The organism is Curtobacterium sp. MCJR17_020, from assembly GCF_003234365.2.
Lineage (GTDB): Bacteria > Actinomycetota > Actinomycetes > Actinomycetales > Microbacteriaceae > Curtobacterium.
The window spans coordinates 508,427-622,584 of record NZ_CP126260.1 but is presented as its reverse complement, the minus strand read 5'-3'; the positions used below and the strand labels follow the sequence as shown (position 1 = coordinate 622,584).

Genomic DNA, 114,158 nt, shown 5'->3' with positions numbered 1-114,158 from the left:
CTCGACGAAGTCGCGATCGCGGCCGCCGGTGTCCTTGATGACCACTCCGAGCTGCTCCAAGCCACGGAGATCAGTTGCGTCTCCGGACGTGTAGAGCCTGATGGGCGCGATCCGGAACTGCGGCACGGTCCGGATCTCCGCGATCAGGCGCTCGTAGAAGGCCACGTCGATCCAACGGTCCGGGTGCGTCATCGGACCGATGTCTCCACGCCGCGCATGGATGGCGACGTATTCCGCGTCGGCTTCGGCCTGCAGCAGGTCTGCTCCGAGGTAGCCGGCGAGTACCGCCCGGCGCAGCGGTCCCGCGATCGGGGTCTGATCCCATCGCCGCTGGTCGAGCGCCATCCGCCCGGTCCAGGGCCGCGCAGAGCTGGTCGACGCACGGGTCACCGACTGCTGCAGCGCCGGAAGCGACCACGTCTCGTTCTCGAACCCCGTCGCTGCGAGGCGCCGCTCCGTTGTGGGTCCGGCGGGCGGTTCCGAGGTCAGCACCGAGAGGTCGAGGAGTCCCTTCGTGTCCTTCGACACGTCGCCACCGAAGTACGGGACGCCGAGGTCCCGGGCCCACAGGTACCCCGCGATCCAGGTGGACAGCTGATGGCCGAGGTCTGGGTACGGGTCAATCCGCACCCGCAGGCCCGCGAGCGTCTCCGGCGGAAGCCACGTGTCCGATGCCTGCTGTTGCGGCCCGCGCCGGAGGTCACGGGCGTTCTGCAACCGCTCCAGCCGGAGCGAAGCTCGGAGCGGGAGGGTCCGGAGCGGCGCCAGGGTCATCGGTGCCCGCCCCCGTGCCGTGGCCACACGGACCGCGCGGCCACCGGATCAATCCACTGCGTGCGCCAGTTCACCATGTGCACCATGAGGTCATCCTGACGGAAGTGCTCGGCCGCGAACCGGCGTCCAGCCGTGATGGCAGCGAGCCGCTCGTCGACGGACGTGTTCGCGAGCACACGGTCGATCTCCTCTACGAGCGCCTCCGGACCCGAACCGCGGAGCAGGAACTTCCCGGTCGCGGGCCCGAACACCCCGTCGTAGCCGGAGTGATCGGTCGTTGCGTGGATCGATCCGGCGGCCAGCGAGATCGGCAGGCGATTCGAGAAGTAGGAGTCTTCGTCCGCGAAGTGATCCCAGTTCGCACTGATCCATCCCGATGTGATGGCGCTGTCCTGCTCCTCGAAGGGCACAGGCCCCTTCGCGGTGGGACCATCCCATCCCCGTCCGAAGACGGCGAGGCGGCCTCCGAAGTGCTCCTGCATGAGCTCGACGAACCGGATGCGATCGCGCCAGTTCGGCAGCCCACGCAGTCGGGGACGGTTCTTGTTCGCCACGATGACCACGTCGTACGGGCGGTCCGTCCGGATCGCGCGATCGAAGTTCTCGGATCGCCCCGGTTCGTACGCAGACGGAACCCAGCGGACGTCGCGGCTCCCGGCTCGCCGGAAGTTGTCCTTGAAGACGCCCTTGCCCACGGTGAAGACGACGTCGGCTGCGCGCCCCGCGTTCCGGGCCTCGGGCGGAAGAGGATGCAGGAACCGCGAGTACGGGTCGGCTTCGTGGTAGATGAAGTCCGACACGCACGCTTCTCGGAGCGCCGCGAAGTGATGCCGACGCAGACCAGTGTGGCCAAGGTGCTGCATCAAGAGGATGTCCGGACGGAACTCCCGCACGCGACGGACGAGCTCGTCGCGAGAGCGCTCTGGATCTTCTCCGCTCCGGATGGCGTTCAGGACACTGAACGCTTCGAGGGCTGCGATCGCACCGGTCTTCGCGAGCGCCTGGAGCGGATCGCGGAAGCCGAGCTGCAGGAATCCACCGAACTCGTTCGGGACGTAGAAGACCCGCGGAGCACGCTCAACCATCCTCAGCCTCGCCCCTCGTGGGGCCGCTCAGTCGGATGCCAGCGCGGCGCAGCGCCGCCCAGTGCTCCGCCAAGACCGCTTCATCGAAGCGCTGTCCGATCCTCTTCGCCGGGTTTCCAGCGACGATGGCGTTCGGCGGCACATCTCGGGTCACCACGGAACCGGCCGCGATCACAGCGCTGTCGCCGACGGAAACGCCGGACAGGATGATGGCGCCGAACCCCACCCAGACGTCGCTCCCGATCGTCGTGGGTTCGCTGAGCGAACTGTCATTGCCCACCCACGGGCTCTCGGTGATCGGCACCCCCGCGACGGTCATGTCGTGGTCGCGTCGCCCCACGATCGCAGCCCGGTTCGCGATGAGGACGTGGTCTCCGATGGAGCCGTCCACTTCGATCCGGACATCGGAGCCGATGTGGACGTCATCACCGATCGTGAGTGATCTGGGCGCCCAGATCCTGACCCGCTCGCCGAGCGTCGCGGTCTCGCTCCACGTGACCGTCGGCGGCAGCGTTCGAAGCCAGCGACGCCGCCGGATCATTCCCAGAACTCGTCGGATCACGCGCTGGCCCCTCATCGTCGTTCCACCGCAGCGCGGTACACCGCTGCGTACTCGGCGGTGCCTCTGCGCGCCCGGAAGTCGATGGTCGGAGCGCTCACGCTGACAGCGACGCCACGCAACGCATCGAGCCACACAGCCGGTTCCCGGCTCGCAAGGGCCACAACACCTGGCTCACCGGTCGCCCAGCGCAGCCCAGGAACATCCGCCACCACCGCCGGCATCCCGACGACGAGCGCCTCGGCCAGGGCGACGGGCATCCCTTCGTGGCGACTCGGCATGGCGAACACCCTTCCAGCAAGGAGCGCATCCGCCGGATCGGCGACTCCACGGGCGACCAGGAGGCCGTTGCGCTGGAGTCGGTCCAGGATCGCTCGCTCCGCGGGTTCGGCATGCTCCTCGGAACCGATGTGGGCGACGCGCAGATTCCCGAGCAGCGCCGCTTCCAGGGCGACTCCGTGGCTCTTGATGCGCGAGCAGTTCCCGACCAGCACGACCGGCCCCGTCGTGTCCGGACCGGCTCCGGAACGGCTCCCGGCGAGTTCGAAGAAGCGGTCCTCCACCCAGTTGAAGATCACCTGCGGATCCCGGCCGAACCGCTTCTCATTGCGCGCGACGTCCGGGCTCGGGACGATCAACGCGCTCAGTGCGCGGTCGCCGATCAGCGCCTGCAGGAGCCGACTCGCGAACCATCGGCCGTGCGCGTCGAACACGTTGTGGATGGTGCGCACGACGGGCACGCGTCGGTCGACCTTGCGAACGGAGAAGACCGTTTGCAAGTACCGCCGTTCCGTGTGGATGTGGATGACATCGGGACGGAATGCCGAGACGACCTGACGCAGGACCCGACGCCCGGGTGAGGTGTGTGCGGGGTGATCGGTGGTCGTGACGGAGTACCCGGCGCGCCTGATCTCCTCGGCGAACGGGTGGTCGGTCCCCACGCCGAGGACGTGGCCCTGCACGGCCAGGGCAGCGAAGCCGGGGGCCCCGGACACGAGCATCCGCTCCATGCCACTCGGCCTGAGCTCACCGAGCAGGTGCAGTACCCGTAGCCCGTCCACTAACGAACCTCCTGCAACCGGCGGGAAGCGGTCGCCGGAACGGAGACCGGCTCGGCCAGTGCGGGGAAGGCGCGGTCGAGGAAGGCGAGTGCCAGGGGCAGACAGGTCCACCACTGCCACGAGTAGGTCCACCCGTACAGGAGGAAGCACACCAGGATGCACTCGAGGAACACATCGCGGTGCGAACGGAGGCCCGCAACCACCCGGGGCAGGAAGATGACCAACATGGCGCCGAGCCCGAGCAAACCTTCTCTGAGGTAAACCGTCACGTACCAGTTGTGCGGCGCGAAGACGACCCACCTCCCGACGCCTTCGAACCTCGCATACCCGTGGCCGAACGGGGCTCCGAACAGCACGGTCAACGGGCCTTCCTGGACCGATTCGGCGATCAACCCCAGCCAGCTCGTCAAGCGCGCGGAGTACGTCCCCGTGTTTGACGCCGAACCGGCGAACTCGTCGATGACGCTGCTCATCGACGACTGCGCGGCCACGACGAGGACCCCTCCGACGAGGCACACGCCGACGAGCGCGACCAGCTTGGTCCGGAGGCTCCGGGGCCCACGCGCCAGGAGCAGCAACGCGAGCACGATCGCGGTCGCCCAGACCGTGCGCTGCTGGCTGATGAGCACGAACACGACGAAGAGACCCGAGAGTGTCAGGTAACGGGTCTGCCCTCCCTGATGCCACACGCGCAACGCCAGGATCGCGCAGAGCGTGAGGAGCAGCGCCTGTCCGGAGACCAGCGGACGACCGGTCTGGTTGAGTTCGCCGTTGACCAGGACGAAGTCGGCAGTCCCCCCGAGTCCGTAGCGGATGACGTGATAGGTGGCCACGACACACAACCCGACGCCTTGTACGACCACGAAGAACTTCTGCGCGTACGCGATCTCGCCGGTTGGCCATGGGCGGGTGACGCCCCAGAAGAGGATCCCGAGGACGTAGAGGAAGGCACGGGATTCGTTCACTGCTGCGCCGAGACCGTACTCCTCGATCCCCCGGGCGAGAGCAGCTGCGAGGAGCACGATGACCAGCGCTCCCGCGATGAGCGCAGGGGGCCGGAAACGCCGGAGCGCCGTGCGCGCGTCGAGGACCCCTGCGACCACCAGGGCGACAGCCAGTCCGTCCCCGAGCGTGATGGTCGTCCCCCCGAACGTCCCGATGGTCCCGAAGTTGGGGTATTCCCAGGCGGTGACCGCGTAGAGGGAGACCACCCAGTAGACGATCCGCGGGTGCATCCGGACGAGGCCGACAGCGATGGAAAGGAGGATGACCGCAACGACCAGGAAGAGCAGCGTGGTCAAGGTCTCACCCTCCTCGGTCGCAGGGAGCGCCTGATGGTGCGCATCCACCACAGACCGTACGACGACGCGAAGAAGAACCACCAGGAGCGAGGGCTGTGTCGACGGAGGTACCGGCGGAGGGCGCGTGGATTACCGGCCCCCTTGCGCCCGGTGTACGCACGCCAGGCAGTGACCGCGGAGCTGTGCGAGACGGTCGGGTTCCTGCTGCAGAAGCCGACCACGCCCCCGGCAACGATGATCGGAACACCCTTCGCAACCGCTCGTGATCCGTAGTCGACATCTGCGAACGCATGACTGAAGGCACCGTCGATCGCGCCGACCGTTCGAGCAACGTGCACCGGCATCAGCACCACGTTCCCGTTGAAGGCGTCCACCTTCGCTCCCTCATCGGGAGCAGCTGGTGGTTCGACGAGGTCGAAAGCGAGCGGGTGGACCCCGCTCCTACGCAGGCCGCCGTAGGTCAGCAGACCCGAGACACCATCGACGGTGCTGCCCACGAGGACGCCGGCAGGCAAGGCGGATGCTGCCGCGACCATGTTCCTGAGACCGGACGGTGCAAGGACGACGTCGTCGTTGAACCACAGCAACCAGTCGCCGTCCTGCACGTCATCACGGGAGAGGACCTCGTCTTCGGCCGCGGCCATCGAACGTGCCCAGAACGCTGACCCGTCTCCGCGGAGGACCGTGAGGTTCTTGACAGCGGCAGTGGCCACGGCGACGGTCTCATCGGTCGAGCCGTCGTCGAACAAGGTCACGTCGTACGACAGGTCCGCTTCCGCAGCCGCGACGTCGAGCGAGGACAGGGCGCGACGCGTGGTGGCGGCGCGGTTGTGGCTCGCCATGATCACGTGCAACTCATTCATGGTCATCCTCGATCGCTGCGTTCAATCCATCGTGGAACCGGCGCACCGTGTTCTCGATGGAGTAGTTCTGGGAAGCTTCCCGGCACCGTGCTTGCATCGCGTCGAGTGCGGGCCGATCGTGGAAGAGCCCGACCAGGGCCCGCGCTGCATCGTGGACGCCGTCGGTGACGACGCAGGTGACTCCCGGCTCAAGGTACTCGAACTCGGGCCCGTGGAGGGACGTCGAGAGCGTCACGATCGGCCGTCCCGCCGCCAGGCTGTCGATGGCAGCGAGACCGACACGACCGGGTATCAGGAGAAGATCGCTCTCCTGCAGCAGTGCGGCCTTGTCGGTCCCGGCCACGGAACCACGATGGTCGATCCAGGAGAACCGTTCCGCAGCCGCCTCGACGATGCCGCGGAGTTCCCCGTCCCCGCCGATGACGAGGCGGAATCCAGGATCGAGTCCGTGTGCAGCCTCTCCGATGGATATGAGATCCTCGATCCGTTTGCTGGAATCGAGGCCTCCGATGAAGGCAGCCCGCGGTGACACGCCTGTTCGACCTGGTCCCACCGCATCGAGATCCTGGCGGAGTCTTCGGGTATCGATGCTGTTCCAGAGGACGGTTGTGCGCTGACGGTTGATCCCGGCGTCCACAGCCCGGTCCGCTCCTGCCTGCGTGTAGGCGAAGAGCCACGCGGCGCGCCGGAGCAGCAGGCGGCTGTAGCGCCGCTCGAGACGCGAAGGGATCTTGACGACATCAACGCCGTGTCCCCACAACGCTGTCTTCCGCGCGGTTCGGGGCCAGGCCAGGAGGAACGGGACGTCCGTGTTGCGACGTGCTTGCTCCACCACGATCAGGTCGGCGCTCCAGACAGCTCGGGGCAATGCTCGCAGCACCAGTCGTCGGCCGAAGATCCTGAACTCACGCTGCCGGATGGTCCGGAGCCAGGGGCTGCTCTGGACGCCGTCCCGCCGTTCCGCCAACGCACCGGCAGGGTCGCCTGCATAGACCAGCAGCTCGTCGCCGTCGGCCGCCACCACCGCAGCCAGCTGGGTGAACAGGGGCACCCGGTACGCGGGCACGTACTCCTGCACGATCGCGAAGCGCCGACCCGCCACGTCAGTCACGTCCTTCGAGGAGGTCGGACCAAGCAGCGGCGTACCGAGCGGGAGCGAAACGTTCCTCGGACACTGCCCGAGCACCGGCTCCCAGTCGCGTCCGGAGGTCCGGCGACGTCATGATCGAGCGGCATCGATCGGCCGCAGCCTCCCGATCTCGCGTCTCCACGAGGTAACCGTTGACGTCGTCGTCGATGACATCTCCCAGTCCTCCCACTGCGTAGGCCACGACGGGGACACCCAGCCGGAGCGCTTCCAACACGGTCAGCGGTTGGGCCTCGTACCGGTAGCTGCTCGGGAACACGAGCACGGACGCCGACGCGACGACGGCATCGCGATCAGCGTCGAACAGAGGGCCGGCGAACAAGACGCGAGTTCGGACGTCGGGTTCCAGGATGGCCCGCAACTCGTCCTCGTACTCGGTGGTCGGCGCACGGCCCACGACGACCGCACGTGCAGCGGGTACGTCCCGGAGACACCGGTTGGCGATGCGCATGAATTCGTCCGCGCCCTTGCCCGGGATCAGGTTCGAGACGAACACGATCGACGGAGCGGCCGCCGCTGGAACCTCAGGCGGCATCGACTCGGCCACGGTGTTCGGGATGGTGCGGACCGTGCCGTTGAACCGCTGGACGTCCGCACGCATCGAAGTGCCGAGCACGACGACCGATGCGGCTCCCCCGAGCAGCAGCCTCACGCCGCGGCGCTGTGCCGTGCCCGCACCGGCCAGGTCAGCGTACCCAGATGTGTGGACGTAGGCGATGTAGCGACGGCGCAACGCTCGGAGCACGACGCTCATGGCGACGTCGACCCAGAACGACGGTGGCCGGTTCGTGGTGAAGAACACGACGTCAGCGCTCGGGCTGCGGCGAAGGGCCAGCCACAGTCGACCCAGGAGCGAGAACGCGCCGAGTACCTTCCGAAAACTGGCCGTGCCGATCTCGTCGACGGACTTGCTGAAGCGCCGATCCACGAGTCGGCTCCGTCGTCCGGTCGTGCGCAGCATCTCCAGGAAGGTCTTGGTCATGACCGTCGAACCGTGCACCGGCGGCGGCACCTGGCTGATCACGATCACGTCGACCACGGTGTGCTCAACCACGCCGTCGCCTCCCCACGAGGAACAGGAAGGTGATGTTGCCGAAGACGTACCGTCCCCAGAGACGCCGGGGCTCGCGAGCCAGCCGGTAGAGCCACTCGAGTCCGGTCCGACGCCACAGGAGCGGTGCCTCTACGACCTCGCCGGAAACGAAGTTGAACGCCGCGCCGACGGCGAGAACGACCGCGGGGTGCAACTTCGCGAGGCGGACCGTCTCGTAGTCCTGCTTCGGGGTCCCGATGCCGACCCAGACCACGTTCGCGCCAGCGTCCTTGATCAGGACGTCGATCTCGTCGTGATCCGCCTGCCCCAGGGGCCGGAACGGCGGGCTGAATGATCCGACGACCGTCGTGTCGGGGTAGTCGCGTGCCACGGCGAGTCTGAGCCGTTCGAGAGATTCCTCGGTTCCGCCCAGGAGGAAGTGCCGCAGACCGTGCCTCGGATCGGAGGCGAGCAACTCGCGGAACGCGTCCGGCCCACGCAGGTGTGCGACGTCAGGCGCTCTGCGACGGGCGATCCAAGCGAGTGGGGTCCCGTCGGCGATGTTCAGTCCCCCCGACTGGAAAAGCGCGAGGTAGCGGGCGTCGGAGGTCAGCGACACCGTGTAGGCGTTGACGAAGTGGACCGGGATTCCCGGACCCCGCAGCTCGGAGGCAGACCGACGGAGGCCATCGATGACTTCCGGTGCAGGGCGCGCCACCAATGGAACGCCGGCAGCGCGGACCCGGGGAACGGCGAGGATGGCGTCGCGGCGGCTTCGGTTACGCGCGTCGTCCGCGCCTAGTCGTCCTCCGGAGCCCATCTAGTACGCACCTCGGCTCGCTGAGATCGCTTTGAGCGTCCGCCACAGCACCACGAGGTCCCCGAGGATCGACCAGTTCTCCACGTAGTACAGGTCCAACCGCACCGAATCCTCCCACGACAGGTCGGACCGGCCGCTGACCTGCCACAGCCCCGTCATGCCCGGCTTCACCAGGAACCGACGGTGGACGTGCGTGTCGTAGCGCGCGACCTCGCGGGCGAGCGGAGGACGTGGACCGACGAGCGACATGCTGCCGGCGAGGACGTTGAACAGCTGCGGCACCTCGTCGAGGCTGTACCGCCGCATGAAACCGCCGATCCGGGTGACGCGGGGATCGTTCCGCATCTTGAACAGGACGTCGTTGCCCTCGGCCCGGTCCAGGGCACTGAGTTCCTGCAGGCGTTCCTCGGCATCGACGACCATCGATCGGAACTTGATCATCCGGAAGGTACCGCCGTTCAGGCCGACTCGCTCCTGACGGAAGAAGACCGGCCCCGGTGTCGTGGTCTTCACCAGCACGGTCAGCACGAGCAGCAGCGGTGACAGGACGATGACGAGCAGCGTCGCGCCGACGAGGTCGAAGGCCCGCTTCGTGTAGAGCTTGCGTCCCGAGTACGTCGGCGTCTCGACGTGGATGAGCGGGAGCCCCTGCACGGGCCGCGTGTGGATGCGCGGACCTCCGATGTCGGTCAGGCTCGGTGCGACGACCAGGTGCTGCCGACCGGGCTCGAGCGACCAGCTGAGTTCGCGGACCCGCTCCGGCGGCAGGTCGTCGGAGCTCGTGATCACGACGGTGTCGGCACCGGTCTCGCGCAAGGCGGAGCCGACGTCGTCGAATCCGCCATGGCTCCGGATCGTCGAGCCCGCCAGCATCCCGCGGTGGTTGGAGGACACGACGGCACCCACCACGCGGTACCCGGCTTCGGGTGAACGAGCCAGTTCGCGGCCGATGTGCAGCACGCTGGCCGGCGAACCGACCAGCAGCACCGTCGCCGAGTACGCACCCTGCTGACGCTGGGCGACCAACCACCGCCGCCACATCCACCGCGACAGCAGCAACACGAGGATCCCGATCGGGAAGGCGATGAGCACGTACCCGCGCGCGAGATCGACGTGCAGCAGGAACGCCGCGATCGCCAGCAGCCCGAACACCCGGACGCTGGAGTCTGCGACCAGGCGGTACTCCGTGCTCCCGACACCGATGACTCGCGCCCCGCGGGTGTCGTAGAGGGCGAGCGCGCTCACCCACACCACGATCACGACGATGGAGATCGCCGAGTAGCTGAGCCGGAGGTCCGCGGTGTTGGTGGCGAGGTTCGATTCGATCCCCAGCCAGGCGATCTGCACGCCGAAGACCACCCAGATCAGCGCCAGCAGATCCGTGATGAGCACCCGGCGCGAGTACGAGCGACCCCACTCGTCGCTGGCCCCGACCCCGCTCGGTGCACGGAGCGCGTCCGCCGTCACGGTTGCATCACCACGACGCACCGCCGTCACTCGAGACCCTGACCGTCTCGCCGTCCCACAGCCAGACGTCCTGTCCGGCACGGTCGATCGTGACGGTGCCGTCGGAGTCCGCCCCGTCGGCGCAGCCCACCGGCGAGACCGCGGTGCTGGGGGTCACGTCCGCCGCGGGCATGGTCACGAGTTGCACGCCGGAGCAGGACGCCACGTCCACGCGGGCCAGGGTGTACTCGCCGCCGTCGACCGCGATCGAGCGCACACCGCCCATCGGCACGTCCACCCATGCATCCGTCCCGGCCCGCCACTCGAGCTGGCCGTCGCAGATCACGACCGACGTCCGCTCCCCCTGGAACGCCTCGATCGGGTCCGCGCACGGGGCCTGGATCATCCCGCTCGCGAGCACCACACCGTCGGTGCTGATCCCGGCGCCTGCGGCGCCGGGCGTCCCCGCGTTCCACGTCACGCCCGCATCGGTGCTGGTCCGCGCCGTCGTGGTGCAGTCGTCACCGACGCCCGCCAGGATCGAGAGCTCCGCACTGGAGGCCCGGATCGCCATGAGCGATCCGACATCCGTCCCGAGTCCCACCGGGACCCACGTCGACCCGCCGTCCACGGTGTGTTCCAGCACCGGCCGGGGGCCGCCGCACGACCCGCCGGACGCACGCCATGCCTCCCGGTCGTCCACGGCTGCCAACAGACGCCGCCCCCGCTGAGCGGTGGATGCGGAGTCTGCGTCAGCAGACGCGCTCGCGCGCGGCGTCTCGGTCGTGTCGGGTGTGCTCGTGAACGTGGGGATCGGGCCCGCAGGTCCGTTCTGCTCCGGCGCGGTGCGCCCCAGGGCGAGGGAGACGAGCACGACGTCGATCGCGACCAGCACCACCACGACGGCCGCCACCACGATGAGTGTGGTTCGGGGCAGTGCGCGGCCGAGGCTTCGGGTCCCCCGGCGCGTCGTCATGGTCGCGGCTCCGCTCAGCGTCCGGCTCGCCGGAGCACGCCGAGCTTCTTGCCGGGTTGCTTCGGCGGCGTCACCGATGCGGTGGCGCCGTCGTCCTGGCCGTAGCCGTAGCCGTACCCGTACCGGCCGTACCCGTAGGCGCCGGGACCCTTGACGGGCATCTTGGTGATGACGAAGCCGGAGATCGGGGCGCCGACGTTCTCGAGCGATGCGATGGCAGCTGCCAGCTGTCCCTTGTGGGTGTGGCCCGAGGCGACCGCGATGATCGCGCCCGATGCCTTCTTCGCCAGGATCGCCGCGTCGGTCACCGGGAGCAGCGGCGGCGCGTCGAACAGCACGTAGTCGAACTGCTGCTCGAGGCGTTCGATCAGGTCCTGCATCGCGCGCGAGCCGAGGAGTTCCGACGGGTTCGGCGGGATCGGTCCGGCGGGCAGGACGACGAGCTTGCCGCGCCCCCACGGGTGTGCGACGTCCTCGAGGTCGGCACGACCGATGAGCACGTCGGTGAGGCCGGCGTTGCCCTCGACGTCCATGTACTCGGCGACGCGGGGGCGGCGCAGATCGGCGTCGATCAGGATGACCCGGAATCCGGCGCTGTCCAGGGCGATCGCGAGGTTCGCCACGGTCGTGCTCTTGCCTTCGGACTGCATCGACGACGTCATGACGAAGGTCCGAGCGCCCGTGCCGATGTCGAGGAACTGGAGGTTCGTGCGGAGCGTCCGGAAGGACTCGGCACGGGGGCTGCGGGGGTCGACCTGCACGATGAGCGGACGCTCGGCGGCCTTGGCGTCGTAGGCGATCCCGCCGATGACCGGCTTGTCGCTGATCTTCTCGACGTCGAGCTCGGTGCGGACACGGTTGTCCAGGGTCTCGCGCAGCACGGCGATCCCGATGCCGAGTGCGAGCCCGACGAGCAGACCGAGTGCGACGTTGACGGGCACGTTCGGACTGACCGGGGTGCTCGGGACGTCCGCCTGCTTGACGCGGGTCAGCTTGACCGTGCTCTTGCCGCTCGCGTCGGTGGCCTCGATGTCCTGCACGACGTTGGTCAGGCTCTGCGAGGTCGCGTTCGCGATGTTCGCGGCCTGCACCGGGTCGGTGCCCTCCACCGAGATGGAGATGAGGGTGGTGCTGGTCGGTGCCGTCGCCGACACCATGGTCGCGAGCTGGTCCGCATTCATGTCGAGCTTGAGCGACGAGATGACCGGCAACAGGACGATGGGCGTCGACACCAGGTTCGAGTACGTCAGCACGCGCTGCTGGGTGAACGTGTTGCCCTGCGCCAGGTCGCTCGCGCTGCCGGACGTCTCCGTGGAGACGAAGACCTGCGCGGATGCTGCGTAGACCGGCTTCTTCACCAGGGAGAAGCCGGCCGCGGCCGCGACCCCGACCAGTGCCAGCACCAGGATGAAGACCCATCCCTTGCGCAAGACCGCTATGTAGTCGCGTAGCTCCACGCGGCACCCTTCCCCGGAAGTCGCCGCGCCCTGCAGAGTCCCTGTCGCAGGTCGACCGGGATCGTCCCAGCGTTCGGCAGGGAAATACTGCCACACCGATGAGACGCGCTCGGGGTCGTGCGACGTCGAGTCTCGTTCTGCGTCCCGTACGGTGGCGACATGCAGCCCGAACAGGACGCGCCGACCGCCGCCCGCCCCTCCTCGGCGGTGCGGGACCTGCAGGTCATCGTGATCGCGCTCCTGGTCGCCGTGCTGCTGTCCCGCATCGTCGGTGGCGTCGCCCGGACTGGGGGTCTGCCCTCCCCGGTCGCGCAGGTGCTGGTCGCCGACCTGGCGGTGTGGGTGCCACTCGTGCTCGGTGTCGGGTGGGTGCTCCGGAAGTCCGCTCCGGCTGCCCTCGTGCGCCGGCTCGGGCTCGGGTGGGCCGATGCCGTCGCGGCCATCGGCATCGTCATCGTGTGCCGCGGGCTCGATGCCGTGCTGTCCGTCGCGTTCTTCGGTGTGACCGGGCTGACGCCGCAGCCGACCCTCGGCACGCCAGACGTGCTGCTGCTCGTGGTCTCGGCGATCGGGGTGTGCCTGGTCAGCCCGGTGCTCGAGGAGATCGTGTTCCGGGGCGTCATGCAGCGCCGGCTGTCGGCCGAGCTGACGCCACGCACGCGGTTCCTCGCGGTGCTGGTGACCGCGTTCGCGTTCGCGCTGATGCACCTGGCGATCAGCACGACCACGTCGTCGGTCGCGGGCTTCGAGGTCTTCGTGACGACGTTCGTGCTCGGCCTGCTGACGGGGACGCTCGTCGCCATGACCGGACGCCTCGGCGGGGCGATCGTGGCGCACGTCCTGTTCAACACCGTGGCCGTCGTGCTCACCTGGCCGCGCTGACATCGGCCGCACGATGAGCCGCTCCGACCGGTAGCGTCCTTCTCGAATGTCTCGCCCAACCAGCATCCTCGAGAGCCCCCTCGCCCGGCAGGCTCCCCTGAGTGCGCTGTTGGCGCTCGGCGCGGTCCTGAGCATCACGGTGCCGTCGCTCCAGGTGACGGACGACGGCCTGTTCGTCGCGAGCCTCGCGGTCACCGGTCTCGCGACGGTCGTGGCTGCGGTGGCACTGGCGCTCCCGCACTCCGTCGGACTCGTGCCGGCGTTGCTGGTGCTCGACTTCGTGGCGATCGCGCTGTTCCGGACGAGCACGGGCGCAGGCGCCTCCGTCTTCACCTCGCTCGCCGTCCTGCCGGTCGTCTGGTGCGGGTCCCTCCGTGGGCGCCTGACCGTGGTGTACGCGGCGCTGGGCGTGACGCTCGTGATCATGGCGCCCTACTTCCTGACGCCGACGAACGTGCCCGGCGCGAGCGAGCTGGTCCGTCTCGGCGTGACCGTGATCGTGTTCGGGACGGTCGCGGCGGTCGTGCAGGAACTCTCACGGCGAGCGCGGCGCAACGTGCGCGCTGCCCGGCTGGGCGAGGAACGCGTCCGCGCGGAGATCGACCGCGCCGCCGCCGTCCAGCGGTCGCTGCTCCCCGCGCCGACCGACCACCTGGGCACCGACGTCGCGGTGGCGGGCGCCTGCCTGCCGGCGAAGTCGGTCGGTGGTGACTTCTTCGACTGGTACGAGACGAACACCGGGATCGCCGTCAGCCTCGGTGACGTGATGGGCAAGGGCGTGGGGGCGGGGCTCATCGCAGCGGCCGTGCGGGCCACGGTCCGCAGTGCCCGCACCGTCGACGACCCGTCCGAGGCCCTCCTCCGCGCAGCCGACGGGCTGGCCGCCGAGGCCAGCGCGACCGACGTGACGTTCACCACGCTGTTCCACGCGCGCATCTCGACCGACGGCACCTTCCGGTGGGCGGACGCGGGCCACGGATTGAGCCTGGTGCTCCGGTCGGACGGCACCGTGGACCGGCTCCGGTCGAGCGACCTCCCGCTCGGGATGGGGCTCCGCGACGAGTGGGCGACGACCGAGGGGTTCCTCGACACCGGCGACCTGCTCATCTCGTTCAGTGACGGCGTGCTCGACCTGTTCGGCGGGCGTGAGGACACCGTCGACGCCGTGGCCGATCTCGCACGGGCCTGCGGCTCCGAACCCACGGCGCTGGTGGCGGCGCTGTCCGCGCGGGCGGACGAGGTCGCGCACGACGACGACGTGACGGTGATCGCGATCCGACGAGCACCGGTTCCGGCTGACACCTCCGCGCTGCCCGCGCACCCAGCACGCCGAGAGCGCACGTGACCTGGCGATCAGCACGACCACATCGTCAGTCGCGGGCTTCGAGCCGATGTTCGTGCTCGGCCTGCTGACGGGGACGCTCGTCACCATGACCGTGCGCATCGGCGGCGCGATCCTGGCGCACGTCCTGTGCAACACCGTGGCCTTCCTGCTCACCCGGCCCCACTGACACCGGTTCGGACACTCGTCGACGTCGACTGCGCAACGGGACCAGGAACGCGCTGAGCACCAGGACGCCACCGATCACTACGCCGGTCACGCGGTCACCGTTTGCGTCGTCGTCGGGCCAGAGTCCGCCGAACAGCAGTCCCATCCCGACGGTCTCGACGGTGTAGAACACCGCAAGGTTCCGTGCCCAGTGCGGACGCAGTTCCTTCCGCGGGGCATCTCGCCCGGTCTCGAACCACATGGCGGTGCCGAACGCACCCCACGCCACGAAGACGAGGCTCTCGACCGGGAACGAGCGCTGGAGGATCGTGAGCGTACAGATCCCCATTGCGAAGCCGAGCAGCAACCACCCGAGCGATGCGAGGCGACGCCGACTCACTGACGGTCCTCCGGCGCCGCTGCCTGTTCGCGCCGGAAGCGCTCGATCTCGGCATCGACCTGCCGCCGCGAGAACCGCTTCGCCACGAGCGCGGCCCAGATCGAGCCGACCGCGGTGATCGCGACGCCGAGGACGGTCCCCTCGACGCGGAGTTCACCGTCGTCGCGGTTCGGGATGAGCGCACCGATCAGCAGGCTCAGACCGGTCGCCACCAGTACGAACGCGACGATCGTCGCGGGACGGTTCCTCGCGCGTGGAGCGGCCTGCGGGTGCGCAGACGTCGAGATCGCCAGCACCAACCACACCCCGGGGACCCCAGCGCTCACCGGGAACCACTGCCCCAGCACGAGCAGCAGCCCGAGCGACAGGACGAACCCGCCGGCGCACCAGAGCCACCACCGGTTCCGCTCCCGCCGCTGCTGTCCGGCCACGTCATCAGTCCCCATGGGTCGAACGTAGACCAGCTCCGGTCGCCGACCGTCGACCCCACCGGGTCGGTGTCCGGCGACCGGCGACCGGAACCGTGTCAGTGCAGCGCGGAGAAGGACGCGTCGCGCACGAGTACAGTCGCCGCGTCACCCGCGACCTGCTGCTCCGGGTCGCTGGACAACCCGAGCTGCCAGTCGCCGCCACCCGGCTTCGCGGGCAGCGTGAACTCGACGGTCGTGTCCGAGGCGTTGAGCAGGATGGCGACGGTGTCGTCGCCCTGTTCGAGGACGAGCATCACCGCCCGGTTGCCGCCGTCTGCCCAGTCCCCGTCCTCGAAGCCGGCGTTGTCGGCGCGGAGCACCGAGACGGTCGATTCAGAGTCACCGGGTGCCGTGCGGTACCACTCCGGACGCAGGGAACGGTGCTGCGCCCGGAACGCGATGGCCGCGGTCGTGAACGCGAGCAGGTCCCGGTCGGCCGCTTCCCAGTCGAACCACGAGATCTCGTCGTCCTGGCAGTAGGCGTTGTTGTTGCCGCCCTGGGACCGAGCGATCTCGTCGCCGCCGAGGATCATCGGCACACCGGCCGACAGCAGCAGGGTGCCGAGGAAGTTCCGGCGCTGCCGGTCGCGGTACGCGTTGACGCCGGCGTCGTCCGTGGGCCCCTCGACGCCGCCGTTGAACGAGGCGTTGTCGCTCTCGCCGTCGTTGTTGTCCTCGCCGTTCGCCTCGTTGTGCTTCTCGGCGTACGAGGTCAGGTCCGCCAGGGTGAAGCCGTCGTGTGCCGTGACGAAGTCGACCGAGCACAGCGGCGAGCGGCGGGACCCCTCGTAGACGTCCGGGCTGCCGAGGACCCGCTGGACGGCGTCACCGAGCGCCCCTTCGTCGCCGCGCCAGAAGGCACGGAGGTCGTCGCGGTACTTGCCGTTCCACTCGGACCAGTCGGCCGGGAACCCGCCGACCTGGTACCCCGCGGTGTCCCACGGCTCGGCGATCATCTTGACCCGACGGAGCACCGGGTCCTGGTGGACGATGTCGAGGAACGCTGAATGCTTCTCGGCCTCGCCGTCCTGTCGCGTCAGCGTCGTCGCCAGGTCGAAGCGGAAGCCGTCGACGTGCATCTCCTCGACCCAGTAGCGCAGCGAGTCCATGATGAGCCCGAGCGCCGCCGGATGGCCGACGTTGAGCGAGTTGCCGGTACCGGTGGTGTCGAAGTAGTTGGCCTCGTCACCCTCGACGAGGCGGTAGTACGACTCGTTGTCGATGCCCTTGAACGACAACGTCGGGCCCATGTGGTTGCCCTCGGCGGTGTGGTTGTAGACGACGTCCATGATGACCTCGAGCCCCGCGGCGTGCAGGGCCTTGACCATCTCCTTGAACTCGGCGACCTGCTCGCCGGCGGTGCCACTGGACGAGTACTCGTCGTGAGGTGCGAAGAACCCGATGGAGTTGTAACCCCAGTAGTTGCGGAGCCCCTTGTCGGCAAGGGTCGAGTCCTGGACGAACTGGTGCGTGGGGAGCAGCTCGACGGCCGTGACGCCGAGATCGACCAGGTGCTGGATCGCCGCCGGGTGCGCCATGCCGGCGTAGGTGCCGCGGATCGCCTCGGGGACGTCCGGGTGCTGCTTCGTGAAGCCCTTGACGTGGACCTCGTAGAAGACGGTGTCGGCCAGGCTGGTCGAGGGACGGACGTCGTCGCCCCAGTCGAACGAGCGGTCGGCGACGACCGACTTCGGCATCGCGGCGGCGGAGTCGGTGTCGTCGCGGGTCTCGGGGTCGTTCATGTCGTGGCCGAACAGGGCCTGGCCCCACTCGTACGAGCCGTCGACCGCTGTGGCGTACGGGTCGAGCAGGAGCTTGGCGCCGTTGTGGCGCAGGCCCTTGGCCGGGTCCCACGCGCCGTGCACGCGGAAGCCGTAGCGAGTGCCGACGGCGACGCCGGGGACGATGTCGTGGAAGGTGTAGCCGGTGCGGTGCTGCAGCTCGGTGCGGTGTTCGTTCCCGTCGTCGTCGAACGTGCAGAACTCGACGCGCTCCGCGGTGCTGGAGAAGAGTGCGACGTTGGCGCCGCCGTCGACGAGCGTGACGCCGAGCGGGGTGCGGGCAGAAGTGGTCATCGTGTCGTTGTACCGGGCGGCCGCTGTGGTCCCGGCTCGTGCACGTACCCCGCCAGGCATGGATGCGCAGACCGGACAGCTGCGACCGCCTCGTCGGACACCGGACGGTGACCGAGGGCGTCTGCTCCTCGTTCGGGTCGAGGAGCAGGCGCCCTCGCGCTACGACGACGTCGGGTTCGGCGCGGCGGTCCGCGACGATGCCAGCCCGGAACAGGGATCGGGCCCCCGCAGCTGGGCGGCGCGGGGTAGCTCACGAGACGGTACGGACGTGCCGCTCTCCGGGCGCACAGGTACGCGGAAATCGACGGGAGCGGCTCCGCTGCCATCCGGAGAACGCGCGTTCCCCGTTTGGGGGATACCAACGAGGGGCGTCGCCTGATTGAGTCATCGAGTCAGCAACTCCGTTGCGGACGAGATCCGCGCGGAGCTTTGGCACCAAGCGAAGGTGACCTCCCTCGGGTGGGGCGGTCACGGTGGGTGCCGGCGTGTCGATTCGGGTTCGACGCGGCGGCACCCCCATTCACGAGACGCGCAGAGGTCCTCACTTTAGGGGACTCGCCTGTACCCCGTTCTGGGTGTACCGATTCGTCTGTCCTCCGACTGTGATGGGTGCCTGGGCTCCACTGTCCGCATCCACCCGAAGGAGCGCGCATGACCGTCACCGTCCCGCGTCTGAGCGCCGTCCTGTCGTCGGCCGAGCCGCCGCACCGATCGGCGCTCCGGCCGCTCCCCCGCGCGTGGACGCGGTGGCTCCTCCGGCTCGCGTTCGCCGTGCCCTACGTCGTGGTCGCCGTGCTCTCGATCGAGATCCCGACCACACCGCTCCTGGAGCTCACCGGCAACCAGGCGACCCTCGACCGGGCGACGGCGGCACTCGACGGCGGCGTCGTGCAGGCCGTCGGTCAGCTCTACCCGCTGCTCTCCGGCGTCCTGCTCCGGTTCCTGCCGTTCGGCGTGCACGGTGCAGCGGTCCTCGGCGGCCTCGCAGCCGGCGTGCTGCTGCAACTCCTGGCGCAGGCCATGCTCCGGCGCGGTCTCCGGATGCGGAAGGTGGTCGTCTTCACGATCGCGCTCGGCGCGAACCCGCTCTACGCCTTCGTCGCCCTCAACGACCTGCAGGCCTTCCTCGGCATCGCGCTGTTCGCGCTCGCGATCGCCGACATGGTGCGGTTCTTCTCGTACGGCGACACCCAGGCGGGGTTCCGTGCCGGCCTGTCGTTGATGGTGTCGACGCTCGTCGACCCCATGGGCCTCGTCTACGTCGTCATCGCAGCTCTGACCGCCCCGCTGCTGGAGCTCGCCCGGCACGGACAGCCGGGCATCCGCCGAGCGAACACGCTCGTCCTCGTGTTCCCGAGCATCGCCGTCATCGGCTCGATGTCCGTGCTCGACCTGCTCGTCCTCCGCGACCCGTTCGCGGCACTGCGGAACACCGTGCACACCGACAGCACCCGGCTGAGCGGCCTCGAGCACCTGGTGGGTTCGTTCGACGGGCTGTTGCTCCTCGCGATGGTCGTCGCGGGGTGCCTCCTGGCCCTGCTCGTGCACCGACCCGGTGCGATCGTCATCGTGGTCGCGCTGTTCGCCGGGATCCTCGCCGGCTACGCGATCGGGCTCATCCCGGTCGCCACCGCCGGCAACACGTTCGTCACGATGCTCGCCGTCGCGATCGCGATCCTCCCGCGTGTCAGCAGCCGGGTCACGAGCGCTCTCGTCATGGTGCTCGCCGCCCTCCAGATCCCGCTCGCGTGGACCGCGGCGTTCGAACGCGAGGTCGTCGCCGAGTGGATGCACGCCCTGATCTCGGCGGTGGGCGCATGACCGCCATCGTGTCCGGTGCGTCCGCCGTCACCAGCGAGACCGACACCCCGTCGATCGACGAGACGACCGCCCGGCACCGCGGCGGCGAGTCCGACTGGCGCCCGCCGCACCGGTGCTCGGTCCGCCGGCACGTCGACGAGGGCTGGGTCGCCTCCGCACGGATCCGCGAGGGTGTCCTCGTCCTGACCAGCGGCCGGTCGGACCCGAATGTGCTCCGGGCCGCCTTGACCGAGGAGTTCGGCGAGCCGGTCGTGCTCCGGGCGGTCGATGAGGCCGAGGTCCGCCAGCGCATCATGTGGGAGCTGGACGACGAGGTCGCCGACCTCGCCGCACACGACCTCGCCCGCACGATCCCGGCCATGTCCGCCCGCACGGTGCTGTCCCGCGGTCAACAGGTCGGCGGCGGCATCGCCCTGCTCGCGTTCGCCGGCTGCCTGGTGATCGCTCCGGGCACGACCGCCGCCATCGTCACCGCGGTGCTCTCGCTCGGGTTCCTGGCCGGCATCGTCTTCAAGTTCTGGGTCTCCATGGTCGGCGCCCGCTTCGACCTCGTCGAGCAGGTCTCAGCGGCCGACGTCGCCGCGCTCGACGACACCACGCTGCCGACGTACACCGTCCTGGTCCCGGTGTTCCGCGAGGCGAACATCGTCGGCGACCTCGTCCGCAACCTCGAGGTCCTCGACTGGCCGAAGGACCGCCTCGAGGTCCTGGTCCTCGTCGAGGCCGAGGACCACGAGACACGCCAGGCCGTCCTCGACGCTGATCCACCGGCCTGGATGCGGATCGTCATCGTCCCTCCCGGTGCGCCGCAGACCAAGCCGCGCGCCTGCAACGTCGGCCTCGCGATCGCCCGCGGCGAGTACGTGGTCATCTACGACGCCGAGGACCGCCCCGACCCCGACCAGCTCAAGAAGGTGTTCACCACGTTCGAGCGGGCCGGCACCGACACGGTGTGCGTCCAGGCCGCTCTGAGCTACTTCAACGCCGACGAGAACGCCCTGACGCGCATGTTCACGCTGGAGTACTCGTACTGGTTCGACTACATGCTCGCCGGCCTCGACGCCCGGAACCTGCCGATCCCGCTGGGCGGGACCTCGAACCACTTCCGCACCGAGCTCCTGCGTGAGCTCGGTGGCTGGGACCCCTACAACGTCACCGAAGACGCCGACCTGGGCATCCGTGCGTCCGCGGTCGGGTACCGCGTCTCCGTCGTCAACTCGACCACGATGGAGGAGGCGAACACCTCGATCCCGAACTTCGTCCGGCAGCGGTCGCGGTGGATCAAGGGGTACATGCAGACCGCCCTCGTCCACGCCCGGCGCCCCCGTGCGCTCGTGCGGGAGATCGGGCTGCGCCGGGCTGCTGCGTTCGCGCTGCTCATCGCCGGGACACCGTTGACGTTCCTCGGCATGCTGCCCGGCATCGCGGTGACGATCGCCACGCTCGTGCTGCCCACGGCGTGGACGGCCTCGGTGTTCCCCGCCCCGGTGCTCTGGCTGTGCGTGCTCGACTTCCTGCTCGGCAACGCCACGATGATCTACCTGACCATGATGGGGCCGTACAAACGCGCTCGGTTCGACCTGATGCTCTGGGCGTTGCTGAACCCCGCGTACTGGGTGCTGCACTCGGTCGCCGCCTACAAGGGCCTGTGGCAGCTCATCACCCGACCCCACTACTGGGAGAAGACGGAGCACGGTCTCACCAAGACGTCATCCGTGTGAGTACTGCGGTCGCCGGGGCGTCTCCCGTTCAGGGGGTTGCCTCGTCGGTCGAGGTGGAGCACGCTGTGGTCGGTCCGGTCATGTCAGAACCTGAGGGGAAACCATCATGCGATCGCTCGTCTACACCAGCACGCAGACCCGACCGATCACGGACTCGGAACTCGCGCAGATCCTCGCCGTCGGCCGGGAGAAGAACACCCGCCTCGGTGTCACCGGGATGCTCGCACATCGCGACGACAACTGCATCGGCATCATCGAGGGCGACGACGACGTCGTCGCTGAACGCTTCGATCAGGTCCGAGCCGATCCCCGCCACACCAACGTCCGAGTGCTCCTCAACGAGCCGATCCGACACCGGTCCTTCCCGGACTGGTCGATGGCGTTCCAGCCGCTCGACCCGTTGCTGCACGACGTGCCGGGGTTCAGCGACCTCTTCACCGCCAACCGCCCCAACGACTCCACCTTCGGTGCGTCCCGCGCGCGTGCTCTGCTCGACTGGTTCCGGAAGCACCCGCTCGCTCCCTTGACGAACCAGGACGCGGCCGACGAGGAGATCCCCCGAACCCGGATCCTGAACGCCGCGATCACCGCTGTCCACGCCGGTGGCGCGTCCCGGTTCACCCTCGAGGACGTCGCAGAACGCGCGGGGATGACCGTCCCCGAGGTCCTGGGGCTCTTCCCGTCGCAGCACGCCGTGCTCGCCGCGACCGTGATGCGGTGGACCCGAGCAGTCTCCGCTCCCCTGCTCCCCCTCGCCGCCGAGAAGGGCACGATCGCGTTCCTGCACGCGCTCCTCGCCGCCCATGCCGAGGAACCAGCCCTGATGCGCCTGATCGCGTCCACACTCGCCACGTCGACCGACCCGTCGACCGACGGAGCGGACTACTACCGGTCCGCCTACCTCCAGTTCCGTGAGACCGTGCGCACCGCCCTCGCCGAAGACGTCCGTGCCGGGCGGGAACCCGCCACGATGGATCCGATCCGCGGTGCACAGCAGCTCCTCGCCCTCTACGACGGCATCCGTCTGCAGGCGCTCCTCACACCGGACACCGACGTCGTCGACGCCTTCGACCGCGCCGCGTCGCGCATGCGACGGGGCTGGACCGAACACTACGAACGACCCGCCTACTGGGACCTGCCCACGATCCCCAGCGCCTGACGACGGGGGCCGGTCCCGCCGACTCCACATGGGCCGATGGCCGAGAGGCACAGCATCGCGCGAGTGGTAGGACCTGTCCATGGTGTTCTACGACGCACGTCCGATCCGCACGGCAGGGCAGGTGCTGCTCGATGTCGTCGTGGTGGCCGGGATGGTCGCCGCGGTTCTGCTCGGGCGAGCGGTCTCCGCATCGATCAGCGCCCTCGCCGACATCGGAACTCGTGTCCACGACCAGGGCACCGCGTTCCAGGAGCAGTTGAGCAGCACCGCAACGGCACTCGAGAAGGTGCCGTTCATCGGCAAGTCGGTCAGCGCACCGCTGCAGGACGCGAGCCAGAGCGCGCAGCGGATCGCGGCTGCCGGAGCAGAACAGCAGCAGGAGACGCTGCACGTGGCGCACCTCCTGGGTACCTCGTCGACCGCGGTGCTGATCATCGTCCTGGTGGTGGTCTGGATCCGGTACCGCGGCGGCTTCATCCGGCTCGCCACGCTCACACAGCGCCTCGGTCAGCAGCCGGACGGAGCCGAGTTGCTCGCTGTCCGCGCGCTGACGACCCGGAACGCCGCCGGCCGGCTCGGCGTCGACGTCGTCGACCGATGGCGGCACCGGGATCCGGAGGTCATCCGCGCGCTGGCCGATCTCGAGCGGCGCTCCACCGGGCTCCGCGTGGCGCCTTCGCGGACGTCGTGACCTCCCGCCCACGAGGGCGGGATCGGGTCAGGCACAACTGGTGCGGCCGAGTCCGAGGAAGCGGACGGTGCTGATGCGGACGCTGCTGGCGGAGGTCGTCGTCCACGTCGAGGTGACGTCGGCGCGGACGGTGACACTGGAGGTGCGGAACGAGAAGAGGTCCGAGGAGCTGATCGTGGTGGATCGGGCGGTGCCGGCGCTGGTGTCGCTGCTCGCGGCGCCGTCGATGACCGTGGTGAACCGCTCGGGTGCCACCCCGTCGTAGGTCCACCCGATGGTGACCGACCCGTTCGTGTTCGACGTGCACGTCAGCGCAGTGGCCGGGGTCGCGGCCACGGTCGCCATCGTGCTGGGTGCGGTGGCGGTGGCGGCGAAGGCCGCGGCGGCCGCCGGAGCAGGTACCGCCAGCGCCGCGACGGTGCAGACAGAAGTGACGAGGAGAGCCCCCACCGCCCACGGCCGGTGGTCCTGCTGACGATGCCGGGGCCCACGTCGGGACGCCCCTGTCGTCCTGCTCGGATCTGCGACGGCGGGCAGGACGGCGAGTCCAGCGACGAGGACGAGGGCCGAACCGAGGGCGACGAGCGGGCCCGTTCGATGGTCCGCAGCCCAGAGGACGGGTGTGCCGATGAGTGGGACACGGAGGTACCCGACGCCCGTGACCGCGGACCGGGAGATGTGTGTGGAGTCGGCGGAGGGGTTCGCGTCGCCCTTCGTGGTGAGGGTCCCGTCGCTGTTGAGGGAGTCGAACCGGTGCAGCCGGAGGGTGCCGACGTGGTCGGGGTCGGCGAAGAGCAACACCTGTCCCTTCCGGAGCTCTCCCGCGGTGACCGTCTTGCTCACCACGACGTCACCCGGGTGCAGGGACGGCTCCATGGAGCCGGTCATCACCGTGGTGGTGTGCCAGCCGAGGACCATCGGAGCGACAGCCCAGAACACGAGACCGAGGACGGCAGCCAGGATCCCCCGGGCGCCGAGCACCACGGCGAACCGACCCCACACGGACGGACGCATGACCGACCTCCTCTCGTGTCCTCCCGGCCGCTCAGGAGTTCTGCGCTTCCCAGGTGAACCCGAGGCTCGCGGTGGCACCCATCAGGGAGGCCGGGGCATCCGACGAGACGGTGTAGGTGATCTGGTAGGTCTTGGTCTCCGACTTGTCGCCGGTGGGCTTCCACGTCCCGACGCCGGTGGCGTAGCTCGTTCGGGTGGACGCGAACGACGCGAGGGAGTCGTTGTACAGGAGACCGTCGGACCCGGCCGCCGCGGTGAAGCCGTTGCACGTGCCGTAGCCTCCACCGCTGCCCTGCTTGACCTGCAGGGTGACGTACGAGGCCAGCGCCTTGGTCTGCTGCACGTTCGTGGCGTAGAGCTTCACTGCACTGGGGAGCGAGCCGGTCGAGGTGACGGCGATGCAGTTCGTCCCGGTGGAACCGGGCTTGAGGTTCGACGCAGCGAAGAGCGCACCGTTCGATGCGTCGTTGCTCAACGCCACCGATCCCATCGACCAGTTGTTGGCGTCGTCCGACGAGGTGGCCGAGAACGCCGAGTACGACGCAGTGGACACGGCGACACCGGCGGCGAGCAGGGCAGCCGGGATGACGGCGAGGGTGGCGACACGGGCGATGGTGCGGTTCGGGCGACGCATGAGAGGAGATCCGTTCAGGTTGAGACTTGACTCGAATTTCGAGCTAGGTGAACCATACGCCTACAAATTCGTTCAAGTCAATTTTTGTCCCAAACGGATCTCGTCTAAGATGGGACCATGAGCGCGAGCCCTCCTCCGATGAGTGACGCCGACCAGGATCGCCTGCTGGACGAGGCGGTCGCCGCGTTCTACAGCGCTCAGGTCGAGCACGCGCACCTGATGCAGCACCTCGCCGTCACGCACGACCTGAACCCGGTCGACCTCCGCGCGCTGAAGTTCCTCGGCGCAGTCGACGACGACCGCACGCCGAAGGAACTCGGCGGGTACCTGGAGATGGGGACGGGAGCCGTCACCGCCCTGCTCGACCGTCTGACCAAGCGAGGCCTGCTCGATCGTGTCCGCAACCCGGACGACCGCCGGAGCGTGCGGATCGAGCTGAGCGCCGACGGGTTCGCGGTGGTCGGGACGCTCCGGGCCGCCTACCGCCGGGCACTCCGGCAGTCCTTGCCGCCGGAGAGCACGGAGGTGTTCATCCACTTCACCGAACGCGTGTCGCACGCCTTCCGCGAAGCCAGCGTCGACTGAGGACGACCGACTCCCTCACGCGTCCCCCTCGCGACTCACGGGAGTGGAGCTCCTCCGGCCCGACGGTGCGACGTGACGATGTCGATCTCCTCCCGCCGGAGCCCCGCCTCGACGCGGTGTCCCTCCGTGACGGTGTGGGTCGTCAGGGTGACGCGTTCGACCGGGACGACTGCTGTCGAGACCGTGATCTGTTCCTCGCGGAGGACCACGACGATCGGTTCGTGGACGGTGTCCGTGGTGCCGGCCGACACCGGTACCGCGCCGCCGATCGGCTCACGGACGAGTCGGATCTCCTCGTGACTGACGTCCACTGTGATGGTCCGCTGCTCGGTGACGATGACCCGCTCGAGCCGGACCCGTTCGATGGCGTGGCGTTCGGTGCCGATGACGAGTCGCTCTTCGCGTCGGACCACGTCGAACTGGTCCGTCCGGTCGTCACCACCCGGAGCGTCGCGCGGTGCGTGGCGAGAGGTCATGGTCTTCTCCGATGCTGGGGGCACGGTCCCGAGCGAACACGGGAGCGCGCGGATGGCCCTCGGCCCCGCCCATGGTGAGCGGGGCCGACACACAGGGCTCGCTCAGTTCGAGCGATGGGAGCTGGTCGTCGGCGAGGCAGCTCGCTTGGCCTTCCCGGCAGCCTCTTCTGCCTGCTCGACGACGGACGGCGCACGCTGGGCGTGCTGCTGGATCTTCGGGGCTTCGGCCTCGGCCTTCTCGAGGATCGCCTCCCAGCGGTGCTGCATCGGCTTGATGAGTCCGCCGCCGGCTCCGACGATGACGACGCCGGCGATGATCGCCAGGACCGCGATCAGGATCGGGGTGGTGACCGAGGTGGCCACGTCGATCTGGTTCAACGCCGCGGTCGCTCCGATGAAGACGATGAAGACCGCGACGATGTTGCCCAGCAGCTTGCCGTAGGAGAGACCACCGAGCGTGTTCTGGATCAGGCCCTTCGCTCCGGCCGCGATCGCCGCGGCGACCACGATGATGATGATCGCGACGATGATCTTCGGCAGGAACCCGATGATGCCGGCGAGGAGATCACTCACCGGGTTGGACCCGAAGACGCCGAACGCGAACTGGAGCACGAACAGCACCAGCGTGTAGTAGATGATCTTCGACACGATGTCGGAGGCGTCGAGTTTCGAGTTCGCGAGGGCCTTCTTGATGCCCCCGCGTTCGACGGCACGGTCGAAGCCGACCTTGGTGAGGAGACGCGAGAGCCCCTTCTCGATGAGCTTCGCGACGATCAGGCCGACGACGAGGATGAGCAGGAAGAGCAACGCGAGCGGGACGAACGCGATGACCGCGGCCAGTCCGTTCTGCAGAGCGGCGGGGAAGTCCATGGGGTGAGCCTTTCGGGTGAGGGTCGGGTGGACAGGGCGCAGAGGAGGCGTCCTGTGCTGGCGACGGACGTCCGGCTGTCGCCGAGCGACCGTCGCCCAGCACGATCAGGAACGGGCGTCGCGGTCCGCGATGGTCTCGTCGGTCACGGCGGTGTCGTCGAGGACGATCTCCTCGTGCGCAACGTCCTCGGTGACCTCCTGCTCGCCGGCGATGGTCTCGGTGCCGAGCCGGACGCGCTCGACCGGGACCGTCTCCTTGGCGGTGACGACGCGCTCCTCGGTGAGCACGACCTCGTGTTCTTCTTCACTCAGTGCGGGCCCCGACAAGGCATCGTCGGCGGTCGCGTCGGTGATCGGCTCCCGGCTGAGGGTGACCTCCTCGTGGCTGACGGGCACGGTCTTGGTGACCTGCTCGGTGACGATGTGCTTGCGCAGACGGGCACGGCCGGACTCGATCCGCTCGGTACCCACGTGCAGCCGCTCCTCGGAGCGGGTCATGGCGTCGTCCGTCGTCGGACCGGACGTGTCGTGCCCCTGGACGTCGGCGGAGTCCGTGCTCCGGTCGGCGTCCTGGTCGTACAGACCCGCATCCGCCGACGCGCTCGACGGGTTGCCGTAGAAGGAGTAGAGCGACTGCTCCTCGTCCGCGCTGAGCGCCCCGTCGGCGTCGACCCGCGGGGCGTCCTTCACGAAGGACTTCTCGTAGGCGACGTGGACGGCGCCGGCTTCGAACGTCGCGTCGTTCAAGGGTGCGAACGACTCCGAGGTGCCGAAGAGCCCGGTCCGCACCGTCACCCAGGTCGGAGCCTGGGTGTCGTTGTCGACGTAGACCTGGCCGACCGTGCCGATCTTGGCGTCGTCGCTCCCGTAGACGTCGGCGCCCGTGAGGTCGTTGATGCTGCTGCTGTCGATCATGGTGGTACTCCTCTTCCCCGGCAGATCGCCTGGGGTTCGATGCGGAGTGGATCCGAGGTGACGGCGGCGCACGGCCCGCTCGATCGGCGGAGACCACCACCTCGTGGACTTACGGCGTAAGCCCAGCGGGAGCTTACATCGTAAGTCGCGATAGCGTGGGTTTGTCGGCCGCGAACTCGGCGCAGCGCCCGTTGTCAGCCACGAACCGCGGATCGGCAGGGAGATCAGCCGTGGCAGCACGATCGAGGGCGAACCGTTCCGAGACGAACGCACCGAGGCTCAGCCGTGACCTCATCGTCGAGACCGCGTTGCACCAGATCGATCGGTCAGGTCCCCAGGGACTGTCCATGCGGTCACTCGCGCAGGAGCTCAGCGTGGAGGCGATGTCCCTGTACCGCTACGTGCACGGGAAGGAAGACCTGCTCGAAGGCGTCGTCGCCTCACTGATGCGGGATCTCACCTCGCAGCTCACCGAGGCCGAGGAAGCACACTGGCAAGGGTTCCTGCAAACGGTCGCCCATGCCGTCCGGCAGATCGCCACGGACCACCCGAAGGCGTTCCCGCTGGTGGCGACCCGCCACCCTGCAGCCCCTTGGCTCCGCCCGCCGCTGCGGAGCGTCGAGGTCGTCAACACGTTCCTGACCGCGCTGACGGGGAACGGCTTCACGGACGCCCAGGCGGTCAACGCGTACCGAGCGTTCAGCAGCTTCCTGCTCGGCCAGCTCCTCCTGCAGTCAGTGGTCAGCGGTGCCGAAGCAGGCCCAGCCGAGGAACCGCTCGACGAAGGAGGCGCCGCCATCCCCGAGGGCGACGGCAACACGTCCCTCGACGTCGCACCGGAGGTCCGCCGACTCCGCACGTTGTTGAGCGAGGACCGCAGCGACGAGGAGTTCGAGGTCTCCCTCGAGGCACTCCTCGACCGACTGGACCGCGAACTGTCGCAATGACCCGCGACCGCGGTCCGGCGACGCGGCCGTCAGACGTGGGCGTCGAGGTGCCCACCCCACACCTTGTACGTGTCGCGGTACCGGTGCTCGTCCGACTCGGGCCGCCACACCGACCGCGTCAGCTCGTCCGGGAACCCGACTGCGCGCACCCGTGGACAGGCTTCGACGACGAGTCGAGTCCGCGCGTTGAGGCGACGACCGTGCACCCCGGCTGCGAGCCGAGCCGGCCGGGACAGACTCCCGGCGTTGTCGAGGGGTGGGATCTCACCGATGACGACCTCGGCATCCACGGGCACCACCTCGCGCAGGGCAGCGATCGTGTCACGGACGCGTTGTTCCCACACCCTCGTCGGCAGGACCCGGAGCGCATCCGTGATGCCGACCAACACGACGACGAGGTCGCACCGCCCCAGGTCCTCGCGGTGGGCGGCGATGACGGATGGGAGTTCCCGGACACTCGCCGACGGTGCGGGGAGCATCTTCCAGGAGACGCCGCGCGCGGTCCGTGCTGCCCGGTGCCGAGCGAAGAACGCGGGGAGCGAGAGCTCGTGGGTGCGGACGCCGAGCGACAGTTCGCCCCGCTCACCCACGAACACCACGCGATCCGGGTCCGGGCCGGGCACCGTGCCCTCCATCGCGTCGTCCGGGTAGAAGTCCCCGGTCGCGTCGAGGCGACGGAACACGAACTCGACGACGCGCGCACTGCGCGACGGGAACCTGAACACAGCGCGGCGCAACGACTTCGTCCGTGACACTGCCCCACCTCTTCCGAGCACCTTCACCGACCGGGACCCGGTCGGTGTCCGGTTCCTCCAGCGTAGGCAGCGGCCCACCGCCAGGACACCGCGCCATCCACCTTGCGCGCCGGCCACGGGCCACAGACGACAGGCGGAGCGCGACGCGATCGGCACGCCTTGCCATCGAGGCAGGTGTGCGCCACTGTGTGGAACACGAGCTCGCTTCGAGGAACAGGGGCCACATGCTGTCGTTGGTGTACGTGAGCACGATGAGCCGACCGGTCACGGACGAGGAACTCGCCGAGATCCTGGTGGTCGGTCGCGAGAAGAACCTGCAGCTCGGCATCACGGGGATCCTCGCCCACCAGGGGAGCAACTGCATCGGCATCATCGAGGGCGACGACGAGGTCGTGCGGGAACGGTTCGAGGGCATCCGTCAGGACCCCCGTCACACCAACGTGCGCCAGGTCGCCGCCGACACCGTCGCGACGCGGTCCTTCCCGGAGTGGTCGATGGCGTTCCAACCGGCGGACCCGTTGATCAAGGAGATCCCGGGGTTCCTCGACCTCTTCGCCGACGGGCACGCGCCCGACCCCGCCACCGGGACGTCCCGCGCGACGGCCCTGCTGGAGTGGTTCCGGAAGCACCCCCTGGCGCCGCTGACGAACCAGCACGGCGACGACGGCGTCGAGCTGCGCACCCGGATCGTCAACGCGACGATCACGGCGCTGCACGACACCGGGGTCGAGCAGGTCGACGTCGACACCGTCGCCGCCCGGGCCGAGATGACCGTCGACGAGCTGCGCACCCACTTCCCCACCCGCGAGAGCCTGCTGACGGCGACGGTCGACCGGTGGTCGAGCTCCGTGTCACGGCCCCTGCGGCCGATCGCGGACACGCGCGGCGCGGTCGCCTACCTGCACGCGCTGGTCGTGGCGTACTCGGAGGAACCGGCGCTGATGCGACTGCTCGCCTCGACGCTCGCCTCGAGCACCGACCCCGGGCACGAGGGCGCGGAGTACTACCGCACCCTGTACCTCCGGTTCCGTCGGACCGTCCGGGAAGCACTCGAGCGGGACATCCGGGTCGGTCGCGAACCGGCCACCATGGATCCCGCGCGTGCCACCGAGCAGCTCCTCGCGCTCTACGACGGTCTGCGGATCCAGTCGCTCCTCATCGAGGGGTTCGACATCATCGCGTCCTTCGACCGTGCGGCGTCACGGCTGCGGCGGGGGTGGGCCGAGGACTACCGGCACACGGACCTCTTCGAGATCCCGGTCGAGGGCACGGGCGATCACAACGCCCGCGAGAAGCAGACCGACTCAGGGTCGTCGCGGTAGGGCCCGAACGGCTGGATCCGCACGAACCCGTTCCGGCTGAACAGCGCGGCGGCGTGCGGCTGCAGCACGCCGAACTCGGCGACGACCGCCGGCGCCTGCAGCTCTTCGGCCTGCGCGAGCAGTTCGAGCACCAGCAGGTCGCCGACGCCCTGCCCGCGGGAGTCCGGTCGGACGAACAGCCGCCGGATCTCGAAGACCCCGTCTCCCGCGGCACTGAGCGACGCGCTACCGAGTGCCAGACCGGAGGGGTCGCGGGCGATGACGTGCACGGCGGCGGTCGCCTCGGTCAGCGGACGGCCACGGTCGGCCGGGCGGCCGTAGATCCGGTCGACCTCGATCCGCGCCGCGGCGCGCAGCCGGACGGCGTCCTCGTGGTCGAATGGCTCGGCCGCGACCGAGAACGTCAGGTGCTGCATCGTGGTGTGTTCCTCGCCCGGCGCCGCGTCGTCGCGGGTGCCCCGTGGGTGATCGGTGTGCGTGCCGCCGCTCGAACCCGAATCGAGCGGCGGCACGGTGTGCGCGCTTCCGCTCGAACCCGAATCGAGCGGTGGCGCGTGCAGACGGCTGGCGTCTGCCCTCGGACGCCCTAGCGTCCGTGGTCTGCGGTGGGTCCGGGTCAGCTCACCAGGTCGAGGTCCCACACGGGGGCGACGTACTCGCGGGACCATCCCTCGCGCAACCGGGTGACTGCCCGGTCGAACGCTTCGAGCAGGTCCATCTCGGGGCGCACCATGGACTGCAGCTGCAGTCCCTCGTAGGTCGCGAGCAGCTGCTCGGCGCCGCGCGACGGCTCCATGGTGCTCGGCTCGCGACCGAGCAGGCTGTCGCGCTGCAGGGAGTCCTGCACGAAGGCGTGGAAGCGGCGCCACCGCGCGTGCAACATCGGCGCGAGCGGGTGCTCCGGTGACGCCGCGATGTTCAGGGTGGCGGTGAGGAAGCGCATCAGGGACGGGTCGGCGATGTTCGCGGTCACGATCGCACGCAGGAACGGCACCGTCCCGAACCGTTCGGCGAGTGGCATGAGCGGTGCGGTGCGCTGCTCGTTCCAGTGGTCGATGGTGGCCAGGAGCAGACCGTCCCAGCTGGGGAACGTCCGCTCGACCACGTCGACGTCCTGGCCGGCGTGGTCCGCGACGACGGCCGGGGTCACCTCGTGGAGCGGACGTGTCCGCAGTGCCGTGATCATCCCGTCCACGACGGCCGATCGGAGGGCAGCATCGTCCGAGGTCCGGCGCGATGATTCGATGTGCATGCATACACCCCACCAGGCACACCGGTCCCACCCAAGCCCCCGAACGGGGATCGCGCGCAAAACGGACCAGCACGATCCGGCCACGACACTTCCCACCGATCGACCTGCGAGCGATACTCATCCCATGCAGTGGGGACGGATCGTACCGGTCGTGGTGCTGGCCCTGGTGGTCACCGGCGGGCTCGCGGGGTGCGATGCGGAGGGCCGGGTCCAGCCCCGCCGGGACACCGAGGAGAAGAGCGTGGCGTGTGCCTCGCGCATCGCACTCGACACTCCGGCCGAACGCCGTGCAGCTGCTGACCTCGTCGTCGATGCGGAGGTCGACAAGACCGGCCGCACCGTCGAGTTCCAGGGCGTCTACGACGTCTACGACGCGTCGGTCACCGACGTGTCGAAGGGCGACGACCCCGGCCACACCATCCAGGTCATCAGCACCTCGGACCAGTGCGAGACGAGCGGTGAACCCGTCGAGTACCTCGACGGCGACGTCCTCGCAGCGGAAGGAACGTTCCGCCTCTACCTGACGAAGGCCGACCCCGAGGACGACGACAGCGTCTGGCGTCTCGTCGTCCCCGGCGCCGCCGAGCCGCTCACCACCGGCTGACGCCCGGCACGCACCACGCGCGCCCTACGGCTCGGGGACCGCCACGATCCGGTTCTGGTACGCCCACACCACGGCCTGCAACCGCGACCGCACCCCGAGCTTCGGCAGCATCCGCGCCAGGTGCGACTTCACGGTCGAGACCTCGAGCACGAGAGCGACCGCGATCTCCTCGTTCGACATCCCCTGCGCGAGCAGCAGCAGGACCTCGCGTTCGCGGGCGGTGAGCACTCCGTCTGCCCGGTCCCCCGACACCGGCTGCAGGCTCCGTCGCGACGCGAACTCGCGCAGCACCCGCCGGGTCAGGGCCTGGTCGAGCGTCCCGTTCCCCGCGGCGACCTGCCGCACGGCGTCGACGATGGTGTCCGGCTCGGCATCCTTCAGCAGGAACCCGGAGGCACCGGCCTCGAGCGCACCGAACACGTAGTCGTCCAGGTCGAACGTCGTGAGCATCAGCACCGGGATCGCCGGGTCGGCGTCGGGAGCGCAGAACAGCCGCGCGAGCTCGATGCCGTTCTTCACGGGCATCCGGATGTCCAGGCAGGCCACGTCGGGTCGCAACGAGCGCGCCAGCGCGAGCGCCTCGCCGCCGTCGGCGGCCACGCCGACCACCTCGATGTCGGCCTCCGCGCCGAGCAGGGCGGACACCCCGGCACGGACCAGCGGCTGGTCGTCCGCCACCAGCACGCGGATCACGCGACCACCTCGTCACCGTCGGTGGCCTGCGCGGGTGCGGCAGGTGCCTCCCGTCCGAGCGCCAGCTCCACCAGCCATCCGCCGGTGGCGGTGGGACCGGTCTGGAGGCTCGCCCCCACCAGGTCCGCCCGCTCGCGCATCCCCCGCAGGCCGTTGCCGCCCGACGGTGAGGTCGGCGCTGCCGGAGCGGCGGCCGGTGCGTTCTCCACCCGGATCACCACCCGGGTCGGGTCGCGGTCGTCGACGGTGACCGTGCACGGCGCGGACGGGGCGTGCAGGGCGGCGTTGGCCAGCGCCTCCTGCACCGTCCGGTAGGCGGCGAGCTGCGCGAGCGGGCCGACGCCGTCGGCCAGTGCCTGCGCTCCGTGCTGGTGGTAGCCAGCGAGCACGTCGAGGCGCACGTCGCTGCGGAACCGGGCACGCTCGACCAGGTCGACGATGCCGGCGACCGTCTCGACCGCGCGTTCGGCGGGGACGTCCTCGCGCAGGAGCCCGACCAGGCGGCGCAGGTCGTCGAGGACGGCGGTGCTCTGCTCCCGCACCTGACGGGCACCCTCGTGCGCGCGCTCCGGGTCGCTGTCGATCTGCCGGTCGATCACGGCGGCCATCAGGGCGATGCCGGACAGGTGGTGGGCGGCGATGTCGTGGAGCTCGCGGGCCATGGCGGCCCGTTCACGGGACACCGCCGCGTCGACCAGGGCGTCCTGTTCGCGGAAGACCGCGCTCGCCTCGGCGGTGCGGGCGGCGCGGACCTCGCGGCGGGACCGCACCAGCAGGGTGACCAGGAGCGGGAGCCCGACGGCGCCGACGGCCTGCAGGACGCCCTGGCCGAGTGCGCCGGACAGTCCCTGCGTGACGTCGCCCCGGAGCGCTCCGCCGGCGACCGCGGACAGGACCGTGCTGCCGGCTGCCACGAGCGCGGCGGCGACCAACAGCGTCGGCCACAGGCGAGCGAGTGAGACGCGGAGGGCGGCGAGGACGACGGCGACGACGACTGGCAGCGCGGTGAGGCCGAACAGGTCGAGCGACTGCGGAGCGAGCGCGGCGACGAGCACCGGCAGCGCGGACACCGCGACGAGCACGGTTCGTGGTGCCCGACGGGCGGCGAGCAGGGCGGCGGACTGGACCAGCAGGCCGAGCGCCAGGACGGTCCACGCGGCGGTGAACGGTGCCGGCACCCGCAGTGCCAGGGCGGGGCCGTCCGGCTCGAGGGCGTCCAGCGGCGGCAGGCCGAGCAGCAGGCCGAGGGCCACGACGGCCGTGCCGAGCGCGACGAGCACGTCGACGCGGCGGTCGCGGGTGCGCGGGTCGCCGTCGCGCGGCGGACGGGTGCGCGGGTCAGCGGAGGCCATCGTGTGATCCTACGAGGCGGGTGCGGGCGGGGACCGGGGCGTCGATCGGCAGCGCACGGCGCGCCGGGTCGTAGCCCAGGCGGCCGCGGGTGACGACGAGGAGCACCGCGGCGGCGACGGTCGAGGTGATGGTCAGGCCGATCATCAGCGTGCCGGCGGTCATGCTCGGGTACATCTCCGGGAACAGCGTCGAGATCGTGTTGTTCACGCCGACGTGCAGCAGCAGCGCAAGGGGCAGGCTCTCACCGGTCTTGTTGAACACCTGGATCATCACGACGTTGAACGTGATCGTGAACAGGGCGAAGACCACAGGCTCGCTCCAGTGCGCGTTCGGCCACCCGCCCCAGTCGCTCAGGTAGAGCGGCATGTGCCAGAGTGCCCAGATCGGACCGAGGATCGCGGCGGCTCCGAGCCCGCCGAAGCGGTGCTGCAGCCGGGGCAGGGCGAAGTCGCGCCAGCCGGGCTCCTCGCTCAGGCCGGTCGAGAACAGCTGGATGAGCAGGCCGGGCACCAGGGCGGCGAACGCCAGCGCCGAGGGGGCGCGCACGTCACCGCCGGCGAAGGGCAGTGCGGACGCGACGATCACGGCCGGCACGACGACGAGCGCCAGGGCGTACCAGTACCAGGCGACCCGCCAGCGGAACAGCCGGCCGACCCAGCGACGGAGGCCCGGACGGCCGTCGGCGACCGCGGTGACGATGAACGCGCCGCCCAACGGGCCGAGCAGCGCCCCGGGCAGCACGCCGGTGAACTGCGCGGAGCCGAGGACCTCGGGGAAGTGCAGGTCCCACACGCCCAGGCCGTGCGGCGACAGGATGTACGGGATCCATGCCAGCCAGCTGAGGCCGAGCGCGAGGGTGAAGAAGGACGCGAGCGGGTGCCGGGCGATGACGCCGCTGACTCCCCCTCGCTCCCGCGGAGTGGTGCCGGCGGTGGGCCGGGCTTCGGTGGTGTTCGTCATGCACACGACGCTAGGAATCAGCGCGCTCGGGGACGACCGGCTTCGGGATGCACCTGCGGGAGTTCCATCGAAGGATGCAAGGGCTCCCGGGCCGCTCAGGCGGTGTGCTGGGCGGCCACGTGGGCCAGGACGACGGGGTCCTCACAGCCCCGGGCGAAGCCGCGGATGCGCCGGTCGATGTCCCGCTGCAGCACGAGCACGCCGATCCGTTCGGCGAGCGGCGCCAACCACTTCGGCCGGCAGGTGAAGTTGTACCGCCAGACCGCCAGCGTGCGCCCCGGCTCGCCCTCGGCCGCGGTGAAGCGCCACCCGCCGCCCATCCGCTCGAAGAACCACGACCCCTTGGTCATCTTCATCCCGACGTTCGACGGCGGGTGGTACGAGACGTACTCGCTCTCCATCGCGAAGCCGAACCGCTGCACGGTGTACGTCCGCACACCCTTGCCGGGGACCGTCGCACCACCGACCAGGTGCTGGCGTCGGATGAAGGGGTCCCAGCGCTTCCGGATCGCTCCCTGCGTCTGCGAGACGGCGAAGGCGACGGCTGGTTCGACCGGCACGACACAGCGGGACTCGACGACGGGCATGAGTCATCCTCGCACGGCACCGTGCACGGTGCGACGTCCGCCGGCCCGTGCGAGGTTGCACACTCCGTGCGCGGACAAAGCCCCCGCACCGAAGAGGCAACCTCGCACCGGACGAAAGGGCTCGCACCGTGCGAGCTCGGTCGGCGCGGCGTCAGCGCAGGGCGGCCCGGAGCGCGTCGGCGATGGGCGCGAGCGCGGCGTCGATCTCGTCGGCGACCCGAGCGTGGGTCGCCTCGGACCGGCGGTAGGGGTCGTCGACGTCGTCGTCCGCGGGGTCGGCCGGCGGCGGGACGGTGCCGCGCAGGCGTGCGACCCGTTCGACCAGGGCCTCGGGCGAGTGCACGTCGGCCAGGTCACCGGGCTCGAGCCCACCGAGGACCCGCGCGAACTGCTTGATGGTGAACGCCCGCTTCGTCGCCCGGGGTGCGAGCGACACCGCGGCCGCGCGGTGCGACCGTTCGGCCGTCAGCACCAGGTCGGCGTCCTCGACGATCGCGGTCGTCAAGTAGCGCGAGCCGTGCCCCGACGGATCACCGCCGAGCCGGACGGACTGTGCTGCGGCGGCGCCGTCCATCGCGGCGCCGTCGTCGGCGATGGTGCCGGCGGACTCGACCACGAACGCCGCAGCGTCCGGGCCGAGTCGCGCCGTCAGGACCTGCGCGCCGAGCGGCGAACGACAGATGTTGCCGCTGCAGACGAACAGGACCCGCATCGTCAGGCGCCGGCGCCGAGCAGGTCGTGCCGGACGACGATGGCGTCGCGGCCCGGACCGACACCGATCGCGGAGATCCGCGCGCCGGACATCGCCTCGACCGCGAGCACGTAGTCCTGGGCGTTCTTCGGCAGGTCGTCGAACGAGCGGGCGCCGGTGATGTCCTCGGTCCAGCCGGGGAACTCTTCGTACACGGGCTTCGCGTGGTGGAAGTCGGACTGGTTCACGGGGACCTCGTCCACGCGCACGCCGTCGACCTCGTAGGCGACGCACACGGGGATCGTCTCGAGCCCGGTCAGCACGTCGAGCTTGGTCAGCACGAAGTCGGTCACGCCGTTGATGCGCGCGGTGTACCGGGCGATCGGGGCGTCGTACCAACCACAGCGGCGCGGACGGCCCGTGGTGGTGCCGAACTCGAAGCCGTTGGCGCGCAGGAACTCGCCGGACTCGTCGAACAGCTCGGTCGGGAACGGACCGGCACCGACGCGGGTCGTGTACGCCTTGACGATGCCGATGATGCGCTCGAGCTTGCCCGGGCCGATGCCGGAACCGGTCGCGGCGCCACCGGCGGTCGCCGACGACGACGTCACGAACGGGTAGGTGCCGTGGTCGACGTCGAGCATGGTCGCCTGACCGGCCTCGAACAGGACGGTGTCGCCACGCTCCAGGGCCCGGTGGATCTCGAGGGCGGTGTCCGCGACCATCGGGCGCAGGCGCTCGGCGTAGGACAGCAGCGACTCGACCACTTCTTCGGCGTCGATCGCGCGGCGGTTGAAGACCTTGACGAGCAGGTGGTTCTTCTGGTCGAGGGCCGCTTCGACCTTCTGGCGCAGGATGTTCTCGTCGAAGATGTCCTGGACGCGGATGCCGACGCGGTTGATCTTGTCGGCGTAGGACGGACCGATGCCGCGACCGGTGGTGCCGATCTGGCGCTTGCCGAGGAACCGCTCCGTCACCTTGTCGATGGTGCGGTGGTAGTGCGTGATGAGGTGGGCGTTCGCCGACACGAGCAGCTTCGAGGTGTCGACGCCGCGGGCCTTCAGCGCGTCGAGTTCCTGGAACAGCACCTCGAGGTCGACGACGACGCCGTTGCCGATGATCGGCGTGACGCCGGGCGTGAGGATGCCGGAGGGCAGCAGGTGCAGCGCGTACTTCTCGCCGCCGACGACGACGGTGTGGCCGGCGTTGTTGCCGCCGTTGAACTTCACGACGTAGTCGATGCGGGAGCCGAGGAGGTCGGTGGCCTTCCCCTTGCCCTCGTCGCCCCACTGGGCTCCGATGATGACTGCTGCGGGCATCTGGTTCTCCTCACGTTGGCGGAGGACCTCACGCGACCAGGCGGGCCGGTGGTCCACCCGAGTCTATCGGACGGTCACCTCCGCGCCACCTGGCGCGTGCCCGAGATGGTGACGGCTGACGGGCGCATTCCGCTCAGCGGCGACGCGAAGCGTTGCGCGGGGCGCGCCGACCGAGCCCGCGAGGGAGGGGTGCCAGCTGGCACCGTGCCTCCCGTCCGTCAGTTGCGCGCGAAGCACGCGCCGCGCGATCAGGCGCGGAAGAAGTCTTGGTACGACGGGTCGCCGACGGGCTGCGAGTAGCCGGGCTCGGCGAGACGCTGCTCGATCATCGCCTGGACGACGTCGGGCGGGGTGAGCCCCCGGCGGCGCCACTCGGTCGGGTTGGCCCGGAGCTGGCTCAGCGTGTTCTGCATGCTGCAACCCTGGCACCGAGTAACTAGTTTGTCTAACTACCTGTCCCGAATCCGCGTTCTCGCATGCGCCGGACGAACAGAAGACGCCGGATCCGCACTGCAGATCCGGCGTCTCCTGTTCGTTCAGTGGCGAGGACGCCGCACTACTTGCGCGACACCTTCGCGGTCGACTTGGACGTCGCGGTGCCGTCCTTGTAGCCCGAGGCGTGCGCGGTCACCTTGACGGAGAACTTGTGTCCCGCGTCGGAGGTGCCGAGCTTGTACGTCGCAGCGGTGGCCTTCCCCACGACCTTGCCGTCGCGGAGCCACTGGTACTTGTACGTCGCCTTCGTCGTGCTCCACTTGCCGTGGTTGGCCGACAACTTCGAGCCGACCTTCGCCGTCCCGCTGACCGTCACCTTGCTGCCCGCGGCGAGCGCGAGCTTGGGCGGGGTCACCGAGATGGTCGACGTGCCGGCCTGCTTGCCCGACGCGTTGCCGAGGTGCAGGAGCAGCACGGTGGCCTTCGTGACACCCGAGGCCCGGGTCACCCGGAGGACGCCGGAGTCGGCGAACAGGACGCCGGTGCTGCGGCCCTGCGCGAAGGACAGTGCCGGCTTCGACGGGTCGAACGAGGCGCTCTTCGTCTCGTCCACCACGGAGGAGCCCGTGGTCGCGGCACCCGGGGCGTACGCCGACTCGGTCAGGACCGAGTAGGTGAACTTGCCCTTCGCGCCGATCAGCGCACCCGTGGTCGTGAGCACCTTCACCGAGCTGTCGAAGGTGTTGACGTCCTGGCCGGGTGCCCCGCCGTTCAGCGGCTGGACGTCGACGACCGGGTCGACGTCCGGGTCGTTCAGAGCAGCCTTGGCCAGGTCGATCGTCGTCGCGAACGTCGCGTCCACCGCGGCGGACTTGGCGTTGTAGACCAGGTAGTCGGGCTCGCCGTCACGGTTCGTGTCGATGAGCACCTCGACGTTGGTCACGGCGCCGGGGTCGGCGTCGGGACCGGCCGTCTGGATGCCGAACGCGATCGTGTCCGAGGCCTTGTCGTAGCTCGCGCCGTAGGAGCGGATGTCCGCCGCCTGCAGCGACTGCTTCGCCGCACCCGCCGGGAACGACTCGACCGGGTCCGTCCCGCCGAGCACGAACGGTGCGACGGCGGCGTGGTAGCCGGTCGTCAGGCCGCCCTGGTCGACCGTGCGTCCCTTGAGTGTCAGGTCGGCCGACTTGCCCGGGCCGGTGAAGGCGACGGTGGAACGACCCTGCACGGAGCTGACGGGCTTCGGTGCGAGGTACGCACCGACGCGCAGCGGCACCGCGGTCGTGTCGGTCGGCGTGAACGCCACGATGCCCGAGGCTGCGGTGACGAACTCGCGCTGGTAGCCCTGCTGCACCGACTCCTGGGTGGGGTCGATGACGCGGCGGAGCTTCGTCGGGTCGGCGATCGAGAAGGTGAGCTTCACCGTCGCGGTGCGGTTCGCCGGGACGGTGACCCGCTTCGTGTTGAGCGCGAACGTCACGCCGGGCTGCGACACCTGCGGCTGGTAGGCCACGTCGTAGGTGTGCGCGACGCCGTCGGTGTTCGCGATCTGCAGGGTGCGGCTCTCGGTCGTCGCGCTCGAGACCTCGACGACACCGAACGAGGCGGTGACGAGCAGGTCGTTCTCGACGCTCCGGACGGTGGTGCCGGCGGTCACGGCCTGCAGGGCGTCGACGCGGCCGGTGCCCTGCCGCAGCAGGGTCGCCGATCGCGAGCCGTCCTTGACGTCGTGCGTCGCCGTGTTCATGAGCGCCGCCTTGACCTGCGGGGCGCTCCACTCCGGGTGGGACTGGAACGTCAGCGCCGCGATGCCCGCGACGTCCGGCGTGGCCATCGAGGTGCCGCTCATCGACATGCGGCCGTCACCGGTGCCGTTGGCCGCCGAGATCACGTTGACCCCGGGGCCGGCGATGTCCGGCTTGACGATGTCGTTGAACGACCCGTGCACGCCCCGGCTGGTGAACGCGGCGAGCGTGTTCACGGCCTCCGGGTCGGTGGCGAGTTCGAAGCCCTTGAGCTCGTCCGCGAATCGCACGTGCAGGGTCCCCGCCTTGGCAGCTGCCTGGAGGCTCGTGGCGGCGTCCAGCGTCAGCTCGGCTCCGGGGATGGTCGCGTTTCCGGCGATGCCCGAGTCGAAGGTGTTGATCGTGCCCGCGAGGAGCACGCCGACGCCGCCGGCGGCCTGGACGTTGTTGAAGCGCACACCGGAGCCGCACTCGAGCGCGCCGTCCGTCCACTTCAGCCAGACGACCTTGCCCGCGATCTTCGCGGCGTCGGCGGCGCTGAACGCGGCGCAGCCGTCGATGTTGCTGGTCGGGACGACGACGTCACCCTCGACCGGCAGCGTGCCCGTGAAGTTCTGCGAGTACTGCGACCGGTAGGTCTTCGCGACGTTCGCGGGGGCCGTGGCCTGCACGCCGTCGTAGAGCGACTGACCGGTGGCGCTCGCGGCGACGGTGAGCGCACCCTCGGCGTTGCCCGGCGAGCCACCGATGTCGGTGAAGTCGTCGGCGTTGCCCGAGGCGATCACGGGCAGGACGCCGCGTGCGGTCAGCGCGTCGATCTTGGCGTTGTCGGGGTCGTCCGGTGCGCCGTAGTCGGAGCCGAGCGACAGGTTCAGGACGTTGATGTCCTTGCCCTCGGTGAGCGCCTGGCCCACCCAGTCGAGCGCGGCACCCGTGACGTCAGTGGAACCGCCGCCGTCACCGAACACCTTCAGGGCGTAGAGGCCGGCCTCGGGCGCGGTGCCCGGACCGATCCACATGTCCTGCACCTGCTGCGTGGTGAGCTTGGTGTAGTCGCCGTCGAACTGCTGCTTGTCGGCAGTCAGGCCGTAGCCCGCGATCGAACCGGACACGTGCGTGCCGTGGTCGCCGCCCTTGCCGTCGATGGGGTTGTCGTCCGGAGCCGGCACCGGGTCGTAGCCCTCGGCGTCCGGGTCGGCGTTGTACGTCGCACCGGCGAAGTCGTACCCGCCGAGGAACTTCGACGCGTCGTACAGGCTGGGGTCCGGGGCGCCGGAGCTCGCGTTCGCCAGGGCCTGCTGGTAGGCCGCGGTGGTGCCGGGTCCGCCGAAGTCCGCCTGCGTGTAGTCGAGGCCGGTGTCGAGGACGGCGACGTTGACGCCCTTGCCGGTGTGCCCGGTCTGCTGCCAGGCGTTGAGCGAGCGCGTGTAGACGTCGCTCGCGGCGTTCTTCGGCGAGACGCCGTCGGCGCCCGGCTTCACGAGACTCGGGTCCACGCCGGATGGAGCGGCGCTCGCGTCGGCGTTCACCGTCGGCTCGACGATCTTCTTCGGCGTGAGCGGGATGATGCTCTCGACGTCGGAGCGCTTCGCGATGTCCTGCAGCGCGGAGACGTCGGCGACGACCGCGACACCGGGGACGGTGTACTCGGTCGAGTAGAGCTCGGTCGAGTCGGCATCGGCGCGCTTGACGGCTGCGCGGACGGCCGCGGTCGTCGACTCGATCGCCTTGACGCGGCTCTTCGCAGCCGAGGACTGGGTCCGCGACTTGGTGAGGTCACCGCCCTTCGCGGCGGCGTCCACCTCGAGGGCACCCTGGCCGGTCGTGCGCACGAAGGCGGCGACGGTCTTGGTGGGCTTGGCGTCACGCAGCGGTGCGGAGAGCTTCAGGTCAGCCACCGACACCCCGGTCAGAGCTGCGGAGGCCGCGCCCCCGACTGCGAGGCCGCCGCACGTCAGGGCCACGGCGGCGATGCCGGCGGTCAGGACGCGCATGATGCGATGGGAGTTCGGGGTCGGGTTCGGGTCGTGGTTCGGTGTTGCACGGTTCAAAGAGGGCACTCCAGGCTCAGTCCGTGGTTCGCATGAGATTGCTGTGAAGTTATGCGCTTACATTCAGAAAGGGCAGTCCGCACTTTGGGGGACACCCCCGTTCGAGGGCCGGTCTTCCTGTTAAGTTGCACACACGTGTGCACGTTATTACGATGGAGTTCGTGACCACTGCTTCCCACCCCGCACGCGCACCCCGCCGCGACGCGACCGAGAACCGGGCGGCCCTCCTCGACGCGGCACGGACCTGCCTGCAGCGCGATCCGGACGCCTCCATCGAGACGATCGCCGCGGCCGCCGGACTCTCGCGCCGCGCGGTGTACGGACATTTCCCGTCACGGGACGACCTCGTGCGCGAGGTCGTGACCTCCGGTGCCGCCCGCATCGCCGCGGCCATGCCGACCACCTCGGACCTGCAGGAGCTGCCGCCGGCCGCCCGGCTCGCCGCGATCGCGGTGACCCTCTGGACCGAGGTCTCGCACGTCCGATCCATGGCCCGGGTCGCCGTGCGCAGCCCCTTCGCCGAGCCCGTCGCCGAGGTGTTCGCCCCCCTGCGCGCCCAGGTCCGCCAGGCGTGCGCCCTCGGGATCGCCGAGGGCGCCATGCGCGACGACGTCGACCCGGCCACCCTCGGACGCCTGGTCGAGGGTGCGTGCATCGCCGTCCTCGACGAGGCGACCCGATCCGGCACCCCGGACGAGGCGGGACGGCGCATGGTGGTGCTGTCGGCGCTCGGCATGGCCGGCATCGACTGGCGCACCGCACTGCTGTCCGAACCCGCGGCCCCGGCCACCGGCTCCGCTGTCTCCCCCGTGAAGGACCCCGCATGACGCTCGAACTGGACCACGTCGGCATCGGCGAGGAGCCCGGCGCGGCACTGCCCGTCGTCTCCGCCGTCGCCGCGCCCGGACACCCCGGGGTCGTCGCCGTCGAGACCGAGCAGGCCCCCGTGCTCGCCTCGCTCGTCGCCGGCGGCCGGATGCAGCCCGACACCGGGCGGCTGCTGCTCGACGGGCACGAGGACGCCGCCGCCGTGCGCCGCGCCTTCGCCCTCGTCGACACCCCGGGCGTCGCCGAACCCTTCCCCGTGATGACCGTCAAGCAGATCGTGCGCGAGGAACTCGCGTTCGCCGCACAGCGCCCCTCGCGCGACCACGTCGACACCGTGCTCGAGGAACTCGGCCTGCGGCACTACGCCGACACCCCGGTCCAGCGGGTGCCGACCGCCGTGCGCGTCCGACTGCTCGTCGAGCTCGCCCTGCTCCGCGACGGCGTGACCGGCCTCGTCGTCACCGCGCCCGAACGACACGGCGGCGCCGTCGAGGAGTGGTTCGCGGTCCTCCGCGACGTCGCCCGACGCGGTACGACCGTCGTGCTCGTCACCTCGAAGGCCGCAGCCGCGACCGTCGAGACGCTGCTCGACACGATCGACGCGACCGACGCGTCCCAGACCGAGGGTCCCGACGACGCGGCCCTGTCCGACGGAACCGAGCCGGGCCTCCCGTCCGGCCCTTCCGTCACCGCAGAATCCGCAACCGTCCCGACGGAGGCAACCCCGTGACCACCACCTCGCTCGTCCGCGCCGAACTGGCGCGGCTCACCGCGACCCCGCTCGCACGACTGGCGTTCATCGCCCTGATGATCGTCCCGCTGCTCTACGGCGGCGCCTACCTGTGGGCGAACCGCGACCCGTACGCCAAGCTCGACCAGATCCCCGCGGCGATCGTCAACCTCGACGCCGGCGCCACCCTCGACGGGGACCAGGTCGACTACGGCACCGACGTCACGAAGGAGGCGATCGACGGCGCCGACTTCAAGTGGACGAAGACCAGCGCCGCCGACGCACGCTCCGGCGTGCGGAACGGCACCTACGACTTCGTCGTCACGATCCCGCACGACTTCTCCGAGCACCTGGTGTCCGCGCAGTCCGACGACCCGACGCAGGCGAAGCTCGTCATGACGACGGCCGACACGAACTCGTACCTGGCCTCGACGATCGCGGAGCAGGCCGGCAAGACGATGCGCACCGCCGTCGCCGAGCGCGTCGGCAAGCAGGCGGCGAAGACCCTGCTCGTCGGGCTCGCCGACGTCCGCGACAGCCTGGGCGACGCCGTGGACGGTGCCGACCAGCTCGCCTCCGGTACCGCGAAGGCGGACTCGGGGGCTCGCAAGCTGGCGGACGGCACCGGCAAGTTGTCGTCCGGCGCGGCGGAGCTCGCGTCCGGCACGGCGTCGTTGCCGTCCCAGACCGCGCAGCTGGACAGCGGGGCGCAGCAGGTTGCCTCGGGTGCTTCCACGCTCGCCTCCGGCCTGGCGGGTGCGCAGCAGCAGACGGCGGCGCTGCCGTCGCAGACGCAGCAGTTGAACGACGGGGCGCAGCAGCTCCAGACCGGGCTGCACCAGCTCCGCGACCAGACGGCGACCCTGCCCGCGGACTCGGCGACGCTCGCGGCCGGTGCATCGAAGGTCGCCAGCGGCAACGCCGACCTCGCCGACCAGGCCGCACCGTTCATCGCGGGCGTGCAGCGGATCTCCGCGCAGTCGCCGGAACTCGTCGCCTCGCTGAAGCCCGTCGTCCAGGCGTCCACGGTGCTCACCGCTGACCAGAAGACCGAGCTGTTGGCCGCGCTCGACACGCTCCAGAGCGGGAGCGCGGACCTCGGCGCGGGCGCTGGAGACCTGTCCACCGGCCTCCAGTCACTCAAGACCGGCAGTGCCGCGGTGTCCTCCGGGGCGTCGCAGCTCGCCGAGAAGGCTCCGTCGCTGACGAGTGGCATCCAGCAGCTCTCGGACGGCTCCGACACGCTCGCCGCCGGGACGTCGAAGCTGGCCGCAGCGGCGCCGACACTGACCTCGGGCATCTCGTCGGCGGCGGACGGGGCGTCGACGCTCTCATCGGGTGCCTCGAAGGTCGCAGACGGCACGTCTGCGCTCGCGTCCGCGGCCCCCACGCTGTCGTCAGGTGCTTCGTCGCTCGCCACGGGCGCTGCCTCCGCCGACAAGGGTGCTTCGTCGCTCGTGACCGGGCTGGACAAGCTGAAGTCCGGGTCCTCGAAGCTCGCCGCGTCGCTCGACGAGGGCCGTACGAAGATCCCCGCGTCGAACGCCTCGGAGCGGGAGTCGCAGGCCTCGGTCATCTCCGACCCGGTGAAGGTCGGGGACGACAACGTCGCAGCCGCGTCGAACTACGGAGCCGGCCTCGCACCGTTCTTCATCTCGCTCGCGGCCTGGATCGGCATGTACGCGCTGTTCCTCATCCTCAAGCCGATCTCGAAGCGGGCGATCACCGCGGTGCGGAAGCCCCTCGCGGTGGTGTTCGGCGGCTGGCTGACCCCGGCGCTGCTCGGGTTGGTGCAGATGGTCGCGCTGTTCTTCATCGTGCGGTTCGCCCTCGACCTCAACGTGGTGCACGTCGGCGGCACGATCGGCATCATGGTGCTGGCCTCGGCGACCTTCGCGGCGATCATCATGGCGCTCAACGTGCTGCTCGGGTCGGTGGGACAGTTCCTCGGCCTGGTGCTCATGCTCGTCCAGCTCGTCACCGCCGGCGGGACGTTCCCGTGGCAGACGCTGCCCGGACCGTTGGCGGCGCTGCACTTCGCGCTGCCGATGACGTACTCGGTCGACGCGATCCGGCAGACGATGTACGGCGGGAACCTCGGCGCGGCATGGTCCGACGCGGGCGTGCTGCTCTGCTGGCTGCTCGGGGCGCTGCTCGTGTCCTTCGTGGTCACGGCGCGGCAGACCCGCTCCCGCACGCTGCGCGACCTGCGCCCGAGTCTGATCGGGTAGCGCGCGCGGGCGCCGGGCGCGCGCCGCTTCGTGAGCAGAAATGGTCGGGTGGCGTCATGCCACCCGACCATTTCTACTCACGAAGTGCTGCGCCCGAGGGACAACGACACCATCTCGCCGCCGAGGAACCGCAGGTCCTCCGGCGGCAGGTCCGCCCGAGTGTCGGGGTCGAGCGCGCGGGACGCGTCGTCGCGGGGGACGAAGCCGATCGCCTCACCCGCGGTCAGGTCGGCCGGCGACCCGGTGTTCCGCGACAGCGCCCAGACGACGTGGTGCCCCGGTTCGCGCAGGTCGACGGTCGCGAGCACCAGGCGTGCCAGGTCGTCGGGCGAGCTCCACATCAGGAGCGCTCGCGACGACGACGGCTGCTCCCCGAACGCCCCGATGCGCGCCGAGACGATCGACATGTCGTACCGGTCGGCGAACAGGCTGCCGAGCAGTTCCATCCCCGCCTTCGTCACGCCGTAGTAGGTGTCCGGCCGCGGCAGTCGGTCGCCCGGCACGCTGCCCGGCTCGTCGAGCGGCTCGGGGACCCGGCCGACCGCGTGGATCGAGCTCGCGAGCAGCACCCTGAGCACCCCGGCTGCCGCCGCCCGCTCGAGCACGTTCTTCGTGCCGGTCAGGTTCGCCGCGAGCAGGTCGTCCCACGCGGCCTCGGTCGGGATGCCGGCCAGGTGCACCACGGTGTCGACCCCGGCGAGCGCGTCGTCCAGCGCAGCGGAGTCGTTCACCGAGCCGGAGACGAACCGCTCCCCGGCGGCCACCGGGTCGTCGGGCGTCCGTTCGTCGAGCAGGACGAGGTCGTGTCCGGCCGCCAGGAGCCTGGGTCGGAGAGCCGTCCCGATGCGTCCTGCGGCCCCGGTGATGAGCAGCGTCGCCATGCCGCGGACGCTACCCGCGGCGCGCAAGCAGTTCCCTCAGGTGGTCGACCACAGCGTGACCGCCCGTGTCACGCCGCCCGCTACGATCGACGGACGAACCAACGGAGGTCGAAGCGCATCATGGGAGACGGCAAACCCGCGACCATCTACGACGTCGCCGCGCGCGCCGGGGTCTCGAAGTCCCTCGTCTCCCTGGTGCTGCAGCGCTCCCCCCGGGTGAGTGACCAGCGCCGGGCCGCCGTGCTCACGGCGATCCAGGAGCTCGACTACCGGCCATCCACTGCCGCGGTGTCCCTCGCCGGCACCCGGAGCCGCACCGTCGGCGTGGTCCTCGACGACTTCCGGAACCAGTGGTTCGTCGACCTGCTCACCGGGCTGCGCGAGGCCCTGCAGGACCAGGGCCACCGGCTCGTCGTCGCGGACCGGTTCCTCAACACGGGGCTCGACGCCTCACCGGTCGAGGGCTTCCTGTCCATGCGCGTCGAGGGCATCGTCATCGCCGGCGAGCCCGACACCGACCTGGCGATCCCGGCCTCGATGCCGGTCGTCATCGCCGGCGGGCGCGTGTCGATCCCCCGCGCGGACACCGTGGCGAACGACGACCGGGCCGGCGGCGGGATGGCCGCGGAGCACCTGCTCGCGCTGAGCCACACGCGGCTCGGCTTCGTGGGGGCGAGCTCGGCGGCGTCGAAGGAACGCCGAGCAGGGTTCGAGGCCACCGTCGCGGCCAGTGCGGGTGCGAGCGTCGCCGTCGTGGTCCTGCCCGGCGAACCCACCGAAGAGGCCGGATCCCGCGCCCTCGGCGCCCTGCTCGACGAGCACCCCGACGTCACCGCGGTGTTCGCCGCCAACGACGTGATGGCCCTCGGAGCACTGTCCGAACTCGCCGAACGCGGGCTCCGGGTCCCCGAGGACGTCTCCGTGATCGGCTACGACGACACCCCCGTCGCCGCCACGCGCTACGTCGGCCTGACGAGCATCGACGACCGCAGCGTGGAGATCGGCCGCGGCGCCGGCGAGCGCCTGCTCGCCCGCATCGCCGACCCGGGGCTGGCCGCCACCGAGTCCCTGGTCGAGCCCCGCCTGGTCGCGCGCCGCACGACCGCCCCGCGCTGACGCGGCTGACGGGAGGCCCGTCCCACGCCCGCCCCGCCCGCTTCGTGAGCAGGGATGGTCGGGTCCAGGGCCCGTACCCGACCATTTCTGCTCACGAAGCGTCCGGCAACTTCGCGTGCTGCACGATCCACGAGTGCATGACGATCGCGGCCGCCGCCGAGGCGTTGATGCTCCGCGTCGACCCGAACTGCGTGATCTCCAGGTGCCCCGATGCGCCGGCCACCGCGTCGTCGGTGAGCCCGGGACCCTCCTGGCCGAACAGGAACACGCACCGCTCCGGGATCGCCGCGGTCTCGATGCGCTCGGCGCCGGGGGTGTTGTCGATCGCGATCACCGGGCGCTGCTCCTCGGCCATCGCGGCCAGGAACGCCTGCACGTCGGGGTGGTACCGGACGTGCTGGTACCGGTCGGTCACCATCGCGCCGCGCTTGTTCCAGCGCCGCCGCCCGATGATGTGCACCGTGCCGGCCAGGAACGCGTTGGCGCTCCGCACGATCGACCCGATGTTCAGGTCGTGCTGCCAGTTCTCGATCGCCACGTCGAACGCGTGCCGGCGGGTGTCGAGCTCGGCGACGATGGCGTCCATCGACCAGTACCGGAAGTGGTCGAGCACGTTCCGCGAGTCCCCCGCCGCCAGCAGCTCCGGGTCGAGCCGCGGGTCGTCGGGCCAGGGTTCCGGGTGCGGGCCGACGCCGTTCGTCGTCAGTTCGTGCGACGGTTCGGGCGCAGTGGTCACCGCACCAGCGTACGGCCGGGCCGTGGCCCCGCAGCGCCCGAGGCGCGCCTCGCACCGTGCGACGACCGGTGGGAACGGTGCGAGGTTCCGCACACGGTGCAGGGCCGGGCGCCTCGCACCGAGTACGGAACCTCGCACCGAACACGACGACGGGCGCCGGGCGCCGGGCGCCGGGCCGTGCGAACCAGGGGTCAGGCGCCGCCGGCGACGCGCGACTCGATCCCGGCGATGAGGACGTCGAGCCCGAGCGCGAAGCGAGCGTCGTACGAGTGCTCCCCCAGGATCTCCGCCACGAGGGTGTGCCGCTCGGGACGCCCGGTCTCGGCGTCGCCCCGCCCGATCTGCACCGAGGTGTGCCCGACCACGAAGTCGTACACGACGAAGAACGAGTACATCGCCTCGGCATCGGACAGCCCGGCAGAGCGGAGCGCCCCGACGACCTTCGCCACGACGGCGTCGGACTCGGTGGACACCAGGGCGCCGCGGCGGCTGTGCGACTCGAGCACCAGGGGGTGGGTGCGCATCAGGTCGCGGAACGTCGTGGCGAACACCCGGACGACCGCGTGCCACTCGTCCGGCCAGACGAAGGTGGCGGTGAACTCGTCGACCGTGCGGCGCACGAGCTCGGCGTGCAGGTCGTCGAGGCCGCCGATGGTCCGGTGCACGGTCATCGGTGCGACGCCGAGCCGCACGCCGAGCGCACGGAACGACAGGCGGTCGAGGCCGTCCTCGTTCGCGATCGCCGTCGCGGCGTCGATCACCTGCTCGCGGCTCAGCACGTTGGGCCGTCCGCGTCGCCGCCGCGGTGTCGCCTCGACCAGATCGGGAGCCGCTTCCAGGTCCGGCACCGCGGCAGGGCGGGGCGTGGCGGTCGGGGATCCGGGTTCGACGAGCACGGCGGGTTCTCCTTGATTCGGTACGTGTCCCGAAAACCCTAGGGCAAAGCCGAGTGGCATTCGGTGACTCGACCATCTCGGGTCCGGAGCCGACGCGCAAGAGCCGATCCGTGCCTCCCGGCCTTCTCCGAGCCGACACCGAGCCGAGCCGGGCCGGCCCGTCGGCCGTGCGCAGTAGGGTGAGCCCATGGCGACCCGCGACGACGTCGAGTGCTGGCTGACCGACATGGACGGCGTGCTCGTCCACGAGAACCAGGCCCTCCCCGGTGCCCCCGAGCTCATCCAGCAGTGGCTCGACGAGGGCACCGAGTTCCTCGTCCTGACGAACAACTCGATCTTCACGCCGCGTGACCTCAGCGCCCGGCTCCGGAGCTCGGGCCTGCACGTCCCCGAGGAGCGCATCTGGACGAGCGCCCTCGCGACGGCTGACTTCTGCAAGTCGCAGATGCCCGGCGGTTCCGCGTTCGTCATCGGCGAGGCCGGCATGACCACCGCCCTGCACGAAGCCGGGTTCATCATGACCGAGACCGCTCCCGACTACGTCGTCGTCGGCGAGACCCGCAACTACTCGTTCGAGGCGATCACCAAGGCCGTCCGTCTGATCCGCGACGGCGCCCGCTTCATCGTCACCAACCCCGACGCCACCGGCCCGTCGGCCGAGGGCGTCCTGCCCGCCACGGGTGCGATCGCCGCGATGATCGAGAAGGCCACCGGCAAGCAGCCGTACGTGGTCGGCAAGCCGAACCCGATGATGTTCCGCTCGGCGATGAACCGCATCGGCGCGCACTCCGAGAACACCGGCATGATCGGCGACCGGATGGACACCGACGTGCAGGCCGGCATCGAGGCGGGGCTCCACACCGTCCTCGTGATGACGGGCATCAGCGACCAGGCCGAGATCGACCGTTACCCGTTCCGTCCGAGCGAGGTCATCTCCGGCGTGCACGAGCTCGTCCGCACCGCACCCTTCGAGGTCGAGCTGTAGCGATGCGCTGGGACCCGTCGCGGTACGCCGCGTTCGCGGACGACCGCGGGCGTCCGTTCCACGATCTGGTCGCGCAGGTCGCGTGGCCCGCCGGTGACGGACAGGAGGCCCCACGTCGCGTCGTCGACCTGGGCTGCGGTCCCGGGGCCCTCACCGCCACGTTGGCAGCGCGGTGGCGTTCGTCGCCGGTGGTCGGGATCGACAGCTCGGCGGAGATGCTCGCGTCGGCTGCGGCCGACCCCGCTCTGGCCGACCTGCCGAACCTGTCGTTCGAGCTCGGTGCGATCGAGGACTGGACGCCCGGGCCGACCGACGACGTGGTCGTGACGAACGCGGCGCTGCAGTGGGTACGGTCGCACGTGGCGCTGCTGCCGCGGTGGCTCGACGCGATGCCGTCCGGATCGTGGTTCGCGATGCAGGTGCCGGGCAACTTCGGGTCCCCGTCGCACGCGCTGATGCGGTCGATCGGGGCCTCCGGTCCCTGGGCTGCGGCGCTCGAAGGCGTGCTGCGCGAGGACCCGGTGCTCGACCCCGCCGGCTACCTCGGCATCATGCTCGACGCCGGGTTCGCGGCCCGCGCGTGGGAGACGACCTACGCGCAGCTGCTGCCGGGCGAGGACCCGGTACTCGACTGGGTGCGCGGCACCGGGCTGCGACCGGCACTGGCTGCCCTCGACGCCGCCGACCCGACCGGTGCGCTGACGGCGGAGTACGTCGAGCAGTACCGGGCGGCGCTGCGCGAGGCGTACCCGACGAGCGCACACGGCACCGTGTACCCGTTCCGCCGCGTCTTCGCCGTCGGCCGCAAGCCCTGAGTGCTCGCCCCGCCCGGCGCGAGCTGGGCCGGGCTCTGCAGCCGGCGACTACCGGGCCGGAGCCGGCGCTGCCAGGTCGCCACGGGCCTCCAGGGCGAAGGCCGCCATCGGCGGCACGGAACGCCACCGCTTCGCCAGGCGACGCGGCCGGTCGTCGCGCCACGCGACCATGCCGCCCGCGACGATCCCGAACGCCAGCACCGCGAACGAGAACAGCCCGATCAGGCCGAGCACCACGACGCGACCCGTGTCCGACGGGTCAGCGGTCGCGGAGTAGCCGATCGACCCGAAGTCCCAGAACGCGTGCAGCAGCACCGGGACGAGCAACGAACCGGTCACCCGGCGTGCGACGTACAGCGTGGAGCCGAACGACGCCGCGAACACGACCTGGATCAGCGTCGGTCCGATCCCGGCCCCGGCGAGCGCGTTGAGCAGGTGCAGCAGCCCGAACAGCACGCACGACAGCGCCCACACCCCGAACTCGGGCACCCGGCGACGCAACCCGACCAGGAGCATGCCCCGGGCCATCAGCTCCTCGAACACCCCGACGAACAGCACCCCGACGGTGAGCAGCAGGAAGTAGTGCGCGGGCAGCGCCGTCCAGTCGATCAGGGGCAGCCGCACGAGGCACACCACGAGCACCAGCGCCGGGGCGAGCGCGGACCAGCGCAGCGGCGTCCGGGTGCGGTCGACGGTCGCGATCCGCCACCAGCCGAGTCCGGTGACGACCACGGCGAGCGCGACGGCGGCGATGCCCTCGGGGATCACCAGGGCGCGGACGACGCTGTCGACGGTCTGGCCGAGCGTCGGGTAGTCGTCGCTCGGCCGTGACCGCCACGCGCTGATCGCCGCGAAGACCACGAGCGGCGCGAGGCCGATGAGCAGCGAGGGTGGGACCGGCCAGCGGCGACGACGGGGTTGGTGCACGTCCCGGTTGTACCAGTGCAGCCGTACGATTGGCGGTATGCGCCTGCCCTCGTTGTCGACCATGGCGGAGGACTACGTCAAGCTCATCTGGAAGGCCGGGGAGCGCGGCGGCGCCGGACTGGCCACGCGGGACATCGCGGCGACGCTGAAGGTGTCGGCCTCGACGGTGTCCGGCAACCTCAAGAAGCTCGACCGCGACGGCCTCATCGAGCACACCCCGTACTACGGCGTCGTGCTCACCCCGCTCGGACAGCAGGTCGCGGTCGCGATGGTCCGGCGACACCGGCTGATCGAGTCGTTCCTGGTGTCCCGCCTCGGCTACACGTGGGACGAGGTCCACACCGAGGCCGAGGCACTCGAGCACGCGGTGTCGGAGCGGTTCCTCGACCGGGTCGACGCCGACCTGGGTCACCCGACCCACGACCCGCACGGCGACCCGATCCCCGCCGCGGACGGCACCGTGCCCGCCACGCTCGGCACGCTGCTCGGCGCGATCAAGCCCGGTGCGTGCGGCACCGTCGACCGGGTGTCCGACGACGACCCCTCGCTGCTGCGGTACTTCGACGAGCTCGGGGTCGGTCTCGGCACCCACCTGCGGGTCGAGCGGGTGCGGGACTACGCCGGCGTCATCGCGGTCTCCCGGCGTGGAGCCGACGGCGCCGAGGCACTCCTCGACCTGCCCGCCGCCGCCGCGACCGCGATCTGGCTGGCCCCCGACGCCGACTGACGGGCGCGCGGGCGCGGGCGCCCGTCCCGCCCGCGCCCGTTGAGGTTCCGAAATCTCGGAACCTCGGCGCGCCCAGGAGCCGTCCGTGGAACCTCGGCGACGAACCGACGGCATGTCGTGGAACCTCACGCGAGCCCGACTGACGCCCCCGGCCCGCCCCGTGACGGACGGGAGGCCCGTGGCGGCGTCGCCACGGGCCTCCCGTCCGTCAGCCGGTGACGTCCACGGCCGCACTCACCCCTTGGCGGACCGGGTGCGGCCGAGCGCCACCTCGCGCCGAGCCCGCTCGAGCGCGAGCGCGGACGCCGCGTCCGGGTCGTGCAACAGCCGCTCCGTGTCGGCCACGTGGTCCCGCACGGCGTCGGAGCCCCGGTCGGCAGCCGCCGCGAGCACCGGCGCCACCGTCTCCTCGCCGAGCCCGACCAGCGCCCGCGACAGGCTGAGCCGCCGTTCGCGCGGACCGACTCCGAGCTGCACCGCCAACGTCCGGGCGAGGGCGCCCCGCTCGTCGTCGGGCACGAGTGCGACGGCGGTCCGCCAGGCCGCGCGGAGCACCTCGTCGTCGTGGTCCGCGAGCAACGGGCGCACCGACGGCCAGGCCGACGGGTCGCCGACCTTCGACAGCGTGTGCAACGCCTGGCTGCGGGCCTGCGGCTCGGGTCGCTCGAGCTCGCGGACCACCCGCGCGACGACGTCGGTCGACGGGTGCCGGGTCAGCGCCCAGGTGAGCATGTCGCGGACGAAGAAGTCCGGCTCGACGGCGCACTGCTCGACGAGCACAGCGAGGTCGGCCGCGTCCGGGGTGGTCCCGGCGGCCATCACGGCCTGCAGCCGCACCGAGGAGCGAGGGTCGGCGAGGGCATCGGTGAGCGCGGTCATGGGTCCATGCAACCCGCTGCCACCGGGGCCGTGTCAAGCCTCGGGGCATAGCGTCGGCCGAGGAGCGGTCCACACGGAGGACCGCTCGCCCGACCACGAAAGGACCCCGTATGCCCCGCATCGGTACCAGCGACCTCCACGTGTTCCCCCTCGCCCTCGGCGGCAACGTCTTCGGGTGGACGGCGGACGAGTCGACCTCCCACCAGGTCCTCGACGCCTACACCGCGGCGGGCGGCGACTTCATCGACACCGCCGACGTGTACTCCGCGTGGGCCCACGGCAACGAGGGCGGCGAGTCCGAGCGGGTCATCGGTTCGTGGCTGGCGGCCTCGGGCAAGCGTGACGACGTCGTCATCGCCACGAAGGGCTCGCAGCACCCGCAGTTCCAGGGCCTCGGCGCGGACACCGTCGCCGCTGCCGCCCGTGCCAGCCTGCAGCGCCTCGGCACCGACCGGATCGACCTGTACTACGCGCACTTCGACGACCAGTCGACCCCGCTCGAGGAGACCGTCCGCGCCTTCGACCAGCTCGTCAAGGACGGCATCGTCCGCTACACCGCGATCTCGAACTACTCGAAGGACCGCGCCGAGGAGTGGATCCGCATCGCGACCGAGAACGGCCTCGCGCAGCCGGTCGCGATCCAGCCGCACTACAACCTCGTCACCCGCGAGCCGTACGGGTCCGAGATCGCCCCGCTCGCCCACGCGCACGGCCTCGGCGTCGTGCCGTACTTCGCACTCGCCGCCGGGTTCCTGACCGGCAAGTACCGCTCGAAGGAGGACTTCGCCGGCAAGGACCGCGAGGGCCAGGTCTCGGGCTACTTCAACGACGAGGGACTCGCCGTGGTCGACGCCCTGTCCACCATCGCCGAGGCCCGCGACACCGAGCTCGCGACCGTCGCCCTGGCGTGGCTGCAGGCGCAGCCGGACGTCGTCGCGCCGATCGCCAGCGCCCGGAACACCGAGCAGCTGCCGGCGCTGCTGGCCTCGGCGGAGCTCGAGCTCAGCGCCGACGAGCTGCAGACCCTGTCCGACGTGTCGGCGAAGGTCCCCGCAGCCGCCTGACCCGCGCCCACCCGACCCGGCGACCGCCCGACCCCGAACGACATCCTCGACGTCGCACGACGTCGGGGATGTCGTTCGTTGCACACGCGGGCATCACCGGCGCGCAACGGACGACGAGATCGATGTCGTACGACGTCGACGGTGTCGTTCCACGTCGACCGCCGCAGCAGCAGCAGCCGCAGCAGCCGCAGCCGCAGCCGCCCTACGCCCCCGGGGCCAACGACGCCGTGAGCTCCTGCCCCGACGACCGCGTCACGAAGCACGAGATGGACCGGTCGCCCTGGTCCCACGTCGCCTGGTCCGGCGCGTACGACCCCTGCACCTGCACGTCCCCGACGGCCGCAGCCGCCGAGGCGTTCAGCGCCGCGTCCGACTGGCACTGGTCGGCGGCCTGCGTCGCGAGGGCCTCGGCCCCCGGGTACGCGTCCCCGTCGACGGCGATCCGTGCGGTGAGCTGCCCGATGTGCGGCGTCGCGCAGTCGACGACCGTGAAGCTCTGCGCCCAGGCGTTGGTGAACGGCGACAGGCACTCCCCGCCGGCCAGGTCGGTCCAGGCGTGCTCGCCCGGCAGCGCGGGCGTGGTGGCGAACTGGAGCGTGGCAGCCGGAGCAGCGGCCTCGTCCGAGGGAGCGGCGGACGCCGCTGTCGAGGGAGTCGCCGGAGCCGATGACGCTGCCGCCGGGGACTTCGTCGGCGCGATCTCCTGGTCGGAGATGTTGTTGCCGAGGATCCACTTCGACAGCAGGAACACCAGGACGATGAGCACGACGATCAGGGCGATCGAGCCGTAGACGAGCAGCTGCTTGCCGCGCTTGCCCTCGCTCCGCAGGCGCGCCGCGCCCTGGTTGATGAAGTTGTCGCGCTCGACCGGCTGGCCGGACGGAGCGGGAGCAGGCGACGACGCCCCGGCACCGGCAGCACCGGCAGCAGCCGACGGCACCGCGGCCGCCGGCATCATCCGCGTCCCGGTGTCCTCCGGGTCGTAGCCCGTGCCGCCGAGCTGCCCGACGGCCTCGGTGCCGAACAGGTCCTTGATCGCACTCGTGTCGCTGGTCTCGCGGCCGTCCCACTCGGACTGGTCCAGCTCGTCCGGCGCAGCGGCCGGCAGCGCCGTGGGCTGCGCCCCCGTGTCGTCCCTGCGCAGGCCCAGGACGGCGTCCAGGTCCTGGCCCACCGCGGGCGGCAGGTGCGCCGGGTACGCGGGCGACGCAGCGGGCTCGACCAGGGGCGGCGCAGCGGTCGGCGGCACGGTCGCGTCGGGTTCGGACCACCAGGGCGTCCCGGCGACCGGCAGTGCGGTGGTCGCGGCGTCCGGGAGGCCCGTGGCCGCGTCCGCCCCGTCGCCCTCGGCAGCCGAGCGGGTCGCGTCCGGGGCCTCGGTCGGCTCCGCGGGAGCCACCGGCCCGGCACCGGCCACCGTCGGCGGCACAGCAGCAGGCGGCACGGCAGCAGCCGGAGCAGCAGCAGTCGGCACCGCCGGCGGCACCGGGAACGTCCGTGGCGCTTGCGGCACCCCGTCGACCGGGGTGTCGACCTCGCCGGAGACGACCTCGTCCTCGGCGTCGGTCTCGTCCGCCAGCGACCACGAGCCGCTGCCACCGAACGCCGTCGTGTCGAAGGAGTCGCCGGTCAGGGTCGTCGGGACCTCACCGGTCTCGTCGTCGCGGATGGCCCAGTCGAACGGCCGGTCCGGTCCGGCGCCCTGCGTGGGCACGGGCCCGGTGCCGGCGATCCGCAGCAGGTCGGTGAAGCTCGGCGGCTCCTCGGTCGGCGGCAGCACGTTCTCGACGCCGAGCGGCTGGTGCGCGACGGGCCCGGTGGGCGGGACGGGCGTGCCGGAGCCGGTCGCACGGCCGAGCCAGTCGACGTCGGCACGGCCCTCGCCGAACGGGTCGGTGCGGCGACGTTCGTCCTCGATGGCCTTCGACGCCGCGGCGCGCTCGTCGCGGTGGGTCTGCGCGGTGGGCAGCACGATCGACGAGGGGTGCGGGGCCGTGGGGTTCGGCGGCACGACGGCGGCCGGCGGGATGCGGTCGTGCAGGGTGGAGCGCTCGTGCTCGGCGGCGGCGTCCGGGCTCTCGGACGGAGCCGACAGCTGCTCGGGCATCGAGATGGCCTGCGTCGCACCGTCGTCCAGCGCCGGAGCAGCAGGCGCGGTGGGTGCCTCGGCCGCCGGCGCATCGGGGGCCGAGGCCTCAGGGGTCGCAGCCTCGAACGGCTCCGGCAGCGGTGCGCCCGTCTCGCGTGCGGTGCGCTCGGCCTCGCGGCGCTCCCGTCGCGAGGGCCAGTCCTCCTCGCCCCGCGGGGCACCGAAGATGTCCGCAGCGCTGCGGAGACCGTGGAACGGAGCGTCCGGGACGGACGCGCGCCGGGCCTCCTGGCCGTCGATCCCGTCGGCACCGTCGGCCGCCGCTGCGGGGCCGGCCGTGTCCTCGGGGTCGCGCGCGTCGTCCGGACGCTCCCCGCTCACGCGGTCAGCCCCAGATCAGCCAACCCGATGGCCGCGAAGTAGGGGTACCCGGCTGCCTCGATGGTCTCCTTGGCGCCGGTGTCGCGGTCGACGACGACCGCGACGGCGGCGATGATCGCGCCCTCACGCTCGAGCGCTTCGGCCGCCTTGAGCGGCGATCCGCCCGTGGTGGAGGTGTCCTCGAGCACGACGACGCGCTTGCCCCTGAGGTCGGGACCCTCGACCTGCTTGCCGCGGCCGTGGTCCTTGGGCTCCTTGCGGACGACGAAGGCGTCGTAGGTCAGGCCCTGTGCGGCGGCCTGGTGCAGCACGGCGCTGGCGATGGGGTCGGCGCCCATCGTGAGTCCGCCGACGGCCGAGACGTCCGGCACCTGCTGCACGAGCTCGGTCATGACCTGCCCGATCAGCGGCGCGACCCGGTGGTCCAGGCTGACCTTCCGCAGGTCGATGTAGTACGTCGCCTTCTTCCCGCTGGTCAGGGTGAAGTCGCCGTGGAACACCGCTTCGGAGGAGATGTACTGGATCAACTGTTCGCGCGCGTCGGTCACAGCGCACAAGGGTAGCCGGTCGGGCTCGCAGCGCGCTCCCCCGGTCTGTGGGGTCGTCCCGAGCAGCTCTCGGTACGCTCCGGACATGCCCCGAGCACCGCGTCGCTCCGCCGTGGCGTCGGCTCCGTCCGGCGGCCGGTCCGGCGGCGTGGCCGGGGCGATCGGACGGGAGGCCCTGGGCGCCCTGGTCGCGCTGGCCCTGGCCGTCATCGCCCTCCGCCACGTCGTCGCCACGGAACGGGTCGCCTTGCTCTGGTACGACGGCGACTCGGTGCTGCTGCCCCTGGTGCACCGGTCGATGCAGCTCGGGCAGCCGTTCGAGTGGGCGATGTCCCCGGCGCTGTTCTTCTTCCCCGAGTTGCCGGTCTACCTGCTCTGCGCCCTCGTCACGGGTACCCCGCAGCAGGCCCTGGCGCTGAACGGGGTGCTCGTCCTGCTGGCCGTGTACGCGCTGGTGCGGGCGGCCGCGAACGAACTCATGCCCGCCGCGGGGCGAGCGGCCCGCATCACGGTGTCGGCGGCGAGCGTGGCCTTCGTGACCCTGCTCGTGCTGACGGAGTCGTCGGGCACCGCGACGTCGCTCGAGCTGGCGTCCCTGCTGCTCACCACGACCTACTACTACGGCGTGGTGCTGGCGATGCTCGGCACCGCGGTGCTCGTGCTCCGCGCCGTGCGGGTCGGGCGGGCGTCGGTCGTCGTGCTCGTGGTGCTCGGGCTGGTGGCGTTGTGCACGACGGCGTCGAACCCGCTGTACGTGCCGTGGTCCGCCGCACCCGTGGTGGTCACGCTCGTGCTGCTCGCGGCGGTGCGCCGGGTGCCGTGGCGTCCCGCGCTGCTGCTGTCGGGCACCGTGACGGTCGGGTCGCTGCTCGGGTACCTGGTCCGGATCCCGCTCCAGCCCTTCGTGTCGCTCGACCCGTCCACCTACGTCCGGCCGTCGCGCGCGGTGGAGACCCTGCAGTTCTTCGCGGCGCTGACCGACGTGCGAGCCGGCACGGCCGCGGGCGATGCCGGGCTGCTCCTGATGTTCGTCGGGGTGCTCGTCACCGTCGGCGGCACGGTGTGGGCCTGGCGGGTCCGGACCGCACGCACCGTGCTCGTCGCGACCGCGTTGCCCCTGGTGACCGTGGTCGCGGCGTCGATCGGGGTCGTCCTCGTCGGGTCGGAGACGCCGCGGTACCTCGAGCCCGTCGTCACCGCACCGCTGCTGGCCCTCGTCGCGGTGGCCGAGCTCACCCGCACCGCGGTCCGCCGCACCCGCGTGCACCGGCCGTTCCGCGGGGTCCGGGCGACCGTCGCGATCGCCGCCGTCGCCGTCCTCGCCGCCGGGGTCGCCACCGCACCGAGCACCGCGCACGCCGTCGCCACCGCCCGGTACACGCCGTCGTCCTGCCTCGACCGCTGGGCGGACGGACGATCGGTCACCGGGGTCGGCCAGTTCTGGACCGTGCGGCCGCTCGCCACGTACTCCGCGACGAACGTGCAGCTGCTGCAGGTCCGCGACACCTTCGACACGTACCCGTGGCTCGTCGACCTCGGGGCCTACCGGGACGCCGACCCGACGTTCGTGGTGGTCGGGTCGCACGACCTGTGGACCACCGCGGTCGAGGATTCCCTCGGTGCCCCGGCGACGATCACGCACTGCACGGGGTTCGACGTCTACGACTACGCGGGGACCTCCGGCGCGGACGTCCTCCGACGCGACGTGGTCGGCAGTGCGGACGAGATCCGTCAGGAGCGCGGGTTCTAGGAGTTGTCCACAGCGGCGCGTCGGCGCCCGATCTTCTCTGTACGGATGTATAGGCTCGTGCTCGATGTCTCGCCCCACCAGCCACCGCACCCCTCGTGCCCCCGTGCGCCTGCGCCTCGCCGTCACCGGACTGGCACTCGCGGGCCTCGTCGGCACGGTCGTCGTCGATGCACCCACTGCCCAGGCGGTGACCTACCCCACGTGGGACGAGGTCAAGAACGCCCGCGGCAAGGAATCCGCCAAGCAGGGGCAGATCACCGAGATCAAGGGCATCATCAGCGACCTCGACGCCGAGGTCGAGGCCGCCCAGGCGAAGGCGAAGGAACTCGGCGACGTCTTCTACGAGGCCCAGAACGTCTCGCAGAAGAAGGCGGAAGAAGAACAGAAGCTCCGCGCGAAGGCGGACGAACACGCGAAGGTCGCCGAGCAGAGCGCCGCGCAGGCCGGCCAGTTCGCCGCGCAGATGGCACGCTCCGGCGGCGCCGACGTCACGACCTCGGTGCTCACCAAGGGTGACGACGCGCGCGACCTGCTCTACGACCTCGGCGCATTGAGCAAGCTGTCCGAACAGGCCGAACGTGTGCAGGCCGCCGCGGCCGTCGACGCCGGCGTCACCCGGTCGCTCGAGGCCCAGGCCGACCGCGCTGCCGGGGAGCTCGAGCGGCTCGCCGCGAAGGCCGAGGCCCGCATGCAAGAGGCACAGGCCGCCTCCGACGCCGTGCAGACCGCGTACGACGAACAGCAGTCGAACAAGGCCCGACTCGACGCCCAGCTCGCGACCCTGGTCTCCGGCCGCGTCCGCACCGAGGCCGAGTTCGCCAAGGGTGAGCGCGTCCGCAAGGCAGCCGAGGCGAAGGCCGCGCGCGAGGCCGAAGCCCGTGCCGCCCGAGAACTGGCGGCGGCTGCGGCAGCGAACGCCGGCGGCGGATCGTCCGGCGGCGGCGGTGGCTCCGGCAGCAGCGGCTCGGGCAGTGGCGGCTCCGCCGGCTCGGGTGGCGGTCAGGGCTGGGTCCGTCCGGCCAGCGGCTACGTGATCAGCCCGTACGGCTACCGCGTGCACCCGATCTACGGCACCGTCATCAAGCACGACGGCACCGACCTGGCCAGCGGCTGCTCGACGCCGATCGTCGCCGCGTCGGCCGGCACCGTCGACTACGTCGGCTGGTACGGCGGCTACGGCAACTACGTCCGCATCAACCACGGCAACGGCGTCCAGACGGCCTACGGTCACATCGTCAACGGCGGGTTCCGGGTCAGCACCGGACAGCAGGTCTCCGCAGGACAGCTCATCGCGCTCGTCGGCTCGACCGGCCAGTCCACCGGGTGCCACAGCCACATCGAGGTCCACATCAACGGCGCCACGACCGACCCGGTGCCGTTCATGTCCGCGCGGGGCGTCGCCTTCTAGCCTGCCCGATCGCACACCGACCGCCGTCCGCTCCCCGCGGGCGGCGGTCCGCTGTTTCCCCACAGCGACCCCGGATAATTTCACACTGCACTTCTGAAATGCTACGTTTCCCACAACAGCCAGTCGGATGGTGGGGGAACGATGGGGATCGAGTTCGACGACGCAGCGGCGTCGCGGTTGGTCAGCTGCGCGGTCGAGGTGGCACTGACGCTGCGGGCCAGCGCCGGACCGCGTCGGAGCACCGCCGAGGCCGCGCTGCTCGACTTCGACGGTACGTACGCGCGGCTGTTCGAGGCGGCTCGTGCCACGGAGTCGACCGACCGCGTCCGGCTCGCGAATGCACTCGAGGCGCTGGTCGACCAGCTGCGGATCACCCAGCGGCAGGCGGACGAGGAACGGCAGCGTCTGGCCGACCTGGCGGCGTGGCGGCAGCGCGAGACCGACCGTGCGCTCGTGCGCACAGCTGGCGGCGTGCCGATGCAGCCCGTGCTCGACTGGACCAGTGCGGTCTTCGACCCGAAGCCGTCCAGCACACCGAAGCGCCCGTCACCGGTCTCTGCGACCTTCAGCGCCCGGACACGCCAGCGCACCGGCGGTGGTCGATCCGGCCGACGCAGCAGTGCCGACCCGACCAGGCTGCGGCAGTTCAGCGCGACGGCCCGCGCACAGGATTCCTCGACGGAACAGGACCTGGTCCGGGTGCGCAACGCCTGGACCGCATTCACGAGCCGGTGCAGTTGGGTCCCCATCGACGGCGCGACGCTGCCGGGCGGGTTCGGCGACTACCTCGCCGAGAACGCCGAAGACACCTCCTGGATCGACCGGATCGCGGACGCCTTCCGTGCCGCCGGCGGGGGCTCCCTCGCGAACAGCGCGCTCGACGCCGCCGCTGCCTCGACGCTCCCACCCGGACTGCAGCGGCTGCTCGATCCGTCCCTGACCCCGGCCGAGGTCGCAGCGATCTGGGCAGCGCTCGGCTTCACCGACGCCGACGTCCGCGCGCTGCCGCTCACCACGCAGCTGCAGTTCGCGGGGCTCGACGGGGTCCCGGCCGCGCAGCGCGACATCGCATCTCGCGCAGTCCTCTCCGCAGCCGTGCGAGATCCGGAGCGGCTGTACCGGCTGATGGGGTTGGCGTACACGTACGGGGCAGTCAGCCTCGATGAGTTCCGAGAGCAGGTCATCGCGCTCCGTGACGACCTGCGGGACACCGACGACTTGGCTCGGGGTATCCGGAAACCATCAACGGCCGTGGCGCAGCTCGTCGGGTTCGGCGTCTCGAACGGCGCGCTCGTCGCCGCCGTCGTCCTCGGCGATCTGGACACCGCGTCGAACGTGACCGTCAACGTGCCGGGTGCGATGACCACGCTCGACAGCATGGGTGAGAAGGTCCGCGCCGCCAACGGGCTCCTCTTCACCGCTGGGCAGAAGGGGTCCGGGGAAGACTCCTTCGCGATCGTGTCCTGGCTCGGATACCGCGCCCCGGGTGTCATCGAAGTTCCACGTCAGGACCACGCGCATGCGGGAGCAGCGAACCTCGCGTCGTTCCTGGACGGCATCCATGACAGCCGCGGCACGTCACCGCGATCCGTCACGGTCCTCGGGCATTCCTACGGCTCCACCACGGCGGCAGAGGCGCTCGCGCAGAACCGGCACCGAGTCGACTCGTTCATCACCTACGGCTCGGTCGGTTTCACCGACACCACGACGCCCGAGCACCTCAACGTCGATCGGGTCTACGCCACCGAAGGCGCCAACGACCACACCGCGATCCTCGGCCGGATCGGGCGCAGCGATCCCCGCGACCTGCCCGACGTCGACACGTTCAGTGCGGAATTCGCCCGGGGCACCAAAGCGGTCACCGGCCACGACATGTACCCAGAAGCCGGGGGTGTCGGCTACATGTCCCCCGATGCGACTTCACAGCGGACGATCGCGAAGATCATCGCGACCGGGAAGCCATGATGAACACCATGCAATCGATGCTCCGCACCATCACGACGGCAGCCCTGGCGCTGGGACTGCTGACCGGGTGCGCAGCAGGAGGAGACCAGATGCCCACCGACGCAGCCGGCCTGACCCAGGACGACGTCGCGGAGATGTCCCTGCACCAAGAGTTCGACGCCTTCCGGGACCACTACGAAAACATGCAACGGCTCCTCGAAGATGCGCAGCTCCAGGTCCACGACGGCGAATGGGAGTGGGCTGGCGGCGACGACCTGCCGCTGATCGGAGGGGACGGCGTCGCCCCACTGCCGGGCGCGGACACGAAGAACAGCTACGACATGCGCAGCGGACGACTCTGGTCACCCCCGGGCGCCACAGGCGATCAGCGCGACCTGCAACCGATGCTCGACTACTTCACCGACCAGGGCTGGGCCATCGAGCAACGCGACATCACCGGCGACCACGAGCTCTGGGGGTTCACCGGCGACGGCTGGCAACTCATCTACACCGCTCAGGAGAACGGCCGCTACACCCTCGAGGTCTACAGCGAACTGTTCTGGACCAATGACGGCCACAAGCTCCGGCGAGCCGTCGCCAGCCGTTCCCTGGCTGACTTCCCCGACCAGTCGTTGCCGGGCGTGTACCCCGATCTCCCCTCGTGGGACGACCCGATCGTCAATCCGCCGAAGATCTGAACGGTGCCTCGCATCCCCGCCGCTGCGGCCCTGGCACTGACCCTGCTGACCCTAATGACCGGGTGCGCGGCAGGAGGCAACCCGATGCCCACTGACGCAGCCGGCCTGACCCAGGACGACGTCGCGGAGATGTCGCTCCACCAGGAGTTCGACGCCTTCCGGGACCACTACCAACACATGCAACGGCTCCTCAAGGATGCGCAGCTCCAGGTCCACGACGGCGAATGGGAATGGGGCGGCGGCGACGATCTGCCCGGGATAGGGGGTGATGGTGTCGCGCCGTTACCGGGCTCAGACACGAAGAACAGCTACGACATGAGCACCACCAGACTCTGGACCCCGCCCGGCGCGACCGACCAGCGGCGCGACCTGCAACCGATGATCGACTCCTTCACCGAACAGGGCTGGACCATCGAACGTCGCACCATCACCGGCGACGAAGAAGTCTGGGCCACCACCGGCGACGGCTGGCAGATCCAGTACACCGCCCAGGAGAACGGCGACAACCCCATCACCGTCTACAGCGAGCCATTCTGGACCAACGACGGCAACGCCCTTTCGGATGCCATCTATGGACGCTCGACCGTCACGTTCCCCGACCGGTCACTTCCGGGCGTATTCCCGCCGTTCCCCTCCTGGAACGACCCGGTCGTCAACAAGCCCAAGATCTGACCACAACGACACAGCACGCCCCCGGGTCACTCAGACGTCATCGACATCGACGTTCCACAACGCCCGGTACCACGCCGTCCGCTCCGGATCGTCGGGCACCCCGTACGCCTCGTGGAACAGCGGCTCCCACCCGGGCCCGTAGTTCCACCCCAGCGCCATCGTCGCCACCGCCAGGTCCGCCCAGCGGTCCGCGACACCCGTAGCGTCCAGGTCGACGTGCCCGCTCCACCGGCCGTCGGCACCGATGAGCGTGTTCGGCGTGCACGGGTCCCCGTGGCACACCACGGTGCGGTCACCGGGCGGCTCGGAGCCCAGTCGGTCTGTGTCGGCGCCCGCCGCACGAGCACGGTCGAGCCGCGCCACGGTCGACCGCGCGAAGGGGCAGTCGTCCACCGGCAGGGTGTCGTGGAACGCACGGAGCCCCTCGCCCACCGCGATCACCGCGGTCCGGGGTTCGTCGTGCCACCGCGGGTCCACGGCACTCCACCCGGGGACGGCACGGGTCCGCAGCCAGACACCGCCGTCGTCCGCACCGTGGTCGAGCACCTCGGGCACCCGCACGTACCGCGACGCCCACTCGAGTCGCGCGGCCTCGTTGCTGATCCACCGACCGTAGGCGTGCGGCAGGACCTTCACGAACTCGTCGGCGTGCTCGTCCGGGCCGATCCGGAACGTCGTGCCACCGATCTCGTTGTGCCAGACCATGGCGACCTCGCGGCCCCGGGCGGCCTCGACGACCACGCGCGGGACGGGGACGCCGGCGTCCGGACCCGGTAACCCGCCGATCGACCGCACCACGACGGTCCTAGTGCACGCGGTCCGGGCGCGAGGACCCGGCCCCACCGCGCGCGATCTCGAGCAGGACCGGCAGGCGTTCGCCGAGCAGGGCGTCCAGGTCGGCGACGACGGCCTCGACCCGTTCGGTGACCTCACGCGGCGAGGCGCCCCGGCGCGGACGGACCCGCACCCGGATCGCCCGGCCACCACGGACGCGGTACACGTCGACCGCGAGCGAGGCCACCTGCGGCAGCTCCCCGATCGCCGACGACAGCGCGTGCTGCACGGCCGTGGACTCCACGCGCACCGAACCGGCGACGCCGTCGGCTGATCCGTCGCTCTCGACGACGGTGCCCTCGCGGCCTCCGCCGAGCGTCGTCAGCACCACGATCGCCAGGATGCCGACGACGACCCCGCCGCCGAGCACCCACGTCCACGACAGCAGGGAGTCATCGCGCGACGTGTCCGTGCCGAGGCCCGCGAGTGCGTCGCCGGCCGTGCGCCACCAGGACGCCACGAGCGGCAGGCCCTGGGCCGTCTGCACCAGGATCGCGCCGACCCCGGCGACGAACAGGATGAGCCCGACGACGACGAGTGCCGTCCGGCCGAGCCCACGGTTGGTCGCGTTCATCCGTCCACCCGTCCGGTCGGCTGGACGCGCACCCTCGCAGCCAGGGCGGGGAGCGCGTCGATCGCGGCGAACTCGTGCTCGACGGCCTCGGTCGCGGCCACGGCGGGCACGTCGACGCCAGCAGCGGGGCGCAGCACGACCTCGACGGTGCGGCGGCCCACGGTGCCGACGGCGGCGTCCTGGCCGAGGCGTGTGGCCGAGCGGGCAGCACGGGCAGCAGCAGAGGCGAGCACCTCGTCGTCGACCACGACGGCGAGCCGGTCAGATGCCATCGCGTGGCGCGGACGCCGCTGCGGCAGGAGGCCCTGCAGCAGGAGCACCAGGCCGACGAGGGCGACGATCGCCGCGATCCCGACGACGAGCGTGGTGTCGAGGCCGTCCGGCGCGGCGAGGGCGGCGTCCGCCACGGCGCGCGGGTCGACGCCGAGGACGTTCTGGTCGAGCAGCACGAGCGCACCGGCGAAGACGGCAGCGGCGGCGAGCACGAGGGTGATGAGCATCGCGATGACGACGGCGCCCGACCGGGACACGTGGGTCTCGCGGCGGAGCAGGCGGCGGTACGTGGCGGCGTGCTCGCCGTGCGACGGAGCGGCGGTCACCGGACCCTCCGCGGCACGTCGACGACCGACGACGCGAACGTCACGGTCACCCGGGACACCTGTCGGCCGGTGATGGTCCGGAGCCGCTCGGCGATCGTGCCACGGGCCCGGTGCGCGCTCGTGACGACGGGTTCGTCGGGGACCGCGTGGCTCCCCAGCACGGGCAGGGTGAGCGGGGCGGTGATCTCGACCGCCAGTGCGCCGCGGCCGTCGTCGGAGACCCGGGCACGGACCTCCCGGAAGGCCACGCGCAGCGCTTCGGCGGCGACCGCCTGGGCGGTGTGCACCAGCGCCGACGTGCCGATGCGGTCGGAGCCGCGGAGCCGGACGCCGCTGTCGCCGACCGTGGCGACCGCGGCGTCGGTCACGACGAGCTCCGGCGTCCGCGCAGCACGTCGACCAGCCGACGCACGTCGACGTCGCCGGCGACGATGCGGGCGACCAGTCCACCGACGGCCATGCAGACGGCGACGACCACGAACGCCCAGAACCCGAGGGTCACCGCCACGATCGCGAGGAGGGCGCCGACGCCCATCCCGACGACGGTGGCGTTCACCGGACCCGGCCCTCGCGGACGTCGCCGTCGAGGTCGTCGGCGGTGCCGTTCAGTGCGGGGATGTTCACGTCGTTGATCGCGATGTTGACCTCGGTGACCTCGAGCCCCACGAGCTCGGTGACGGCGCTCGTGACGGCGGCGCGCACCGCGGTGGCGACGTCCATCATCGGCGTCGGGTAGTCCACGACGATCGTCAGGTCGACGGCGACCTGGGTCTCGCCGACCTCGACGCGGACGCCCTGGCCGAGCGCGCTCGAGCCGATCGCATCGCGGATGGCGCCGAAGGCCCGGGCCGCGTTCCCGCCGAGGGCGAAGACGCCGGGGACGTCACGCGCGGCGATGCCCGCGACCTTGGCGACGACGGTGTCGTCGATGATCGTCTTGCCCTTGGTCGTGACCTGCGTGGTGGTGGTCCCGGTCGTGGTGCCGGTCGTCGCGGTCCCGTCGACGCGGTTCGTCGTCGATGCCATTGCTGCCTCCGATGCGATCGATTCCTGGTGTTCCAGCGAACACCATCGTGCCGTACCCCGGCCGAGGATGGGCGTGCCGGTAGGTTCGATCCCATGCGCGTGGCGACCTGGAACGTGAACTCCGTCCGCACCCGAGTGGGGCGGATCGTCGACTGGCTGGTGCGCGAGGACGTCGACGTCCTCGGCATGCAGGAGATCAAGTGCAAGCCGGAGCAGTTCCCGGTGCAGGCGTTCGAGGACGCCGGCTACCACGTCGAGGCGCACGGCCTGAACCAGTGGAACGGTGTCGCGTTCGCCAGCCGCCTGCCGATGGAGGACGTGACCCGCGACTTCCCCGGCCAGCCCGGCTTCCTCAAGGGGCACGAGGGGCCGGACCTGCCCGTCGAGGCCCGGGCCATCGGCGTCACCGTCGACGGCGTGCGGCTCTGGAGCCTCTACGTGCCGAACGGGCGCGAGGTCGGCGACCCGCACTACACGTACAAGCTCGACTGGCTCGCGCAGCTGGCCGACCGCACCGCCGAGTGGATCGCCGCGTCACCGGAGACCCCGCTCGCGCTGATGGGCGACTGGAACGTCGCACCGCTCGACACCGACGTGTGGGACGTCCGCGTGTTCGAGGGGCACACCCACGTCAGCGAACCGGAGCGCGACGCCTTCCGGGCGTTCGAGGCGGCGGGGCTGCAGGACGTCGTCCGGCCGATCGTGCCGGACGGCTACACCTACTGGGACTACAAGCAGCTGCGGTTCCCGCGCAACGAGGGCATGCGCATCGACTTCGTGATGGGCTCGCAGGCCTTCGCCGACGTCGTCACCGACGCTTCGATCCACCGCAACGAGCGGAAGGGCGACGCCCCGAGCGACCACGTCCCCGTGGTGGTCGACCTCGACCTGGACACGTCGCTCGACGACGACCGTCCGATGATCTTCTGACTTCTGTTACGTCCCGGGTCCGCCCGCGTTGAGCGGGGCGGAGGCCGGACGTAGATTTCCTGCACCGAACCCCCTCGAGAGCAGGTGAAGCCATGTCCCGCACGACGATCCTTCCCATCCAGCGCGTCATGGCGAACGCGGCCCCCGGCGCATGGCGCGACGGCATCGTCGTCGAGACCCGCCCCGCCGACGCCGTCGTGGCGTTCCTGGACGGCGTCGTGACCCAGCTCCGGGTGGCGGACGCCGACGCCTTCCTGTCGGTCGGCGACCCGGTCGCCCACCACCCGGTTGCGGAGATCCTCAGCGCCGCCGGTCGTCAGACCACGGCGCGCAGCGCGTAGCTCGGGCTCGTCGGCTCAGGCAGACATCGAGGCGAGCATCGCCTCGCACTTCGCGACCATCTCGTCGCAGGCCATGGCGCAGTAGCGGCACGACTCGTCCATCTCCATGTGCCCCCGGCACTCGGCGGCACACATCGTGCCCATCGTCATCACGGCCATGAGCATCGCCTGCATGCTCGGCAGGTCCATGCCGGCCGGACGCATCATCATCCGCATGCCGGTGTCGGCCATCATCGCGGTGTTGGAGCACATCGCGGCGCAGGTGGCCATCTCGCCGCCCATGCGCATGTCGCTCGCGGAGCACATCGTGGCGGCCATCGACGCGGCGTTCATCGCCATCATCGTGTCCTGCATCACGTCCATGTCCATCGCCGCGGGCATGTCCGTCATCGACATGTTCTTCATCATCGCCATCGTGTCCATCGGAGGTCTCCGTCCGTCGTGGTCCCGAGGCGGGTCCGCCCCGTGGACGCCAGCGTACGCGCGCCCCCTCGGCCGACGCGGTGCACGCGACCCCACGGCGGACGGGAGGCACGGTGCGGCCCCGCCACGGGCCTCCCGTCCGCCTCGCAGTGCGACCAGGGCCGCTACGGGTGCAGCAGCGCGGCGATCGCGACCAGGACGGGGACCGAGCCGATCGTCGAGATGAGCACCACGTCGCGGGCGACCGGGACCGCCGCGTCGTAGCGCTGCGCGTAGTTGAACACGTTCTGCGCCGCCGGCAACGCCGCCAGGGTGGTGAGCACGAAGACGTCCTGGTCGCCGAGCCCGAACACGAACCGTGCGAACACGTACGCGACCGCCGGCATCACCACGAGCTTGATCGACGACGCCACGATGACGTCCGTGCGGATCGCCGGGTCCCGCAGCGGCGCGGCACCGTGCAGGCTCATCCCGAACGACAGCAGGACGACGGGCACGGCAGCCGCGCCGACCAGCGAGAACGGCTCGAGCACGGGGTCGGGCAGCGTGATCCCGGTCGCCGAGAACACCAGACCGACCAGCGAGGCGATGATGATCGGGTTCCGGAACGGCCCGGAGATCCGGCGTCCCCAGCCGCCGGCGCCTGACGTCGCGGCGTCGAGGATCGTCAACGCGACCGGCGCGATGACGATGAGCTGCAGCAGGATCACCGGCACGACCGCGGTCGCCTGCCCGAGCACGTAGACGGCGACCGGCAGGCCGATGTTGTTCGCGTTGACGTAGCTCGCGGCCAGGGCCCCGACCGTCGTGGTGGTGACCGGTCGCCGCAGCACGAACCGGAAGACGGCCGCCGCTCCGAGTGCGACCACGGCGGCACTCAGCAGCGAGACCCAGAGCATCGGGGACAGCAGCGACTCGATGTCGGCCGAGGCGATGGTGTGGAAGAGCAGGCAGGGCATGAGCACGAAGAACGCGAGGCGACTCATCACGAACTGTGCGTGCGGGCCGAGCAGTCCGATGCGCCCGACGACGTACCCACCGGCGATGATCGCGCCGATGATCGCGAAGCCGGTCAACACGCCACCCATCGCGACCATCCTTGCACCATGTGACGTCGCTCAGGTCGGAAATGCGTTCGCATCGAATACCGTTGCAGGCACCATGACCTCGACGAACGCCGACACCCTCACCCGGTCCACCGACTCCAGCCAGCCCCTCGTGCCTCTGCTCGAAGAGCGCTGGAGCCCCCGTTCCTACGACGAGACCGCGACGATCTCGGACGAACAGTTCGACGCCGTCCTCGAGGCCGCCCGCTGGGCCGCGTCGGCGATGAACTTCCAGCCCCGCCGCTTCATCGCGGGCCGTCGTGGCACCGAGACGTTCCGCAAGATCAACGAGAACCTGCTCGGCTTCAACGCCGCCTGGGCCTTCCGTGCCAGCGCCCTCGTCGTCGGCGTGCTCGAGACCGTGACCGAGGACGGCGACGAGCGTCCCTTCGCCCAGTACGACCTCGGCCAGTCGCTCGCCGCCCTGACCGTCCAGGCGCACGCCGAGGGCCTGCACGTGCACCAGATGGCGGGCATCGACGCCGCCGGCCTGCGCGCCGCGTTCGACCTGCCGGAGCGCTTCCTGCCCTTCACCGTCACGGCCATCGGCACCGTCGCACACCCGTCGCAGCTCGACGAGAAGGCGGCCGAGCGCGAGGTCGCACCGCGCACCCGCCTACCCCTCGACGAGGTCGTGCTCGTCAAGGAGTAGTCCTCGGTACCAGCACGCGGCCGCGTCCCCGCCGGGGCGCGGCCGCTGCCGTACCCGCTGCCGCGTAGAATGTCGTGACATGCAGCCCGAGATGAACTTCTACACCCGCAAGTGGGTCCGCCCCGAGGACCTCAACGCCAACGGCACCCTGTTCGGCGGCAGCCTGCTCCGCTGGATCGACGAAGAGGCCGCGGTCTACGCGATCATCCAGCTCGGCAACGGCAAGGTCGTCACGAAGTACATGTCGGAGATCGAGTTCGTGTCCTCGGCGAAGGAGGGCGACATCGTCGAGATCGGCCTCGTCGCCACCCGCTTCGGCCGCAGCTCGCTCACCATGCGGGCCGAGGCGCGCAACCTCTTCACGCACCGCAGCATCCTCACCATCGACGAGGTCGTGTTCGTGAACCTCGACGACGACGGCAACCCGGCGCCGCACGGCTACACGGACATCACGTATGACCGCGACCGGGTCCCCGCGACGCACCGCGCCTGACCCGCGTGACCCCGCAGACATCGCGCAGCAGTCGCGTGCGGTGAACACAGCACCCGGCATGTGATCGGTGGCCTCTGGCAGGATCGGGGCATGACCACGCCCCGCCTCGTCGCCTTCGACCTGGACGACACCCTCGCCCCGTCGAAGTCCTCCCTCGACCCCCGCATGCTCGAGACCTTCGCGTCCCTGCTCGAGGTCGTGCCGGTCGCGGTCATCTCCGGCGGCAACTTCACGCAGTTCGAGCAGCAGCTCGTCACCCCGCTCCGCCACCGCGACGGCCTGACCCTCGACGACCTGCACCTGCTGCCGACCTGCGGCACGCGGTACTACCGCTGGTCCGACGACGACTGGGCCCTGCAGTACGCCGAGGACCTCACCGACGACCAGAAGGCACGCGCCCTCGCAGCGGTCGAGTCCGTCGCGAAGGACGCCGGCTACTGGGAGTCCGAGACCTGGGGCGACATCCTCGAGGACCGCGGGTCGCAGATCACGTTCTCCGCACTCGGCCAGGCCGCTCCGGTCGACGTCAAGAAGCAGTGGGACCCGACCGGCGCGAAGAAGGACGACCTCCGCCGCCGCGTGCAGGCCGAGCTCCCCGACCTCGAGGTGCGGTCCGGCGGCTCGACCAGCGTCGACATCACCCGCAAGGGCATCGACAAGGCGTACGGCATGCAGCGTCTCGCCGAGATCACCGGCATCGCGCTCGACGACATGCTCTTCGTCGGCGACCGGCTCGACCCCGAGGGCAACGACTACCCGGTGAAGGCCCTCGGTGTGCCGTGCCACGCGGTCGAGGGCTGGGAGGACACCGACGCCTTCCTGACCGAGCTCATCCCGACCCTGCGCTGACGGCGCGGCAGCCGACGGCGCGTCAGCCCAGGCTGCGGACGGCCTCGACGAAGGCGCGGATCTTGGCCGGGTCCTTCACGCCGCGCTCCGACTCGACGCCGCTCGACACGTCGACGCCGTCGGGGTCGAGCGCCTCGACCGCGGCCACGACGTTGGCGGGGGTCAGGCCGCCCGCCAGGATCCAGGCCTCGTCGATCACGCCCTCGATCACGGCGGGGTCGATCAGCCGACCGCTGCCGGGCACGGCGGCGTCGAGCAGCAGCAGGTCGTGGTCGTACGCGGCACGCTGCTCCGGGGTCTCGCGCAGGTAGTCCTCGGCCGCGAGGGCCCGGATCGTGAAGAAGCCGGCGTCGCGGGCTCGGGCGAAGTCGGTCGCGGCCTCGCCCCCGTGCAGCTGCAGGGTGGTGAGCCCGACCTCGGACGCGATGCCGACGATCTCGTCGATCTTCTGGTCGCGGAAGACCCCCACGGCGTCGATGCCGTCCGGCAGCCGTTCGACGAGTTCCTTCGCCAGGTCGGCCGTCACGGTGCGGGGGCTGTTCGCGGCGAAGACGAAACCGACCGCGTCGGCGCCCGCGTCGACGGCGGCGTCCACGGTGTCGGGCGTCGACAGGCCGCAGATCTTGATCCAGCGCTGGTCGGTCATGCTGTCCATCCTGCCAGGGACCACGGACGAACGGGACGCGCGGGCGAGCTCAGTGCAGCATGCCCGCGACGTAGGCGGAGCCGCACGCGACCAGCACGCCGAACGCCGCGAACGAGCCGACGAGCACGTTCCGCCGACGCCAGCGGCGGACGGCCGAGAAGGTCCCGCGCTTCGCGTGCCGGTGGGCCGCACGGTGCATCCGGTGGTCGCGCTGGTGCTTGACCCGCTCCGGTCCGAGCGGCACCGGGCCGGTGACCTGCGTGGAGCCGCCCCGCAGGGCGTTCGCGATCGCGACCGCGGTCGGACGACGCTCCGGGTCGCGGGCGGTCATCCGGCTGAGCAGTTCACGCCACTCCGAGGCGACGTCGTCGGGGATCTCGGGGTCGTGCCGCAGGCGAGCCAGTGCCGCCTCGATCAGGGTGCCCGAGTACTCCTGCTTGCCGGTGAGGGCCTCGAGCAGCACCAGTCCGAGCGAGTACACGTCGGTGGCGAAGCTGATCGGCTCACCGGCGACCTGCTCGGGGCTCAGGTACGCCGCCGTGCCGATGATCGTGCCGTCGTTCGTCAGGCGGGAGCCGTCGACGAAGTGCGCGACGCCGAAGTCGGTGAGCTTCACGGTCCGGGCGAAGCCGGACGAGCCCTCGTCGCTGATCAGGATGTTGGCGGGCTTGACGTCCCGGTGCACGATGCCCCGCGAGTGCACGTACGCCAGGGCGTCGGCGAGCTGGGCGCCGAGGTCGGCCACTTCGTAGTTGTGCAGGGCCCCCTCGGACAGTCGGCGCAGCAGCGTCGTGTCGGCGATGAGCTCCATCACGATGAACCGGTGCGGGCCGTCGGGGAAGTCGTGCGTGCCGGCGTCGTAGAGCGGGATGAGCCCGGGGTGCGACAGCATGCTGAGGAGCCGGATCTCGCGTTCCTGACGGACGCGGTCGGCCGTCGTCATCTTGTCCGGCGTCGCGAAGAGCTTCACGGCGACGGCGCGGTAGGTGTGCTCGTCGCGGGCTTCGTAGACGGTCCCCATGCCACCCGTGCCGATGAGCTTCACCAGCCGGTACCGGCCCGACAGGACCGTCTCCGTCCGCAAGCCGTCCAGCAGGGTCATGGTGTCCGTCGTTCCGTCGGGAGCCGCAGGTTCCGCGGCTGCTGCCGGCTTGTTGGCTCACGAGAAACGGTACGCGTCCGACCCCGCTTTCGGGCGGGTGTTATGACATCGTGATCGGCGTACTTCCCTGTGTTCATGCGGATGCATCAGCGTACCGTTCGACCTCCGACCAGGGTGAGCGATCACGCAAGGAGGACAGCGATGGCACTGACGAAGGGTGACGAGGTGCACTGGAACACCTCGCAGGGACAGACGACCGGGAAACTCGTGCGGAAGCGCACGAGCGACTTCGAGTTCGACGGTCAGACGTTCAAGCCGACCGACGACGATCCGTACTGGATCGTCGAGTCGGAGAAGAGCGGCAAGCAGGCCGCGCACAAGGAGTCGGCGCTGACCAAGGCCTGACGACGACCGGCTCAGTCGCGGGCGGGTTCGGCGCGACGACGACCTCGTGCGCCCCCGCTCGCGGCACCGTCGCCGTTGCCGCCCCCGTCCGCGCGGCGGTCTGCCCGCCACCGTCGGACCCGCCGGACCACGAACGTCACCACGACGACCGCGATCGCGACGTAGAGCACCCGGTCGATCCACTCGGTGTACTGCTCGACGCGGTCGTACTGCGAGCCGAAGGCAGCACCGAGCAGCACCAGGGCGCTGTTCCAGATGCCGCTCGCGATGATCGTGAACACCGAGAACGTGCCGAGGTGCATGCGGTCAGCACCGGCGGGCAGCGAGATGAGGCTCCGGACGATGGGGACGAAGCGGCCGAAGAACACGGCGCTCTTGCCGTGCCGGTGGAACCACGCGGCGGCCTTGCGGAAGTCGTCCTCGTCGACCAGGGGGAGCTTGCCGAACCACCGCGTGGTGCGCTCGAACCCGATCTTCGCGCCGAGCCAGTAGAGCACCAGCGCACCGAGGTAGGACCCGAGCGTCGCCAGCACGAGGACGAGCACGAGGTTCATCTGCCCGGCACCCGCCAGGAAGCCGGCCAGCGGCAGGATGAGCTCGGACGGGATCGGCGGGAACACTGTCTCGACGAAGAGCATGAGCGCGACACCCCACTCCCCCAGGGCGTCGATGATCTGGAGCACGAGACCGGAGAGTCCGCCCAGGTCCGAGGGAGCGGTGGAGTCGCCGGTGGCGACGGTCATGGCACGGGCGGTCACGGCAGTCGTCATGCCCCCAGCATCCCTGAGCGCCCTGTCAGGACCCGGCGCGGTACCTGGGCGTCAGCCGAGTCCCATGCGCGAGGTCCGCACGTGCGTCAACGACCGCGCGAGGGCACCGCGGGCGACGGCGTCACGACCGACCGTCGACGGGACGATCTCGACGGGGTGCCGGAGCTGGGGCGTGACCACCGCGGCGAGCGCCTCGGCGAACACCGGAGCCGCCGGCAGGACCTCGCCCCCGACGACCACGACCTCGGGGTCGATCGTCGTGACGAGCTGCACGACGCCCGGTGCCACGTCGTCCGCGAAGGCGCGGACGACCTCGACCGCCGCCGGGTCCGGGTCGTCCTCGCCGACGCGACCCGACGCTGCGCCCCCGCGCCCGGCCGCGGCGAAGACCGACTCGAGGTCCGTGTCGGACGCGATCCGGGCCTCCAGGCGGGCCGGCGCACCGGGCCACCCGGTCGAGGCCAGGCCGCCCATCTCGCCAGCCGCACCACGCGCTCCGCGCGCCAACGCCCCGTCGATGACGTAGGCCGCGCCGATCTGCCGACCCATCACCAGGTACAGGCCGTCCTGGACGCCCCGGAAGCGCCCCCACATCGCCTCGGCGGTGGCGGCGAGCTTCGCGTCGTTGTCGAAGAACGTCGCGATGCCGGGGAAGAGGTCCTGGATCCGGCCGGGCACGCGGCGCTCGACCCACTCCGGCACGGCGACCGTGTAGTCGATCTCGCCGGCACGGTCGACGACGGCGGGGACGCCGAACGTGGCGGCGAGGACCGGGGACGCCTCCGAGTCGGCCGTCAGGCGGCGGACCACGTCCTGCACGCTCGTCCAGGCCTGCTCCGCGTCGGCGAGGTCCGCGTAGCGCTCCTCGACCCGGGTGAGGGTGTTCCCGCGCAGGTCGGCGCGGATGCCCACGATGCCGTGCAGTCCGAGGTCGACGCCGAGCACGGAACCGGCGGTGGCGTCCGCCGCGAAGCGCTTGGCCCGGCGGCCGGCCTTGTTCGGGGTGGCGATCGCCTCGGCCTCGGTCACCCAGCCCTCGTCGACCAGGTCTGCGAGCGCCGCCTCGACCGTGGGGCGGGAGAGCCCGACGGTGCGGCTCAGCTCGGTCACGGTGCGCGATGCGTCGTCGCGCAGGAGCTCGTCGAGGATGGCCCGGGAGTTCATGAGTCGGAGCACGCCCGGCGTCGTCCCCACGACACTCGGGATCGTTGACACGGTCTCGTCCACGGCCATAGCCTCCACATTACGAAAGATCATTGAGGAATGGTGGACTCCGACATGCTCATCCCACGACCGCGCCGCGCCGTCCCCGGCACCGGCGCCTTCGAGATCACCCCGTCGACCCGCATCGCAGCGGACGCAGCGAGCGGATCGGTCCGACTGTACCTGCAGCAGACGCTCCGGGCGTCGACCGGCCAGCCGGTCCGGGACGCAGCGGAAGACGTGGCAGCCTCCGCCGACGGGTCGGTCCGGACGGGCGTCATCTCGCTGCGCGTCACCGACGATCCCTCCCTGCCCGCCGGCCCGCCGTCGCCCGAGGGCGAGCGCGCCGAGTCCTTCCGCCTGACCGTCACGCCCGACGGCGTGGACGTCGCGGGCGGCTCGGCCGCCGGCGTGTTCTACGGCGTCCAGGCGCTCCTCCAGCTGCTGCCCGCCGACGTGTACCGCAGCGGCCGTGTCGGCACCGGGCCGTGGTCAGTCCCGTCCACCATCGTCGAGGACGCGCCCGCCTTCGCCTGGCGCGGCGTCATGCTCGACGTCGCCCGGCACTTCCGCACCAAGCACGAGGTCATGCGCGTCGTCGACCAGCTCGCGGCGCACCGGATCAACCGGCTGCACTTCCACCTCACCGAGGACCAGGGCTGGCGCATCGAGATCCGGAAGTACCCGCGCCTGACCGAAGTCGGGTCGTGGCGCCGCGAGTCCCAGGTGGGCGCGCACGTCCCCGACGCCGACGGCGTGCTGCACCCCGCAGCGTTCGACGGCCGCCCGCACGGCGGGTACTACACGCAGGACGACATCCGCGAGATCGTCGCCTACGCGGCGGACCGGTTCGTCACCGTCGTCCCCGAGACCGAGACGCCCGGGCACGTCCGTGCTGCGTTGGCCGCCTACCCGTCGCTCGGCGTGCACCCCGAGACGCCGGTGGAGGTCTGGACCGAGTGGGGCATCGCCGACGACGTCCTGAACGCCGACGACAGCACCGTCGACTTCTTCAAGGACGTCCTCGACGAGGTCATCGCCCTCTTCCCCTCCCGCTACATCGGCATCGGCGGCGACGAGTGCCCGAAGGTGCAGTGGGTCGAGGACCCCCGCACGCAGGAGCGCATGCGTTCACTCGGGCTCGAGGACGAAGAGCAGCTGCAGGCCTGGATCATCGGGCAGCTCGCGGCACACGTCGCATCGCACGGGCGGCAGGCGTTCGGCTGGGACGAGATCCTCGAGGGCGGCACGCTCGACCCCTCGGCGACCATCGTGTCGTGGCGCGGTCTGACCGGCGCCCGGACGGCGGCGAAACGCGGGCACGACGTGATCTCGTCGCCCGACGACCAGGCCTACCTCGACTACCGCCAGAGCGACCTGGCGACCGAGCCGATCCCGGTGTCGATCGTGCTGACGGTCGACGACGTCTTCGGGTTCGACCCGGTGCCGTCCGGCCTGACCGAGTCCGAGCGCGCCCACGTCATCGGCGGCCAGGGCAACATGTGGACGGAGCACGTCGACACCGCCCGGAAGCTCGACTACCAGCTGTTCCCGCGGGTGGCCGCCCTGGCCGAGGCGCTCTGGTCGGCGGACGTCACCGGTCCGCGCGACGTCGCCGAGTTCCGCGGGCGGCTGGCCGAGCACACCGCGCGGCTCGAGGCGATGGGGATCGAGTACCGGCACGAGGCCGGGCCGTTCCCGTGGGAGCAGCGTCCGGGCGTCCCGGGGCGGCCGCACTCGCGTGAGGACCGTGCCGCCTACATCGACGCGATCACGGCCAACATCGCCGAGTAGCGAGCGCCCCAGGCGGGCGGGCGCGTCGAGGTTCCACGACTCGCCGCTCACTTCCGCCGAGGTTCCACGGAGGCCCGCGTGCGCCCGTGAGGTTCCGAGATCTCGGAACCTCACGGGGTGGTCGCGACCACGGACGGGAGGCCCGGTGCCAGCTGCCACGGGGCGCGCCCGTCCGTCAGGTGGTGACGTCGACTACACGGCGACGGCCACGCGGTCGTCGGCCGTCTCGGACACGGCGGCGTCCGCCGCCGGGGCCCGACGCACCCACTTCTTCAGCCCGACCAGGACCAGCGCGGACACGATCGTGCCGGCCAGGATCGCGACGATGAACATCGCGACGTCCCCGATGGCGAAGAACACGAAGATCCCACCGTGCGGCGCCCGCGAGGTCACACCGGCAGCCATCGAGATCGCACCCGTGACCGCGGCTCCGACCATCGACGCCGGGATGACGCGCAGCGGGTCGGCGGCGGCGAACGGGATCGCACCCTCGGAGATGAAGGACGCCCCGAGCAGCCAGGCGGCCTTGCCGTTCTCGCGCTCGGGCTTCGTGAACCCCTTGCGGTACAGGAGGGTCGAGGCGAGGGCCAGGGCGAGCGGCGGCACCATGCCGGCAGCCATCACGGCCGCCATGATCTCGAACGGCACGACGTTGGTTGCGGTCCCGGCACCGAGGCCCGCGACGGCGAACGCGTACGCCACCTTGTTGACCGGGCCGCCGAGGTCGAACGCCATCATCAGGCCGAGGATGATGCCGAGCAGGATCGCCGAGGCGCCGGACAGCGAGTTGAGGAACTCGGTCAGCTGCGTCATCAGCCAGGCGATCGGTCCACCGAGCACGAGCAGCATGAGGCCGGAAGCGATGATCGAGGCGAAGAGCGGGATGATCACGACGGGCATCAGGCCACGCAGCCAGCGCCAGGTCGGGATGCGCCCGATCCAGTACGCGGCGGCGCCGGCGATGAGGCCACCGATCAGACCACCGAGGAACCCGGCGTTCATGAAGACGGCGATGGAACCGGCGACGAAGCCGGGCGCGATGCCGGGTCGGTCGGCCATGGCGTAGGCGATGTACCCGGCGAGTGCCGCGACCAGGAACCCGAGCGACACGGAGCCGATCTGGAACGCGGCGGCACCGAGGTAGTAGCGCAGCCCCTCCGGCGGCAGGTCGGCCAGGTTGTAGTGCTGGAGCGCGAAGACCGCGTTGTTGACGCCGTCGTCACCGTGGGTGAGCGCGATGCCGTACCCGGCGAGCAGGAAGCCGAGCGCGATGAGCAGCCCGCCGCCCGCGACGAACGGGATCATGTAGCTGACGCCGGTGAGCAGCCAGCGCTTGAGCGCCTGCCCGAAGTGCTCGTTCTTGGCGGTGGACTCGCCCTCGGCGGACGCTCCGCCCTGCACGCGTGCGGCGTTCGGGTCGTCCGAGGCGCGGATGGCCTCGGCGATCATCTTGTCGGGCTCGTCGACGCCGCGCTTGACGGGGCCGGAGACGAGCGGCTTGCCGGCGAAGCGACCGCGGTCGCGGACGTCCACGTCGACCGCGAACACGACGGCGTCGGCGCGGGCGATCAGGGCCGGGTCGAGGGGCTCGACCTGCGAGGACCCCTGGGTCTCGACGTGCATCTCGGCACCGGCGCGCTGCGCCGCGGCGACGAGGGCGTCGGCCGCCATGTAGGTGTGCGCGATGCCGGTCGGGCAGGCGGTGACGCCGACGAAGACCTTGCGGCCCGGCGCGGGTGCGGCAGTCGGACTGGAGGCACTGCTCGCCGTCCCGACGCCGGCTTCGGACACCTCGCCGCTCACCTCGCGGTCGACGAGCTGGACGATCTCGTCCGGGGTGGCTGCGGCGCGCAGGGCGGCGGTGAAGTCGTCACGGATGAGCGCACGGGCCAGGGTCGAGAGGACCGTCAGGTGGTCCTTGTCGGCTCCCTCGGGCACGGCGATCATGAACACGATGTCGGCGTCGCCGTCCGGGGCGCCGAACGACACCTTCCGGGCGAGACGCGCGAACGCCAGGGTCGGCTCGGACACCGACGCCGAACGGGCGTGCGGGATCGCGATGCCGCCGGGCACGCCGGTGCCGACGCTGGCCTCGCGCTTGATGGCGTCCTCGGCCAGGACCCGGCCGTCGGCGGCGCGGCCGGTCGCGGCGACGCGGTCGGCGAGGACGCGGATGACGTCGGCCGAGGTGGCACCGAGGTCCTCGTCGAGGCCGACGAGCTGGGCGCTGATGAGGCGCGGACTCGAGTCTGCGGACATGTGCTTGCTCCTTCGCAATGGCGCTGGTCGCGCGGGTCGTGCGGGTGTTCGGGGAGTGGGGGTGTTCTGGCTGGCTGGGGCGGGGTCAGGCGGGCTCGGGTGCCGGGTGCGTGGTGAGCACCCGGACCGAGATCGCCGTCGGGTCGGTGTGGTCGAGGGCGGGCACGTCGCTGCCGGGCAGGGCTGCGGCGGCGGCTCCGGTCGCGACGGCCTGGGCGAGGCGCTGCTCGGGCGACGCTCCGGCCACCTCGGCGAGCAGGTAGCCCGCGAGCGAGGAGTCCCCCGCGCCGACGGTGGAGCGGGCGACGATCCGCGGTGCTGCGGCGGCGAAGGCACCCTCGTCGGACACCAGCACGGCGCCGGCACTGCCGAGGGTCAGCAGGACCGAGCCGACGTTCCGGTCGCGCAAGCGCTCTGCGGCGGCCACGGCGGCGTCGAGGTCCTGCTCGTAGGTGTCGGGGTCGCCGCCGACGACCTCGGCGAGCTCCTCGGCGTTCGGCTTGACCAGGTCGATCCGCTCGCCGGACTGCAGCAGGGCGGTGAACGGGACGCCGGACGAGTCGACCGCGATCCGGACGTCCTCACCGTGGCGCGCACGGACGGCACGCACGAGCACGGCGAGCGCGTCGTCGGGCAGGCCTGGCGGGAGCGATCCGGCGAAGACCACCCAGCGGGCGGCGGGTCCGGTGGCGGTCGCCGCGGCCGTGTCGGCGACCAGGTCGGCCAGGTCGTCCAGCCGACCCGCGAGCGAGGGACCGGGCTCGTTGAGCTTCGTGGTGGTGCCGGTCGGCTCGGTCACGGTGACGTTCGAGCGGAGCGGCGCACCGATCGGCAGGGCGGCGGTGGGGATGCCGCGCGTGGCGAGCCCGAGCAGCACGGGGTCGAGCTCGTCGCCGGGCAGCACGGCGATGGTTTCCCCACCGCTCGCGACCACGACGCGGGACACGTTGACGCCCTTGCCGCCGGGCTCCGCGGTGGAGCGGGTGGCGCGCTGGACGGCGCCGCGCTGCAGTTCGCCGGAGAGCTCGATGGTGCGGTCGAGGCTCGGGTTCGGCGTGACGGTGACGATGCGGCGGCTCATGCGACGACGACCTCGACGTCGGCGTCGGTCAGGGCGCCAGCGAGGTCGGCCGGCGGCTCCTGGTCGGTGACCACGGTGTCGATCTCGTCGAGCCGGGCGAAGCGCATCAGGGCCTCGACCCCGTGCTTCGCGGCGTCGGCGAGCACGACGGCACGACGGGCAGCGAGGACGTAGGCGCCCTTGACTGCGGCCTCGTACTCGTCCGGGGTGCTCAAGCCGAAGCCGGCGGACAGGCCGTTCGTGCCGACGAACGCGATGTCCGGCCGCAGGGCGCTGATCTGCTCGACGGTGGCGGTGCCGACCGCGGCGCTCGTGACCCCGCGCACCCGGCCACCGAGCAGGTGCAGCTCGACGTGCTCGCTGTGCTGCAGGGTCGCGGCGATCGGCACGGAGTTCGTGATGACCGTGAGGGTCGCGCCGGCGGTGGCGGGCTCCCACCGTGCGAGTTCGGCGGCGACGGCGGCGCAGGTGGTGCCGGCGTCGATCGCGATCGACCCGGTGAACGTCGACGGCACCAGGCGCATCGCAGCGCGGGCGATCTCGGACTTCGCGGAGCCGTGCTGTCCCTCGCGCTCGGCGACGGAGAGTTCGACGACGCTCGAGCGGCCGATCGGCACCGCTCCCCCGTGCACGCGGCGCAGGACCCCGGCGGACTCGAGGGCGTCGAGGTCACGGCGCACGGTCTCGGTGGTGACGTCGAAGTGCTCGGCCAGATCGGCGACGGAGACCCGGCCGGCGTCCTGCAGCGCTGCTGCGATCGCGTCGTGCCGCTCGGTTGCGTACATGCCCGAACTCCTTCGTTCCCGTGGGTTTCAGGAACCATAAGCCACAAACCCACACAAACACAACCACCCCGCCCTCGCCCGCCTCCCCGCTCCCTCCCCGCTCCCTCCCCCGAGGTTCCGAAATCTCGGCATCTCACGCGACCCTCAGCCTCTCCGTGGAACCTCGGCGTCCAGCACGCGGCATGTCGTGGAACCTCGGCGAACCCCACGCGCACGAACACCCCACACGCACGAACGCCCCGCCGCGCTCGTGCACGACGGGGCGTTCGGGTTCGCCGGTCAGCCCTTCACAGCCCCTGCCGTCATCCCGCTGACCAGCCGGCGCTGCACGATCAGGAAGAAGACGACCACGGGGATCGAGAACAGCACACTCGCCGCCATCAACCCACCGAAGTCCGTGCCCTTGTTCGTCGAGAACCCGGCCAACCAGACCGGCAGCGTGTACATCCCCTGGTCCTTGAGCATCACGTACGCGATCAGGTAGTCGTTCCACGCGGCGATGAACGCGAACACGCTCGTGGCGATGACCCCCGGCATCACGAGCGGGAACAGCACGCTCCACAGGATCCGGAACGTGCCGGCCCCGTCGACCTTCGCGGCCTCCTCGATCTCGACGGGTACGGCCACGAAGAACCCCCGCATCACCCAGATCGAGAACGGCAGCACGCTCGCGACGTACGCCAGGATCAGCCCGACGTAGCTGTTGAGCAGACCGAGGGTCTGGAACGACAGGAACAGCGGGATGAGCAGCGCACCCGACGGGATCATCTGCACGAACAAGATGCCGACCAGGATCGCCCGCCGCCCGCGGAACCGGAAGCGCGACAGCGCCGCCGAGGCCAGGAAGCCGACCACGATCGACAGCAGCACGGCGGCCACCACGACGATGGTCGAGTTCCGCAGGTAGACCAGGAAGCCCTCTTGTGTGAGCGCGCGCGTGAAGTTGTCGAGCGTGGGGTGCAGCGGCGCCCAGATCGGGGTCATGGTGGTGACCTCGTCCGCCGGCTTGAACGCGGTGTTCACCATCCAGTAGATCGGGAACACCCACACCAAGCAGAACACCACCGCGATGGTGTTCGCGACCACGCGCGGCTTCCGCTTCCGAGAACGCACGGGAACCGGCGCGGACGCCGGCGCGGACCCTGGCACAGAGACCGGCGCAGCATTCGAGACGGTCACAGGTCCTCCTCCCCGCTGCGGACGAGCCGGCGGATGTAGTAGCTGGTGAGCGCGCCGAGGATCACGGTCGAGATGACGGCGATCGCGGCGCCCTGGCCGTAGGCGTTGGAGACGAACGACTTCACGAACGTCCAGATGCCGAGCGTCAGGGTGGCCTCTTCCGGACCGCCCCTCGTGAGCAACCAGATCTGGTTGAAGACGTTGAAGTCCCAGATCACCGACAGGATCGACACGAGCAGCAGGGTCGGGGCGAGTGCCGGCAGCGTGATCGCGCGGTACATCGTCCACGTCGAGGCACCATCGAGCGCCCCGGCCTCGTAGTACTCCGGCGCGATCTGCGACTGCGCGGCGTAGAGCGTCAGGGCGACGAACGGCACGGCCTGCCAGATCACGAGCGTGAGCACGATCGTGTACGCCTGGCCGGGGTGCGACGCCCAGTTGTCCTGCGTGTGGTCGCCGAACACCCGCAGCTGCGTGATGAGCCAGTTGAGCACGCCGTAGAAGGGCTGGAACAGCCACTGCCACACCAGGCTCGAGGCGACGTTCGGCATCGCCCAAGCCAGCACGAGCACGACGCTGACCACGGTGCGCATCGCGACGCCGAGTCGGGTCAGCAGCTGCGCGACGCCCATCCCGATGACGATCGTGCCGAGCACCATCGCCCCGGTGACCAGGACGGTGCGCAGGATGACCGGCCAGAACGACGCGTCGGTCAGGACGTTCGTGTAGTTCGAGACGCCGGCGAACCCGGCTTCCCCGGTGAAGATCGCCCGGAGCCCGTAGTCCTGGAACGAGATGACGACGAGCCGGACGAGCGGGTAGACGACGAGCGCGAGCAGCAGGATCGCCGCGGGTGCCAGCAGGACGAGCGGTGCGCGCGACGCCACCGCCGACCGACGACGCGCCCCGCGGCCGGGACGAACCGGCCGCCCCGACCCGGCACCGCCGATGCCCCCGGTACCCGCGCCCGGGGTCCCCCCGCCGCCGGCGACCGGCTCGGACTGCTCCGAACCGGTCGCCTGCTCTGCAGTGGAGGTCATCGACTACTGCTGCGCGTTCAGCGCGGTCGTGAGGTGCTTCGAGAAGCCCTCGGCGGCCTGCTCCGGCGACTTCCGCCCGGTCGCGATGTCCGCGAACATCGACTGGAACGACGCGTCGCCCTCGATGGTCGCCCAGCCCGGGGTCGCCGGGGTCGGACGGCTCGTGCCCGCTGCCGCGAAGTACGGCTTGTGCAGGGTGTCGACGTCGTCGGCCACGGCGTCGAGCAGCTCGGTCGAGTTCGGCTCCCAGCCGTCCACACCGAACACCTGGTCCTGCTGGAACTCCTTCGAGGTCAGGATCTTCAGGTAGTACAGCGCGAGGTCCTGGTTCGCGGCCTTCGCCGGGATCCCGAGGTCGGAGCCGCCGAGGAACACCGGCTGCGTCTTGCCGTCCGTCTGCGAGGGCATCGGGAACGTGCCGATCTGGTCGGCGAGCGCGGGCTTCGCGGTGGTGATCGAGCCGATCTCCCACGCCGAGCCGAGGAACGCCGAGGTGTTGCCCTGGGCGAAGACGTCACTCTGCGAGGGCTTGTCGGTGTTGATGTCCTGCGTCGACTTCGCGGAGTAGTCGTTCTGGAACGTCTTCCACGCCGTCAGGCCCTTCACGGCGTCGTCGGAGTCGAGCTTCCCGGTCCACTTGCCGTCCTTGTCGGAGGCGATCTCGCCGCCGGCGTCCCAGACCCACTGCAGCCCGCCGTACCAGTACTGGCCGGGCATGTAGAAGGCGGAGAAGTCGCTCGCCGTGTTGGCCGCCTTGACCTTGTCCAGGTCGGCGGTGAGCTCGTCGTAGGTGGTCGGCACGTCGGTGACGCCGGCGTCCTTCCAGACCTTCTTGTTGTAGACGACGGCGCGGTTGCCGGCGAACAGCGGAGCGCCGTAGAGCTTGTCGTCCACCGTGGCCGGCCCCTCGAGCCCGGTGAGCCAGGTCTGGCCGTCCTTGAGTTCGTCGCGGTACGGCGTCAGGTCCATGAGACCGCCGGCCGCCGCGTAGACCGGCACCTGCGTGTTGCCGAGGTCGACGACGTCCGGGGCGTCGTCCTGGGCGAGGGCCGTGGTGAGCTTCGTGGTGATCCCGTCCCACTGCTGGGTCTGGATCTTCACCTTCGCTCCGGTGTCCTTCGTGAACTGCTCCTGGGCTGCGTCGAGGACCTTGTCGCTCAGGTCGCCGTTCATCATCCAGACGGTGATGGTCTTGCCCTTGCCATCGGGTGTGCCGATGGCCTTCGTGCCGCCGTCGGAAGCTCCGTTGCTTCCGGCGGAGCACCCGGTGAGGGCGAGCGCGGCCGCCAGGCCGAGCGCACCGAGTGCGGCGAAACGCGTGCGTGTCACGTTGACTCCCTTGGTCCGACCTTTATGAAAGGACGTTGCGTATTCGCAATAGAAGACCTTCCAGAAGCCCTTGTCAACCGTTGGATCGGTCCCTGTGAGCGGGTTCGATCCGCGTGTTTCCGGGGGATCACGGATGTCGAACAGATCGTCGCCAACGCTTGACGCGACTGGTCATGACCAGGCATGATCTGCGCCGCGCGTCGACGGGGTGGACCGGGCCTCCCGGATCACCACCACTGCCGTCAGACGGCCGCCAGGGCGGACGTCGGCGGGATGCGCGCTGCGCGCGCCGCCGGGTACAACCCGGAGACGCCGCCGATCAGGACCGTCGCTCCGAGTCCACCGCCGACGGCCCAGAGCGGCAGCGCGACCGGCCACCCCTGCGAGACGGCGAACACGACGGTGACGGCGACGCCGATCAGGACCCCGGCCACCCCACCGAGGAACGACAGCAGCAGGGACTCGACCAGGAACTGGTCGCGGATGGTCCGCCGCCGCGCACCGAGGGCACGACGCACGCCGACCTCGGCGCGGCGCTCGAGCACGGTGATCACCATCGTGTTGGCGACCCCGATGCCGCCGACGAGCAGCGCGACGCCGCCGATGCCGACCAGCAGTCCGGTGAACGAGTCGTCGGTGGCGTCCTTGGCGGCGAGCGCGTCCGACGGTCGGGTGACCCCGACGTCCTGCGGCGCTCCCGGACGGACCGCCCCCGCGAGGACATCACGGGTCTGCTCGACACGAGACGGGTCGACGCGCGTGTAGACCGCGGTCGGCGCGCCGTCGAACCCGAGCTGCCCGGCGAGGGTCCGGGGGACGAACACGCTGTTGTCGAGGTCCTCGGCGAGCGCGAGCGGTCGCAGGATCCCGACGACCTGTACCCACTGCCCGCCGATCCAGACCCGGCTGTCCGACCGGACCTCGTCGATGCCGAGGGCATCGGCGGCCTCGGCCCCGAGCACGACCTGCGGGGCCGCTCTCCGGGTGTCGTCGATCCACCGGCCGGAGGCGAGCTCGCCGCCGAGCACCTCCGGGACGTCACCCCAGGCCGCCAGCACGGAGATGCCCTTCGTCTCCGGGGCCGGGACGAACCCGTTGCGGTAGACCGCGGTCTCCGGGACGGTGCCGACCGCGGCCGCGGACTCGACGTCGTCCTGACGCTGCACCGACTCGAGGGCGGTGTCCGGCAGTGGCGGCGTCTCACCGAATCCCTGCGCCTGGGTGACGGTGAGCACGTTCGTGCCGAGGGCGTCGAGGACCTGGTCGACCTTCGCCTTGCTCGACGACGAGATGCCGACGACCGCGATCATCGCCGCGATGCCGATGGCGATGCCGAGGGCCGACAGGACGACGCGGCCGGGCCGGGTCCGCAGGCCGAACACCCCGAGCCGGAGCAGGTCCGCCGGGCTGACGGTTCCTCGGGCGCTCACCGGTCGCCCCGGATCGCGGCGGCGAGTGCTTCGGCCCCGCCCGCGGCGTCGTCCTGCGAGACGAGACCGTCGCGCATCCGCACCTGCCGGGGCAGCGAGGCCGCGAGTTCGAGGTCGTGGGTGATGACGAGCACAGTGGTCCCGCCGTCGTTGAGCTCGCGCAGCAGCCCGAGGACCGCCGTGCCCGAGGCGGTGTCGAGTGCCCCGGTCGGCTCGTCCGCCAACAGGATGGTGGGTTCGCCGACGATGGCCCGGGCGATCGCCACCCGCTGCTTCTCGCCGCCGGACAGCTGGTGGGGCGGTGGTCGACCCGGTGCCCGAGCCCGACCCGGCCCAGTGCTTCGACCGCACGTCGGTGCCGGTCGCGGCGCGGGATGCCCGCGTAGAGCAGACCGTCGGCGACGTTCTCGGCGGCGGTCGCCCCGGCCTGCAGGTGGAAGTGCTGGAACACGAAGCCGATGTGGTCGGCCCGCAGTCGCGACAAGGCGTCGTCGGACATCGTGGCGACGTCGTTGCCGGCGATCGTCACGGTACCGGACGTCGGCCGGTCGAGCGTCCCGATGATGTTGAGCATCGTCGACTTGCCCGATCCCGAGGGGCCGACCACGGCGACGAGCTCACCGGCCGCGACCTCGAGCGAGACGCCGCGGAGCGCGCCGACGTCCCCGTACGTCTTCACGACGTCCTCGAGCGACAGGACGACTTGACGGTCCGCCATGGTCGTGGGGGTCATCCGGGCACCACCACGCGGTCACCGGCCGCGACGTCGCCGCTGATCGCCACGCGGCCGCCGGCGGTGAACCCCGGTTCGACGGGTACGGGCTCGGTCCGGCCGCCCTGCTGCACGACGTCGACCGCGTACGAGCCACCGGAGCCCGCGACGAGCGCCGACACCGGGACCGACAGCACACCCCGTTCGGTGGTGCCCTTCGCGTCGATCTGAGCGGAGGCGGCCGCGGGCAGCTTCCGGTCGCCGGGGTCGAAGGACACCGACACCACGACCTTGGTGCCGCCGTCCTCGCCGGTCTCGGGCTGGATGTCCGCGACCTCTCCGCGCATCACGGCGCCGGTCCCGTTCACCCGGACGTCGACCCGGGTGCCGACCGCCAGCCGCTCGGCGTCGCGCTGGGAGACGGTCGCCGAGACGACCCGCTTCGTGCTCGTGACCTGCAGCACGTCTCCGCCGGCGCCGCCGCCAGCACCCTCCGCGCCGGCGGCGCCGGTCGACTGGCCGAGCTTGCCGTCCACCGACGCGACGCGCACTGCGCCGTCGACGAACGCGATGTCGTCGGCGGTGAGGGCGCCGGTGACCTCGTGACCGCGGTCCTCCTGCCACCGGCGCACCGCCGCCTGGGTCCGCGGCCCGAACTCGTCGTCCACGGACACGTCGTAGCCCAGGGCCGCGAGGTTCTCGTTGAGCTGCCGCACGTCGGTGCCGTGCGTGCCACGGGACAGGTCGCGCCAGAGCGGAACCGTGCCGTACATCGAGCGCACACCGCGCTCGTCCACCGCGTACAGGTACTCGTCACGCTGGATGACGTCGCCGGGGCGGGGCAGCCACGTGATGGTCCCGGCGGCCGCGGCGGGCACGCCGGTCGGGGTGCCGTAGCCGAGTGTGCCGGCGAAGACCTTCGAGTCGGTGAGGTCACCCTTCGTCACGGTCGCCGTCGGTCCGCGGTACTCGTCCTCCGTCCCGGAAGACGCCGAGGCTGCTGTTCCTCCGCTGACGTCGGTGAGCGCCCAGGCCCCGGCACCCACCGTGAGCACGGCGACGAGGCACGTGCCGATCACGAGCAAACGCCGCCGAACCGGGAGGGTCACTTCCCGACCTCCGATCCGACGGACCCGAAGGCCTTCTCGTCGCAGGCGCGAGCGACCTCGTCGAACGCGGCCTCGTCGTCGGGCTGGTAGCTCCGCATGCCCTCCTCGTCGTCGGGATAGTCCGCGAAGCCGCCCTCGCGGATGCACTTCGCCGACTCGAGCATCTTCTCGTCCATGCCTTCCATCGGCTTCGCCTGTTTGACGTCACCGGCGGCGTCCCCGTCACCGAGGCACTCCTTGAGATCCGCCTGGTACTGCTCCGGGTCGACGCCCTCCGGCGCGCTGAGCTGCATCGTCGTCCCGCCGCTCGCCGGATCCGGCATGTCGTAGCCCTTGCCGCGCATGCACTCGGCCAGGGTCGCGCCCTGGCCCGCGGACCCGACCGACTCGCGGTCCCCTTCGCCCGCGTTGCTGCTCGAGCACCCGGCGAGGAGGCCCGGCAGGAGTGCGATGGCCGCCGCGGCGACGACGAGTGGTGACCGGGTCCGACGAGTTCTGTGATGGTGGTCGTGTTCATGCCTCCAGCACACCGGATGAGCTGTTTCGCGCCGTGTCCTCGCGGGGTTGCACCGACGAAACACCGACGCGGACGACGAGCCCACCGTCGGGCCGAGCGCCGATCGTCAGCGTCCATGCGTGCGCCTGCGTGATCGACGCCACGATCGACAGCCCCAGTCCGCTGTGCCGCGCCGCGGAGGCCTCCGACGGGCACCGGCGGAACGGTTCGACGAGTCGCGGGGCCTCGTCCACCGGCACCACCGGCCCCGAGTTCTCGACGACGATCGCGTCGGACGACGTGGTCAGCCGGACGAACCCGCCGGGTTCGTTGTACTCGACGGCGTTGCCGACCAGGTTCACGAGCAGCTGGCGCAGCAGCGTCGGCTCACCGTCGATGACCAGGCCGGGAGGCCCGGTGCGGCGCTCGTGGGTCAGGGTCACCCCGGCGTCGGTCGCGTCCCGGGCCGCCCCCGCGAGCACCGCGTCGGTCACGTCGTCGACGTGGACGGCGCTGGTCGCGCCGGCCAGGCCGCGATCGGCCTCGGCGAGCACGAGCAGCGACTCGACCAGGTGCTCGGTGCGCCGGTTCTGCTCCAGGAGTTCGTCCCTGGTGACCCGGACGTCGTCGGGTCCGGCGTCGTCGTGCAGGCCGATCTGCACCGCGGCCCGCTGCACGGCGAGGGGTGTTCGGAGTTCGTGCGACGCCTGTGCCACGAACCGGCGTTGACTCTCGAACGCCGTCTCGAGCCGGTCGAGCAGGCCGTCGACGGTGCGGGACAGCCGCCGCAACTCGTCGTCCGGGCCGTCGAGTTCGATCCGCTCGTGCAGGTTCGAGGCCGTGATCCGGTTCGCCGTCGCGGTGATCCGGTCGATCGGACGGAGCATCCGTTGGCTGACCAGCCACCCGACGCCCCCGGCCAGCACCCCCGCACCCGCGATGCCGATCGCCGACCACTGCCACTGCTGCACGGCGACGAGCTGGATCACCATGACCGCCGACGGGTCGTGCCCACCGGCGCCACCCGGCTCCAGGGGTGCCGGCGAGGCGGTCGCGAACCCCTGCGCGGGCGTGGCGGTCCGCGCCCACGTGGTGTCGAGTCCGGCGCCGACCCCGGCCAGGGACATCACGTTCGAGAACACGACGACGCCGGTCGCGAGCGCCATCGCCGCGAGCGCGAACGTCACCGCGGTGCGCGCCCGGATGCTCCAGGTCCGCCGGACCCGTCTCACAGGGAGTAGCCCCGTCCCGGCACCGTCCGGATCGGGTCCGGGTCGCCGAGCTTCTTGCGGAGCTTCGACATCGTCACCCGGACGGCCGCGGTGAACGGGTCGATGTTCATGTCCCAGACCTTCTCGAGCAGTTCCTCGGTCGAGACGATGCGGCCGTCGGCGCGCAGCAGTTCCTCGAGGACGCCGAGCTCCTTCGACGTCAGGTCGAGCGGTCGGCCGTCGCGTGTCGCCATCCGTCGGTTCGTGTCGACGACGAGTCCGGCGCGTTCGAGGACGGGCGCAACCGGGGCGACGCTCCGGCGGCCGAGTGCGCGGACGCGCGCGACGAGCTCGGGGTACTCGAACGGCTTGGCCAGGTAGTCGTCGGCACCGAGCTCGAGTCCGTGCACGCGATCGGCCAGGGCGGTCGCCGCGGTGAGCATCAGGATCCGGGTGAGGCTGCCGCGGGCCGCGAGTCTCCGGGCGACCTCGTCGCCGTGCAGCCCGGGGACGTCGCGGTCGAGCACGACGACGTCGTAGTCGTTGACGCTCAACAGCTCGTCGGCGTCGTCGCCGCGGTAGGCGACGTCCACGGCCATGTCCTGCCGGGTCAGACCCTTCGCCACCAGGTCGGCGAGGACGGTCTCATCGTCCACCACGAGTACACGCATCCGTATATTGCACGTGATGTACCCATGAACCGGCTGAGAGGCTCAGGCGTCGAACGGCACCTCGCCGTGGTCGCTCACGCCGGCGCGCTGTCGGTAGGCCAGGTGCCCACCGAGGTACCCGCCGACCCCGACCACCGAGAGCGCGGCGAACCCGAGGAGCTTGCCGGCCCCGTGGTTGCCGTTCTTCCGCTGCCACCACGACAGCCCGTACAGCGAGATACCGACCCAGTTCACGGCCTGGTGCACCCACCCGGTGCGCAGCTGCTCGCGGTCGAGTTCGGACCAGTCGACGTACCCGGCGAGGCTCGCACTGCCGGACGACACCAGGCCGACGCCGACAAGGGTCTTCGCGGCCTTCGCGTTGCCCTTCCCGCCGAACACGTCGAGCACCGCGGCCGAGATCCACGCCCCGAGCGGGACCTGCACCATGAGCGGGTGCAGCGGATGCCCGAACGGCACCCCGTGCAGCAGTTGCCGCAGGGCCTTCGGCTTCGCGAGCGCGTTCACCACCGCTCGGTCGACGTCGACGGCCTTGTCGAGCACGCTCGCGTGCTCGACGGTGTCGGTGAGGCGACGGAACGCGCGGATCTCAGGCATGCCCTGGACGGTAACGGCGGAGGCCCGACACCGGTCCCAGGAACCGGTGACGGGCCTCCCGTCGGTCACCCCGCGTGCGCTCGCCTACTCCTCGACGATCTCCGCCAGCTCGAACGGTTCGACGGTCAGGCCGTCGCCGTCCTCGGCGACGTCCACCCGCACGGTGTCGCCGTCGCGGACGTCACCGGACAGGATCGCCCGCGCCAGCTTGTCGTCGATCTGCCGCTGCATGAGGCGACGGAGCGGCCGGGCGCCGTAGAGCGGGTCGTACCCGCGCTCCGCCAGCCACCCGCGCGCCTCGGGCGTGACCGCCAGCTCGAGCCGGCGGTCGGTCAGCCGGCGGGCGAGCCGGTCGACGTAGAGCGACACGATCTGGCCGAGGTCGTCGGCCGTCAGGGCCTGGAACACCACGATGTCGTCGAGGCGGTTGATGAACTCCGGCCGGAACGCCTGCTGCACGAGCTCGCGCACGGCCGTTTCGCGCTGGTCGTCCGTCAGCGTCAGGTCGGTCATGAACTGCGAACCGAGGTTCGACGTGAGCACGAGGATCGTGTTCCGGAAGTCGACCGTGCGCCCCTGCCCGTCGGTGAGCCGGCCGTCGTCGAGCACCTGGAGCAGCACGTCGAAGACCTCGGGGTGCGCCTTCTCGATCTCGTCGAGCAGGATCACCGAGTACGGACGACGCCGGACGGCCTCGGTGAGCTGCCCACCGGACTCGTAGCCGACGTACCCGGGAGGCGCACCGATGAGCCGCGAGACCGAGTGCTTCTCGCCGTACTCGCTCATGTCGATGCGGACGAGGGCCTTCTCGTCGTCGAACAGGAACTCCGCGAGGGCCTTGGCCAGCTCGGTCTTGCCGACGCCGGTGGGCCCGAGGAACAGGAACGATCCGGTCGGTCGGTCCGGGTCGGAGATGCCGGCGCGGGTGCGGCGGACGGCCTCGGACACGGTGTTCACGGCGGTGCGCTGCCCGATGATCCGGCGGCCGAGCTCGTTCTCCAGGTGCAGGAGCTTCTCGGTCTCGCCCTGCAGCAGCCGGCCGAGCGGGATGCCCGTCCACTGCGCGATCACGGCGGCGATGTCCTCGTCGGTGACGCTGTCGTTCACCATGCGGTCGGCGGACTCGGCCTGCTCGGCGGCGGCGAGCTCCGCTTCGATCCGGGGCTTCTCGGCGTACTCCAGGCGCGACACCGTCGCGTAGTCGGCTTCGCGCTGGGCGCGCTGGCTGCGCATGTTGAGGTCGTCGAGCTGCTGCTTCAGCTCACCGATGCGGTTCAGGCTCGCACGCTCGGCCTGCCAGCGCTGCTCGAGCTCGGCCAGTCGTTCCTCGCGCGTGTGCAGTTCGTTCCGCAGGGTCTCGAGCCGTGCCTTCGAGGCGTCGTCCTTCTCCTGCTTGAGCGCGAACTCCTCGACACGCAGCCGGTCCACGTTCCGCTTCAGTTCGTCGATCTCGACCGGGCTGGAGTCGATCTCCATGCGGAGCCGACTGGCGGCCTCGTCGATCAGGTCGATCGCCTTGTCGGGCAGTTGGCGGCCGGAGATGTACCGGTTCGACAGGCTGGCCGCAGCGACGAGGGCGGAGTCGTTGATCGTGACCTTGTGGTGCGCCTCGTAGCGTTCCTTGAGCCCGCGGAGGATCGCCACGGCGTCCTCGACGCTGGGCTCCCTCACGTAGACCTGCTGGAAGCGGCGCTCGAGGGCGGCGTCCTTCTCGATGTACTCGCGGTACTCGTCGAGCGTCGTCGCCCCGATGAGCCGCAGTTCGCCGCGCGCGAGCATCGGCTTGAGCATGTTCGAGGCCGCGACGGACCCTTCGCCGCCACCGGCCCCCATCAGCGTGTGCAGCTCGTCGATGAACGTGATGACCTGCCCGTCGGAGTCGTTGATCTCCTTGAGCACGGCCTTGAGGCGTTCCTCGAACTCGCCGCGGTACTTCGCGCCGGCGATGAGCGAGGAGATGTCGAGCGAGACGAGTCGCTTGTCCTTCAGCGAGTCGGCGACGTCGCCGGCGACGATGCGCTGCGCGAGCCCCTCGACGACCGCGGTCTTGCCGACGCCGGGCTCGCCGATGAGCACGGGGTTGTTCTTGGTGCGACGGGTGAGCACCTGACTGACGCGTCGGATCTCGGAGTCGCGTCCGATCACCGGGTCGAGCTTGCCGCTGCGAGCGATCGCCGTCAGGTCGACGCCGTACTGCTCGAGGGCGGTCTTCTGTCGCTCTTGCGAATCAGGAGCACCCTGGAGGTTCGCCATGCGTTCCGTCCTTTCGTTGCGGTGGTGTTGTACTTGAGTCTACTCCACTCAACTTACGTCGGCGCGGGCACATTCCGGATCCCGACGGCGCTGACCACGGCGCCGCCGACGAGCAGGACCGCCATCACGACGACCGCCCGGTGCAGACCGGCGACGCTCATCTCCCCGCCGAGGACCACGCCCGCGAGCGCCACCATCACCAGACCGGCGATCCGCGCGATCGCGTTGTTCACGGCTGACCCGACGCCGGCCTCGGACTGCGGCACCGACCCGAGCACAGCACTGGTCAGCGGCGTCACCATGAGCGCGATCCCGAACCCGATGAGCACGAGTCCGGGGAACACGGCGACCCAGTAGCCGTCCGGCCGCGCACCGACCAACAGCATCAGGAGCGCACCGACCGCCGCCACCGCTGGCCCCGCCGCCATGAACCAGCGCGGCCCGAACCGCCCCGCCAGTCCACCCACCGCCGAGGACACCAGCAGCAGGACCACCGTCGGCGGCAGGGTCGCCAGGCCAGCGAGCCAGGCGGGGAACCCCCAGACCTCCTGCAGGAACAGCGTGACCACGAAGAAGACCATGCTCAGCGCGCCGTAGATCGACAGGGTGGCGAGGTTGCCCACCGCGAAGTTGCGAGCCCGGAACAGCGCGAGCGGCACCAGCGGCGAACCGGTCGTCCGGGTCACGTGGAGTTCCCACGGCACGAACGCCCCGAGCGCCAGCGCGCCGAGCACGAGCGCCGCGACCACGACGGGCGCTCCCCATCCGAGCCGCTCCTGCTCGATGAGCCCGAGCACGGCCCCACCGACCCCGACGACCGCGAGCACGGCGCCGACCACGTCGATGCGCGGTCGGACGGCTGGGTGCACGTCGCCGGTGATCCGCAGCACGAGCGGGATCGTCACGGCGATCGGCACGGCGGTCAGCACGAAGATCCACCGCCAGCCGATGCTGTCGACCACCAGCCCGCCGACCACGGGGCCGAGGATCGTCGCGGCGCTCGACCACGCGGTCCACGTGCCGATCGCCTTCGACTGCGCGGCCCCGCGGAACGCCGCCACGATGAGGGCGAGCGCACTCGGGGTCACCAGGGCCCCGCCGACGCCCTGGAACGCCCGCGAGACGATCAGGAACTCCCCCGTCGGGGCGATGGCGCACGCGACCGAGGCGATCCCGAAGACGACGAGCCCCCACGTGATGATCCGGACCCGGCCGAACACGTCCGACAACGACCCGGCGACGAGGATGAGCGAGCCGAGCGTCACCAGGTACGCGTCGACGGTCCACTGCTGCACGACGAGCCCGCCGCCGAGCTCCTGCCGGATCGCGGGGAGCGCCACGTTCACCACGCTCGAGTCCAACCCGACGACGAACGACGACAGGATCGCCACCACCAGCACGGTGCGCCGGTCGTCCCGGAGCGGCGCGGTCGCGCGAGGTTCGGCAGTGGTCATGTGCTCATCCTGCGCCCACTCGGACCGCTGCGCGCCCCGCACGACGAAGCCCCCGCGACCGGAGTGGTCGCAGGGGCTGCCGACAGGACGGGGCTGGGTGTCCTGAGCTGGGGTTCTAGCGCCGGGAGTCGGTGTTCGGCTGCGCACTCGGGCCGGGGTTCAGGACCGGACCGGCAGCGGGCTCGGCGGGAGCGTTCGGCACGGTGTTGGTCGGGGCCGCGGTGTTCTGCACCGTGGTGTCACCAGCCTGAGCCTTCTTCTCGTCGTCGGACATCTCCTTCTTGAAGATGTTGATCGACTGCCCGAGGCCCTTGGCGAGCGCCGGGAGCTTCGTCGCGCCGAACAGCAGGATGACGATCCCGAGGATGATCAGCAGGTGTACGCCGCCGAGGTTTCCGAGCATCATGACTCCTTGATCTGGAACTGGTCGCCGTCCGCAGGTCTTCTTCGACCCACGCGGCGGAAGTCCGTGTTCTCCCCATCGTAACTCCCCCGCTCCCCGATGCCCAGGCCGGGCGCCGGAACGGACACCGTTCGCACAGGGAAGCGGACGCAGCGAGTGCCGTCAGTACGCGCCGCGCGACCGGAGCACCGACGGCACCGTCCGGGCGAGGATCACCAGGTCGTGCAGGAACGACCAGTTCTCGACGTAGTGCAGGTCGAGGCGGACTCCTTCGGCCCAGTCCAGATCGGACCGGCCACTGACCTGCCACAGCCCCGTGATCCCCGGGGTGACCAGGAGCCGGCGGTCGGCGAAGTCTTCGTAGAGGGCGACCTCGCGCGGCAGAGCGGGCCGAGGGCCGACCAGGCTCATCGACCCCGTGAGCACGTTCCACAGCTGCGGCAGCTCGTCGAGCGAGGTCTTCCGCAGGAACACCCCGACCCGGGTGACCCGGGGGTCGTCCTTCATCTTGAACAGGGGGCCGGCACCTTCGTTCGCATCGTGCAGGGCAGCCATCCGAGCCTCGGCATCGACGCACATCGTGCGGAACTTGAGGATCGGGAACTCCGCGCCGCCGCGGCCCACTCGGGTCTGCCGGAAGAACACCGGGCCGCCGTCGTCGAGCCGGACGGCCAGCGCGATCACGGCCAGGACCGGCGCCAGCAACAGCAGTCCGAGGCTCGAGCCGACGACGTCGAGCAGCCGCTTGCCGCCACGGCGCCGGTAGTCGGGTGTCTCGACGTGCATCAACGGCAGTCCGTCGACCGGGCGTTCGTGCACGCGCCCCGCGGCGATGTCGGACAGGGGTGAGGACACGACGAGCTCGACGCCGTGTTCCTCGAGTTGCCACCCCAGGCGACGCAGTCGCTCGTGCCCACCACGCACGGCCCCGGCGACGACGACCGCCGAGACGCCCTCGGAACGAGCCAGCGCGAGGACGTCGTCGATCCCGCTGACCACGGGAGCGGACACCGGCCCGAGGTCGATCGTCGTCCCTACCGGCACGCAGTCGGTCACGACCGCACGGACCCGGTACCCGGCACTGGGCGTCGCTGCGATGCGGCGGCCGACGTACCGGACGTCCTCGGTGTCGCCGACGATGAGGACGTCCTGCAGGCGCAACCCCCGCGCGCGGCGGCGAGCCAGGGCGGTGCGGACCACCCACCGACCGACGACGAGCAGGAGCAGACCGAGCGGGAAGGCGATGGCGACGTACCCGCGCGCGAGGTCGAGCTGGGCCGCGTACGCCACGACGGCGACCACCGCGACGGAGACCAGGCTCGCGGTGACGAGACGTCGGTACTCGTCACCGCCGATGCCGGCGATGCGGGGGTCGCGCGTGCGGAAGGTCGACAACAGGAACGTCCAGATGAGGATGATCGCCGGTGCGGTCGCGAACTCGACCCAGCCCGCCTGGGGCCGGACTGCCGACAGCTCCCAGGGGAACCGCACGACGTGGGCGACCGCGAACGCCGCCACGAGCAGCCCGACGTCGAGCAGTGCGACCGCCGGCGCGAACCCGCGCCGGGCTCCGGCGGGGGCGTGCGCGGCGGCCGAGGACGTGGGTACGGGCACGGGCACCGCCGCGGTGGGCGGACGCATCGCGAGCGACATGGTGGGGCCTCCTGTCGAGCGGGCCGACGGGAGGTCGACCGGACGCCGGAGTCGCTCGGGTCATGACAGCGAGCGGCGCACCACCGAATATATCACCGTGTCGTTCTGCATATCAACGACCGAGTGCTCGGTCCAGGCTCCACAGGACGGGTTCCTCGCGCAGCGCCGGGACGTCGGCCTCGGTCACACCGGTGATCCGGAAGGTCACGCGTTCCCCCGGCAAGAGCGTCATGAACCCGCGGTCCACGGCACCCCCTGCGGCCACCCGGTCGGGCTGGACGAGCAGGTCCCGCACGAGCGAATCGGCCTCGACGGTCAGGTCCAGTCCGCCGTCGACGGGCGTGAACGCAGTGCGGTACCGCGCCGGCTCCCACCGCGTGTCGGCGTCGGGGCCCGGTGTCCAGACCGCGCGGCGCCAGTCCATGTCCGCCACGATGAGCTCGTTCGTCGGGTCGTCGACCACCCCGACGGACTCGGGCAGCGCGACGACCGCCACGCCGGCGGACGACAGGCGCACCGGCAGGGACACCTCGGCCAGGATCGTGCCGGCCGTGGTCACCCGGCGCACCCGCACGACACTGTCCTGCCCGCCCCGAACCGACCGGACGGCGACCTCGACGGGCGAGGAGCCGAACGCGCCGGGCGAGACGCCGAGGGACAGGGTGTCCGCCGCGTCGCCCGGATCAGTCGTCTCGCCGACGGCGGCCGACCCACCCGGGTGATCCGGGCCTCCCGTCCGATCCGCACCGGTCGCGACCGGCGAGGCGGGCGCGACCGCCCCGGAGACCGGAGAGGCGGGCGACGACGCCGGAGACGCAGCCGGTCCGGACACGGCGGACGGCGCGACCGCCACCCGCGACACCGGACGGATCGTCAGCAGGACGTCGTCGTACAGCCGGCGCAGCTCGTGCGCGAGCGGCTTCAGCCGCCCAGCCGAGTCGATCGCCGACCACGACGACACCGGCCACAGGTCGTTGAGCTGCCACATGACCACACCGGCGTTCCGCGGCCAGTGCGTGCGCCAGTGCTCGATGCCCGTCGCGATGGCCCGTGCCTGCTGCAGCTGCGTCAGGTAGTGCCACGCATCGAACGAGAAGGGCCCCGTGCCGAACCGCGGCTCCAAGCCGCGGGCCAGCTTGCCCATCCCGTCGGCCGCCTTCTGGTGGTGGACCACCCCGGGTGCGTCCTGCGACAGCACCTCGTCGGCGACGCCGTCCCGCAGCGTCCGCCAGGCCGGGGGTGCCTGCCAGCCGAACTCGGACACGAACCGGGGAACGGACCCGCGGTAGGCGGTGTCGGGCAGGCGGTTCCAGACGTCCCACGAGTGGTGCGTCTCGTTGTCGACGTCGTTGGCGGGCAGCGACTCGGAGCCCGACCACGGCGACGCCACCGTGTAGAAGCGCGACGGGTCGACTGCGTCGACGATCGTCGGCAGCAGGTCGAGGTAGTAGTCGAGGCCCCAGCCGCGGTCGCCGAGGGAGTCCGCCCAGCCGTCCACGTCGTGCAGCCAGATGTTCTCGTTGTTCCCGTTCCACAGCACCAGCGAGGGGTGCCGCGCGAGCCGGGCGACGTTGTCGCGTGCCTCGGCGATGACCTCGCTGCGGATGGGTTCGACCTCGGGGTACGCCGAGCAGGCGAACGGGAAGTCCTGCCAGACGAGCAGCCCGAGTTCGTCGCAGACCTCGTAGAAGTCACGCGACTCGTACACGCCACCGCCCCACACGCGCACGAGGTTCGTGCCGAGCGACGCCGCCGCGGTCAGACGGGACTGCAGGCGCGCGCGGTCGACGCGCGAGACGATCACGTCGTCCGGGATCCAGTTCACCCCACGCACGTCGATCAGTGTCCCGTTCACGTGGATGCCGAAGGGACGACCCATGTCGTCGACCTGGGTGTCGATCCGGGTGGACCGGAAGCCGGTCCGGAACGTGTCGCGGTCCAGGACCTCACCCTCGACCGTCTGCAGCTCGACGATCACGTCGTACTGCGCCTGCGCGCCGTAGCCGCGGGGCCACCAGCGCAGCGCCTCGGGCACGCGCACCGTGACGACGGTCTCGTCGTCCTTCGGCGTCAGCTGCGCCCGCGACCGCTGCCGCGTCGGCGTGCCGTCCTCCTTGAGACCGCTGACGGTCACGACGAGCACCAGGTCGTCGTCCTCGCCGTCCTGGTCCAGGTCGTTCAGGCCCGAGCGCTCGACCGTGATGTGCGCGTCGAGCACGCCCTCGCCGGCCTCGACGTCGACGAGCGGTCGGACCTCGCGCAGCCGCGCGGTCGACCAACGCTCGATGGCGACCGGTCGCCAGGGCCCGCTCGTGACGGCAGTGAGGCCCCAGTCCCAGCCGAAGTTCGAGGCCATCTTGCGGATGTACGGGAACGGCTCGTCGTACGGGCCCGGCATGCTGCCGGCCTTCGCGGCGACCCGGCCGGCCTCGCGGTACGGCGACTCGAACAGGATCTCGAGGTCCTTCGTCGTCGCCCCGGACCCGGACTGCACGCGCGCGTCGAAGCGGTAGCGCCGGTGCATGTTCCGCGTCGTGCCCACGACGACGCCGTCCAGGCTGAGCTCGGAGACGGTGTCCAGGCCGTCGCAGACGAGGTCCACGCGTTCGTGGCCGCGGGGGTCGACGTCGACCGAGGTGCGGTACGACCAGTCGGCGCGGCCGACCCACTTGGCGGCCTGCTCGTTCTGGTCGAAGGTCGGGTCCGGCAGCAGGCCCTCCCGTTCCAGGTCGGTGTGCACCTGGCCCGGCACCGTCGCCGGGATGGTGCGGCCCGCGACGCCGTCCGGCGCACCGGTTCCTCCGGCCATCGTCACGGTCCAGCCGTCGCGGAGTTCCTCGCGTTCGAGGGTCATGCGGGTCCTTCTCTTCGGCGGACGGGGTGTCCGTCGCCTCGGTCGGGACGCCGGCCGGTGGCCCGCCCCGTGGCCGGTTGATCGACCTGGAGGCGCGGCACCGGTTGTCCGGGCGTCGTCACGTCGCGCGCGCGATCGGGTGGCGCTCGCGCGTGGGGGTGCTCGGCGATGCTAGTACGGGATGCTTTCGGCAACCTATGTGGTGACAGCGCGACTTCGTGGTGACAGCGCGGTCTCGCGCGTGCAGGGTGGGAACGTGATCACCGTTGCACTCGCCAGGACCCTCCGCGACGCCGGCCTGCGCTGGCACCCCGAAACGGGCGACCGGTTCGTCATCGACAAGCCCGAGGTGGACGAAGACGTCTACACGGTCTCCGAGATGACCGTCGAACGGCACGACTCCCCCACCGGCACGATCCTCGGCTTCAACGGGACGACCGAGTGGGCGCTCGACTCCGTAACCGCGTCGGAGTCGCTCTGGCTGCCGCGCGAGGACCAGCTGCGCGAGCTGCTCGGGCCGTCGTTCGTCGGGCTGACGCGGGTGGCGGCCGGCGGACGAGTGGTGTTCACGGTGACCGCGACGATCGGCGGTGTCGACCGGAGCTTCGCCTCGGAGACCCCCGCGATCGCCTACGGCCAGGCGCTGCAGGCGTACATCGACGCCGCGCTGTCCTGAGCGGCGGGCCCGCTCGTCCCGAGCGGCACGCCCGGGGTCGCCGATCCTGGACGTTGCCGGAATGCGCGCTGAGGGGCGTTTGGTTGCATGACACCATGACCGTTCCGAACATCACCCTGAACGACGGCAAGACCATCCCGCAGCTCGGCTTCGGCGTCTTCCAGATCGACCCCTCGTCGACCAAGGAAGCGACGCTCACGGCGCTCGAGGTCGGCTACCGCCACATCGACACCGCCGAGATGTACGGCAACGAGAAGGAGGTCGGCGAGGCCATCGCGTCGTCCGGCATCCCTCGTGACGAGATCTTCGTCACCTCGAAGCTCAACAACGGCTTCCACGCCCCCGAGGCAGCGCTGGAGAACGGCAAGAAGTCGGCTGACCTGCTCGGCGGCTACACCGACCTCTTCCTCATCCACTGGCCCCTGCCCACCGTCTCGGACTTCGTCCCGACGTGGAAGGCGCTCGAGGAGCTCTACGCCGCCGGCACCTCCCGCAGCATCGGCGTGAGCAACTTCCAGGCGCACCACCTGCGTCGCCTGCGCGCCGAGACGGACGTGCCGCCGGCCGTGAACCAGATCGAGGTGCACCCGTACCTCGCCCAGGACGAGCTCCGCGCCGTCAACAGCGAACTCGGCATCGCGACCGAGGCGTGGTCCCCGATCGCCCAGGGCCTCGTGCTCGACGACGAGACCATCACCCGCATCGCCGGTGCCGTCGGCAAGAGCCCGGCGCAGGTCGTCCTCCGTTGGCACATCCAGCGCGGCGACATCGTGTTCCCGAAGTCGGTCACGCGTGCCCGCGTCGAGGAGAACTTCGCGATCTTCGACTTCGAGCTCTCCGACGAGGACATGACGGACATCACGACGCTCGACAAGGGCCACCGCACTGGTCCGGACCCCGACACGTTCGACTACGTGCCGGCCTGATCCACCAGCTGACGACGAGGCCGCCCGGGACGCCCCGGGCGGCTTCGTCCGTTCCGGGCGGATACGCTCGGGACCGGAGGGGTGGTCATGACGGCGAGTGATCCGCACGACGACGGCTGGACGCGGGAGTTCAGCGACGCGTACCGAACCGTGCTCGGCGCGATCCGAGACGGCTCGCTCGACCGCGACGTCGAACACGACGAGCTCGCCCTCTCCGGACGGTTCGACATCAGCCCCGCCGTGCTGCACGGCGCACTCGAACGCCTGGCCGACCTCGGACTCGTCGAGTTCGTCGCCGACGCCGCGGTCCGGTTCGGCACGTTGTCGGTGCCGGCGTGGGTCGACAACGGCTGGCTGTTCGTCGGGCTCGTGGAAGGCGTGATGCGTTCCGCCCTGCCAGCGCTCACCGAGACGGACGTCGCGGACCACACGGTCGTCGCCGACGCCCTGCGTCGAGCCGCCGCCCTCCGCACGCCCGACCTCGACCCCGCGTTCTGGGCGTCCCTGCGCTTCTGGATCGACCGCACCCCGAACCGGGTGCTCGCGCGCCTGGCGACCCGGGCGATGGAGCGCGTCCGCTTCGGCGTCGAACCCTCAGTGCCCTTCACCGCGACCGATGTGGAGGCATGGGTCGCCACGTCGCAGCAGGCCGTCCGGTACCGCGTCCCCGCGTCCGCAGAACGCTCCGCGCACGTCCTCGCCCGGCTGTGGGAGGTGCACCTGCGTGGTTCGGCCGAACGCTTCGGTCGGACCCCGGAGGACCTCGCCACAACCACGTCATCGTCCGAGGACGCTCCACCCTGGGCCACGTGGACCCCGGACGACCTGTGGTGGGACCTGCTCGCCATGGTGCGCGACGGCACCCTCCGACGCGAGCACACCTACCGCGCACGGGAGATCGCCGCACGCCTGCGGCAGCCGGTGCGGGCGGTCATGCCGTTGTTCCGGCGGCTCGAACTGATGGGTCTGGTGGACACCCGGGCCGAGGACCCCGAGGGCATCCGCATCACCCGGCCGGACGTGCAGCACTGGGTCGACTCACTCCAACTGGCCTCAACGCTCGCCGAGATGTGCGCGCGGTGGGCGGTCCCGGTGCTCTCCGAGCAGGGTCGGGCGGAGCTGCACGCCGTGACCGCCGCCGCCAGACGTCAGGCACGGATCCGCGACTACGCGTACACGCTCACGATGGTCGACCTCTCCCGTGTGCTCGGAGCGCACACCCCGAATCCGTGGATCGCCGGGAACCTCCGCCTGGCGCTCAGTCGGCTGGCATTCGTCTTCGACGAGGCGCCGCCGCTCCGGCAGTGGGACATCGACGACGTCTTCGCGCTGCTCGACCAGGCGATCGACCTCGGTGACGCCGTACTCGCCGCCGAGGCGATGCACGCGCAGAACCTGCTCTTCGACGTGCACATCGCCGACGTCGTCGAGCGGCTGGGACCGGGCGCGGACTGAACCGCACGGCGCGTTCGCGCACCGTGCGGCTCTGTCCGGTGGGACCTCGGTTCGATCAGGCCTCCGTACCGTCGCGGTGTCGGCCTCGGCGGACGACCAGCAGCACGGTCCCGGCTGCGGCGAGCCCGACCCCGAGGACGGCGGCGACGAGCACACCGTCGGCTCCGGTCCACGCCAGCCGGGACGGACCAGGGCTCGCGGGAACACCAGCCGTCTGCCCGTCGAGCGCGCTCACGGCTCCGGCCGGGTCGCCACGATCGTCGTCTGCACCAGCGCCGGCGCCCGGTGTCCCGGACGGCTCCGGAGCGGGTTCCTCCGACGGCCCCGGCGTCGGGTCAGGGTCCGGCGTCGGGTCGGGCCCCGGCGTCGGGTCAGGCCCCGGCGTGGGGTCCGGGTCCGGCTCCGCCGCCGGTTCGACCTCCACGCGCAGCGTCGCCGACGCCACCTGCCCGGCGTTCGAGGTGACCTCGTACCGGACCGGCTTCGCCACCCCGCTGAACCCGTCCTCCGGCGTGAAGGTCACCCGCCCCTGGTCGTCGGCGACGTACGTGCCCTCGCCGGGGACCCGCAGCCGCTTGCCGTCCGCGGAGAGCTCGGCCCCCTCGATCCCGTCGTCGGTCAGCCGCAGCGACCCGAGGTCGGCACCGCTGCCGTCGAGCGCGTCGTTCCCCACGACGTCCACGACCACGGGTTCGCCCTGCTGTCCGGTCGCCGAGTCGTCCGCGGCGACGGCTTCCGGCAGCACCACGTCGAACGCGATCACGTCGGAGTTGTTCGTCAGGTCGACGTCACTCACGGAGCCGTCACGCGCCACGGCTGCCAGCCCCTCGTCGAAGCGGCCGGAGGTGAAGTCGGTGACGCTCTCCGCCGGCGCCGAGTACTTCCCGGTCCGGGTCGTCACCGGCACGGTCCCGCGCGCCAGCAAGACGACCTGCCCGCCGGGCGGCGCTGTCCAGTCGGTCGCAACAGTGCCCTCGCCCTGCGCCGAACCGCACGTCGCGCCGCCCGTGGCCTCGCACGACCAGGTGATGTCCTCGAGCGGCAGGTCGTCGGTCAGCGCCGTCGTCCGCGCCACGGCGTCGGCGGGGCCGCCGATCGTGGCCGGGCCGTCGTTGACGGAGCGGACGCGGAACGACACCTCGTCCCCCGCGGTCACCGGCCCCTCGGTGTCGACCGATGCCGTGGTCACGACGTCCGTGGGCTGCGTGGCCCGGACGTTGCGGATCTCGTGGAACTCGGCCCGCCCGCCCGTCGACGCGCTGAACCCGAACCGCATCCGGTCGGGCAGTGCCGTCGCCGGCAGGTCGGTCGAGATCAGGTGGTGCAGTTCTGCCGGCTCCGACCCCACGGGGGTGGCGTCCGACATCGTGACGATGGCCGTGATCCCACCGGCATCCCGGGGCACGACGTCCACCTTGACGTGCCGGTAGGTCGCCGTCTCGGCATCGACGCCGCGGTCTTCCAGGAACCCGTCACCACGGTTGCCCGTCGTCGCCAGCACGGGGTAGCACTCGGCCTCGGCCCCACGGACGGTGACGGCGTTCTGGATGAACTCCGGCAGCGCGAAGTTGCCGAACCGGTCGAACCCGACACCGACGACGCCGCCGTCGAGTCCGGCCGAGCACGCCGATCGGCCGTCGAAGTAGCCGAGGCCGCCGCCCACCGGTCCGATCGAGTCGAGCGGCACCGACGCATCCTGCAGGAAGAACCCGATCCCGTCCGCGTAGCCGGTGTCCTCCGGGCTCCACATCCGCTGGTCGAACTCGACGGTCAGCCCGTGGCTGGAGTCGTACGGCACCTCGTTGTACACGGCCGAGGCCATGTACTTGACGTTGTCGGTCATCCGGAGCCACTTGCCGGCCGAACCGTTCTCGACGATCGCCGCCTGCTGGTCGTTCGAGGCGATACGCGCCCATCCCGGCGGCATCGTGGTTCCGACGGGCAGGTCGACGAACGGGTCACGGATCGGGAACGGGTCGACCGCATGGGCCGGTGCCGCGCTGGTCACGACACCGGCGCCGACGAGCACGCCGAACGCGATCATCGGTGCGAGAGCAACGGTCAGGACCGAGTGCGGCGGGCGGGTCCGGGGCGGGCGAACACGGGGTGGACGAGTGTGCATGGAAGTCCTCTCTGACGGTGCAGGAGACGACTGTGCACATGCTGCGGACTGATCCGCAAGTATTATCCGTACGATATTCCGTGTTCGGTATGGCGCAGATCAGCGCGAGGTCGGCACGGAAGCGGTGACCGTGAACTTCGGGGTGCGCAGGACCTGCCGTGTCGGCCCGACCAGGCGCTCCAGCACGGGCCGGTAGCGCAGGTGTCCGTTCCAGACGCACCACAGTTCGCCCCCGGCCTGGAGGATCGTGGCCGCGTTCCGGAACATCGCCTCGGCCGCGTCGGTGGTCACCGTGGTGTCCGCGTGGAACGGCGGGTTGCAGAGCACCAGTTGCGCGGACCCGGCCGCGAGTTCATCCCCGGCGTCGGTGCGCAGCGCGGTGACACGGTCGGCGACGCCGTTCGCCTCGGCCGTCGCCCGCGTCGATGCCACCGCGATCCGCGACACGTCGGTCGCGATGACCTTCACGGTCGGTCGACGCAGTGCGATCGCCGATGCGATGACGCCGTTGCCGGACCCGAGGTCGACGACGGTCCGGGCAGTCGGCACCGCGTCGTCCATCGCCTCGAGCAGGACCCGGGTGCCCTGGTCGAGCGAGGTCCCCGCGAACACGCCGCCGTGCGCGACGAGCGTCATGCCGAGGTCGTCGACGTGCACTGACCGCGGCCACGGGTTCGTCGCGGCCGCGCGGTTCGCTTGGGCGCGCAGCGGGTCCTGCGCGATGAGCAGCCGCGACTTGCCCCGCCCCCGCGACGCCGTGACCTCACCGAAGGACCGGCGCAGGACGTCGTTCTGCGACAGGTTCATGTACTTCACGTTGCCGCCGCACAGCAGGACGACGTCGGGAGCGGCGAACCGCGCGACGGCCCGGGCGATCTCGTCGAGCCGGTCGTGCGACTTCGACAGCCGCAGCACCACGAGCCGCACGTTCCGGAAGGCGTCCTCGAGCGAGTCCGGGTGGTGGAACCCGCGCAGGCCGAACGTCCCGGCGTTCGCCTCGAGCGCGCGCTCCCCCACCAGCGAGTCCTGCACGACCCGGATGTCCGAAGCGCCGTACTGCGTGATGAGCCCGAGCGTCAGGACTCCGAGGCGATCGTCGACGACCGCGACCTCGCCGGGCTGTCGGAGCGCATCGCCGTGCACGTGCGGCGCCTCGTCGATGAGGAACCGGTCGGTGCCGTCGATCGCGATGAGGTCCGGAGCGGATTCGTCGCGGCGGCGGAAGAGGTCGGCGAAGTCTGGCACCGCGTCAGCGTACCGGCGGCGGATCAGTGCGCGTTCCCCTCGGCGACGAGCTCCAGCGCAGACTCCCCGGCGCGGGCATCGGCAGCGACCCGGACGACGGGTTCCCAGCGCAGGAACGACCCCGGCGGCAGGGAGAAGGAGCTGCCGGTCTGCAGCGAGTACGTCATGCTCCGTCCGTCCGGGCTGCGCGTGCCGTTCCGCAGCGCCAGGCTCGCGCTCGACCGCCAGTCCTCGCCGGGCTTGCGGTAGGCGACGGCCAACGTCTCCTGGCCCGGCGCGAACGTGGTGCCGTCCGGGCTCTCCATCGTGATCGTGGCGGTGATGACCGTCACGAGTGCGTGCACGGACAGGCCGGCCTCGACGGCGACGTCCTCGCCGCGCTCGAGGACGCCGTGCTCCCCGTCGACCCCACGGATGACCTCCCAGCCGGGGATCTCCTCACGTGGAACCGGCACCAGGTGGTGGTCCTCGATCCGGTAGGCCTGCGGTGCGCCCGCACCGGTGATCGGCACGTCTGCCCCGTAGACGGCCAGCAGCGAGGGCTGCGCGTGCGTGACGACGAGCAGCTGGCCGTCGCGGTACGACTGGCCGGGGAACACGTCGTTCAGCACCGCGCCGGTCTGGTCGCCGCGCACCGCTCCGGACCGGACGATACTGCCGTCCGGGTCGCGGAGGTCGATCTGCAGGTACGCCTGACCGGACCACGACGTGTGGGCCGAGTAGGACGTCGCCGCACGCCACCCGAGCGCTCCGGCGCCGTCGACCCAGAGCACTCCGACCGGACGGTTCGCCTGACCACGAGCGACGACCGAGTCCGCACCGACGGCGACCGTGGTGACGATGATCGAGTCCTCGGTGCCGTCACCACTCCGGAGCCGGACGACCAGCCGCCCGGTGTCCTCCCCGACGACGTCGGCCACGGCTGTGGCGTCGACGACCGTTGCCGACCCCCGGCCGCTCGCGGTCCCGAGGCCGGTGACGTCGGGCGCATCGACCACGCGACGCCCGACCGGAACCGGACCGACGACCGGTTCGACGACGACGACCGGCGGGTCGTACCCGGGGATGATGTGCTCGACGATCCGGTTCCGCGAGTCGACGTTGTCCCAGATCCGCTGCTCGAGCTCCGGGTACGCAGCCACGGCTGCCCGCGTGGCATCCGACACCGGGAATCCGAGCTCGTCGTAGAACGGTGCGAGGTTCCGGTCGGCCACACGCGATGCGACCGTCACGAACAGGGCGTGCCGCTCGTCGTTGGTCACCACGTGCGGGTTGGTTGCCGCCGACTCGGCACGGAGCGCCGCGAAGAACCGCGGCAGGAACGCGTCGCCGAAGGCCCGTCGGAGCTGCTCCCAGGCCAGCAGTCGGATGCGGTCGCTCGCCCGCAACCAGTCACGGTCGTCCGAGGCGAAGTACTCCCGGAACGCCGCGGTGCTCTGGTCCCAGCGACTCGGGAAGCCCAGGCCGTCCTGCACGGCGAGCGAGGAGATGTTGGTGATCGTCTCGGCCGTGCCCGGGAACGAGTTGATCGGCGCCTCGTACGTGTGGCCGACCTCGTGCCACAGCGCCCACTGGTCGTCGATCGGGTCGCGGAACAGGTCGCCGCCGGCGCCGGTGCTCACCTGGAACATGATCCGGCCGCTCCCCGCGTTCGCGTACCCGCCGCCGGTGTCCGGCGAGACGATGTGGATGCGGTGCCGGTGCTTGTGCGAGGTCCCGACCGCGTCGTCGTGCAGCCCGTAGGTCTCGTTGGTCAGCTCGACGACCCGGTCCCAGTTCGCCGTCCGGGCGACCAGGTCGTCGGACGGGATCACGGTGCCGGTCTTGGGCTTCTGGAAGTCGCCGAACATCCGCTCGGAGACGATCTCGACGAACGGCGCGTCGGCCCACCGCGCGAAGTCGGCGGCGAACGACTCCGGCGTGCTCTGCCCGCGCACCCACGTGGGCACGGGTTCTCCCCCGGAGATCGTCGCCGTCGCGGTGCCCTCAGGAGCCGTGCTCACCAGGGACACCATGCCGTCGTGCGGAGCCGTCACCTCGTTCACCCCGGAAGCGACTGGAGTTCGCCGGTACCCGACGTCCCGTCCGTCGTTGTGCGCCGCGTACGTGCCGATGAGTCCGATCGCCACCTCCATCGCCGGGGCGCCCGGTGGGACGGTGACGGTGACGACGTCACCGGACTCGACGAACCGGCCAGCGGGCTGCAGATCGCTGTGCGGGAACCGGCGCCCTTCGGCGGTGGCCGCCGCCGACGCACTCCCGATGCCGTGGACCAGGACCCTCGTCTCGGTCCCGTCGTCCGAGTGCACGATCGAGGTCTCCGACGGCACCCGGGGCTGCCCAGCAGTTGCCGGAGAGGTCGTGCCGCCGCCGATGATCAGCGCGAGGGCGACGAGAGCAGCAGGAAGCAGGACAGAGCGACGCATGGTTCATATATTACATGCGCTATGCGACGATGATCAGTGCGGCCCGCGGTACAGCACGATCTGGGTGTTCCGCTGGGGCCGCATCCCAGCGCGCAACGACACCGCGGCGCCCGTGGTCGTCGCCGCGAACACGCGTGCGCCAGGACGGTTGATGAGCTGGTCGGCCAACGCCGATTCGAGCTCGCGCACCCGGTCGCGGAGTTCCTTGTTCTCGTTCTCCAGGTCGAGCACCCGCCGGATCCCCTCCAGCGACACCCCCTCGGAGCCGAGGCGCGCGATCTCGCGCAGCTGCACGACGTCGCGCATGGAGTAGCGGCGGGAACCGCCGCGGGTGCGGCCCGGGACGACCAGGCCGAGCCGGTCGTACTGGCGCAGCGTCTGCGGGTGCATCTCCGCGAGCTCCGCCGCGGTCGCGATCGCGAAGACGGGCGAGTTCTCGTCCATGTCGGTCATGGCGTGTTCCTTCCGTCGTTCGCGTGGTGGTGAAAACCAGCCTGGAGGCCCGGTGCGGCTTCCTGACGGAGCCGCACCGTTCCTCCAGGGCGGGTCTACTGCTGTGCTTGCGTGACGCTAGTCGCGCGCCTTGGCGAGGAGGTCCTCGCGCGGGTTCTCGTCGGGGAGCGAGGCCGCGAGCGCCTCGACGGCCTCGCGCTGCTTGTCCGACAGGTGCGACGGCACCGCGACCTGGACGGTCGCGAGCAGGTCGCCCGTGCCGTTCTTCGTCGCGACGCCGCGGCCCTTGACACGCAGGACGCGACCCGAGGGCGTGCCGGGAGCGACCTTCAGCTTGACGGTCGAACCGCCGAGCGTCGGGACCTCGATCGTCGCGCCGAGGGCTGCCTCGACGAACGTCACGGGGACGTCCAGACGCAGGTTGAGCCCGTCGCGCTCGAACACCGGGTGCTTGCGGACCGAGACGGCGACCACCAGGTCACCGGCCTCGCCGCCGTCGGGCGAGGGTTCGCCTCGGCCGCGCAGCCGGATCTTCTGGCCGTCCGCGACCCCGGCGGGGATGCGGACGTTCACCGGACGACCGTTGCCCTGCGACAGCTTGACGGTGTCGCCGGCGATCGCGGTGGTGAAGTCGAGCGTCGTCGACGCCGTGACGTCGCGACCCTTCGTCGGTCCACCGAAGCCACGGTACCCGCCGGAGGCCTGGCCGAAGCCACCACCGCCACCGGCTGTGCCTGCTCCGAACATGCCGCCGAGGATGTCTTCGAAGCCGCCGGCACCGCCCTGACCGAAGCGGACACGCTGTCCGCCCCCGCCCTGCTGGCCGAACATGCCACCGAAGACGTCCTCGAACCCGCCGCCCTGGCCTCCGCCGCCCGCTGTGAAGCGGGCGCCGGAGCCCATGGCGCGGACCTGGTCGTACTCCTGGCGCTGCTCCTTGTCGGAGAGCACCGAGTAGGCCTCGCTGATCTCCTTGAAGCGGTTCTCCGCCGCGGCGTCACCCGGGTTGGAGTCCGGGTGGAACTGCCGGGCGAGCTTCCGGTAGGTCTTCTTCAGCTCGGCCTCCGACGCGTCCTTCGACACTCCGAGGACCTTGTAGAAGTCCTTGTCGAACCAGTCCTGACTGGCCACTGGTACCTACCTTCCGTTCCGGCTCAGGCCGGGACCGCCACCGCGACCTTGGCCGCACGGAGCACGCGCTCGCCGAGCTTGTAGCCCGGCTCGACGACGTCCGCCACGGTCTGGCCGGTGGCACCCGGGGTCGGGAGCTGGACGATCGCCTCGTGGATGTTCGGATCGAAGGCTTCACCCTTCTCACCGATCTGCACGAGCTTGAACTTGTCGAAGCCCCCGCGGATCTTCTGACCGATGACCTGCATCGGACCCTCGGCGAGGTCACCGTGGGCCTCGGCCCGGGTGAGGTCGTCGAGCGCCGGCAGCAGGGCCCGCACCACTTCGGCGATGGCGACCTCGCGGTTCGCCTCGCGGTCGCGCTCGACGCGCTTCCGGAAGTTCACCAGCTCGGCCTGCGCACGCAGCATGTCGGCACGCATCTCGGCGACGAGGTCGCGGTCCGCGGTGGACAGGTTGTCCTCGGCGATGCCGCGAGCGGCGTCGGCCAGGAGTGCCTCGTCCTCGGGGGAGAGGTCGGTGGCACCCCCTGCCGGCGCGTCCGTCGGAACCTCGACGTCGGGGCCTTCGGCCTCGATGAGGTCCTCCGGCTGCTCCGCGTTGGTGGCGTCCCCTTCGACCTGGGGTTCGTCCTCGTTGGGGACGTTGTCCTTCGGGTCCGTCATCTACTTCTTGTCCTTGTCGTCCTCGTCGTCCACGACCTCGGCATCGACGATGTCCTCGTCGTCCTGCGCTGCCTGGTCGGCGGTGGGCTGCTCACCAGCCGGGGCGCCAGCGTCCTGCTGGGAGTAAATAGCCTGACCGAGCTTGCCCTGCGACTCGTTGAGCTTGTCGAACGCGGTCTTCACGGCCTCGTCGTCCTCACCCGCGAGCGCGGACTTCAGCGCGTCGACGTCGGCCTGCACCTCGGACTTGACGTCCTCGGGGAGCTTGTCGTCGTTCTCCTTGATGAGCTTCTCGATCGAGTAGACGAGCTGCTCGGCCTGGTTGCGACGCTCGTTGGCCTCGCGACGGGCCTTGTCCTCGGCGGCGTGCTCCTCGGCCTCGCGGACCATGCGCTCGATGTCCTCCTTCGGCAGCGACGAACCGCCGGAGATGACCATCGACTGCTCCTTGCCGGTGCCCTTGTCCTTCGCGGACACGTGCACGATGCCGTTGGCGTCGATGTCGAACGTGACCTCGACCTGGGGCACACCACGGGGAGCCGGCGCGATGCCGGTGAGCTCGAACGTGCCGAGCGGCTTGTTGTCGCGGGTGAACTCGCGCTCGCCCTGGAAGACCTGGATCGCGACCGACGGCTGGTTGTCGTCAGCGGTCGTGAAGGTCTCGCTCCGCTTGGTCGGGATCGCGGTGTTGCGGTCGATGAGCTTCGTCATCAGGCCACCCTTGGTCTCGATGCCGAGCGACAGCGGCGTGACGTCGATGAGCAGGACGTCCTTGCGCTCGCCCTTCAGCACACCGGCCTGCAGTGCGGCGCCGACGGCGACGACCTCGTCCGGGTTGACGCCCTGGTTCGGCGACTTGCCACCGGTGAGCTGCTTGACGACCTCGGCCACAGCGGGCATGCGGGTCGAGCCGCCGACGAGCACGACGTGCGCGATCTCGTTGACCGAGACACCGGCTTCCTTGATGACGTCGTTGAAGGGCTTCTTCGTGCGGTCGAGCAGGTCGGAGGTCATCTGCTCGAACTGCGCGCGCGAGATGGTCTCGTCGAGGTTGAGCGGCCCCTCGGCCGTGAGCGTCAGGTACGGGAGCTGGATGTTCGCCGACATCTGCGACGACAGTTCCTTCTTCGCCTGCTCGGCGGCTTCCTTCAGACGCTGCTTGGCGATCTTGTCCGTGGACAGGTCGACGCCGTGCTCGTCCTTGAACTTCTTGATCAGGTAGTCGACGATGCGCTGGTCCCAGTCGTCACCACCGAGGCGGTTGTCACCGGAGGTCGCGCGGACCTGGATCGTCGAGAAGTCGTCGTCCTTGCCCACCTCGAGCAGGGAGACGTCGAACGTGCCGCCACCGAGGTCGAAGACCAGGATGAGCTCGTCTTCCTTGCCCTTGTCGAGGCCGTAGGCCAGCGCGGCAGCGGTCGGCTCGTTGATGATGCGCAGGACGTTGAGGCCGGCGATCTCACCGGCGTCCTTCGTGGCCTGGCGCTCGGCGTCGTTGAAGTACGCCGGCACGGTGATGACTGCGTCGGTGACGTCCTCGCCGAGGTACTGCTCGGCGTCGCGCTTGAGCTTCCCGAGGGTACGGGCCGAGATCTCCTGCGGCGTGTACTTCTTGCCGTCGATCTCGACGGTCCAGTCGGTGCCGATGTGGCGCTTGACCGACGCGATGGTGCGGTCGACGTTGGTCACGGCCTGGCGCTTCGCGGTCTCGCCGACCAGGACCTCGCCGTCCTTCGTGAACGCGACGATCGACGGGGTGGTCCGGAGGCCCTCGGCGTTGGCGATGACGGTGGGCTCGCCGCCTTCGAGAACGCTGACGACCGAGTTGGTGGTTCCGAGGTCGATGCCTACTGCACGTCCCATGTGTGGTGCTCCTTCTTGCTCGAGGTAAGTCGTTGGACTTGCGTCCGATGGACTCAACTCTACTCAGGACAGCGACGGCGTCAACTCCGAAAGCGGAAACTTGCGCTGATCACACTCAACTCTCAGGGCGTCGGGTCCGGCTGCGGTGCGCATCCGTTCGTATCTCACGTGATATTCTGTATACACATAC

The 114,158-nt window shown here is 70.8% G+C and carries 108 protein-coding genes and 1 pseudogene (1 of these 109 cut by a window edge); 33 read left to right on the top strand and 76 right to left on the bottom strand.

The annotated features are described in order from the left end of the window. From DEJ14_RS03025 to DEJ14_RS02970, 12 genes are all read right to left on the bottom strand, one after another. A protein-coding gene (locus DEJ14_RS03025; RefSeq protein WP_181437592.1) for a hypothetical protein crosses the window boundary here: on the bottom strand, positions 1–774 show its 5' portion. It extends 198 nt beyond the left edge of the window; the window shows 774 of its 972 coding nt (coding positions 1–774); it begins with the start codon at positions 772–774; its stop codon lies beyond the left edge, outside the window. Next, positions 771–1,859, bottom strand: a complete 1,089-nt coding sequence (locus DEJ14_RS03020) for a CgeB family protein (protein ID WP_111086120.1) — start codon at positions 1,857–1,859, stop codon at positions 771–773. The genes DEJ14_RS03025 and DEJ14_RS03020 overlap by 4 nt, the downstream gene beginning before the upstream one ends. Further along, positions 1,852–2,421 (bottom strand): acyltransferase, encoded by a 570-nt coding sequence (locus DEJ14_RS03015; protein WP_284180195.1) that lies wholly within the window; start codon positions 2,419–2,421, stop codon positions 1,852–1,854. The genes DEJ14_RS03020 and DEJ14_RS03015 overlap by 8 nt, the downstream gene beginning before the upstream one ends. Before the next feature lie 11 nt (positions 2,422–2,432). Further along, on the bottom strand, positions 2,433–3,359 hold the full coding sequence (locus DEJ14_RS03010) for a glycosyltransferase (protein ID WP_181437593.1): 927 nt from the start codon (positions 3,357–3,359) through the stop codon (positions 2,433–2,435). 119 nt (positions 3,360–3,478) lie between these two features. Beyond that, positions 3,479–4,780, bottom strand: a complete 1,302-nt coding sequence (locus DEJ14_RS03005) for an O-antigen ligase family protein (RefSeq protein WP_181437594.1) — start codon at positions 4,778–4,780, stop codon at positions 3,479–3,481. Beyond that, positions 4,777–5,643 carry a glycosyltransferase family 2 protein gene (locus DEJ14_RS03000; RefSeq protein WP_220036449.1) on the bottom strand — a complete coding sequence of 289 codons (867 nt, stop codon included), beginning with the start codon at positions 5,641–5,643 and terminating at the stop codon, positions 4,777–4,779. The genes DEJ14_RS03005 and DEJ14_RS03000 overlap by 4 nt, the downstream gene beginning before the upstream one ends. Next, positions 5,636–6,754, bottom strand: coding sequence for a glycosyltransferase family 4 protein (locus DEJ14_RS02995; protein WP_181437596.1), 1,119 nt, complete (start codon positions 6,752–6,754; stop codon positions 5,636–5,638). Before DEJ14_RS02995 ends, DEJ14_RS03000 begins: the two co-directional genes overlap by 8 nt. Beyond that, on the bottom strand, positions 6,747–7,844 hold the full coding sequence (locus DEJ14_RS02990; protein ID WP_111086124.1) for a glycosyltransferase family 4 protein: 1,098 nt from the start codon (positions 7,842–7,844) through the stop codon (positions 6,747–6,749). Before DEJ14_RS02990 ends, DEJ14_RS02995 begins: the two co-directional genes overlap by 8 nt. Continuing rightward, positions 7,837–8,643: a WecB/TagA/CpsF family glycosyltransferase gene (locus DEJ14_RS02985; RefSeq protein WP_111086125.1), complete on the bottom strand. Its 807-nt coding sequence runs from the start codon at positions 8,641–8,643 to the stop codon at positions 7,837–7,839. The genes DEJ14_RS02990 and DEJ14_RS02985 overlap by 8 nt, the downstream gene beginning before the upstream one ends. Next, positions 8,644–10,110, bottom strand: coding sequence for a sugar transferase (locus DEJ14_RS02980; protein ID WP_258373330.1), 1,467 nt, complete (start codon positions 10,108–10,110; stop codon positions 8,644–8,646). A gap of 7 nt (positions 10,111–10,117) precedes the next feature. Next, positions 10,118–11,002 carry a beta propeller repeat protein gene (locus DEJ14_RS02975; RefSeq protein ID WP_146249800.1) on the bottom strand — a complete coding sequence of 295 codons (885 nt, stop codon included), beginning with the start codon at positions 11,000–11,002 and terminating at the stop codon, positions 10,118–10,120. A 77-nt stretch (positions 11,003–11,079) separates the two neighbouring features. Next, on the bottom strand, positions 11,080–12,495 hold the full coding sequence (locus tag DEJ14_RS02970; protein WP_243692487.1) for a tyrosine-protein kinase domain-containing protein: 1,416 nt from the start codon (positions 12,493–12,495) through the stop codon (positions 11,080–11,082). A 186-nt stretch (positions 12,496–12,681) separates the two neighbouring features. On the opposite strand from DEJ14_RS02970, the gene DEJ14_RS02965 reads away from it, so the two are divergent. Together DEJ14_RS02965 and DEJ14_RS02960 are read left to right on the top strand one after the other, a co-directional pair. Further along, complete coding sequence (locus tag DEJ14_RS02965; protein WP_146249801.1) at positions 12,682–13,404, top strand: CPBP family intramembrane glutamic endopeptidase; 723 nt, start codon at positions 12,682–12,684, stop codon at positions 13,402–13,404. A gap of 46 nt (positions 13,405–13,450) precedes the next feature. Next, positions 13,451–14,749: a PP2C family protein-serine/threonine phosphatase gene (locus DEJ14_RS02960; RefSeq protein ID WP_111086129.1), complete on the top strand. Its 1,299-nt coding sequence runs from the start codon at positions 13,451–13,453 to the stop codon at positions 14,747–14,749. A gap of 25 nt (positions 14,750–14,774) precedes the next feature. Here the strand turns inward: DEJ14_RS02960 and DEJ14_RS02955 are convergent, their stop codons facing one another. From DEJ14_RS02955 to glgX, 3 genes are all read right to left on the bottom strand, one after another. Beyond that, on the bottom strand, positions 14,775–15,293 hold the full coding sequence (locus DEJ14_RS02955; RefSeq protein WP_111086130.1) for a hypothetical protein: 519 nt from the start codon (positions 15,291–15,293) through the stop codon (positions 14,775–14,777). Continuing rightward, positions 15,290–15,739, bottom strand: coding sequence for a hypothetical protein (locus tag DEJ14_RS02950; protein ID WP_146249803.1), 450 nt, complete (start codon positions 15,737–15,739; stop codon positions 15,290–15,292). The genes DEJ14_RS02955 and DEJ14_RS02950 overlap by 4 nt, the downstream gene beginning before the upstream one ends. 80 nt (positions 15,740–15,819) lie before the next feature. Then, entirely contained in the window at positions 15,820–17,838 is a 2,019-nt protein-coding gene (gene glgX / locus DEJ14_RS02945; RefSeq protein WP_111086132.1) for a glycogen debranching protein GlgX, read from the bottom strand. A 651-nt stretch (positions 17,839–18,489) separates the two neighbouring features. Between glgX and DEJ14_RS02940 the strand changes: the two genes are divergently transcribed. The 4 genes from DEJ14_RS02940 (at position 18,490) to DEJ14_RS02925 (ending at position 23,230) form a co-directional block, all read left to right on the top strand. Next, on the top strand, positions 18,490–19,659 hold the full coding sequence (locus tag DEJ14_RS02940) for a hypothetical protein (RefSeq protein ID WP_111086133.1): 1,170 nt from the start codon (positions 18,490–18,492) through the stop codon (positions 19,657–19,659). Beyond that, on the top strand, positions 19,656–21,380 hold the full coding sequence (locus DEJ14_RS02935; protein WP_111086134.1) for a glycosyltransferase: 1,725 nt from the start codon (positions 19,656–19,658) through the stop codon (positions 21,378–21,380). The genes DEJ14_RS02940 and DEJ14_RS02935 overlap by 4 nt, the downstream gene beginning before the upstream one ends. A 106-nt stretch (positions 21,381–21,486) precedes the next feature. Then, positions 21,487–22,539, top strand: a complete 1,053-nt coding sequence (locus DEJ14_RS02930; RefSeq protein WP_111086135.1) for a BLUF domain-containing protein — start codon at positions 21,487–21,489, stop codon at positions 22,537–22,539. A 79-nt stretch (positions 22,540–22,618) separates the two neighbouring features. Beyond that, positions 22,619–23,230: a hypothetical protein gene (locus tag DEJ14_RS02925; protein ID WP_111086136.1), complete on the top strand. Its 612-nt coding sequence runs from the start codon at positions 22,619–22,621 to the stop codon at positions 23,228–23,230. A 27-nt stretch (positions 23,231–23,257) separates the two neighbouring features. Here DEJ14_RS02925 and DEJ14_RS02920 read toward each other — a convergent pair whose 3' ends face one another. Both DEJ14_RS02920 and DEJ14_RS02915 read right to left on the bottom strand, forming a co-directional pair. After that, entirely contained in the window at positions 23,258–24,244 is a 987-nt protein-coding gene (locus DEJ14_RS02920; RefSeq protein WP_111086137.1) for a signal peptidase I, read from the bottom strand. Between the two features lie 31 nt (positions 24,245–24,275). Beyond that, on the bottom strand, positions 24,276–24,878 hold the full coding sequence (locus DEJ14_RS02915) for a hypothetical protein (RefSeq protein ID WP_111086138.1): 603 nt from the start codon (positions 24,876–24,878) through the stop codon (positions 24,276–24,278). A 117-nt stretch (positions 24,879–24,995) separates the two neighbouring features. Here DEJ14_RS02915 and DEJ14_RS02910 point away from each other — a divergent pair, with 117 nt between their 5' ends. After that, positions 24,996–25,463 carry a MarR family winged helix-turn-helix transcriptional regulator gene (locus DEJ14_RS02910; RefSeq protein WP_258373332.1) on the top strand — a complete coding sequence of 156 codons (468 nt, stop codon included), beginning with the start codon at positions 24,996–24,998 and terminating at the stop codon, positions 25,461–25,463. Between the two features lie 35 nt (positions 25,464–25,498). Here DEJ14_RS02910 and DEJ14_RS02905 read toward each other — a convergent pair whose 3' ends face one another. From DEJ14_RS02905 to DEJ14_RS02895, 3 genes are all read right to left on the bottom strand, one after another. Further along, on the bottom strand, positions 25,499–25,939 hold the full coding sequence (locus DEJ14_RS02905) for a YsnF/AvaK domain-containing protein (protein WP_111086140.1): 441 nt from the start codon (positions 25,937–25,939) through the stop codon (positions 25,499–25,501). 102 nt (positions 25,940–26,041) lie between these two features. Beyond that, on the bottom strand, positions 26,042–26,809 hold the full coding sequence (locus DEJ14_RS02900; RefSeq protein WP_111086141.1) for a mechanosensitive ion channel family protein: 768 nt from the start codon (positions 26,807–26,809) through the stop codon (positions 26,042–26,044). A 105-nt stretch (positions 26,810–26,914) separates the two neighbouring features. Next, positions 26,915–27,724 carry a DUF2382 domain-containing protein gene (locus DEJ14_RS02895; protein WP_111086142.1) on the bottom strand — a complete coding sequence of 270 codons (810 nt, stop codon included), beginning with the start codon at positions 27,722–27,724 and terminating at the stop codon, positions 26,915–26,917. A gap of 230 nt (positions 27,725–27,954) precedes the next feature. Between DEJ14_RS02895 and DEJ14_RS02890 the strand changes: the two genes are divergently transcribed. Continuing rightward, positions 27,955–28,671, top strand: coding sequence for a TetR/AcrR family transcriptional regulator C-terminal domain-containing protein (locus tag DEJ14_RS02890; protein ID WP_111086143.1), 717 nt, complete (start codon positions 27,955–27,957; stop codon positions 28,669–28,671). Positions 28,672–28,700: 29 nt separating this feature from the next. On the opposite strand, the gene DEJ14_RS02885 is transcribed toward DEJ14_RS02890, so the two are convergent. Further along, the gene (locus DEJ14_RS02885; protein ID WP_111086144.1) at positions 28,701–29,426 is read right to left on the bottom strand and encodes an SGNH/GDSL hydrolase family protein; all 726 of its coding nucleotides are present in this window, start codon (positions 29,424–29,426) and stop codon (positions 28,701–28,703) included. A 224-nt stretch (positions 29,427–29,650) separates the two neighbouring features. Here DEJ14_RS02885 and DEJ14_RS02880 point away from each other — a divergent pair, with 224 nt between their 5' ends. Beyond that, the gene (locus DEJ14_RS02880) at positions 29,651–30,748 is read left to right on the top strand and encodes a BLUF domain-containing protein (protein ID WP_111086145.1); all 1,098 of its coding nucleotides are present in this window, start codon (positions 29,651–29,653) and stop codon (positions 30,746–30,748) included. Here DEJ14_RS02880 and DEJ14_RS02875 read toward each other — a convergent pair. Beyond that, positions 30,703–31,260: a GNAT family N-acetyltransferase gene (locus DEJ14_RS02875; protein ID WP_181437600.1), complete on the bottom strand. Its 558-nt coding sequence runs from the start codon at positions 31,258–31,260 to the stop codon at positions 30,703–30,705. The two genes, DEJ14_RS02880 and DEJ14_RS02875, sit on opposite strands and share 46 nt — an antisense overlap. 104 nt (positions 31,261–31,364) lie before the next feature. Beyond that, the gene (locus DEJ14_RS02870; RefSeq protein WP_131881141.1) at positions 31,365–32,000 is read right to left on the bottom strand and encodes a TetR/AcrR family transcriptional regulator; all 636 of its coding nucleotides are present in this window, start codon (positions 31,998–32,000) and stop codon (positions 31,365–31,367) included. A gap of 124 nt (positions 32,001–32,124) precedes the next feature. Between DEJ14_RS02870 and DEJ14_RS02865 the strand changes: the two genes are divergently transcribed. Beyond that, positions 32,125–32,604 (top strand): hypothetical protein, encoded by a 480-nt coding sequence (locus DEJ14_RS02865; RefSeq protein WP_111086146.1) that lies wholly within the window; start codon positions 32,125–32,127, stop codon positions 32,602–32,604. Positions 32,605–32,628: 24 nt separating this feature from the next. Here the strand turns inward: DEJ14_RS02865 and DEJ14_RS02860 are convergent, their stop codons facing one another. The 8 genes from DEJ14_RS02860 to DEJ14_RS02825 form a co-directional block, all read right to left on the bottom strand. Next, positions 32,629–33,297 carry a response regulator gene (locus DEJ14_RS02860; protein WP_111086147.1) on the bottom strand — a complete coding sequence of 223 codons (669 nt, stop codon included), beginning with the start codon at positions 33,295–33,297 and terminating at the stop codon, positions 32,629–32,631. Beyond that, positions 33,294–34,649: a sensor histidine kinase gene (locus tag DEJ14_RS02855; protein WP_111086148.1), complete on the bottom strand. Its 1,356-nt coding sequence runs from the start codon at positions 34,647–34,649 to the stop codon at positions 33,294–33,296. The genes DEJ14_RS02860 and DEJ14_RS02855 overlap by 4 nt, the downstream gene beginning before the upstream one ends. Further along, entirely contained in the window at positions 34,636–35,610 is a 975-nt protein-coding gene (locus tag DEJ14_RS02850) for a CPBP family intramembrane glutamic endopeptidase (protein WP_111086149.1), read from the bottom strand. Before DEJ14_RS02850 ends, DEJ14_RS02855 begins: the two co-directional genes overlap by 14 nt. Before the next feature lie 95 nt (positions 35,611–35,705). Next, positions 35,706–36,197, bottom strand: a complete 492-nt coding sequence (locus tag DEJ14_RS02845; RefSeq protein ID WP_111086150.1) for an SRPBCC family protein — start codon at positions 36,195–36,197, stop codon at positions 35,706–35,708. Positions 36,198–36,348: 151 nt separating this feature from the next. After that, positions 36,349–36,909: an arsenate reductase/protein-tyrosine-phosphatase family protein gene (locus DEJ14_RS02840; protein ID WP_111086151.1), complete on the bottom strand. Its 561-nt coding sequence runs from the start codon at positions 36,907–36,909 to the stop codon at positions 36,349–36,351. A 2-nt stretch (positions 36,910–36,911) separates the two neighbouring features. Then, the gene (locus DEJ14_RS02835; protein ID WP_111086193.1) at positions 36,912–38,207 is read right to left on the bottom strand and encodes an adenylosuccinate synthase; all 1,296 of its coding nucleotides are present in this window, start codon (positions 38,205–38,207) and stop codon (positions 36,912–36,914) included. A gap of 248 nt (positions 38,208–38,455) precedes the next feature. After that, complete coding sequence (locus tag DEJ14_RS02830; protein WP_159573348.1) at positions 38,456–38,620, bottom strand: hypothetical protein; 165 nt, start codon at positions 38,618–38,620, stop codon at positions 38,456–38,458. A 143-nt stretch (positions 38,621–38,763) separates the two neighbouring features. Then, positions 38,764–42,381, bottom strand: a complete 3,618-nt coding sequence (locus DEJ14_RS02825) for a S8 family peptidase (protein ID WP_111086152.1) — start codon at positions 42,379–42,381, stop codon at positions 38,764–38,766. Between the two features lie 218 nt (positions 42,382–42,599). Between DEJ14_RS02825 and DEJ14_RS02820 the strand changes: the two genes are divergently transcribed. Genes DEJ14_RS02820 through DEJ14_RS02810 form a run of 3 tightly spaced genes read left to right on the top strand, consistent with a single transcriptional unit; the run spans position 42,600 to position 46,227 of the window. Then, positions 42,600–43,265, top strand: a complete 666-nt coding sequence (locus tag DEJ14_RS02820) for a TetR/AcrR family transcriptional regulator (protein ID WP_111086194.1) — start codon at positions 42,600–42,602, stop codon at positions 43,263–43,265. After that, on the top strand, positions 43,262–43,996 hold the full coding sequence (locus DEJ14_RS02815) for a P-loop NTPase family protein (protein WP_111086153.1): 735 nt from the start codon (positions 43,262–43,264) through the stop codon (positions 43,994–43,996). The genes DEJ14_RS02820 and DEJ14_RS02815 overlap by 4 nt, the downstream gene beginning before the upstream one ends. After that, on the top strand, positions 43,993–46,227 hold the full coding sequence (locus DEJ14_RS02810; RefSeq protein WP_111086154.1) for a YhgE/Pip domain-containing protein: 2,235 nt from the start codon (positions 43,993–43,995) through the stop codon (positions 46,225–46,227). The genes DEJ14_RS02815 and DEJ14_RS02810 overlap by 4 nt, the downstream gene beginning before the upstream one ends. Before the next feature lie 77 nt (positions 46,228–46,304). Here the strand turns inward: DEJ14_RS02810 and DEJ14_RS02805 are convergent, their stop codons facing one another. After that, positions 46,305–47,108, bottom strand: coding sequence for an NAD-dependent epimerase/dehydratase family protein (locus DEJ14_RS02805; protein WP_111086155.1), 804 nt, complete (start codon positions 47,106–47,108; stop codon positions 46,305–46,307). A 120-nt stretch (positions 47,109–47,228) separates the two neighbouring features. Here DEJ14_RS02805 and DEJ14_RS02800 point away from each other — a divergent pair, with 120 nt between their 5' ends. After that, entirely contained in the window at positions 47,229–48,224 is a 996-nt protein-coding gene (locus tag DEJ14_RS02800) for a LacI family DNA-binding transcriptional regulator (RefSeq protein WP_111086156.1), read from the top strand. A gap of 91 nt (positions 48,225–48,315) precedes the next feature. Here DEJ14_RS02800 and DEJ14_RS02795 read toward each other — a convergent pair whose 3' ends face one another. Continuing rightward, complete coding sequence (locus tag DEJ14_RS02795; RefSeq protein WP_111086195.1) at positions 48,316–48,960, bottom strand: TrmH family RNA methyltransferase; 645 nt, start codon at positions 48,958–48,960, stop codon at positions 48,316–48,318. A 191-nt stretch (positions 48,961–49,151) separates the two neighbouring features. After that, positions 49,152–49,856: a TetR/AcrR family transcriptional regulator gene (locus tag DEJ14_RS02790; RefSeq protein ID WP_181437601.1), complete on the bottom strand. Its 705-nt coding sequence runs from the start codon at positions 49,854–49,856 to the stop codon at positions 49,152–49,154. A gap of 187 nt (positions 49,857–50,043) precedes the next feature. On the opposite strand from DEJ14_RS02790, the gene DEJ14_RS02785 reads away from it, so the two are divergent. Then, positions 50,044–50,841, top strand: a complete 798-nt coding sequence (locus DEJ14_RS02785) for an HAD-IIA family hydrolase (RefSeq protein ID WP_111086157.1) — start codon at positions 50,044–50,046, stop codon at positions 50,839–50,841. A 2-nt stretch (positions 50,842–50,843) separates the two neighbouring features. Then, positions 50,844–51,656 carry a methyltransferase domain-containing protein gene (locus tag DEJ14_RS02780; protein ID WP_111086158.1) on the top strand — a complete coding sequence of 271 codons (813 nt, stop codon included), beginning with the start codon at positions 50,844–50,846 and terminating at the stop codon, positions 51,654–51,656. A gap of 48 nt (positions 51,657–51,704) precedes the next feature. On the opposite strand, the gene DEJ14_RS02775 is transcribed toward DEJ14_RS02780, so the two are convergent. After that, the gene (locus DEJ14_RS02775; RefSeq protein ID WP_181437602.1) at positions 51,705–52,583 is read right to left on the bottom strand and encodes a CPBP family intramembrane glutamic endopeptidase; all 879 of its coding nucleotides are present in this window, start codon (positions 52,581–52,583) and stop codon (positions 51,705–51,707) included. A gap of 37 nt (positions 52,584–52,620) precedes the next feature. Between DEJ14_RS02775 and DEJ14_RS02770 the strand changes: the two genes are divergently transcribed. Beyond that, on the top strand, positions 52,621–53,310 hold the full coding sequence (locus DEJ14_RS02770; RefSeq protein WP_111086197.1) for a metal-dependent transcriptional regulator: 690 nt from the start codon (positions 52,621–52,623) through the stop codon (positions 53,308–53,310). Between the two features lie 234 nt (positions 53,311–53,544). Here DEJ14_RS02770 and DEJ14_RS02765 read toward each other — a convergent pair whose 3' ends face one another. After that, complete coding sequence (locus DEJ14_RS02765) at positions 53,545–54,189, bottom strand: HEAT repeat domain-containing protein (protein ID WP_111086160.1); 645 nt, start codon at positions 54,187–54,189, stop codon at positions 53,545–53,547. A 110-nt stretch (positions 54,190–54,299) separates the two neighbouring features. Here DEJ14_RS02765 and DEJ14_RS02760 point away from each other — a divergent pair, with 110 nt between their 5' ends. Further along, the gene (locus DEJ14_RS02760; RefSeq protein WP_111086161.1) at positions 54,300–55,253 is read left to right on the top strand and encodes an aldo/keto reductase; all 954 of its coding nucleotides are present in this window, start codon (positions 54,300–54,302) and stop codon (positions 55,251–55,253) included. A gap of 202 nt (positions 55,254–55,455) precedes the next feature. Here DEJ14_RS02760 and DEJ14_RS02755 read toward each other — a convergent pair whose 3' ends face one another. Both DEJ14_RS02755 and pyrE read right to left on the bottom strand, forming a co-directional pair. Next, on the bottom strand, positions 55,456–57,723 hold the full coding sequence (locus DEJ14_RS02755; RefSeq protein ID WP_111086162.1) for a septum formation family protein: 2,268 nt from the start codon (positions 57,721–57,723) through the stop codon (positions 55,456–55,458). Then, positions 57,720–58,271, bottom strand: a complete 552-nt coding sequence (gene pyrE, locus DEJ14_RS02750; protein WP_111086163.1) for an orotate phosphoribosyltransferase — start codon at positions 58,269–58,271, stop codon at positions 57,720–57,722. The genes DEJ14_RS02755 and pyrE overlap by 4 nt, the downstream gene beginning before the upstream one ends. A gap of 85 nt (positions 58,272–58,356) precedes the next feature. On the opposite strand from pyrE, the gene DEJ14_RS02745 reads away from it, so the two are divergent. The 5 genes from DEJ14_RS02745 to DEJ14_RS02725 all read left to right on the top strand — a co-directional run bounded on the left by DEJ14_RS02745 (position 58,357) and on the right by DEJ14_RS02725 (position 64,743). Further along, a complete protein-coding gene (locus DEJ14_RS02745; protein ID WP_146249804.1) occupies positions 58,357–60,021 on the top strand; it encodes a hypothetical protein in 1,665 nt (554 codons plus the stop codon). 64 nt (positions 60,022–60,085) lie between these two features. Then, entirely contained in the window at positions 60,086–61,429 is a 1,344-nt protein-coding gene (locus tag DEJ14_RS02740; RefSeq protein ID WP_146249805.1) for a M23 family metallopeptidase, read from the top strand. Between the two features lie 141 nt (positions 61,430–61,570). Continuing rightward, positions 61,571–63,394 (top strand): alpha/beta hydrolase, encoded by a 1,824-nt coding sequence (locus tag DEJ14_RS02735; protein ID WP_111086166.1) that lies wholly within the window; start codon positions 61,571–61,573, stop codon positions 63,392–63,394. Between the two features lie 89 nt (positions 63,395–63,483). Beyond that, complete coding sequence (locus DEJ14_RS02730; RefSeq protein ID WP_284180176.1) at positions 63,484–64,071, top strand: hypothetical protein; 588 nt, start codon at positions 63,484–63,486, stop codon at positions 64,069–64,071. A 3-nt stretch (positions 64,072–64,074) separates the two neighbouring features. After that, positions 64,075–64,743: a hypothetical protein gene (locus tag DEJ14_RS02725; protein WP_181437603.1), complete on the top strand. Its 669-nt coding sequence runs from the start codon at positions 64,075–64,077 to the stop codon at positions 64,741–64,743. Between the two features lie 30 nt (positions 64,744–64,773). Here the strand turns inward: DEJ14_RS02725 and DEJ14_RS02720 are convergent, their stop codons facing one another. Genes DEJ14_RS02720 through DEJ14_RS02695 form a run of 6 tightly spaced genes read right to left on the bottom strand, consistent with a single transcriptional unit; the run spans position 64,774 to position 67,776 of the window. Further along, positions 64,774–65,538: an aminoglycoside 3'-phosphotransferase gene (locus DEJ14_RS02720; RefSeq protein ID WP_284180175.1), complete on the bottom strand. Its 765-nt coding sequence runs from the start codon at positions 65,536–65,538 to the stop codon at positions 64,774–64,776. 10 nt (positions 65,539–65,548) lie between these two features. Further along, a complete protein-coding gene (locus tag DEJ14_RS02715; RefSeq protein WP_111086170.1) occupies positions 65,549–66,151 on the bottom strand; it encodes a hypothetical protein in 603 nt (200 codons plus the stop codon). Continuing rightward, complete coding sequence (locus DEJ14_RS02710; protein ID WP_111086171.1) at positions 66,148–66,750, bottom strand: hypothetical protein; 603 nt, start codon at positions 66,748–66,750, stop codon at positions 66,148–66,150. Before DEJ14_RS02710 ends, DEJ14_RS02715 begins: the two co-directional genes overlap by 4 nt. Then, entirely contained in the window at positions 66,747–67,118 is a 372-nt protein-coding gene (locus DEJ14_RS02705) for a hypothetical protein (RefSeq protein ID WP_111086172.1), read from the bottom strand. Before DEJ14_RS02705 ends, DEJ14_RS02710 begins: the two co-directional genes overlap by 4 nt. After that, entirely contained in the window at positions 67,115–67,306 is a 192-nt protein-coding gene (locus tag DEJ14_RS02700; protein WP_111086173.1) for a DUF2273 domain-containing protein, read from the bottom strand. Before DEJ14_RS02700 ends, DEJ14_RS02705 begins: the two co-directional genes overlap by 4 nt. Then, positions 67,303–67,776 carry an Asp23/Gls24 family envelope stress response protein gene (locus tag DEJ14_RS02695; protein WP_111086174.1) on the bottom strand — a complete coding sequence of 158 codons (474 nt, stop codon included), beginning with the start codon at positions 67,774–67,776 and terminating at the stop codon, positions 67,303–67,305. The genes DEJ14_RS02700 and DEJ14_RS02695 overlap by 4 nt, the downstream gene beginning before the upstream one ends. 93 nt (positions 67,777–67,869) lie before the next feature. Between DEJ14_RS02695 and DEJ14_RS02690 the strand changes: the two genes are divergently transcribed. Beyond that, complete coding sequence (locus tag DEJ14_RS02690; protein ID WP_111086175.1) at positions 67,870–68,706, top strand: exodeoxyribonuclease III; 837 nt, start codon at positions 67,870–67,872, stop codon at positions 68,704–68,706. 92 nt (positions 68,707–68,798) lie between these two features. After that, on the top strand, positions 68,799–69,047 hold the full coding sequence (locus tag DEJ14_RS02685) for a nuclease (RefSeq protein ID WP_111086176.1): 249 nt from the start codon (positions 68,799–68,801) through the stop codon (positions 69,045–69,047). 15 nt (positions 69,048–69,062) lie between these two features. Here DEJ14_RS02685 and DEJ14_RS02680 read toward each other — a convergent pair whose 3' ends face one another. Both DEJ14_RS02680 and DEJ14_RS02675 read right to left on the bottom strand, forming a co-directional pair. Continuing rightward, entirely contained in the window at positions 69,063–69,470 is a 408-nt protein-coding gene (locus DEJ14_RS02680) for an aldehyde dehydrogenase (RefSeq protein ID WP_111086177.1), read from the bottom strand. 164 nt (positions 69,471–69,634) lie between these two features. Next, positions 69,635–70,558, bottom strand: coding sequence for an AEC family transporter (locus DEJ14_RS02675; protein ID WP_111086178.1), 924 nt, complete (start codon positions 70,556–70,558; stop codon positions 69,635–69,637). 73 nt (positions 70,559–70,631) lie between these two features. Here DEJ14_RS02675 and DEJ14_RS02670 point away from each other — a divergent pair, with 73 nt between their 5' ends. The 3 genes from DEJ14_RS02670 (at position 70,632) to DEJ14_RS02660 (ending at position 72,570) form a co-directional block, all read left to right on the top strand. Beyond that, on the top strand, positions 70,632–71,228 hold the full coding sequence (locus DEJ14_RS02670; RefSeq protein ID WP_111086179.1) for a nitroreductase family protein: 597 nt from the start codon (positions 70,632–70,634) through the stop codon (positions 71,226–71,228). A 79-nt stretch (positions 71,229–71,307) separates the two neighbouring features. Next, positions 71,308–71,721, top strand: a complete 414-nt coding sequence (locus tag DEJ14_RS02665; RefSeq protein WP_111086180.1) for an acyl-CoA thioesterase — start codon at positions 71,308–71,310, stop codon at positions 71,719–71,721. Between the two features lie 90 nt (positions 71,722–71,811). Then, positions 71,812–72,570 (top strand): HAD-IIB family hydrolase, encoded by a 759-nt coding sequence (locus DEJ14_RS02660; RefSeq protein WP_111086181.1) that lies wholly within the window; start codon positions 71,812–71,814, stop codon positions 72,568–72,570. Positions 72,571–72,592: 22 nt separating this feature from the next. Here the strand turns inward: DEJ14_RS02660 and DEJ14_RS02655 are convergent, their stop codons facing one another. Beyond that, entirely contained in the window at positions 72,593–73,216 is a 624-nt protein-coding gene (locus DEJ14_RS02655) for a phosphoribosylanthranilate isomerase (RefSeq protein WP_111086182.1), read from the bottom strand. A gap of 49 nt (positions 73,217–73,265) precedes the next feature. Then, positions 73,266–74,318, bottom strand: coding sequence for a serine/threonine-protein kinase (locus DEJ14_RS02650; RefSeq protein WP_111086183.1), 1,053 nt, complete (start codon positions 74,316–74,318; stop codon positions 73,266–73,268). A 201-nt stretch (positions 74,319–74,519) separates the two neighbouring features. Here DEJ14_RS02650 and DEJ14_RS02645 point away from each other — a divergent pair, with 201 nt between their 5' ends. Beyond that, on the top strand, positions 74,520–74,723 hold the full coding sequence (locus tag DEJ14_RS02645; RefSeq protein WP_111086184.1) for a hypervirulence associated TUDOR domain-containing protein: 204 nt from the start codon (positions 74,520–74,522) through the stop codon (positions 74,721–74,723). A gap of 11 nt (positions 74,724–74,734) precedes the next feature. Here DEJ14_RS02645 and DEJ14_RS02640 read toward each other — a convergent pair whose 3' ends face one another. Beyond that, entirely contained in the window at positions 74,735–75,493 is a 759-nt protein-coding gene (locus DEJ14_RS02640; protein ID WP_248704974.1) for a DedA family protein, read from the bottom strand. Between the two features lie 51 nt (positions 75,494–75,544). Then, positions 75,545–76,720: an ROK family transcriptional regulator gene (locus DEJ14_RS02635; RefSeq protein ID WP_181437604.1), complete on the bottom strand. Its 1,176-nt coding sequence runs from the start codon at positions 76,718–76,720 to the stop codon at positions 75,545–75,547. A 36-nt stretch (positions 76,721–76,756) separates the two neighbouring features. Between DEJ14_RS02635 and DEJ14_RS02630 the strand changes: the two genes are divergently transcribed. Next, positions 76,757–78,490: a beta-N-acetylhexosaminidase gene (locus DEJ14_RS02630; RefSeq protein WP_111086186.1), complete on the top strand. Its 1,734-nt coding sequence runs from the start codon at positions 76,757–76,759 to the stop codon at positions 78,488–78,490. A 192-nt stretch (positions 78,491–78,682) separates the two neighbouring features. On the opposite strand, the gene DEJ14_RS02625 is transcribed toward DEJ14_RS02630, so the two are convergent. The 19 genes and pseudogenes from DEJ14_RS02625 to DEJ14_RS02540 all read right to left on the bottom strand — a co-directional run bounded on the left by DEJ14_RS02625 (position 78,683) and on the right by DEJ14_RS02540 (position 101,006). Continuing rightward, the gene (locus DEJ14_RS02625; protein ID WP_111086187.1) at positions 78,683–80,749 is read right to left on the bottom strand and encodes a PTS fructose transporter subunit IIABC; all 2,067 of its coding nucleotides are present in this window, start codon (positions 80,747–80,749) and stop codon (positions 78,683–78,685) included. An 85-nt stretch (positions 80,750–80,834) separates the two neighbouring features. Continuing rightward, entirely contained in the window at positions 80,835–81,830 is a 996-nt protein-coding gene (locus tag DEJ14_RS02620) for a 1-phosphofructokinase family hexose kinase (RefSeq protein WP_111086188.1), read from the bottom strand. After that, positions 81,827–82,615, bottom strand: coding sequence for a DeoR/GlpR family DNA-binding transcription regulator (locus tag DEJ14_RS02615; protein ID WP_111086189.1), 789 nt, complete (start codon positions 82,613–82,615; stop codon positions 81,827–81,829). Before DEJ14_RS02615 ends, DEJ14_RS02620 begins: the two co-directional genes overlap by 4 nt. A 279-nt stretch (positions 82,616–82,894) precedes the next feature. Beyond that, a complete protein-coding gene (locus DEJ14_RS02610; RefSeq protein WP_240347571.1) occupies positions 82,895–83,701 on the bottom strand; it encodes a carbohydrate ABC transporter permease in 807 nt (268 codons plus the stop codon). Positions 83,702–83,790: 89 nt separating this feature from the next. Further along, positions 83,791–84,834 carry a carbohydrate ABC transporter permease gene (locus DEJ14_RS02605; RefSeq protein ID WP_111085466.1) on the bottom strand — a complete coding sequence of 348 codons (1,044 nt, stop codon included), beginning with the start codon at positions 84,832–84,834 and terminating at the stop codon, positions 83,791–83,793. Positions 84,835–84,837: 3 nt separating this feature from the next. Continuing rightward, entirely contained in the window at positions 84,838–86,163 is a 1,326-nt protein-coding gene (locus tag DEJ14_RS02600) for a sugar ABC transporter substrate-binding protein (RefSeq protein WP_111085465.1), read from the bottom strand. Positions 86,164–86,405: 242 nt separating this feature from the next. After that, positions 86,406–87,593, bottom strand: coding sequence for an ABC transporter permease (locus DEJ14_RS02595; protein ID WP_111085464.1), 1,188 nt, complete (start codon positions 87,591–87,593; stop codon positions 86,406–86,408). Then, positions 87,590–87,859, bottom strand: coding sequence for an ATP-binding cassette domain-containing protein (locus tag DEJ14_RS19475; RefSeq protein WP_349775269.1), 270 nt, complete (start codon positions 87,857–87,859; stop codon positions 87,590–87,592). The genes DEJ14_RS02595 and DEJ14_RS19475 overlap by 4 nt, the downstream gene beginning before the upstream one ends. Then, positions 87,860–88,311, bottom strand: a pseudogene (locus DEJ14_RS19470) (ABC transporter ATP-binding protein); the annotation flags it as partial. It lies immediately after the preceding gene. 11 nt (positions 88,312–88,322) lie between these two features. Beyond that, entirely contained in the window at positions 88,323–89,414 is a 1,092-nt protein-coding gene (locus DEJ14_RS02585) for a peptidoglycan-binding protein (RefSeq protein WP_181437543.1), read from the bottom strand. Further along, positions 89,411–89,944: a hypothetical protein gene (locus DEJ14_RS02580; RefSeq protein WP_146249755.1), complete on the bottom strand. Its 534-nt coding sequence runs from the start codon at positions 89,942–89,944 to the stop codon at positions 89,411–89,413. The genes DEJ14_RS02585 and DEJ14_RS02580 overlap by 4 nt, the downstream gene beginning before the upstream one ends. After that, a complete protein-coding gene (locus DEJ14_RS02575; RefSeq protein WP_111085461.1) occupies positions 89,928–91,142 on the bottom strand; it encodes a sensor histidine kinase in 1,215 nt (404 codons plus the stop codon). Before DEJ14_RS02575 ends, DEJ14_RS02580 begins: the two co-directional genes overlap by 17 nt. Continuing rightward, the gene (locus DEJ14_RS02570) at positions 91,139–91,792 is read right to left on the bottom strand and encodes a response regulator transcription factor (RefSeq protein ID WP_111085460.1); all 654 of its coding nucleotides are present in this window, start codon (positions 91,790–91,792) and stop codon (positions 91,139–91,141) included. The genes DEJ14_RS02575 and DEJ14_RS02570 overlap by 4 nt, the downstream gene beginning before the upstream one ends. A 42-nt stretch (positions 91,793–91,834) precedes the next feature. Then, positions 91,835–92,389: a DUF2231 domain-containing protein gene (locus DEJ14_RS02565; RefSeq protein ID WP_111085459.1), complete on the bottom strand. Its 555-nt coding sequence runs from the start codon at positions 92,387–92,389 to the stop codon at positions 91,835–91,837. An 84-nt stretch (positions 92,390–92,473) separates the two neighbouring features. Continuing rightward, positions 92,474–94,642 (bottom strand): ATP-dependent Clp protease ATP-binding subunit, encoded by a 2,169-nt coding sequence (locus tag DEJ14_RS02560; protein ID WP_111085458.1) that lies wholly within the window; start codon positions 94,640–94,642, stop codon positions 92,474–92,476. 53 nt (positions 94,643–94,695) lie between these two features. Beyond that, positions 94,696–96,096, bottom strand: a complete 1,401-nt coding sequence (locus DEJ14_RS02555) for an MFS transporter (protein ID WP_111085457.1) — start codon at positions 96,094–96,096, stop codon at positions 94,696–94,698. 115 nt (positions 96,097–96,211) lie between these two features. Beyond that, a complete protein-coding gene (gene tatA, locus DEJ14_RS02550; protein ID WP_111085481.1) occupies positions 96,212–96,499 on the bottom strand; it encodes a twin-arginine translocase TatA/TatE family subunit in 288 nt (95 codons plus the stop codon). 162 nt (positions 96,500–96,661) lie between these two features. Continuing rightward, the gene (locus DEJ14_RS02545) at positions 96,662–98,152 is read right to left on the bottom strand and encodes a sugar transferase (protein ID WP_111085456.1); all 1,491 of its coding nucleotides are present in this window, start codon (positions 98,150–98,152) and stop codon (positions 96,662–96,664) included. A 112-nt stretch (positions 98,153–98,264) separates the two neighbouring features. After that, positions 98,265–101,006 (bottom strand): glycoside hydrolase family 2 protein, encoded by a 2,742-nt coding sequence (locus DEJ14_RS02540; protein ID WP_111085455.1) that lies wholly within the window; start codon positions 101,004–101,006, stop codon positions 98,265–98,267. Positions 101,007–101,262: 256 nt separating this feature from the next. Here DEJ14_RS02540 and DEJ14_RS02535 point away from each other — a divergent pair, with 256 nt between their 5' ends. From DEJ14_RS02535 to DEJ14_RS02525, 3 genes are all read left to right on the top strand, one after another. Next, a complete protein-coding gene (locus DEJ14_RS02535) occupies positions 101,263–101,682 on the top strand; it encodes a pilus assembly protein CpaE (RefSeq protein WP_111085480.1) in 420 nt (139 codons plus the stop codon). 95 nt (positions 101,683–101,777) lie between these two features. Further along, on the top strand, positions 101,778–102,608 hold the full coding sequence (locus tag DEJ14_RS02530) for an aldo/keto reductase (protein ID WP_111085454.1): 831 nt from the start codon (positions 101,778–101,780) through the stop codon (positions 102,606–102,608). An 87-nt stretch (positions 102,609–102,695) separates the two neighbouring features. Further along, on the top strand, positions 102,696–104,063 hold the full coding sequence (locus tag DEJ14_RS02525) for a GntR family transcriptional regulator (RefSeq protein WP_146249754.1): 1,368 nt from the start codon (positions 102,696–102,698) through the stop codon (positions 104,061–104,063). Between the two features lie 55 nt (positions 104,064–104,118). Here DEJ14_RS02525 and DEJ14_RS02520 read toward each other — a convergent pair whose 3' ends face one another. The 7 genes from DEJ14_RS02520 to dnaK form a co-directional block, all read right to left on the bottom strand. Beyond that, on the bottom strand, positions 104,119–106,107 hold the full coding sequence (locus DEJ14_RS02520) for an Ig-like domain-containing protein (protein ID WP_111085452.1): 1,989 nt from the start codon (positions 106,105–106,107) through the stop codon (positions 104,119–104,121). A gap of 177 nt (positions 106,108–106,284) precedes the next feature. Next, positions 106,285–107,430: a class I SAM-dependent methyltransferase gene (locus DEJ14_RS02515; RefSeq protein ID WP_111085451.1), complete on the bottom strand. Its 1,146-nt coding sequence runs from the start codon at positions 107,428–107,430 to the stop codon at positions 106,285–106,287. A gap of 23 nt (positions 107,431–107,453) precedes the next feature. Continuing rightward, a complete protein-coding gene (locus DEJ14_RS02510) occupies positions 107,454–109,856 on the bottom strand; it encodes a M60 family metallopeptidase (RefSeq protein ID WP_111085450.1) in 2,403 nt (800 codons plus the stop codon). A gap of 33 nt (positions 109,857–109,889) precedes the next feature. Continuing rightward, positions 109,890–110,300 carry a heat shock protein transcriptional repressor HspR gene (locus DEJ14_RS02505; RefSeq protein WP_111085479.1) on the bottom strand — a complete coding sequence of 137 codons (411 nt, stop codon included), beginning with the start codon at positions 110,298–110,300 and terminating at the stop codon, positions 109,890–109,892. Between the two features lie 126 nt (positions 110,301–110,426). After that, positions 110,427–111,440 carry a DnaJ C-terminal domain-containing protein gene (locus DEJ14_RS02500; protein ID WP_111085449.1) on the bottom strand — a complete coding sequence of 338 codons (1,014 nt, stop codon included), beginning with the start codon at positions 111,438–111,440 and terminating at the stop codon, positions 110,427–110,429. Positions 111,441–111,463: 23 nt separating this feature from the next. Further along, entirely contained in the window at positions 111,464–112,105 is a 642-nt protein-coding gene (locus DEJ14_RS02495; RefSeq protein ID WP_111085448.1) for a nucleotide exchange factor GrpE, read from the bottom strand. Then, the gene (gene dnaK / locus DEJ14_RS02490) at positions 112,106–113,968 is read right to left on the bottom strand and encodes a molecular chaperone DnaK (protein WP_111085447.1); all 1,863 of its coding nucleotides are present in this window, start codon (positions 113,966–113,968) and stop codon (positions 112,106–112,108) included. It abuts the gene before it with no gap. Positions 113,969–114,158 lie beyond the last annotated feature (190 nt).

Bases quoted from the DNA above. Each gene is read 5' to 3' on its own strand.
- DEJ14_RS03020 (WP_111086120.1), bottom strand. From the start codon at position 1,859: ATGGTTGAGCGTGCTCCGCGGGTCTTCTACGTCCCGAACGAGTTCGGT.
- DEJ14_RS03000 (WP_220036449.1), bottom strand. From the start codon at position 5,643: ATGAATGAGTTGCACGTGATCATGGCGAGCCACAACCGCGCCGCCACC.
- DEJ14_RS02985 (WP_111086125.1), bottom strand. From the start codon at position 8,643: ATGGGCTCCGGAGGACGACTAGGCGCGGACGACGCGCGTAACCGAAGC.
- DEJ14_RS02965 (WP_146249801.1), top strand. From the start codon at position 12,682: ATGCAGCCCGAACAGGACGCGCCGACCGCCGCCCGCCCCTCCTCGGCG.
- DEJ14_RS02960 (WP_111086129.1), top strand. From the start codon at position 13,451: ATGTCTCGCCCAACCAGCATCCTCGAGAGCCCCCTCGCCCGGCAGGCT.
- DEJ14_RS02950 (WP_146249803.1), bottom strand. From the start codon at position 15,739: ATGGGGACTGATGACGTGGCCGGACAGCAGCGGCGGGAGCGGAACCGG.
- glgX (WP_111086132.1), bottom strand. From the start codon at position 17,838: ATGACCACTTCTGCCCGCACCCCGCTCGGCGTCACGCTCGTCGACGGC.
- DEJ14_RS02940 (WP_111086133.1), top strand. From the start codon at position 18,490: ATGACCGTCACCGTCCCGCGTCTGAGCGCCGTCCTGTCGTCGGCCGAG.
- DEJ14_RS02935 (WP_111086134.1), top strand. From the start codon at position 19,656: ATGACCGCCATCGTGTCCGGTGCGTCCGCCGTCACCAGCGAGACCGAC.
- DEJ14_RS02930 (WP_111086135.1), top strand. From the start codon at position 21,487: ATGCGATCGCTCGTCTACACCAGCACGCAGACCCGACCGATCACGGAC.
- DEJ14_RS02925 (WP_111086136.1), top strand. From the start codon at position 22,619: ATGGTGTTCTACGACGCACGTCCGATCCGCACGGCAGGGCAGGTGCTG.
- DEJ14_RS02920 (WP_111086137.1), bottom strand. From the start codon at position 24,244: ATGCGTCCGTCCGTGTGGGGTCGGTTCGCCGTGGTGCTCGGCGCCCGG.
- DEJ14_RS02915 (WP_111086138.1), bottom strand. From the start codon at position 24,878: ATGCGTCGCCCGAACCGCACCATCGCCCGTGTCGCCACCCTCGCCGTC.
- DEJ14_RS02910 (WP_258373332.1), top strand. From the start codon at position 24,996: ATGAGCGCGAGCCCTCCTCCGATGAGTGACGCCGACCAGGATCGCCTG.
- DEJ14_RS02905 (WP_111086140.1), bottom strand. From the start codon at position 25,939: ATGACCTCTCGCCACGCACCGCGCGACGCTCCGGGTGGTGACGACCGG.
- DEJ14_RS02900 (WP_111086141.1), bottom strand. From the start codon at position 26,809: ATGGACTTCCCCGCCGCTCTGCAGAACGGACTGGCCGCGGTCATCGCG.
- DEJ14_RS02895 (WP_111086142.1), bottom strand. From the start codon at position 27,724: ATGATCGACAGCAGCAGCATCAACGACCTCACGGGCGCCGACGTCTAC.
- DEJ14_RS02880 (WP_111086145.1), top strand. From the start codon at position 29,651: ATGCTGTCGTTGGTGTACGTGAGCACGATGAGCCGACCGGTCACGGAC.
- DEJ14_RS02870 (WP_131881141.1), bottom strand. From the start codon at position 32,000: ATGCACATCGAATCATCGCGCCGGACCTCGGACGATGCTGCCCTCCGA.
- DEJ14_RS02865 (WP_111086146.1), top strand. From the start codon at position 32,125: ATGCAGTGGGGACGGATCGTACCGGTCGTGGTGCTGGCCCTGGTGGTC.
- DEJ14_RS02855 (WP_111086148.1), bottom strand. From the start codon at position 34,649: ATGGCCTCCGCTGACCCGCGCACCCGTCCGCCGCGCGACGGCGACCCG.
- DEJ14_RS02850 (WP_111086149.1), bottom strand. From the start codon at position 35,610: ATGACGAACACCACCGAAGCCCGGCCCACCGCCGGCACCACTCCGCGG.
- DEJ14_RS02845 (WP_111086150.1), bottom strand. From the start codon at position 36,197: ATGCCCGTCGTCGAGTCCCGCTGTGTCGTGCCGGTCGAACCAGCCGTC.
- DEJ14_RS02840 (WP_111086151.1), bottom strand. From the start codon at position 36,909: ATGCGGGTCCTGTTCGTCTGCAGCGGCAACATCTGTCGTTCGCCGCTC.
- DEJ14_RS02835 (WP_111086193.1), bottom strand. From the start codon at position 38,207: ATGCCCGCAGCAGTCATCATCGGAGCCCAGTGGGGCGACGAGGGCAAG.
- DEJ14_RS02830 (WP_159573348.1), bottom strand. From the start codon at position 38,620: ATGCAGAACACGCTGAGCCAGCTCCGGGCCAACCCGACCGAGTGGCGC.
- DEJ14_RS02825 (WP_111086152.1), bottom strand. From the start codon at position 42,381: ATGCGCGTCCTGACCGCCGGCATCGCCGCCGTGGCCCTGACGTGCGGC.
- DEJ14_RS02815 (WP_111086153.1), top strand. From the start codon at position 43,262: ATGACGCTCGAACTGGACCACGTCGGCATCGGCGAGGAGCCCGGCGCG.
- DEJ14_RS02805 (WP_111086155.1), bottom strand. From the start codon at position 47,108: ATGGCGACGCTGCTCATCACCGGGGCCGCAGGACGCATCGGGACGGCT.
- DEJ14_RS02800 (WP_111086156.1), top strand. From the start codon at position 47,229: ATGGGAGACGGCAAACCCGCGACCATCTACGACGTCGCCGCGCGCGCC.
- DEJ14_RS02785 (WP_111086157.1), top strand. From the start codon at position 50,044: ATGGCGACCCGCGACGACGTCGAGTGCTGGCTGACCGACATGGACGGC.
- DEJ14_RS02780 (WP_111086158.1), top strand. From the start codon at position 50,844: ATGCGCTGGGACCCGTCGCGGTACGCCGCGTTCGCGGACGACCGCGGG.
- DEJ14_RS02770 (WP_111086197.1), top strand. From the start codon at position 52,621: ATGCGCCTGCCCTCGTTGTCGACCATGGCGGAGGACTACGTCAAGCTC.
- DEJ14_RS02765 (WP_111086160.1), bottom strand. From the start codon at position 54,189: ATGACCGCGCTCACCGATGCCCTCGCCGACCCTCGCTCCTCGGTGCGG.
- DEJ14_RS02760 (WP_111086161.1), top strand. From the start codon at position 54,300: ATGCCCCGCATCGGTACCAGCGACCTCCACGTGTTCCCCCTCGCCCTC.
- DEJ14_RS02745 (WP_146249804.1), top strand. From the start codon at position 58,357: ATGCCCCGAGCACCGCGTCGCTCCGCCGTGGCGTCGGCTCCGTCCGGC.
- DEJ14_RS02740 (WP_146249805.1), top strand. From the start codon at position 60,086: ATGTCTCGCCCCACCAGCCACCGCACCCCTCGTGCCCCCGTGCGCCTG.
- DEJ14_RS02735 (WP_111086166.1), top strand. From the start codon at position 61,571: ATGGGGATCGAGTTCGACGACGCAGCGGCGTCGCGGTTGGTCAGCTGC.
- DEJ14_RS02730 (WP_284180176.1), top strand. From the start codon at position 63,484: ATGCCCACCGACGCAGCCGGCCTGACCCAGGACGACGTCGCGGAGATG.
- DEJ14_RS02715 (WP_111086170.1), bottom strand. From the start codon at position 66,151: ATGAACGCGACCAACCGTGGGCTCGGCCGGACGGCACTCGTCGTCGTC.
- DEJ14_RS02695 (WP_111086174.1), bottom strand. From the start codon at position 67,776: ATGGCATCGACGACGAACCGCGTCGACGGGACCGCGACGACCGGCACC.
- DEJ14_RS02690 (WP_111086175.1), top strand. From the start codon at position 67,870: ATGCGCGTGGCGACCTGGAACGTGAACTCCGTCCGCACCCGAGTGGGG.
- DEJ14_RS02685 (WP_111086176.1), top strand. From the start codon at position 68,799: ATGTCCCGCACGACGATCCTTCCCATCCAGCGCGTCATGGCGAACGCG.
- DEJ14_RS02680 (WP_111086177.1), bottom strand. From the start codon at position 69,470: ATGGACACGATGGCGATGATGAAGAACATGTCGATGACGGACATGCCC.
- DEJ14_RS02675 (WP_111086178.1), bottom strand. From the start codon at position 70,558: ATGGGTGGCGTGTTGACCGGCTTCGCGATCATCGGCGCGATCATCGCC.
- DEJ14_RS02670 (WP_111086179.1), top strand. From the start codon at position 70,632: ATGACCTCGACGAACGCCGACACCCTCACCCGGTCCACCGACTCCAGC.
- DEJ14_RS02665 (WP_111086180.1), top strand. From the start codon at position 71,308: ATGCAGCCCGAGATGAACTTCTACACCCGCAAGTGGGTCCGCCCCGAG.
- DEJ14_RS02660 (WP_111086181.1), top strand. From the start codon at position 71,812: ATGACCACGCCCCGCCTCGTCGCCTTCGACCTGGACGACACCCTCGCC.
- DEJ14_RS02655 (WP_111086182.1), bottom strand. From the start codon at position 73,216: ATGACCGACCAGCGCTGGATCAAGATCTGCGGCCTGTCGACGCCCGAC.
- DEJ14_RS02650 (WP_111086183.1), bottom strand. From the start codon at position 74,318: ATGACCCTGCTGGACGGCTTGCGGACGGAGACGGTCCTGTCGGGCCGG.
- DEJ14_RS02645 (WP_111086184.1), top strand. From the start codon at position 74,520: ATGGCACTGACGAAGGGTGACGAGGTGCACTGGAACACCTCGCAGGGA.
- DEJ14_RS02640 (WP_248704974.1), bottom strand. From the start codon at position 75,493: ATGACGACTGCCGTGACCGCCCGTGCCATGACCGTCGCCACCGGCGAC.
- DEJ14_RS02630 (WP_111086186.1), top strand. From the start codon at position 76,757: ATGGTGGACTCCGACATGCTCATCCCACGACCGCGCCGCGCCGTCCCC.
- DEJ14_RS02625 (WP_111086187.1), bottom strand. From the start codon at position 80,749: ATGTCCGCAGACTCGAGTCCGCGCCTCATCAGCGCCCAGCTCGTCGGC.
- DEJ14_RS02620 (WP_111086188.1), bottom strand. From the start codon at position 81,830: ATGAGCCGCCGCATCGTCACCGTCACGCCGAACCCGAGCCTCGACCGC.
- DEJ14_RS02615 (WP_111086189.1), bottom strand. From the start codon at position 82,615: ATGTACGCAACCGAGCGGCACGACGCGATCGCAGCAGCGCTGCAGGAC.
- DEJ14_RS02605 (WP_111085466.1), bottom strand. From the start codon at position 84,834: ATGACCTCCACTGCAGAGCAGGCGACCGGTTCGGAGCAGTCCGAGCCG.
- DEJ14_RS02570 (WP_111085460.1), bottom strand. From the start codon at position 91,792: ATGCGTGTACTCGTGGTGGACGATGAGACCGTCCTCGCCGACCTGGTG.
- DEJ14_RS02565 (WP_111085459.1), bottom strand. From the start codon at position 92,389: ATGCCTGAGATCCGCGCGTTCCGTCGCCTCACCGACACCGTCGAGCAC.
- DEJ14_RS02560 (WP_111085458.1), bottom strand. From the start codon at position 94,642: ATGGCGAACCTCCAGGGTGCTCCTGATTCGCAAGAGCGACAGAAGACC.
- DEJ14_RS02555 (WP_111085457.1), bottom strand. From the start codon at position 96,096: ATGACCACTGCCGAACCTCGCGCGACCGCGCCGCTCCGGGACGACCGG.
- tatA (WP_111085481.1), bottom strand. From the start codon at position 96,499: ATGCTCGGAAACCTCGGCGGCGTACACCTGCTGATCATCCTCGGGATC.
- DEJ14_RS02545 (WP_111085456.1), bottom strand. From the start codon at position 98,152: ATGTCGCTCGCGATGCGTCCGCCCACCGCGGCGGTGCCCGTGCCCGTA.
- DEJ14_RS02540 (WP_111085455.1), bottom strand. From the start codon at position 101,006: ATGACCCTCGAACGCGAGGAACTCCGCGACGGCTGGACCGTGACGATG.
- DEJ14_RS02530 (WP_111085454.1), top strand. From the start codon at position 101,778: ATGACCGTTCCGAACATCACCCTGAACGACGGCAAGACCATCCCGCAG.
- DEJ14_RS02525 (WP_146249754.1), top strand. From the start codon at position 102,696: ATGACGGCGAGTGATCCGCACGACGACGGCTGGACGCGGGAGTTCAGC.
- DEJ14_RS02520 (WP_111085452.1), bottom strand. From the start codon at position 106,107: ATGATCGCGTTCGGCGTGCTCGTCGGCGCCGGTGTCGTGACCAGCGCG.
- DEJ14_RS02510 (WP_111085450.1), bottom strand. From the start codon at position 109,856: ATGCGTCGCTCTGTCCTGCTTCCTGCTGCTCTCGTCGCCCTCGCGCTG.
- DEJ14_RS02505 (WP_111085479.1), bottom strand. From the start codon at position 110,300: ATGGACGAGAACTCGCCCGTCTTCGCGATCGCGACCGCGGCGGAGCTC.
- DEJ14_RS02495 (WP_111085448.1), bottom strand. From the start codon at position 112,105: ATGACGGACCCGAAGGACAACGTCCCCAACGAGGACGAACCCCAGGTC.
- dnaK (WP_111085447.1), bottom strand. From the start codon at position 113,968: ATGGGACGTGCAGTAGGCATCGACCTCGGAACCACCAACTCGGTCGTC.